88 protein-coding genes and 1 pseudogene (2 of these 89 cut by a window edge) are annotated in these 115,343 nt (G+C 38.2%); 49 read left to right on the forward strand and 40 right to left on the reverse strand.

The features are described from left to right. From B9Y87_RS06340 to B9Y87_RS06480, 28 genes are all read left to right on the forward strand, one after another. Positions 1-544 carry the end of an MBOAT family O-acyltransferase gene (locus B9Y87_RS06340; RefSeq protein WP_085497268.1) on the forward strand. The gene continues 842 nt to the left of window position 1, outside the view, so only the last 544 of its 1,386 coding nucleotides appear in the window; the start codon falls outside the window, past its left edge; the stop codon is at positions 542-544. After that, positions 544-1,449 (forward strand): hypothetical protein, encoded by a 906-nt coding sequence (locus tag B9Y87_RS06345; protein WP_085497270.1) that lies wholly within the window; start codon positions 544-546, stop codon positions 1,447-1,449. Before B9Y87_RS06340 ends, B9Y87_RS06345 begins: the two co-directional genes overlap by 1 nt. Before the next feature lie 183 nt (positions 1,450-1,632). Continuing rightward, positions 1,633-2,757, forward strand: a complete 1,125-nt coding sequence (gene wecB, locus B9Y87_RS06350) for a non-hydrolyzing UDP-N-acetylglucosamine 2-epimerase (RefSeq protein ID WP_085497566.1) — start codon at positions 1,633-1,635, stop codon at positions 2,755-2,757. Further along, positions 2,757-3,968, forward strand: a complete 1,212-nt coding sequence (wecC, locus tag B9Y87_RS06355) for a UDP-N-acetyl-D-mannosamine dehydrogenase (RefSeq protein ID WP_085497272.1) — start codon at positions 2,757-2,759, stop codon at positions 3,966-3,968. The genes wecB (B9Y87_RS06350) and wecC overlap by 1 nt, the downstream gene beginning before the upstream one ends. Before the next feature lie 20 nt (positions 3,969-3,988). Beyond that, positions 3,989-5,044: a glycosyltransferase gene (locus B9Y87_RS06360; protein ID WP_085497273.1), complete on the forward strand. Its 1,056-nt coding sequence runs from the start codon at positions 3,989-3,991 to the stop codon at positions 5,042-5,044. A 14-nt stretch (positions 5,045-5,058) separates the two neighbouring features. Further along, complete coding sequence (locus tag B9Y87_RS22360; RefSeq protein ID WP_317045115.1) at positions 5,059-5,601, forward strand: acyltransferase; 543 nt, start codon at positions 5,059-5,061, stop codon at positions 5,599-5,601. Positions 5,602-5,605: 4 nt separating this feature from the next. Next, on the forward strand, positions 5,606-6,610 hold the full coding sequence (locus B9Y87_RS06370) for a polysaccharide biosynthesis protein (RefSeq protein ID WP_085497275.1): 1,005 nt from the start codon (positions 5,606-5,608) through the stop codon (positions 6,608-6,610). Further along, positions 6,610-7,038, forward strand: a complete 429-nt coding sequence (locus B9Y87_RS06375) for a WxcM-like domain-containing protein (RefSeq protein ID WP_085497276.1) — start codon at positions 6,610-6,612, stop codon at positions 7,036-7,038. The genes B9Y87_RS06370 and B9Y87_RS06375 overlap by 1 nt, the downstream gene beginning before the upstream one ends. Before the next feature lie 109 nt (positions 7,039-7,147). Next, a complete protein-coding gene (locus B9Y87_RS06380; RefSeq protein WP_085497278.1) occupies positions 7,148-8,281 on the forward strand; it encodes a polysaccharide biosynthesis C-terminal domain-containing protein in 1,134 nt (377 codons plus the stop codon). A 19-nt stretch (positions 8,282-8,300) separates the two neighbouring features. Next, positions 8,301-9,437 (forward strand): non-hydrolyzing UDP-N-acetylglucosamine 2-epimerase, encoded by a 1,137-nt coding sequence (wecB, locus tag B9Y87_RS06385; RefSeq protein WP_085497279.1) that lies wholly within the window; start codon positions 8,301-8,303, stop codon positions 9,435-9,437. 3 nt (positions 9,438-9,440) lie between these two features. Then, positions 9,441-10,640: a glycosyltransferase family 4 protein gene (locus B9Y87_RS06390; RefSeq protein WP_085497281.1), complete on the forward strand. Its 1,200-nt coding sequence runs from the start codon at positions 9,441-9,443 to the stop codon at positions 10,638-10,640. Positions 10,641-10,694: 54 nt separating this feature from the next. Then, entirely contained in the window at positions 10,695-11,303 is a 609-nt protein-coding gene (locus B9Y87_RS06395; RefSeq protein ID WP_085497283.1) for a sugar transferase, read from the forward strand. A 224-nt stretch (positions 11,304-11,527) separates the two neighbouring features. Then, positions 11,528-12,274: an SDR family NAD(P)-dependent oxidoreductase gene (locus tag B9Y87_RS06400; protein WP_085497284.1), complete on the forward strand. Its 747-nt coding sequence runs from the start codon at positions 11,528-11,530 to the stop codon at positions 12,272-12,274. Positions 12,275-12,486: 212 nt separating this feature from the next. Then, a complete protein-coding gene (locus tag B9Y87_RS06410; RefSeq protein ID WP_245808662.1) occupies positions 12,487-13,728 on the forward strand; it encodes a glycosyltransferase family 2 protein in 1,242 nt (413 codons plus the stop codon). 58 nt (positions 13,729-13,786) lie between these two features. Beyond that, the gene (locus B9Y87_RS06415; RefSeq protein ID WP_085497288.1) at positions 13,787-15,061 is read left to right on the forward strand and encodes an ATP-grasp domain-containing protein; all 1,275 of its coding nucleotides are present in this window, start codon (positions 13,787-13,789) and stop codon (positions 15,059-15,061) included. Between the two features lie 2 nt (positions 15,062-15,063). After that, the gene (locus tag B9Y87_RS06420) at positions 15,064-15,837 is read left to right on the forward strand and encodes an SDR family NAD(P)-dependent oxidoreductase (protein ID WP_085497290.1); all 774 of its coding nucleotides are present in this window, start codon (positions 15,064-15,066) and stop codon (positions 15,835-15,837) included. An 18-nt stretch (positions 15,838-15,855) separates the two neighbouring features. After that, on the forward strand, positions 15,856-16,629 hold the full coding sequence (locus B9Y87_RS06425) for an SDR family oxidoreductase (RefSeq protein WP_085497293.1): 774 nt from the start codon (positions 15,856-15,858) through the stop codon (positions 16,627-16,629). 277 nt (positions 16,630-16,906) lie between these two features. Continuing rightward, complete coding sequence (locus tag B9Y87_RS06430; RefSeq protein ID WP_085497294.1) at positions 16,907-17,947, forward strand: glycosyltransferase; 1,041 nt, start codon at positions 16,907-16,909, stop codon at positions 17,945-17,947. An 81-nt stretch (positions 17,948-18,028) separates the two neighbouring features. Next, positions 18,029-18,826, forward strand: a complete 798-nt coding sequence (locus B9Y87_RS06435) for a hypothetical protein (RefSeq protein ID WP_085497296.1) — start codon at positions 18,029-18,031, stop codon at positions 18,824-18,826. A 235-nt stretch (positions 18,827-19,061) separates the two neighbouring features. Continuing rightward, on the forward strand, positions 19,062-20,102 hold the full coding sequence (locus B9Y87_RS06440) for a peptidoglycan bridge formation glycyltransferase FemA/FemB family protein (RefSeq protein ID WP_139827174.1): 1,041 nt from the start codon (positions 19,062-19,064) through the stop codon (positions 20,100-20,102). Between the two features lie 10 nt (positions 20,103-20,112). Beyond that, positions 20,113-21,360, forward strand: coding sequence for a GNAT family N-acetyltransferase (locus B9Y87_RS06445; RefSeq protein WP_085497297.1), 1,248 nt, complete (start codon positions 20,113-20,115; stop codon positions 21,358-21,360). 206 nt (positions 21,361-21,566) lie between these two features. Further along, positions 21,567-22,571 (forward strand): GNAT family N-acetyltransferase, encoded by a 1,005-nt coding sequence (locus B9Y87_RS06450; RefSeq protein ID WP_085497300.1) that lies wholly within the window; start codon positions 21,567-21,569, stop codon positions 22,569-22,571. 61 nt (positions 22,572-22,632) lie between these two features. After that, positions 22,633-23,823, forward strand: coding sequence for a GNAT family N-acetyltransferase (locus B9Y87_RS06455; RefSeq protein ID WP_085497303.1), 1,191 nt, complete (start codon positions 22,633-22,635; stop codon positions 23,821-23,823). A 13-nt stretch (positions 23,824-23,836) separates the two neighbouring features. Further along, a complete protein-coding gene (locus B9Y87_RS06460) occupies positions 23,837-25,060 on the forward strand; it encodes a GNAT family N-acetyltransferase (RefSeq protein WP_085497306.1) in 1,224 nt (407 codons plus the stop codon). Between the two features lie 13 nt (positions 25,061-25,073). Then, complete coding sequence (locus B9Y87_RS06465; RefSeq protein WP_176225601.1) at positions 25,074-26,228, forward strand: GNAT family N-acetyltransferase; 1,155 nt, start codon at positions 25,074-25,076, stop codon at positions 26,226-26,228. Positions 26,229-26,245: 17 nt separating this feature from the next. Continuing rightward, positions 26,246-27,451, forward strand: coding sequence for a GNAT family N-acetyltransferase (locus B9Y87_RS06470; RefSeq protein WP_085497310.1), 1,206 nt, complete (start codon positions 26,246-26,248; stop codon positions 27,449-27,451). Positions 27,452-27,649: 198 nt separating this feature from the next. Next, on the forward strand, positions 27,650-28,477 hold the full coding sequence (locus tag B9Y87_RS06475; RefSeq protein ID WP_085497312.1) for a cupin-like domain-containing protein: 828 nt from the start codon (positions 27,650-27,652) through the stop codon (positions 28,475-28,477). A 332-nt stretch (positions 28,478-28,809) separates the two neighbouring features. Next, positions 28,810-29,961, forward strand: a complete 1,152-nt coding sequence (locus tag B9Y87_RS06480; RefSeq protein ID WP_085497314.1) for a GNAT family N-acetyltransferase — start codon at positions 28,810-28,812, stop codon at positions 29,959-29,961. Positions 29,962-30,297: 336 nt separating this feature from the next. Here the strand turns inward: B9Y87_RS06480 and B9Y87_RS06485 are convergent, their stop codons facing one another. The 9 genes from B9Y87_RS06485 to B9Y87_RS06525 all read right to left on the reverse strand — a co-directional run bounded on the left by B9Y87_RS06485 (position 30,298) and on the right by B9Y87_RS06525 (position 41,682). Continuing rightward, a complete protein-coding gene (locus B9Y87_RS06485; RefSeq protein ID WP_085497574.1) occupies positions 30,298-31,467 on the reverse strand; it encodes an OmpA family protein in 1,170 nt (389 codons plus the stop codon). A gap of 281 nt (positions 31,468-31,748) precedes the next feature. After that, positions 31,749-32,222: a hypothetical protein gene (locus B9Y87_RS06490; RefSeq protein WP_085497316.1), complete on the reverse strand. Its 474-nt coding sequence runs from the start codon at positions 32,220-32,222 to the stop codon at positions 31,749-31,751. Next, positions 32,222-33,370: an N-acetyl-alpha-D-glucosaminyl L-malate synthase BshA gene (bshA, locus tag B9Y87_RS06495; RefSeq protein WP_085497318.1), complete on the reverse strand. Its 1,149-nt coding sequence runs from the start codon at positions 33,368-33,370 to the stop codon at positions 32,222-32,224. Before bshA ends, B9Y87_RS06490 begins: the two co-directional genes overlap by 1 nt. Positions 33,371-33,544: 174 nt before the next feature. Further along, a complete protein-coding gene (locus B9Y87_RS06500; protein ID WP_085497576.1) occupies positions 33,545-36,457 on the reverse strand; it encodes a serine hydrolase domain-containing protein in 2,913 nt (970 codons plus the stop codon). Between the two features lie 104 nt (positions 36,458-36,561). Further along, positions 36,562-37,044: an ABC transporter ATPase gene (locus B9Y87_RS06505; protein ID WP_085497320.1), complete on the reverse strand. Its 483-nt coding sequence runs from the start codon at positions 37,042-37,044 to the stop codon at positions 36,562-36,564. A gap of 181 nt (positions 37,045-37,225) precedes the next feature. Then, complete coding sequence (locus B9Y87_RS06510) at positions 37,226-38,017, reverse strand: (Fe-S)-binding protein (protein ID WP_085497322.1); 792 nt, start codon at positions 38,015-38,017, stop codon at positions 37,226-37,228. A 16-nt stretch (positions 38,018-38,033) separates the two neighbouring features. Then, entirely contained in the window at positions 38,034-39,359 is a 1,326-nt protein-coding gene (locus B9Y87_RS06515; RefSeq protein ID WP_085497324.1) for a 4Fe-4S dicluster domain-containing protein, read from the reverse strand. A gap of 11 nt (positions 39,360-39,370) precedes the next feature. Further along, positions 39,371-40,327 (reverse strand): MlaD family protein, encoded by a 957-nt coding sequence (locus B9Y87_RS06520; protein ID WP_085497326.1) that lies wholly within the window; start codon positions 40,325-40,327, stop codon positions 39,371-39,373. A gap of 56 nt (positions 40,328-40,383) precedes the next feature. Continuing rightward, the gene (locus B9Y87_RS06525) at positions 40,384-41,682 is read right to left on the reverse strand and encodes an N-acetylmuramoyl-L-alanine amidase family protein (protein WP_085497328.1); all 1,299 of its coding nucleotides are present in this window, start codon (positions 41,680-41,682) and stop codon (positions 40,384-40,386) included. A 129-nt stretch (positions 41,683-41,811) separates the two neighbouring features. Here B9Y87_RS06525 and B9Y87_RS06530 point away from each other — a divergent pair, with 129 nt between their 5' ends. The 7 genes from B9Y87_RS06530 to nhaD all read left to right on the forward strand — a co-directional run bounded on the left by B9Y87_RS06530 (position 41,812) and on the right by nhaD (position 55,707). After that, a complete protein-coding gene (locus B9Y87_RS06530) occupies positions 41,812-44,517 on the forward strand; it encodes a putative LPS assembly protein LptD (RefSeq protein WP_085497330.1) in 2,706 nt (901 codons plus the stop codon). Positions 44,518-44,850: 333 nt separating this feature from the next. Beyond that, positions 44,851-47,859: a DNA polymerase III subunit alpha gene (locus tag B9Y87_RS06535; protein WP_085497331.1), complete on the forward strand. Its 3,009-nt coding sequence runs from the start codon at positions 44,851-44,853 to the stop codon at positions 47,857-47,859. Positions 47,860-48,297: 438 nt separating this feature from the next. Beyond that, positions 48,298-49,155 carry a LytTR family DNA-binding domain-containing protein gene (locus tag B9Y87_RS06540; protein WP_085497333.1) on the forward strand — a complete coding sequence of 286 codons (858 nt, stop codon included), beginning with the start codon at positions 48,298-48,300 and terminating at the stop codon, positions 49,153-49,155. 235 nt (positions 49,156-49,390) lie between these two features. Further along, a complete protein-coding gene (locus B9Y87_RS06545; RefSeq protein ID WP_085497335.1) occupies positions 49,391-50,581 on the forward strand; it encodes a cytochrome-c peroxidase in 1,191 nt (396 codons plus the stop codon). 18 nt (positions 50,582-50,599) lie between these two features. Continuing rightward, entirely contained in the window at positions 50,600-52,108 is a 1,509-nt protein-coding gene (locus B9Y87_RS06550; RefSeq protein WP_085497337.1) for a parallel beta-helix domain-containing protein, read from the forward strand. A gap of 201 nt (positions 52,109-52,309) precedes the next feature. Continuing rightward, entirely contained in the window at positions 52,310-53,674 is a 1,365-nt protein-coding gene (locus B9Y87_RS06555; protein WP_085497339.1) for an aldehyde dehydrogenase, read from the forward strand. A 767-nt stretch (positions 53,675-54,441) separates the two neighbouring features. Continuing rightward, positions 54,442-55,707 (forward strand): sodium:proton antiporter NhaD, encoded by a 1,266-nt coding sequence (nhaD, locus tag B9Y87_RS06560; RefSeq protein ID WP_217807491.1) that lies wholly within the window; start codon positions 54,442-54,444, stop codon positions 55,705-55,707. Between the two features lie 232 nt (positions 55,708-55,939). Here nhaD and B9Y87_RS06565 read toward each other — a convergent pair whose 3' ends face one another. The 8 genes from B9Y87_RS06565 to B9Y87_RS06600 form a co-directional block, all read right to left on the reverse strand. After that, complete coding sequence (locus tag B9Y87_RS06565) at positions 55,940-56,146, reverse strand: hypothetical protein (protein ID WP_031443295.1); 207 nt, start codon at positions 56,144-56,146, stop codon at positions 55,940-55,942. Positions 56,147-56,526: 380 nt separating this feature from the next. Beyond that, positions 56,527-59,733, reverse strand: a complete 3,207-nt coding sequence (locus B9Y87_RS06570; protein ID WP_085497342.1) for a PVC-type heme-binding CxxCH protein — start codon at positions 59,731-59,733, stop codon at positions 56,527-56,529. Positions 59,734-59,751: 18 nt separating this feature from the next. Continuing rightward, the gene (locus B9Y87_RS06575; protein ID WP_085497343.1) at positions 59,752-60,723 is read right to left on the reverse strand and encodes a Gfo/Idh/MocA family protein; all 972 of its coding nucleotides are present in this window, start codon (positions 60,721-60,723) and stop codon (positions 59,752-59,754) included. After that, positions 60,720-61,739, reverse strand: coding sequence for an NAD-dependent epimerase/dehydratase family protein (locus B9Y87_RS06580; RefSeq protein WP_085497345.1), 1,020 nt, complete (start codon positions 61,737-61,739; stop codon positions 60,720-60,722). Before B9Y87_RS06580 ends, B9Y87_RS06575 begins: the two co-directional genes overlap by 4 nt. A gap of 63 nt (positions 61,740-61,802) precedes the next feature. Continuing rightward, positions 61,803-62,915, reverse strand: coding sequence for a zinc-dependent alcohol dehydrogenase (locus B9Y87_RS06585; RefSeq protein WP_085497347.1), 1,113 nt, complete (start codon positions 62,913-62,915; stop codon positions 61,803-61,805). 101 nt (positions 62,916-63,016) lie between these two features. Continuing rightward, positions 63,017-64,171 carry a Gfo/Idh/MocA family protein gene (locus B9Y87_RS06590; protein ID WP_085497348.1) on the reverse strand — a complete coding sequence of 385 codons (1,155 nt, stop codon included), beginning with the start codon at positions 64,169-64,171 and terminating at the stop codon, positions 63,017-63,019. Between the two features lie 66 nt (positions 64,172-64,237). Beyond that, the gene (locus tag B9Y87_RS06595) at positions 64,238-65,287 is read right to left on the reverse strand and encodes a sugar phosphate isomerase/epimerase family protein (RefSeq protein ID WP_085497350.1); all 1,050 of its coding nucleotides are present in this window, start codon (positions 65,285-65,287) and stop codon (positions 64,238-64,240) included. Between the two features lie 23 nt (positions 65,288-65,310). Beyond that, on the reverse strand, positions 65,311-66,504 hold the full coding sequence (locus tag B9Y87_RS06600; protein ID WP_217807492.1) for a ThuA domain-containing protein: 1,194 nt from the start codon (positions 66,502-66,504) through the stop codon (positions 65,311-65,313). A gap of 308 nt (positions 66,505-66,812) precedes the next feature. On the opposite strand from B9Y87_RS06600, the gene B9Y87_RS06605 reads away from it, so the two are divergent. The 4 genes from B9Y87_RS06605 to B9Y87_RS06620 all read left to right on the forward strand — a co-directional run bounded on the left by B9Y87_RS06605 (position 66,813) and on the right by B9Y87_RS06620 (position 71,696). Beyond that, on the forward strand, positions 66,813-67,697 hold the full coding sequence (locus B9Y87_RS06605; RefSeq protein ID WP_085497352.1) for an AraC family transcriptional regulator: 885 nt from the start codon (positions 66,813-66,815) through the stop codon (positions 67,695-67,697). 698 nt (positions 67,698-68,395) lie between these two features. Next, positions 68,396-69,664 (forward strand): MFS transporter, encoded by a 1,269-nt coding sequence (locus B9Y87_RS06610; RefSeq protein ID WP_085497353.1) that lies wholly within the window; start codon positions 68,396-68,398, stop codon positions 69,662-69,664. A 20-nt stretch (positions 69,665-69,684) separates the two neighbouring features. Continuing rightward, positions 69,685-70,524: a sugar phosphate isomerase/epimerase family protein gene (locus B9Y87_RS06615; protein WP_085497355.1), complete on the forward strand. Its 840-nt coding sequence runs from the start codon at positions 69,685-69,687 to the stop codon at positions 70,522-70,524. A gap of 50 nt (positions 70,525-70,574) precedes the next feature. Next, positions 70,575-71,696: a ThuA domain-containing protein gene (locus B9Y87_RS06620; RefSeq protein ID WP_085497357.1), complete on the forward strand. Its 1,122-nt coding sequence runs from the start codon at positions 70,575-70,577 to the stop codon at positions 71,694-71,696. Positions 71,697-71,908: 212 nt separating this feature from the next. On the opposite strand, the gene B9Y87_RS06625 is transcribed toward B9Y87_RS06620, so the two are convergent. The 7 genes from B9Y87_RS06625 to B9Y87_RS06660 all read right to left on the reverse strand — a co-directional run bounded on the left by B9Y87_RS06625 (position 71,909) and on the right by B9Y87_RS06660 (position 79,066). Further along, entirely contained in the window at positions 71,909-73,294 is a 1,386-nt protein-coding gene (locus tag B9Y87_RS06625; protein ID WP_085497359.1) for an exonuclease domain-containing protein, read from the reverse strand. A gap of 100 nt (positions 73,295-73,394) precedes the next feature. Further along, the gene (locus tag B9Y87_RS06630) at positions 73,395-73,901 is read right to left on the reverse strand and encodes a YqiA/YcfP family alpha/beta fold hydrolase (protein WP_085497361.1); all 507 of its coding nucleotides are present in this window, start codon (positions 73,899-73,901) and stop codon (positions 73,395-73,397) included. Positions 73,902-73,922: 21 nt separating this feature from the next. After that, positions 73,923-74,861 carry an SGNH/GDSL hydrolase family protein gene (locus tag B9Y87_RS06635; RefSeq protein WP_085497363.1) on the reverse strand — a complete coding sequence of 313 codons (939 nt, stop codon included), beginning with the start codon at positions 74,859-74,861 and terminating at the stop codon, positions 73,923-73,925. 554 nt (positions 74,862-75,415) lie between these two features. Beyond that, positions 75,416-75,742, reverse strand: a complete 327-nt coding sequence (locus tag B9Y87_RS06645) for a DMT family transporter (RefSeq protein WP_085497367.1) — start codon at positions 75,740-75,742, stop codon at positions 75,416-75,418. A gap of 67 nt (positions 75,743-75,809) precedes the next feature. Then, entirely contained in the window at positions 75,810-76,655 is an 846-nt protein-coding gene (locus B9Y87_RS06650; RefSeq protein ID WP_085497369.1) for an alpha/beta hydrolase, read from the reverse strand. Positions 76,656-76,869: 214 nt separating this feature from the next. Further along, positions 76,870-77,409: a dihydrofolate reductase family protein gene (locus tag B9Y87_RS06655; protein ID WP_085497371.1), complete on the reverse strand. Its 540-nt coding sequence runs from the start codon at positions 77,407-77,409 to the stop codon at positions 76,870-76,872. Between the two features lie 217 nt (positions 77,410-77,626). Beyond that, complete coding sequence (locus B9Y87_RS06660; RefSeq protein ID WP_085497372.1) at positions 77,627-79,066, reverse strand: S41 family peptidase; 1,440 nt, start codon at positions 79,064-79,066, stop codon at positions 77,627-77,629. Positions 79,067-79,630: 564 nt separating this feature from the next. Between B9Y87_RS06660 and B9Y87_RS06665 the strand changes: the two genes are divergently transcribed. The 4 genes from B9Y87_RS06665 (at position 79,631) to B9Y87_RS06680 (ending at position 86,795) form a co-directional block, all read left to right on the forward strand. After that, positions 79,631-82,687: a ligand-binding sensor domain-containing protein gene (locus B9Y87_RS06665; protein WP_085497374.1), complete on the forward strand. Its 3,057-nt coding sequence runs from the start codon at positions 79,631-79,633 to the stop codon at positions 82,685-82,687. A gap of 71 nt (positions 82,688-82,758) precedes the next feature. Continuing rightward, on the forward strand, positions 82,759-83,391 hold the full coding sequence (locus B9Y87_RS06670) for a response regulator (protein ID WP_085497376.1): 633 nt from the start codon (positions 82,759-82,761) through the stop codon (positions 83,389-83,391). Positions 83,392-83,506: 115 nt separating this feature from the next. Next, on the forward strand, positions 83,507-85,597 hold the full coding sequence (locus B9Y87_RS06675; protein WP_085497377.1) for a hypothetical protein: 2,091 nt from the start codon (positions 83,507-83,509) through the stop codon (positions 85,595-85,597). Positions 85,598-86,072: 475 nt separating this feature from the next. Further along, positions 86,073-86,795, forward strand: a complete 723-nt coding sequence (locus B9Y87_RS06680; protein WP_085497379.1) for a head GIN domain-containing protein — start codon at positions 86,073-86,075, stop codon at positions 86,793-86,795. Positions 86,796-86,970: 175 nt separating this feature from the next. On the opposite strand, the gene B9Y87_RS06685 is transcribed toward B9Y87_RS06680, so the two are convergent. Both B9Y87_RS06685 and B9Y87_RS06690 read right to left on the reverse strand, forming a co-directional pair. Further along, entirely contained in the window at positions 86,971-88,209 is a 1,239-nt protein-coding gene (locus tag B9Y87_RS06685; protein ID WP_217807493.1) for a PAS domain-containing sensor histidine kinase, read from the reverse strand. A 425-nt stretch (positions 88,210-88,634) separates the two neighbouring features. Further along, positions 88,635-88,892, reverse strand: a complete 258-nt coding sequence (locus tag B9Y87_RS06690) for a hypothetical protein (protein WP_085497380.1) — start codon at positions 88,890-88,892, stop codon at positions 88,635-88,637. A gap of 107 nt (positions 88,893-88,999) precedes the next feature. Here B9Y87_RS06690 and B9Y87_RS06695 point away from each other — a divergent pair, with 107 nt between their 5' ends. From B9Y87_RS06695 to B9Y87_RS06710, 4 genes are all read left to right on the forward strand, one after another. Further along, positions 89,000-89,743: an SOS response-associated peptidase gene (locus tag B9Y87_RS06695; RefSeq protein ID WP_085497382.1), complete on the forward strand. Its 744-nt coding sequence runs from the start codon at positions 89,000-89,002 to the stop codon at positions 89,741-89,743. 57 nt (positions 89,744-89,800) lie between these two features. Then, the gene (locus B9Y87_RS06700; RefSeq protein WP_245808664.1) at positions 89,801-90,889 is read left to right on the forward strand and encodes an FAD-binding domain-containing protein; all 1,089 of its coding nucleotides are present in this window, start codon (positions 89,801-89,803) and stop codon (positions 90,887-90,889) included. Between the two features lie 182 nt (positions 90,890-91,071). Further along, the gene (locus tag B9Y87_RS06705; protein WP_085497384.1) at positions 91,072-91,218 is read left to right on the forward strand and encodes a DUF2256 domain-containing protein; all 147 of its coding nucleotides are present in this window, start codon (positions 91,072-91,074) and stop codon (positions 91,216-91,218) included. Further along, the gene (locus B9Y87_RS06710; protein WP_085497386.1) at positions 91,205-92,689 is read left to right on the forward strand and encodes a cryptochrome/photolyase family protein; all 1,485 of its coding nucleotides are present in this window, start codon (positions 91,205-91,207) and stop codon (positions 92,687-92,689) included. The genes B9Y87_RS06705 and B9Y87_RS06710 overlap by 14 nt, the downstream gene beginning before the upstream one ends. Positions 92,690-92,791: 102 nt before the next feature. Here the strand turns inward: B9Y87_RS06710 and B9Y87_RS06715 are convergent, their stop codons facing one another. The 5 genes from B9Y87_RS06715 to B9Y87_RS06735 form a co-directional block, all read right to left on the reverse strand. Further along, a complete protein-coding gene (locus tag B9Y87_RS06715) occupies positions 92,792-93,790 on the reverse strand; it encodes a phosphotriesterase family protein (RefSeq protein WP_085497387.1) in 999 nt (332 codons plus the stop codon). A 20-nt stretch (positions 93,791-93,810) separates the two neighbouring features. Then, a complete protein-coding gene (locus tag B9Y87_RS06720) occupies positions 93,811-94,668 on the reverse strand; it encodes a sugar phosphate isomerase/epimerase family protein (protein WP_085497389.1) in 858 nt (285 codons plus the stop codon). Positions 94,669-94,819: 151 nt separating this feature from the next. Next, positions 94,820-95,398, reverse strand: coding sequence for a GNAT family N-acetyltransferase (locus B9Y87_RS06725; RefSeq protein WP_085497391.1), 579 nt, complete (start codon positions 95,396-95,398; stop codon positions 94,820-94,822). 140 nt (positions 95,399-95,538) lie between these two features. After that, a complete protein-coding gene (locus B9Y87_RS06730) occupies positions 95,539-95,955 on the reverse strand; it encodes an SRPBCC family protein (RefSeq protein WP_085497392.1) in 417 nt (138 codons plus the stop codon). 219 nt (positions 95,956-96,174) lie between these two features. Continuing rightward, positions 96,175-97,674, reverse strand: a complete 1,500-nt coding sequence (locus B9Y87_RS06735) for a YfcC family protein (RefSeq protein WP_085497394.1) — start codon at positions 97,672-97,674, stop codon at positions 96,175-96,177. A 547-nt stretch (positions 97,675-98,221) separates the two neighbouring features. Between B9Y87_RS06735 and katG the strand changes: the two genes are divergently transcribed. After that, positions 98,222-100,480 carry a catalase/peroxidase HPI gene (gene katG / locus B9Y87_RS06740; RefSeq protein ID WP_085497396.1) on the forward strand — a complete coding sequence of 753 codons (2,259 nt, stop codon included), beginning with the start codon at positions 98,222-98,224 and terminating at the stop codon, positions 100,478-100,480. Positions 100,481-100,619: 139 nt separating this feature from the next. On the opposite strand, the gene B9Y87_RS06745 is transcribed toward katG, so the two are convergent. From B9Y87_RS06745 to rhaM, 6 genes are all read right to left on the reverse strand, one after another. Next, positions 100,620-103,166: a phosphocholine-specific phospholipase C gene (locus B9Y87_RS06745; protein ID WP_085497398.1), complete on the reverse strand. Its 2,547-nt coding sequence runs from the start codon at positions 103,164-103,166 to the stop codon at positions 100,620-100,622. 160 nt (positions 103,167-103,326) lie between these two features. After that, positions 103,327-105,627 carry a glycoside hydrolase family 20 protein gene (locus B9Y87_RS06750; protein WP_139827175.1) on the reverse strand — a complete coding sequence of 767 codons (2,301 nt, stop codon included), beginning with the start codon at positions 105,625-105,627 and terminating at the stop codon, positions 103,327-103,329. Between the two features lie 191 nt (positions 105,628-105,818). Beyond that, on the reverse strand, positions 105,819-106,499 hold the full coding sequence (locus B9Y87_RS06755) for an FAD-binding oxidoreductase (RefSeq protein WP_085497401.1): 681 nt from the start codon (positions 106,497-106,499) through the stop codon (positions 105,819-105,821). Between the two features lie 93 nt (positions 106,500-106,592). Continuing rightward, positions 106,593-107,609 carry an L-glyceraldehyde 3-phosphate reductase gene (mgrA, locus tag B9Y87_RS06760; protein WP_085497402.1) on the reverse strand — a complete coding sequence of 339 codons (1,017 nt, stop codon included), beginning with the start codon at positions 107,607-107,609 and terminating at the stop codon, positions 106,593-106,595. Between the two features lie 263 nt (positions 107,610-107,872). Then, the gene (gene fbp, locus B9Y87_RS06765; protein ID WP_085497404.1) at positions 107,873-108,886 is read right to left on the reverse strand and encodes a class 1 fructose-bisphosphatase; all 1,014 of its coding nucleotides are present in this window, start codon (positions 108,884-108,886) and stop codon (positions 107,873-107,875) included. A gap of 222 nt (positions 108,887-109,108) precedes the next feature. After that, positions 109,109-109,423: an L-rhamnose mutarotase gene (gene rhaM, locus B9Y87_RS06770; RefSeq protein WP_085497406.1), complete on the reverse strand. Its 315-nt coding sequence runs from the start codon at positions 109,421-109,423 to the stop codon at positions 109,109-109,111. A 514-nt stretch (positions 109,424-109,937) separates the two neighbouring features. Here rhaM and B9Y87_RS06775 point away from each other — a divergent pair. Further along, positions 109,938-110,561 (forward strand): annotated as a pseudogene (locus tag B9Y87_RS06775) (sulfatase-like hydrolase/transferase); the annotation flags it as partial. Positions 110,562-110,642: 81 nt separating this feature from the next. Here B9Y87_RS06775 and B9Y87_RS06780 read toward each other — a convergent pair. The 3 genes from B9Y87_RS06780 to B9Y87_RS06790 form a co-directional block, all read right to left on the reverse strand. Beyond that, positions 110,643-111,542, reverse strand: coding sequence for a dihydrodipicolinate synthase family protein (locus tag B9Y87_RS06780; protein WP_085497410.1), 900 nt, complete (start codon positions 111,540-111,542; stop codon positions 110,643-110,645). Between the two features lie 350 nt (positions 111,543-111,892). Beyond that, complete coding sequence (locus B9Y87_RS06785) at positions 111,893-113,293, reverse strand: aminopeptidase P family protein (protein WP_085497412.1); 1,401 nt, start codon at positions 113,291-113,293, stop codon at positions 111,893-111,895. Between the two features lie 84 nt (positions 113,294-113,377). Next, a protein-coding gene (locus B9Y87_RS06790; RefSeq protein ID WP_085497414.1) for a S9 family peptidase crosses the window boundary here: on the reverse strand, positions 113,378-115,343 show its 3' portion. Its footprint extends 272 nt past the window's final position; only the last 1,966 of its 2,238 coding nucleotides appear in the window; its start codon lies off the right edge, out of view; the stop codon is at positions 113,378-113,380.

Raw genomic sequence — 115,343 nt, forward strand, 5'->3', positions numbered from 1 at the left:
ATTCTGGAGTAGATGGCATATTTCTCTATCCACTTGGTTCAGGGATTATCTGTATGTTCCTTTAGGAGGTAATCGGGTCTCTCAAATTAGATGGGCTATAAACATAGGTATCGTTTTTCTACTCTCAGGTCTTTGGCATGGGGCAAATTGGACTTTTATCGTTTGGGCACTAATTCATGTATTCATGTATTTTGTCGATAAATTTACACCCAAATTATCCTCACTTGTAACAACCCAATTGGCCGTGCTTTTTGCTTGGATATTTTTTAGGTCTAAAACTGTCGAAGAAGCTTTTCTTTATCTAAGATCTATTGTGGAAAATGACTTTTTTATTTCATTCTCTAATTTGTTACAAGGAATTGGTGCAACGGCAATGGTGATACTTTTATTTCACGTATTTCTTCTTTTTTTATTGTATAAAACTGAAGAAAGATTTCAAATATTTTCAACAAAATATCAAACGCTAGTTTTGAGCATAATGTTTACATACACCTGTTTATTCTTTGAAAAAAACGGTGGTCAATTTATTTATTTTCAATTCTAATGACAAAATTTATCAAATTACTCGTCCATGTAATGGTCTTCGGAACCGTTGCAATATTTATAATCTTAACAATTCTGGAGAAAACGCTTTTCGAAGATTCAGAAACATTACCACACGAAAAAGTTACCAAATTCTATTCTTCTAACAGAACAGTCAAACTGCTTATTCTTGGAAGTTCACGTGGGGAGGGTGATTTTATTCCCAGCATATTAGAAACTAACCGTAAAGGTTATAATTTTGGTTTACCAGGAACTGGAAATAAGATATGGTATTATATGCTATTAGATGAACTGGATAATTCAATTTCTAGAAAAGTAATTGTCAGTATTGATTTAACCGAATATCCTATTCAGGAGGGAGAAGATTACAATTATAACTATTATCTCAAACTCCCAAAGAATACACATTTATATGCTTCGTTAGAAACTTCAACTAAAACTAAAATATTACCTTATCCTTTTTTTTATTTTGGAAACCTAAAAGGTTTTGTGTCAGAAAGCCTAAAGGATTATATCAATCTTACTACAATAACCGAGAATGGATTTAAAGGAAATACCAATGTACTCAGTACTAGACAATTTGAAACTATTTCAAGTGATGTTGATTCCATAAATATCAGGTTCAATGAAAAATTATGGCTTGATACCTTTGAACGAATTTCCAAATCAAATGACACCGTATATTTCGTTTTGGCACCAACATTTCATTCGTACTTAAAACATTTAGATTATTCCAATTTTAAAAATAACATGCAAGAGCTTTCCCAAAAATATTCAAAAGTCAAATTTTATGATTTTTCTAACTCAATACACCATCGAAAACTATTTTATGACCCAATTCACTTAAATTATAATGGAGCAATTACATTTTCTGAAATGCTAAGAGATAGTATAAAAAAAGAGTAAAAATCCAGCTCTTTTAACCTAAGCTGCCGTCCACTGTTACTATTAAACCTTAATTCTAGGTTTTTAGCAGAAAAATATAATTCTCGTCTATTGTTTAACTATCTTTAATTTTTGTCATTTTCATATGATAAAAGTATCATTTTTTCAAAACTTCAAAATGATAAAACCTATATATTAAATTTAATGAAAAGAAAAAACCTAATTATATTCGGAACGCGACCCGAGGCCATAAAAATGGCTCCTTTGGTAAAAGCATTTTTAAAAAATAAGTCATTTGAAACTAAAGTATGTGTTACTGCCCAGCACAGAGAAATGCTAGATCAAGTTCTTGATTTCTTCGAAATTAAACCGGATTATGATCTAAACCTAATGAAACCAGGCCAGAATTTATATAGTCTAACAGCTGATATCATAACTGGACTTCAACCGATTCTAGAAGAATTTCAACCAGACTATGTTTATGTACATGGTGATACTACTACAACCATGGGAGCAAGCATCGCTTCTTTTTATTCAGGAGCAAAAGTATGCCATGTTGAAGCAGGATTGCGAACCTTTAATAAACAATCCCCTTTCCCAGAAGAAATAAATAGAACCATAACAGGACGAGTTGCAGATTATCATTTTGCACCTACTCAGACTTCATATGACAATCTTTTTAATGAAGGTATCTCTAAAGAAAATATTGTAATTACAGGCAATACCGTGATTGATGCTTTGCATGAAAGTGTTTTAAAGGTAGGCACCATGAACGACAAAGAGATAGAGCAATTAAAAAGTGAAATAGATTTTAATAAAAGAATATTATTGGTCACGGGTCATAGAAGGGAAAACCATGGGCAAGGATTCATAAATATTTGTGCTGCTCTAAAAGAAATATCTGAGTCCACTAAAAATGTACAAATTATTTATCCTGTTCATCTAAACCCCAAAGTGCAAAAACCTGTTTATGAAATTTTAGGGAAATTGGACAATGTAAAATTAATAGCTCCATTGGCGTATCCCGCCTTTGTTTGGCTTATGAACAAATGCGAACTTGTCATTACCGATAGTGGAGGTGTGCAAGAAGAAGCACCTAGCTTAGGGAAACCTGTATTGGTCATGCGGGATACCACTGAAAGACCTGAGGCTGTCGATGCTGGCACTGTTATACTAGTGGGCACTGACCAGGAAAGAATAGTACATGAAACTTTGGACCTTTTAAATAATCCTGAACGATATTTAAAAATGAGCAAACTACATAATCCATACGGTGATGGAAATGCAAGCAAAAGAATTGTAGAATTTATTCAAAATATAAAGAAATAATGGACAATGCAGAAGTAATAATGATCGGCTTGGGTTATATTGGTCTTCCCACAGCAGCACTAATTGCACAAGGCGGAACACGGGTTCATGGCGTAGATATTAACCAAAAGGTTGTTGATACTATTAATCGAGGTGAAATACATATCGTTGAGCCGTCGCTCGAAGATTCTGTAGCAAACGCTGTGAAAAAAGGATTTCTTAGAGCTAGCACTAAGCCGGCACCAGGAAATACTTACCTAATTGTGGTGCCCACACCTTTTAAAGACAAAAATGAACCAGATATTTCATTTGTGGAAGCAGCCACAAAAGCAGTAATCCCTTTTTTAAAAGAAGGCGATCTGTATATAATAGAATCGACTTCTCCTGTGGGAACTACAGATAAAATGAAAGAACTGATCTTCCAAGAAAGGCCAGACTTAATAAACAAGTTGTTTTTAGCCTATTGTCCCGAAAGGGTACTTCCTGGGAATGTAATGCATGAACTCGTACATAACGATCGAGTTATTGGAGGCATAGACGATAAGTCAACAAAAAAAGCAATTGCATTCTATTCCAAATATGTAAAAGGTGAATTGCATGCTACCAATGCCAAAACAGCGGAGATGTGCAAACTAGTGGAAAACTCCTCAAGGGATGTACAAATAGCCTTCGCAAACGAGCTTTCCTTGATCTGCGATAAGGCCGATATAAATGTATGGGAACTGATTAACTTGGCCAACAAACATCCCAGGGTCAATATTTTGCAACCAGGTTCAGGAGTTGGAGGTCATTGCATTGCTGTTGATCCTTATTTTTTAGTCTCTGATTACCCTATGGAGTCTAAAATTATAAGCACTGCCAGGCAAGTAAACAACTATAAATCTTTCTGGTGTGCAGAAAAAGTACAGCATACCAAACTTAAATTTGAACTTGACCATGGAAGAAAGGCGAAAATTGCCCTTATGGGCCTGGCCTTTAAGCCAGATATAGATGATTTAAGGGAGTCTCCGGCAAAATACATAGCGCAAAGGGTATTACAAAATGCTAATAATGAGGAATATTACATAGTGGAACCAAATATAAAAGAACATAATATTTTTAAATTGACAGATTACAAATCAGCTTATAAAAATGCAGATATTATTGTTTTTTTAGTGGCCCACAAGGAATTTAAATCACTTGAAAAGATAAAATCGAAGGTGATTTTGGATTTTGCTGGGGTATTTAAATAGTATTATAATCAAATTCTCCTATGAAAAAAGTACTTATTCTTTATAACAGAATTTGGCCATACCGAATTCCAATATTTGAATTACTTAATGAAAAATATGATTTAACAGTCAGTTATTCTATAGATAATTCTTTCAATGAGAGTGTGAATTTTAAGGTTGTAAAGCTCTCTGGCAAGCAATATTCTCGATTTTTTGTGCACAAAGATTCATTACATGAATTCTGCAAGAATTTTGATGTTGTAGTAGGATATGGAGACATAGGATGGCTAAGTTTAATGCGATTACTTTTCAAAAGAAAAAGAACTTATAAAATTATTTTGTGGGGTATTGGTGTGAGGGCTTCCTATAATAGCAACTACGGTGAAAAAAACCCTTGGGATAAAATAAGATATTTTTTAATGCGTAAGGCTGATGCCATACTTTTCTATTCAAATAATCCAATCAAAACGTATTTAAATGAAAATTTCAGAAAAGAAAAACTTCATATAGCAGAAAATACCGTAATGGTTAACAGAATAGATACTGCTGTACAACGTGATAATTTATTATTTATTGGTACTTTATACAGACAAAAACAAATTTATTCACTTTTGGAAAGTTTCAAATTGGCTAAAAAATTGAATGATAAGATACCCATTTTAAATATTATCGGAGATGGTGATGAATACGAAAATATTAAAAAATGGATTGCAGAAAATAATTTTGAAGAAAGTATCTACCTTCGAGGAAAAATATTCGATGAAAACCAATTGTGCAAATATTTTAGTAGAGCTATAGCCTGTATATCCCCAGGTCAAGCTGGTCTATCCGTTTTAAAAAGTATGGGTTACGGAGTACCCTTTATAACTAAAAAAGATGCAATTACCGGAGGGGAGATTTTTAATATAGAAAATGGTATTAATGGAGTATTATATGAAAACAACAACGAATTAGAAAATATAATTTTGGATATTACCAAGAACCGAAGCAAATATATTGAAATGGGCAAAAAGGCTAAAATCCATTATGACTCTTTCAGAAAACCCGAAGACATGGCCAATGGAATAATTGGAGCCATAGAATATGTATGTAAATAATTTTACCGTTTTTTATGAATTCACTTCGACAAACCTTCAAAAATATAAAAATGGCTTATATCCGTTTTAGGTATGGTTTGAAAAACGTACATCCTACATTCTATATTGGTGGAAAAAGTTGGATCAGTCCAGACCTCATTGCTGAAGAATATGTATTTCTCGCCTCAGGCTGTAATATTTACCCAAAGGTTTCCATTGGCAAATATTCAATGTTTGGCCCAGGTGTTTCTATTGTCGGTGGTGACCACAATTATGCAGACCCAACGACTCCGATGATTTTTTCTGGACGGCCAAATTTGCCTCAAACACGAATAGGACGAGATGTATGGATTGGTACCCGTTCTTTTATCAAAGCAGGGGTTACGATTGGCGATGGCTCCATAATTGCAGCACACTCGGTAGTCACCAAGGACGTGCCACCATATTGTATTTATGGAGGGAATCCTGCGAAACTAATACGTAAAAGATTCAATCAAGAGCAAATTGAACAACATAAAAAAATGCTTTTAAACCCAAATATCAAGTCACATTATACTGTTAAACTCAAAACTGAATAATTTTATGTTCAAGGATAAAACACTTTTAATTACCGGAGGTACTGGATCCTTCGGAAATGCGGTTTTGAATCGCTTTCTAGAAACCAATATTAAGGAAATACGCATCTTCAGTCGCGATGAAAAAAAACAGGACGATATGCGCAACCAACTTAAAAATGAAAAAGTAAAATTTTACATTGGGGATGTAAGAGACTACAACAGTATAGCCAAGGCCATGCACGGGGTAGATTACGTATTCCACGCAGCTGCACTTAAACAAGTGCCTTCCTGCGAGTTTTTTCCTTTGGAAGCCACAAAAACGAATGTTTTTGGCACCCAGAATACCATTGATGCGGCTGTAGCCAATAATGTAAAGCGAATTATTTGTCTTAGTACCGATAAAGCGGCTTACCCTATTAACGCCATGGGAATCAGTAAGGCGCTTATGGAAAAAGTTGCGGTTGCCGCTTCAAGAAATATTCCAAATGACAATACCATTGTTTGCCTTACCAGATACGGAAATGTTATGGCCTCCCGTGGATCGGTAATACCATTGTTTGTGAAACAAATTCAAGAAAAGGCGCCCCTAACGGTTACCGACCCTAAAATGACCCGTTTTTTAATGTCCTTGGAGGATGCCGTAGATTTAGTGTTGTTTGCCTTTTTGAACGGTAACCAGGGAGATCTCTTTGTAAACAAGGCCCCGGCCAGTACCATTGGGGATCTAGCCCAAGCTATTAAGGATATTTTTAATTCTGACAGTGAAGTAAAAGTGATCGGTACCCGCCATGGTGAAAAACTATATGAAACTCTATGTACCCGGGAGGAAATGCAAAAAGCCGAAGATATGGGTGAATTTTATCGAATTCCCGCAGATAATAGAGACCTTAACTACAGCCGGTACTTTTCCGAAGGGGAAACCGATATTAGTGCCATTGAAGACTATCACTCCCATAACACCGAACAATTAACCAACGAAGCCTTGAAGAATACCTTGTTGAATCTGGATTTTATAAAAGAAAATTTATAATGGTCCAACCCATCGAAATTGAAGGATCTGTTTTTTCCGATACACGCGGAAAAATCAAGTTTTTCAATACCTTTTATATGACCCAGATTGTTCGTTTTTACGAGATTTCCCCAGTTTCAACAGAAATTATTAGAGGCTGGCAGGGGCACCTCAAAGAAAAAAAATGGTTCTATTGTCATACCGGTTCATTTATAATTAACACTATCAATATTGCAGACAAGGTTATTCCTATCAGCAATAGAATACCGGAAAGATTCGTTTTAAAAGAAAATACGCCTTTAATTTTGGAAGTTCCCGAAGGAAGTGCCACGGCATTTAAATCCCTTGAATATGGTTCCAAATTGATGGTTTTTTCTAATTTCACCTTAGAGGAATCTATGACCGATGATATTAGATTTCCTTTGGAAACCTGGAATGCCGAGTGGTAAGATCCTTGAATAAAGATAACAAAATGTTCCCAAATATTTATTACATATTAGCCTTTGGGACCCTTGACTTGTATATCATAAATATGTTATTTGGATAAATAAAGCATAAATGAAAAAAATAGGAATAACCGGACAGGCCGGATTTGTAGGTAACCATTTGTACAATACCTTGCAATTAGACGATACCATAACCTTAATTCCCTTTGAACGTTCTTTCTTTGGAAATGAGGAATTGTTGTCCAACTTTGTTGCTGAATGCGATGTAATTGTTCATTTGGCAGCAATGAACAGACATGAAGATGCCAATGTAATCTATGAGACCAATTTAGACTTGGTAAGTCAACTTATTGAGGCCTGTAAAACAAAAGATGTAAAGCCACATATCATATTTTCCTCCTCCTCCCAAGAAGAAAAAGACAATCTTTATGGGCTATCTAAAAAAGAAGGTAAAGAAAAATTTATGCAATGGGCAGAAGAAGTGGGTGCTAAGTTTACTTCCTTGACCATTCCCAATGTTTTTGGTCCTTTTGGAAAGCCAAATTACAATTCTGTAGTTGCCACATTTTGCCATAAAATTGCCCACAACGAGAATCCTACTGTAATAAACGACAGTGAGGTAGGCCTTATCTACATCAATGAATTGGTGGAGATATTTATCCAGTGTATTAAAGATTCGAAAAAAGTGGGAATTCCAGATAGTAGTATTGGCGAATTAAAAATTGCACCCACGAAAAATATAAAAGTATCCGAAATCCTGAGGTTATTGCAGCAATACAAAACCGATTATATGGAAAACGGAATTTTCCCCAATCTGGATCTGGAATTTGAAAAGGCCCTTTTCAATACTTTTAGGTGTTATGTTCCTACCAGTCATTATCCGGTAAAATTTAAAAAAAATTCAGACAATAGAGGCAGCTTTGTAGAGATTGCAAGAACCCAGACCAGTGGACAATTTTCCTTTTCAACCACTGTTCCCGGAATTACAAGGGGCAATCATTTTCACACCAGAAAAGCCGAGCGATTTGCTGTGATAAGCGGAAAAGCCCTAATTCAGCTTAGAAAGATCGGAACCGATGAAATCCTGGATTATTATTTGGACGGAGATGAACCCGCTTACGTGGATATGCCCATATGGTATACACATAATATCAAGAATATTGGAGATACGGAACTCATTACCTTATTTTGGATCAATGAGCCATACAATCCAGAGGATGCCGATACTTATTTTGTAAACGTATAATAAACATAAAAAATAACCATTGAAAAAGCTTAAAGTATTAACCGTAGTGGGTACACGCCCAGAAATAATAAGATTGGCCTGTGTTTTGAATGCCCTTGATGCCAATGAGGCTATTGATCACACTTTGGTGCACACTGGCCAAAATTATGATTACGAACTTAACGAGATTTTTTTCGAGGACTTGGGAATACGAAAACCCGATCATTTTCTTAATGCTGCAGGTAAAAATGCCACAGAAACCGTAGGCAATATCCTAATTGCTATAGACCCAATATTGGAAAAACTGGCCCCCGATGCTTTTTTAGTTTTGGGCGATACCAATTCCTGTTTATGTGCTATTCCTGCTAAAAAGCGAAAGATACCTGTTTTTCATATGGAAGCAGGTAACCGCTGTTTTGACCAAAGAGTCCCTGAAGAAACCAACCGAAAAATTGTAGATCATATTTCGGATATCAATTTGACCTATAGCGACATTGCCAGGGAATATTTACTGAGGGAAGGTTTATCGCCAGAACGGGTAATTAAGACTGGCAGTCCTATGTTCGAGGTTTTAGGTAATTTTAAAGCCAAAATTGAAGCTTCCAATGTACTGGAAAAATTAAACCTGGAAAAACAGAAATTCTTTGTCGTGTCTTCGCATAGGGAAGAAAATATTAGCAATCCTAAAAACTTTGAGGGCCTAATAACTTCTTTAAACCTAATAGCAGAAAAATACGATTACCCCATTATTGTTTCTACCCATCCTAGAACTAGAAACATGCTAAATGAGAAAAAAATAAAAACCCACCCTAATATACAATTTCTTAAACCTCTTGGCTTTTCGGATTACAATGCCCTGCAATACCACTCCTTTGCCGTTTTGTCCGATAGCGGTACTATATCAGAAGAGTCATCCATATTAAATTTCAGGGCCCTTAACATACGTGAAGCCCACGAACGCCCTGAGGCCATGGAGGAAGCTTCGGTGATGATGGTAGGCCTTAATCCAGAACGCATAATGCAAGCGTTGGTGGCTTTGGAAGTGCAAAAACGAAATCCAAATAGAAATTTTAGGCCAGTAGCCGATTATTCTATGCCCAATGTAAGCGAAAAAGTAGTGAGGATAATACTATCCTATGTAGATTATATTAACCGAGTTGTTTGGTCTAAAGGGTAAGCTATGCAAAAAGTTCTGTATATATCACTAAGTTTTGTAGATGTTCGAGAAACAACATCGCTATATTCCGATCTAATTCAAGAATTTTTAACCAATGGCCACGATGTTTTAGTGCTTGCCCCGCATTTTTATGATGGCCGGAAATCTGAATTGGTCGTTGAAGGTGGCATAAAGATTTTGAGGGTACCTGTTTCGGGATTATTCTCCAACAATAAATATATTAAAGGATTATCCAACGTACTTCTCCCCTTTCTATATAAAAGGGCTTTAAAAAAGTTAAAAATAAGTTTGGATTTTGATTTGGTTATGATGCCAACTCCCCCAATTACTCTCTTAAATCTTGCTTTATGGGTAAAGAATAAATCCAAAGCTAAATTTTATCTTATCTTAAGAGATATCTTCCCACAAAACGCAATAGATCTAAAGATTATGAAACCCAATGGTCTTATACATACTTATTTTAGAAATAAGGAAATTGCCTTATATGATCTTGCCGATAAAATTGGTTGTATGTCACCGGCCAACATAGCTTATATAGAAAAACATAACCCAAAAGTGGACAAAACCAAATTACACCTTTTGCCGAATTGGGAAAATTCACCTCAGTGGGACGAAAACTTGGATGAAAATGAATTTAGAGCGAAATACGGACTAAATAATAAAATTGTTGCAATTTATGGTGGCAACATTGGCCTGCCACAGCGAATGGAAAATATAATTGAACTTGCACAACATTGTTCCGAATTGGAAGATTTGGTTTTCTTTTTAGTGGGCTTTGGAACCGAACATGAAAAAATTGCCGCTTTAATAAAGAGTCTCAATTTAAAAAATGTAATTTTAATAGAAAGCGTTCCTAAACCAGAGTACGTCAAATTTATACAAATTTCAGATATTGGTCTTATTTCCTTAAATCAAGATTTTACCATTCCAAATTTTCCATCAAAAGCGAACTCGTATTACGGATATAAAAAACCTATACTGGCGTCTGTGGATGTAAATACCGATTTTGGAATAATTCTGGAAGAAATTGGAGCGGGATTTTGGTCTGAAGCAGGGGATGTAGCATCCTTAAAAAACAACTTACTTAAATTATATAAAGACCCGGAATTGAGAAAAAAAATGGGCGAAAACGGGTATCAATATATGAAAAATAATCTATTGACAGAACATGCTTACAGAACCATTTTAAAAGAGATTAATTGAAAACACTACTTTAAAGACAAGTCGTTTAATTCAAAAACAAAAATTACCCATACAATGGTATACAAAAATTTTATAAAAAGTCCATTGGATCGAATTATTGCGCTATTGGGCTTATTAATGGCTTCTCCAATATTGATAGTAGTGACAATCATATTGGCCATAGATTTTAAGGGAAATCCATTTTTTAAGCAAAAACGTCCAGGAAAAAATGAAAAAATATTTTCGGTTCTGAAGTTCAAAACAATGAACGATAAAAAGGATGCAAAAGGAAATCTGCTTCCGGATAGTGATCGCATTACTTCGGTCGGGAAATTTGTGCGAAAAAGTTCCTTGGATGAATTACCACAATTATGGAATGTGCTTAAAGGGGATATGAGCTTGATTGGTCCTCGCCCCCTCCTTATTGCCTATCTTCCTAGATATAATGAAGAACAACGTAAACGACATATGGTAAGACCTGGCATTACTGGATGGGCACAAGTAAATGGACGAAACGCGATTTCATGGGACAAAAAATTCGAGTACGACATTTATTATGTAAAGCATATGTCTTTCGCACTGGATCTCAAAATATTTTTCATGACTATTCAAAAAGTATTTAAGGGCGCAGATATTTCTGCCAAGAATCACGCTACTATGGAAACATTTATGGGAAATGAATAGGATAACATTTGTTTCCTTTATATCAACTTTCAACCTTAGAATATTGGAATGGAAAAAAAGAAATCAAGACATAGTAAAGCTCACATCTACAGTTGGATATTAACTCATTTATTTAACTCCTTGGTAGTTAGTGAACATAGGACCTAAACAATGGTTTAATATCCATTAAGTAACAATATAAATAGTGTGTGGTGCGTTATGTTTTATCAATTTAAAAAGTAATAATGAAAACAGTACTTATTTTAGGAGGGACAACGGGGGTTGGTAAAGAAATACTGAAGTCATGTGTGGATAAAGGTTACAATGTAGCTTTTTGTGGTCGAAAATCGGAGGTGGGTTATGAAATTATTCAATCACTTCAAGCAGAGGACCAGCTCTATTTTCATGAACTCGACCTTAATAGTATAGATGAAATTGAGAATTATTACCTAGGAACGCTTGAGCGGTTTGGAAAGATTGATGCTTTGGTTTTGTATGCTGGTATTACACCCGTAGCCTCAATAGTGGATACAGAAGAGGCTACTTACGATGGCGTATTTAATGTGAACCTCAAAGCGCCATTTTTCTTATTAAAACATGTTTTAAAGACTATGATCAAACAGAATTCAGGTTCAATTATTTTCTTTGGGTCGGCCCATATGGATTATGGTGAAATCGATAGAGCTTCCTATGCACTTACCAAGAATGCCCTTTACACCTTATCAAATCACATTGCTCATCATTATGCTAAACATGGCATCAGATCCAATTATTTGGTAATGGGTTGGACCAATACCGAAGGTGAAATTGAACTGAGAACCAAACAGGGTATGAGCGAAACAGAATTGAAAAGTAAAGCCTCTAGCGTTATTCCTATGGGCAGGATGCTCAATTGCTTTGACCCAATACCAGCAGTGCTTTATTTTATTTCGGATCAATCTGCAATGACTACAGGTTCCCTATTACGAATTACAGGGGGAGAATATATTTAAATCAATTTTATGGCTGTTTCGTTAAGAATTCATGCCGACTCAGAACTTTTTCCGGATCGCATTTATAATGAAGGAAACAATCAAATAATACCATTCCCAAATGTTAGCTCATATTGTTTTTATACTCTTTATAACTTATATTTGACAACTACCTATTCCCATAAAATGCAAGATTGGGGGCGGTTTTTTTTATACTTTGAACAAAATAAAATATGAATACATTGAATACTGTGCAAATTAGTGTAATCGTTCCAATTTATGGAATAGAGCAATATTTGCCCAAATGTATTGACAGTCTTTTAAGCCAATCTTTTGTTAACTTCGAGTTGATTCTGGTTGATGACGGAAGTCCGGATAATTGTCCACAGATTTGCGATGATTATGCTAAATTAGATTCCCGGATACGGGTAATTCACAAGGTAAACGGAGGACTACTTAGTGCACGAAAGGCAGGGCTAAAGGAGGCAACCGGAAACTATATTTCATATGTGGATGGTGATGATTGGGTAGATAAATATTATCTGGACATTCTGTACAAAATGATGGAAGCAAATTCTTCAGACCTTGTAGTAACCGGTCATTTTAGGGAATTTGATGGTAAAATAGAAACCATATTACCTAAATCCACTGGAGTCTATGGAGCAGATGAAATTCAGTCTTCTATACTCCCCAATGCCATTTATAATGGTCGTTTTTGTGAGCATGGAATATCAACCTATGTTTGGAATAAACTTTTTAAAAGAACATTGCTGGATAAAATTCTTTATGATGTACCCAATGAAATAATCATGGGAGAAGATGCAGCAATTACTTATGCCTACTTATCCATTTCAGAACGTATCGCCATTAGCAGTATTCCCCTTTATTACTATAGGCAGCGACATGATTCCATTGTAAAATCTATTGAAAATCCAAAAACGGAATACTACAGATTGGGCTTGCTAGTGAATTTTTTAAAATCAAAACTTAGCAAGGTATTGGATGAAAATAATCTAAAAGAACAGCTAACCTATTATTTATATTCACAAATTTTGGTGCGCTCCGGCGGTTTAATCTATGACGAAAATGGGAATATCATGTTTAATCCATTTTTAAATGCAGGAGCCACATCCAAAGTCGTCGTTTATAGCTCGGGATCTTTCGGGCAACATATTCTGTCCACAAATTCGAGATACCATTATTTTAAGATTATCAAATGGATAGATCTTGATTACCATGAATTGAATATTGGCGGTAATTTTGTAAAACCTATCAGTTCTTTCAATAATTACGAATTTGACTATTTAATTATAGCTACCATCAACCCATCCTATTTTGATTGGATTAAAGAAGAATTGAGCTTAATGGGTATGGATGCTAAGAAGATTGTGCAGATTAACACTGATTTGGAGGATATTACCAAACTACTAATTCAATTAGGGTTCGATACTGACTTTAAATTTCAAAAGAATTAACTTTTATTAACGGAAGAGCATTTTTCCCAATGCTTAAAAAATAGATACGGCTTTACTTATGAAAAAACTTATAATACTTGGAGGTAATCCAGAAACCGCAGTTTTGGTTAGTACCGCCATATCCATGGGCATTTACACCATTGTGGTTGATCCAAATCCCGATGCCCCTGCTAAAAAAAACGCTTCTGAATTTTATAATATCGACGGTTTTGAAGTTGATAGAATAGTTCAGTTAGCTAAAGACCTTAAGGTTGACGGTGTTTTGGTAGGAGTTGCAGATATTTTGGTAAAACCGTATCGAGAAATTTGCGAAAAACTCAATATGCCCTGTTATGCCACCAAAGAAGCTATTGAAGCCTTTTGCAGTAAGGATGGATTTAAACGATATTGCCATGAATATAAAATACAAGATATACCCGGTATCTATCTAAACGAAACATCAAATATAGATAAACCAAAGAATGTTGATTTTCCATTGATGATTAAGCCAGTGGATAGTGGTGGTGGAGTGGGCATGAAAATATGTAGGGACGACAAAGATTATAAGGAATCGGTAAAAACTGCTTTAAAATTTTCGAAAAAAGGCGTAGTACTGGTCGAAAAATATATGGATTGTGATGATATGGCTGCATATTATACATTTCAAAATGGTATCCCTTATCTTTCAGCAACCTATGACAGAGTAACTACAAAAAAACAAGGAGATCTTAGTCCTGTTGGTATAGGGGCAATATATCCTTCTAAACACACAGCATTATTTGTCAAAAAGATACATCCAGAGTTAAGTGAGTTCTTCAAAGCATTGCATATTCGAAATGGCGTACTTAACATTCAATTTTTTGTTGAGGACGGTGTTTTTTATGCCTATGATCCAGGATTTCGATTGCAAGGTGAAGCACCACATATACATCTTGCCCACATCAACGGGTTCGACCATAGGAAAATGCTTATTAATTTTGCATTAACAGGAATCTTCGGAGAAAAGGATTTTCATGTAAAAAATGATTATATGTTTAAAGGTAAAACTGCCTGTACAATGTGGGTACTTTTAACGGAGGGAATGATTAATTCAATTGAAGGATTAGATAAGATTAAAGCAGATAAGGATGTTGTTTTTATTTTAGATCGGTTTAAAACAGGAGATACCGTTAGTAAAGATTGGTTAGGAACAGAAAGGCAGGTTTTTGCTAGAATTTATATAGTGACGGATACAATATTGGAAATGAATAGTAAGATTACTGAATTAAAAAACATCTTAAAAATTAGAGATAATCAGGGAAATAATATGATTTTAACATGGCTTGAGCCCTTTGATTCAAAAAAATACCTCTAAATATGGAATTAGACAAAAAAATAAAGCGTATGGACAAAAGAACGGCCGTTGTAACCGGAGGGTCTAGGAATATCGGGTTTGCGATAGCCGATAAATTTTATAAATTAGGTTATAATGTGGCTATTCTAAGTGTTACGGAGATTGGCAATAGTGCCAAAAAGGCTGCTGAAAGAATAGATGATACAGGAACTAGGGTTATTGGTATAACATGTGATGTTACCGATGAATTATCAGTTGAACAAGCATTGCAAAAAGCGAATTCATTTTTTGGAGGAATCGATATCGTAGTGAACAGTGCCGGTATTTTGGATATGTCCAGTATTGAAGAAATGTCCATTGAGCATTGGGACAGAGTTCTGGCAATTAATCTCAGAGGAACATTTACAACCATTCAAAAATCAATTCAATATTTAGAAAAAAGTAACGCCCCAAGGGTCATCAACATTTCATCCAATGCAGGAAGGATGGGTGGATTTGAAAATGGACTGGCCTATAGTGCCTCTAAGGGCGCAATTATTGCACTGACATATGGTTTAGCCAGAAGACTTGGCAACAAAAAGATTACGGTTAACTGTATTGCTCCAGGAACCATTGAATCTGATATGTCTGCTGCTAGAAGTCCGGAAGTGTTGGAAAAATTAAGGCAAAGATTTCCCTTGGGAAGATTCGGAACACCAGAAGAAGTTGCAGCTGCAGTTTGCTATTTTGCCAGTGAAGAAGCAGGGTTTACCACAGGCTCTGTTCTAGATGTCAATGGTGGATTATTTATGGGATAAAACAAAAAAAAATAAATTATGGAATCAAATATATTAGAATCGTTTAGTTTAGCTGGGAAAAAAGCCATGGTTGTTGGTGGTGCAGGAGATCTTGGGAAAGCCATGGTTGAGGCAATTTCCCAAGCAGGTGCCCATACTGTCATAATTGACTTTGACGAGCGGGTGTTTGGCTTGTGTGAACAGTTTAAAAAAAATGGCTTACAAGTAGATGCTATAAGGGCAGATGTAAGTAAAATTTCGGAAATAAAGGCATCATATGAGACTGCTTTAGAGCTATTAGGTGGAAAAATAGATATTCTGATTAACTCCGCTGGAATTCAAAGAAGATATCCCAGTGAAGATTTCCCTGATGAGGAATGGAGCAAAGTAATAGCTATAAATCTGGATGCCACCTTTTATTATTGTAAATACGTAGCCAATAACATGCTAAAACATGGCGGTGGGAAAATTATAAATATTGCTTCTTTGATGAGCTTTTTAGGGGGTATTACTATCCCGGCATATGCCGCTTCCAAGGGTGGTGTTGGACAATTGACAAAAGCGCTTTCAAACGATTGGGCAGCCAAAGGAATTTGTGTTAATGCCATAGCTCCCGGATATATGGATACCCAATTAAATACTGCTTTAATAAACGATAAAAAAAGAACGGAAGAAGTATTACTTAGAGTCCCTATGAAAAGATGGGGAACAGGGGAAGACTTAAAAGGTTTGACTGTTTTTCTATCTTCATCTGCCAGCGACTATATCACAGGTTGTATTATACCGGTTGATGGTGGATATTTGGCAAGATAAAATTAAACTTTATTAGATTATATTAAAATAACCAAAGTAAAGGGGTGCTTAAACTTACCTAGCTTATGGAATGACGTATTTTGTCAAATAAAATTGTAATAAAACAATTTTATTTGGGGATAATTGAGCACACCATAATTTTGTCTTGATTTTGACGTTTTAATTATGACTTAGACTTAAAAATCCGAAACCATACTGCTAATGAACTTAGTCAACTAAAAACATGAAAAATTAACCACATTCAAACTACAACCATAGAAAATAACCAGTAGAAACAATGAAGTTAAGTATAATCATTCCCCTATATAATAAGGAGAAGCATGTGGAGCGTTGCCTTAAAAGTCTAATGGCACAAGATATATCCCCATCGGAATATGAAATAATAATTGTAGATGATGGTTCAAAGGATTCCGGCGCGCAAGTTGTTCAGCAATATGCCGAAATACAAGGGAATGCCAATATTCAGTTAATTTGCCAAAAAAACCAAGGACCCAGTGTTGCCCGGAACAGAGGCTTAGAAGAGGCTACAGGAGATTACGTTTATTTTCTGGATGCCGATGATTATCTTGCTACCAATGTTTTAAATTGTCTCTATACATTATGTCATCAGAACAATCTGGAAATATTAGAATTTGATACTAAGGAATTAAAAGAAGGAGCACCTCAGGATGAATCTTATTCTTCCCCACAAAAGCCACAAGAATTAGGAGTCCCTGTCATGGATGGTATTACCTACATTGCCAAACATGATTTCAGAAATCAAGCTTGGAGGTATTTTATCAAGAGAAACTTTTTATTAGATACCGACATAAGGTTTTTGGCACATATGCGCGCGTATGAAGATTTGATTTTTAATGCCAGTGTCTTTTTACGGGCAAATAGAATCTCCAAGGTAAACCTGGATGTACATAGATATGTTTTGGTTGCCGGTTCTATTGTTAGAAGTAAAGATCCTAAAAAAAATATTGAATTCATTAATGGTATGGTAAAAGCTATAGAAGAACTTCATGTTTTGATCGATGACCTAAATAGTTCTCATGAATATTATGCTAAAGTTGTAAATAAATTGAAAGTCAAACAACAAGCCGTAGTTTTTGCATTAATAATACGGGCATTTAAGTATCGCCTTCACAGTTGGAAGAATATAAATTTAATATTCGCTAAATTGAAAAAATTGGGAGCATACCCAATTGACCCCAAAATTGGAGGGATTGGAAGTGCTAATCGTATACATAACATGATTTTTGTGCCCATTTTCAATAATAAAACTTGCTTATTTATGAGCTTGAATATTTTGAGGTTTATAGCCCCTCGTTAAAAGGTTTAAAACTATAAATAAATTAGCAATGGTATAAGAATATACCGTTGTGCATCATTTTTTGAACTAAAAATATTAAATATGATTTGCTTCCTTGTACCTGTAAAAAGTAAAAAACTGTCTTCCGATTGGACTAAATTCAGCAAATTGGTAGACCGTAGTCTTAAATCCATAAACGGTCAAAAAGATAGGGATTTTCAAATAGTCGTGGCATGTCATGAATTGCCTGAAAGTAATTTTCAACACCCACAAGTTCATTACATCCAAGTAAATTTTGACCCTCCTAAATTAACCAATAGTGATTGGGAAAAGGATAGGCAAATAAAAGAAGGAGATAAAGCCAGAAAGATTTGGAGTGCTTATGAATATGCTAATAAGAACTTTGAAGTTGACTATTTTATGGTTGTCGATTCAGATGATTGTATACATAATGGTATAAGTAAATACGTGAATTCCAAAATAGATAGCAATATACCCGGATGGTATATTAATAAAGGTTATTTCTATATTGAAGGAAAAAGCATGGCATGGAAGATCAGAAGTAATTTTAACCTTCGTTGTGGCACCTGTATTATCATTAAAAAGGATTTATTTAAACAATTGATAGTTGAGGAACCGTTCTTCTATTATTTTCATGAAAAAACTGAACTCGATAATGGCGCAATGCTAACCCCTTACCCAGGAGCAGGTGCAATTTACAGTATGGCCAATAATGAAAATCATTATATGTCGTCATCAAAAATGGTAGCCCTCGTGAACCAAACCAAATATTTTACCGCTGATCACGTGAAAAGTGTTATCTCAAAAATCACAAGATATAGGCCGAGATTTATAGGCAATCGCTTTAAAAAAGCGTACAATTTTTATCCAATATCCTAAATATGTTATGTTACTTAATATACGCTCCGTTATTAAAATGGAAGTAGAGGTTTAGTACAGGGAAAATTATGAAATATTTTGGTATCCATAAGGCTACAAAAAAATACTCATATAATGTCCAAATAAAGGTTTTATTCGAAAATTTTATCAAAAAATTAATGACGTATTTGTCGAGATTGGTAACAGTAGGGCTCGTTCTAACGATAAGTTTTGAATTAGAAAAACACTCAAATAAGTGATCGATATCATTACAAATAAAGAACCATGGGATGAAGTATTGAAGATGGTAGATATCTACGATTTTTACCACACCTATGATTATCACCACATTTCTAAAAAAAATGATGAACAACCTGTTTTAATTAAGTATTCTGAAGATGACAAAGTAATTGCCCTTCCTTTATTATTAAGAGAGATACCTGAATCTCAATTTCATGATTTTACATCGGTTTATGGATATGCTGGACCATTGTCGAAAAACATTGATGTCAATTTTGATAATTCAAACTTTATAAAAGAATTCAATAATTATTTAAACAATAATAATATTATTTCGGTCTTTTCCAGACTTAATCCTTTTATCCCAAACCAAGAAAAGTGTTTGAGAAATTTTGGTGAATTATGTTCCTTGAGCCACATTGTAAATATAGATGTAACCCTGGGGATAGAGGAACAAAAGCATTCTTACCATAAAAGATTAAGGACACATATCAACAAGGCACGTAGGGAGAGCTATGTAAAGACTGCGGAAACCAAAGAAGAAGTAATGGCATACATTGATCTATATTATGCCAATATGAAACGGGTTAATGCAAAAAATGAATATTTTTTTGATCATGACTATTTTTTCCAACTATTGAAATCTCAAGATTTCAACACAAGAATTCTTTTAGCTATTGAAAAGGGAACCGACAAGATTATTGCAGGTGCCCTGTTTATTGAGACCAATAAAATTGTCCAATATCACCTATCCGGATCCGATTTCGCGTATTTAAACCTATTTCCCATAAAGTTGTTGATCGATGAAATGAGAATAATTGCTAGTCAAGAAAATTGTAAATTTCTGAATCTTGGTGGTGGAGTTGGCAGTAAAGAGGATTCTCTATTTCTTTTCAAATCCAGTTTTTCCCAAGACTTTAAAAATTTCACTACATGGAAATGTATAAGTGATATAGAAAAATATGAGGCTTTAATTATGGAAAAGATGAAGCCCAAATGTGATAGCTTCAAAAAAGCTTGCACCAATTTCTTTCCCTGTTACCGATGCAAGAATTAAACCACATGTTATGAACAGAAATCCGTTTTCCTCGAAAACGTATACCAGTACTTGGCTTAAACATTTCTATTCAAACGGCCGTGCAATTTCCTTTCCTTTTTTAAAAGGAACATCTTTCTTTAAGTATCCTTTTTTTCCTTTAAATATCAATATTGGAAGGAATCTTACCAAAGGAGTAATGTATACTTTGCAGTCGGTAAAATTACCCGTCCAAATTCCAAATAGGCTAATACTAATATATGATGTTCCTAGCTATTTGGAAATTAAACTTGACGAAATAGACCAAAACCTTACAATAGACAGAATAAGACAATACCCAGGTTTTTCAATAAACCTAGAACCGTTTACAGATTTAGACAATTATTTGATCCAAACCTTTAAAAGAAGTAGCAGGTACAAGCTTAATAAATATAAGAAAAAATTAGAGTCTTGTTTTAATATAAAATACAAGATGTTCTATGGGGAAATTAAAAAGGAAGAATATAATATCATTTTTGACCAATTTGAAACTTTACTTAAAAAACGATTCCGACAAAAGGGAATTATGAATAATAATTTAGACCCCGGGGAATGGAACTTTTATAAAGACGTAACCTACCCCATGATCTTAGAGAATGATGCCACCTTGTTCGTAACCTATAATGAAAATCAAATTATTGGTGTAACCCTAAATTATATTAATAACAATACCCTCATTGACGCTATAACTGTTTTTGACGTAGACTACTCCAAATTTAATTTGGGTTCCGTAAACATCATGAAACTGATAGAATGGTGTTTGAAAAATAAATTTGACAAACTGGATTTCTCAAAAGGATACTTCGACTATAAAAAGAGATGGAGCAATCTGGAGTACAATTTTGAATACCACCTTATCTATAATAAAAATGCCGTTCTTCCGAGAACCATGGCCTTTGTTATTAAAAATTACTTCAGAGTAAAACAGTATTTACGGGATAAAAAACTAAATGATAGAATACATAAATTTAAATTCTTACTAAATAATAGATCCACAAAACAAAATATGATTCTTGGATTTTCATTTGAAGAACTGATCGAACTTTCAACTGACTATGAATTAAAGGAAATCCTTTTGTCATCAGAAAAAAACCACTCGCTAAAAAAAGCCCTATTCGAATACTTATATCTCAATAACGAATCTATAAATGACTTAAAGACATTTAAGGTGATCAATTCCGAAGGCACCTATGTATTTCAATCTGGAAGTAAAGCAACAAAAGTACAACTGGAACGTTAAAATACTAAAATGTCCAATAAGGCACTTTGAAGTAATCTTAAGTTTATTGTTCTAAAACAAAGAAGTTAAACAACCTAATTGTGCGCTAACAAGTATTAGCTAAAAAGCATTATGTAACCGCACTATACTTGCCCTATCATCCTACTAATATTTTTAATATGCCCGATAACATCAATATTTGGAAAAAATGGTAAAAAATAATTAAAATGGATACTATAACCCGGACAAAATCTAGTCGAAAAGAGGAAGTGATTTCAAAATTAGGTTTCCTATATTCCATTTTTATCGAAAACCATATTCCTCCCTTCTATCAAGAAGCCATTGTTAATACGCTTAATGACAATTGTATAAAATTACCTGCAAGACAAGCACCTATAAAAGGAAATAGTACCGTAGTTCTGATTCCTAATATACCTGACTATTTAACCGTACCTTTAAAAATAGAAAATGTCAGTGTTCAATGTAAAAGGGTTAGACAATATCAAGGATACTTAGTGCACCTAAAAGAAGGCATAGACTGCAAAACCTATCTTTCAGAACAACTTAGCAAAAGGAATATAAAGAATTTATACGCCAAACAACGAAAATTAGAAGCAGGGCATAAAATTTCATATATCTTTCATTACGGGGATATTGCAAAAGAACATTACGACTTTCTTTTTTCAGAATTTTACTCCATGTTAAAAAGTAGGTTTTTGGAAAAAAGAATGTATAACAACAACTTGTTATATTGGAAGTTTTATTATGATTTGGCTTATCCAATGATACTGGAAAAAAAAGCTTCCCTATTTGTTATTTATGATGGGGAAAAACCAATTACAATGACTTTAAATTTTCTTTTAGAGGATATTGTTTTTAGTTATATCCAAACCTATGATATCAACTATTCCAATTACAATATGGGCGATATTAGTATGGTTAAACATATTGAATGGTGTAAAGAGAGTGGTTTTACAATATTTGACCTTGCCATGGGACAAACAGATTATAAACTAAAATGGTGCAATCATATTTATAATTTTGAACATCACCTATTTTTTAATCCTGGATCTTCATTTTCACGTATGAAATCTCACATATTATCCCAAAAATTACGTTTAAGACAATACCTACGAGACAAGAATATTATTGGCAAAAGGTTTCAAATGGACAAATTTTTATTTAAAAGACGCGTTAAAAGATTGAACAATTTTAATTGGAAGGAATCTTAATCCAACCTACCTATGTATGCTTTACTGAATTGTTGTAAGGAATTAAATCTAGCATGAGGTTATGACTTCTTTGAAAATAAATAAATTAAATTTCTTGACTATTTTTTTGGAGAACAGGCCCTTAAACTCCTTTTACTCTAGCATTACCAATGCACTTTCAGGGCTGGTTGAGTTTAGAAATAATTCTGCAAACTTGTCCAAACCTAAAAGCATACTACTAGTTAAGGATGTTCCAGAGTACCTTAATGCACAAATTAATGAGAATTACGGTTGGAGAATAAGAAAATTGAAAACGTTTAAAGGAAGTCTAATAAATTTAAAGAACTACAAAGACGAAACCGATTACCTTCTAAAAACATTTAGCAGTAGCAGAAGGTCGAAATTTAGAACGAATCAGAAGCGTCTCGAGAAATGTTTTAATATTTCATATAAAACTTACTACGGACACATTGAACAAAAAGAGTACGAGTCATTGTTTGATAAATTTCTTGAATTAATAAATCGCAGGTTCGACCAAAAACAGCTCATAAACGATGATTTGGTACGGTGGAAAGTATACCGTGAAATAGCCTACCCATTAATCCTAAATAAGGAAGCCTGTTTATTCGTAATCTATGACAGTGATAAACCCATTAGCATAAGCTTTAATCCCATTCATGGGAAGACCATTTTTGGATATATACGCGGATATGATATTGATTATGGAAAATTTTATATTGGCTTTACGGATATCATCGTTCAACTGAAATGGTGCTTTGAAAACAATTTTACCACTTTTGACCTGTTAAAGGGGGAATATGAGTATAAATCGCATTGGACTGATACCGATTATTATTTTGAAAAGCACATTATCTTTAATTCATCCTTCCTTATATCAGCCTTATGGGCTAAATTGATTTTTTTCAAATTTAAAACCATGTATTATTTAATAAATCAATTGAAGAAATGGAATTTGCACGTTGTTATCGGAAAGATTAGACTTTATTTGAAACGGCCAATCATAGATCCAAAAAAGCCAATCTCAAAATTAGAAATCAGTGTAGACAATAATCCTGTGCTACCTAATACATGCGACGTTGTGAAAATGGACATCTCTGATAAAAGAGTAGCGCCTGTTAAAATGCAGATATACAATTTCTTATATCAAAATCAAGAATCAATTAACAATATAGCCGTCTTAAACCCATTGGATTCTCCAAATACCTTTCTCATCAAAGGGTTAAAAAGTAGTCAAAAAATTACGGTAAACTAAATAGGCTATAGGTATGAACACTTCGAAATCAGTAACGACCGTGGACCAGCTTCATTTTTTTGAACTTTTTTTGGCCAAACGTAATTTAGAACCCTTCTATACCAAAATAATCAATTCATTTTCAGAGAAAATTATTTACGACAGGTCTATCCCCCAAAAAAATTACCTCAGTAAAAAAACTATCATCATAAAGGATGTTCCCGACTACTTGGAAGTTGAAATTCCAAACGAAAATAATAGTCTAAAAATAAAAAAAATCAGCACCTATGAGGGATTTGCCATTAATATTCAAGATTATAGCAACATCAATGAATACTTATCCGAAAACTTTGGAAAAGCAAGCAGATCTAAGTTAAGGCGATATCAAAATAGATTGGAAAATTGCTTTAACATTTCTTACAAAACGTATTATGGTGAGATATCGCAAGATGAATTTTCTTTTCTTTTTAATGAATTAAGGCGTATGCTGGAAAAACGCTTTACCCAAAAAAAAGAAGACAATTATGAATTACAGAATTGGGAAAAGTATCAAAATCTAATATTCCCATTGATAAATGATAAAAAGGCTTCGGTATTTGTAATTTATGACGGCCCCAAACCAATTGATATTTGCGTAAACTTGATCTATGACAAGCTAATTTATTCCAGCCTAAGTAGTTATGACATTAACTATGCAGCATTTAGTATGGGCTCAATAGATATGATAAAACTAATAGAGTGGTCTATAGAAAATAAATTTGAAACCATAGATCTACTTAAGGGGTATTACTATTATAAACAAAAATGGATTAACAAAATCTACGGTTATCAAAATCATTTTATATACGATTCCTCTTCTTTACGATGCGTATTCCATGCCAATTTCAAAGCAATATCCTCCAAATACTTCTATATTTTATTCCATTTGTTAAAACGCTGGAAATTTCATGAGCTCTACCACAATTACAAAAAAAAGATTTATAAACCCAATTTACCAGAAATCGACCTAAACCAACCAATTAGTTTAAGCCCAATTCAAGATAATGATATCCTATCAGAACATGAATTGATTGAAATTAAATTGGACAATTCGAAATATGATTATCTTAAAAAAGCTCTTTATGATTTCTTATATTCCAGCCACGAATCCGTGAATACGGTAAAAATATTGGAACATAAAAAAAAACAATACTCATTTATTTTTAAGGGAAAATTAAAAAATATCGAGGTCACTTATGCAGATCAGACCAGTAAATAGAAAAGTGAGCTTTATGAAGATACAAACAATCGACTTATTTGCAGAATTGTTCGAAAAGGAATATGGCCTTCCTGATATTTTTGCGGAATTGCAATTCGACAAAAAAAATACAACCCAAGATCCACTTTCCCTTAAAAAAAACTTTTCTTCTGCTTATTACCTGAAATTTGTACCGGACTATATGGAGTTTCCTTTGGTTAGCGAATCTCTTTTTCATTGTGAGAAATTGGTCCACGTTAAGGGCTATTCCATTAAACTTGATAATTTCACCGATGTTAATGGCTATATAAAAAATCAATTTAAATCCAACGCCAAAACAATTCTTAGGTATGTGAACCGACTTGAATCCTGCTTTAACATAGATTACAAAATGTTTTACGGCCAGATCGATAAAGACATCTACAACTTCATAATGGATTCCTTGTTCAATATGATGCAAAAAAGGTTTGGTCAACTTCAAATCAAGAATGAAAGTGAAGCAAAATGGGAACACACGAGGACCATACTTTATGATCTAATTCTAAAAAAAAGGGCCTCCTTATTTGTCATCTATTCCGGTTCCAAACCAATAGAGATTTCCATCAATTATCATTTTAAAGGCATTCTCTTTAGTTCCATATCATCATATGATATAGACTATTCCAAATTTGGACTTGGCCATGTCGAAATAGTCAAACAATTGGAATGGTGTTTGGCAAACAACCACAAGATTTTCGAAATGGGCAGGGGAGATTTAGATTATAAGCGACGTTGGAGCAATCAGATATATAATTTTGAGCATCATATCTTTTTTAAAAAGAGCTCTCTATATGGTAAATTATGGAGTATTAGGCTAAAGTGGATACACCTAATCAAATTATACCTTAAATCAAAAAACATCGACCAGGTTTACAAAAAACTTAAAAGTAGATTAACGCATACAAGAGATATGAATATTAAACCTATCGATTGTAATATTGAAATAATAGATTCACTTCCACCCCTTGACAATCTGGTGACAATTGATATTCAACTTGAAGACAATTCATTTCTGAGAAAATATGTGTATGATTTTCAATACTCCCATATTGTACATGAAACACAGGTTGAAATATTTAGATTGGAACAAGAAAATACCTATATAATAAAAGGGGACAAAGCTAGTGTGAAAATTTATTTGGAAAACTAAATTCAAAATAATCATTGATGCCAAAATATCCCTTGGATTTCTATTTTGACCTTTTCGAGAAAGGAATTTTTCCGGAGGTGGTAGATTATGTTTTGTATACCAGTGACAATAGTAAAATGCAAAGACCTAAAAAAAGTCCTACTGCCACTATGTTGCACATAAACGGTTTGTTTTACCTAAATAATGTCCCAGATTATCTTGACCTAACACTTAAACCAGGTTACAAATCCCAAACATTTTCATTGACAAAGGGATTCATGGCAGATTTAAGCGGTTACATGAATTTTGCTGATTATTTGAAAGATAACTTAAAGCCTAGGCTAAGAACAGCGGTCAAAAGCGGCATTAGGCGCTTGGAGCTCAGTTTCAACATAACATATAGAGTTTTTTACGGTGAAATTAGTCAAGAGGAATATGATTCTTTGGTGAATAGCCTGTATCACTTTATCCTAAAAAGGTTTGATGAGCTTAAGGAAGAAAATGCAAGGATTAGTGAATGGGAAAGATTTCACCAACTATTCCTCCCATTGATCAGACAAGAAAAGGCTTCACTTTTTGTTATTTATGACGATGGGAAACCTATAAATATATCGCTGAACTATCATTACGATAAGATTTTCTTTTATGCCATACCTGGATTTGATATTGATTATTCAAAATTTGGATTGGGACATATTATGCTTTACAAACAAATTGAATGGTGTTTCCAGAATAAATACAAACATTTTGATATGAGCATGGGAGATCTGGATTACAAAAGGCAGTGGTGCACAAATGACTATTATTTTGAACGTCATTTAATTTACCGACCTAAATCCCTAAATCAGTCAATTCTGGCGCAATTGATAGTATATAGTACACAATTGAAACTTTATTTGAAGTCCAAAAATATTCATTTGATATATCATCGATTGATTCGGCTATTAAAAATTACGAAACCGATAACAAACAAAGAAATAACAACCGAATTGGGCAATATTCAAGCATATACAACGCCATTAGAAAGTGTTGAATTGAAAGAATATATCCTATGTCAAATCGATTTCAAAAACGAAAAATACTCTTTCCTTTTAAGGCATTTATATGATTATTTATTCACCCATCAATTACCTATTAGTGACCTTATAGTGTACGAAATTAAGCCCAATAAGGAATATATTATTAATGGTCCCACAACTAAGCTGAAGTTAGTTTTTTCGGCAACCCAACCCGGTGACCGATAATTCTTTTAACAGAAATCATTAGCCTTCAGAAAACTCGGAATGACCCTTTAGCAAAAATCCGACATTTGAAAAGATAAAACATCAAGAAATAGACCCTAAATAATTGATAACTAAACAAATAATACTTAATCGATTATTTAATTTACATTCCCCAAGATTTCCTAAATTTATATAGTACTAAATCCTAATAATTAGAAAATGAATATTGTAAACGATATTTTAAATAGAAGTACACCTATTGAAACCTTGGAATCAATAGACTATAACACTTTAAAACAAAATTATATTAATAAAAAAAAACCAGTTGTATTAAAGGGATTTGCTAAAGACTGGGGAGCGACAAAAAAATGGAATTTAGACTATTTTTTGGATCTTGAAGACGATAAGGATATTACCCTACTATCCGGAAATTTTATTCAAGAAGATAACCGTTATAAAAAATCAACCTTTAGAGATTATATATTAAAATTGAAGGATGCTGAAGTTAATCAACAAGCTGTAAAGGATTATCTGACCACCTTGGACATCTTTAACTACTTTCCCCATCTAAATAGTGATACCGATTTTTCAATTTTTGAAAAGTGCACTGCCGTAAACGATGTAACGGCTTGGATTGGTCCAAAAGGGACCATCTCAGGTTTTCATAATGACACAGGAAAGAATTTATATGCCCAAATAAAGGGAAAGAAAATGTTTATCCTTTCCTCTACCAAATACAATCAACATTTATACCCCAGTGATAAATACATTAATGGCGCAGTTGCAAGCCAAGTAGATATAAATAATTTTTCCTCCGAAAAATTCCCCAAATTCATGGAAGCGGAGTTTAAGAGTGTTATTCTAGAACCAGGCGATGCTCTTTATGTTCCTTCCATGTGGTGGCATTATGTCCAATCTTTTGACACCTCTATAAGTATCAGTAATTTTGGTTATTCCCAGCTAGAATTATTTTCCTTAAGAGTCCTCAATTTTTTACACAGGCGTGGTTTTTATAAATCAAAAAATTGTTTTTGCTGCAATAAATAGTGCAAGGTAATTCGGTTATTAAACTAATAGTATGTGACCTCTATTTTGATTACCATAGTTAAGATTTACCTAAAACCATTAGCTGTAAATGTTAGAATTAACCAACGCAACGTGCATAAAACAGATTTATATTCAAAGGAATAAGGATAATATTACAATTTCCAAATCGTTTTAGAAAGATTATGTTGTTGTAAACAATTGCAATTTTGTAATATTTTTCAAGTCTTGACACTATAAATTTTAACACTAAATCCAATTAAAATAAGATCGTAAAAAAACCATAATATCCCTTAATTTTTCTGTAAACCTTTCAATCTCCATTTTTTTAATTCATGGCAAAAGTAAGACTAGAGCTTTTCTCAACTATTTTCGATAATCAAACCATACCAGATTTCTATTCAAGTATAAGTTATGCAGATAATCTTATTATTAATGAGCCAAACACTTGTTCCATTAATGGTAGCAAAGTGTATTCTGTAAACTTGGTACCTAGCTATATGAGTTGCCAGCTTTGTGACGAGCATTTATTCAATAGTAAAAAAATAACGCAGCATAATTGGGGTTATGCCATTTTTTTAAATTCCGATTCAAATGCCGCCGAGTATTTGAAAAATAAATTTAATTCCAATTTTAGAACCAACCTAAACAGGAGTATTAGGCGCTTAGAGACATGTTTTAACATCAAATACAAAATGTATCATGGTGAAATTGCACTACATGACTACGAATCCTTGATGGAATCATTACGAATCATGCTGGTAAACAGATTTAGGGCTATAAATGAACCTAATAATAATCTACCTAAATGGAAGGCTATTTCTAAGGAAACCTTTCCCTTGATCAACCAGAAAAAAGCATCATTGTTTGTAATATATCATGGTAATAGACCCATTGAAATATCACTAAATTATCATTTGGACAAAATTTTATTCAGCTCCATTTCTTCCTATGACTTGGACTATTCCAAATTTGGTTTGGGTCATATTGAAATTTATAAACAATTGGAATGGTGTTATTCTAACAATTACATTGTTTTTGAAATGGGTGTGGGCGGTATGGATTATAAACGGAGATGGAGCAATAACATATACAATTATGAACACCATATTTACTACAATAAATCTTTTCCTACCAATAGTTATGGGCTCTTTGAAATCGCGAAAATAAGACTAAAAGAGTATTTAAAGTCCAAACATATTCCTTTATACATTCAAAAAATCAAATCCGCTTTTAGTCCAAGTAAAGATGTAGTTGATAAAACGACGAGAGAGGTGAAAATTGAACAATTGAATGCCAAGGAAATCCATGGGGACTTGATAAGGTTAAATCTTGAAAGTGAAGGTTTCGATCATCTAAGGAAACACGTTTACGACTTCATGTACAGCAATCCTGAAAATATAGCCAATGTTGAAATTTTTCAAATTAATGGTACAAACAGCTATATCATAAAAGGTTCTGATAAGCAAATTAAGATCACTCTTTAGTATTTATTTCAAAAAAACCATTTCAATTTCTTTTCCAAAAAGAACAAACTTCTTTCAAGACTATTACCATACGAGTCAGATTATAGATAGATATATACTATCCTAATAAACCATGACCCTATTAATGGTACTGTACATGATTTATACTATTCAAATCTCAACTTTTAGCTTAGAGCCCCTCTAAAAAATTTAACCTTATCTTCTACTCGATATAGAATTGGATTATATATCCAGATCAGCCTTTAGAACAAATTATGTTAGTTTAAGGAACCACAGTAAACAAAAAATGCCCATTGCTAATGCAATGGGCATTTTGCTTATAAATATTATTAGTGATTAGAATTCCAACACTTCAAACTCAGACCGTCTATTTAGTTTGTGTTTGGATTCCGGACAGTAGGTGTTATTGTCACATTCGTTCGCTAATTGGGTTTCTCCAAAACCTTCCCCGGTTAATCTTGAGGCACTTATTCCTTTGGTACCGATCAAATAGTCCAAGGTTTGTTTTACCCTCTTTTCAGAAAGCCACTGGTTATATTTCTCGGCCCCTCTGGAATCGGCATGTGATCCCACTTTCAGTGTCAAGGCCGGATTTTCTTCCATTAGAACGGCCAACTTGTCCAACAATTCCTTATATGGCTTGCTCAAGTAGGAAGAGTTTAGACTGAAATAAACATTACCAAGATCCTTGATTTTATTTTCCAAATCTGACCTTCTCTTGTTCTCTGCATCCAATCTAGCTTGCTCTTCTGCAGCCAAACGTGCCTTTTCTTTTTCTTGGGCCAAACGTTCGGCCATAAGCCTAGCTTCTTCCTCTGCCTTTTTAGCAGCAGCAATGGAATCGGATATCCTTTGGTTTTCTTCAATCAAGGACAACTTCTCCAATCCCTTTTTGGACAATTCCTTTTCAATTCCAAACCTGTATACTACTCCAGCGGAATGTTGCAACTGTTTGGTGGATCCTTCCTTAATTCCCCATTTGCCCATGGTATTAAAGTTTAATCCCCATTTATCATTGAACCAGGTATTAAATCCAAAACCGGCATTTGCGGTTGCCCTTCCCACAGTACCTATATCACTGTAACCGGCACCAGCTTGAAGGAATGGATCGAACCAGCCAGTTTCACCAATGATCTTATTAAGATCATAACTAATCATACCATCAATGGCGTAATAATCCCTTTCAACAGTATTAATCGCTCCGTCGACCTTCTTACCAACATCATATTTATTGTACGAACCAACAGCCTTTATTCCAAGTCCATTTTTAAAAAATCTACCAATACTAATTGATGAAGGATAGGGAAGTGCATTCCATGTATCTTTAATACTAAATAAATCATCGCCCACCGGTGTAGCCGAATCATCTACAATATTATAGCCTAATCCTAAGACCCATGAACTGGTAACAACACTATCCTTAGAGGTTAGTTTTAATTCTTGGGCCCCACTAAAATTAAAGGTAAGGGCACTTAAAAAAGTAATAGCAAACGCGTAGGTTTTCATAACAATGTAATTTTGGGATTCTTTTAAATCTTTGTCCAAAGCTATGGCAATGTTAAATGGAGACCATTTAAATTCTACAAAAAGCCTTAAAAATCGTTAAGCGGTTTCCTACAAAACCTGTAATTACGATTTCGAAATCCCAATAATTTTTTATCCAAGAAAACGGTATTTTAACGGACGGAACGGGCTTGCAATATCACCGGAGTAAAAATATATGCACCTAGGATCAATTAAAATGCTTAAAACATTTTCAATTACCGTTACTAATAGACGACAGGAATCTATAGCCCCAACTTTAATTGTTGGAAACTAATTTCTTTAAGGGTTAGGGGCATTTTATAAATGCTAAAAGGCGTGGTGGTTACATTGGTGATTTCCTTCTTGGAAGGTGCTAACTTCTTTGGTCCAACTACAATGCTATCCTGGGTATCTTTAACAAGTAGCAACTCTGCTCCCCCGACACCCATAGTAGTTCCTGCACAATATATCAAGAGTAGCGACTTGCTAAAATCCACTTCCGGAATGGGAAGACCTGGCTTTCTAGTCCTGTTTATCCGAAGGAAAAAATTCTTTAATGTCTTTGAATCCCTTATCACTTGAAATTCCGATTTTTCCACTCCACTATAATTATCCGCCAATACCAGATGGAGTTCCTCAGAGTTTAGCAAGGAACTATCCACATCATTTTTAGGCACACCTTGTTGGCCAGAACAAGAAACTCCCAAAAAACATAATAATAGTAGTGCTAATCGCATTAATTCTGCTGTAAACTTTCGTGTCTCGCCAAAAGGGCTTTTTCATATATTGCCTCATATAGTGGCAACACCTTCATGATATCAAAATCCATTGCCGCCTTTGCTGCATTGTTTTTAAACCTTTCCAAAGTTTGGTCATCACTCAATATCTTGATCGCATTTTCGGCCATCTCATCCACATTGCCTACATCGCTTAAATAACCAGTAACTCCTTGACGGTTAACTTCCGGGATACCACCCGTATTGCTAGAAATAATGGCCACTCTATTGATCATTGCCTCCAAAGCGGCAAGTCCAAAACTTTCTGTCTGCGACGGTAAAAGAAAAAGATCTGAAAAACATAAAATTCTATCTATCTCGTTACTATTGCCCAGAAAGATCACCTTATTGGCAATTCCAAGCTCCTCGCACAAACGTTCGGCGCCTTCTTTTTCAGGCCCCTCCCCGACCATGATCAACTTGGCCGGAATCTGTTTTTGAATCTTATTGAAAATTTGTATCACATCAGGAATACGCTTAACCTTTCTAAAATTACTAATGTGGGTAATAATTTTTTCATCCTCAGAGGCCATCAAGGAACGCTGACAGTCCGTAAAGTTCGTACTGTATTTCCGTTTATCTATAAAATTAGGGATAACCTCTATTTCATTTTTTATATCGAACAACTCCAAGGTGCTTTCCTTGAGGTTTTGGGAAACCGAAGTAACCACATCGGATTGATTGATGCTAAAATTTACAGCAGGTCTATAAAAGGGGTGCTTGCCTACCAAAGTTATATCCGTACCGTGCAAGGTGGTAACCATTGGAATATAAATACCCTCCTCCTCCAACATCTTCTTGGCCATATAGCCAGCATAAGCATGAGGTATAGCATAATGAACATGCAATAACTCAATTCCAAACAATTTAATAGTATCTACCAATTTACTGGAAAGGGCCAATTCATAGGGCTGGTAATGGAATAGGGGATACTCTGGTACATGTACCTCATGAAAGTATATCTTATTGCTCAGCAACTCCAAACGAACCGGTTGACGATAAGTAATAAAATGAACTTCGTGTCCTCTATTAGCCAAGGCAATTCCCAATTCCGTTGCCACCACCCCGCTACCTCCAAAAGTAGGATAACATACTATTGCTATTTTCATCTGTTTATTTTTAATTCATTTAGAGGTTGCACATACTGGCCATGCCTCAAGGGTCCCATAAATTTGGGCCCTAAAAAAATAGTCGAAGGAAAATGGATATAATTTCAGAATTACTAAAACAAAATCATAAATTCTTCCCATAAACCCTGGCTTAAATTTTTACAAAGTAAAGGTTTAATTTATAATCGATTCATAAATGGCCTTCTGAATCCTTGTTCTTAACCCAGATTTAACTAAAAGGGTATTGGAAGCCGATGGATAGGTCCGGTTGGACAAAAAAACATATACCAAATCCTTTTCGGGATCGGCCCAGGTATAGGTACCTGTAAATCCACTATGTCCGAAACTTTTCCTTGAAACCAAACTGCAGGCTGGGCCGCCGCCATTTGGTTCCGGTTTATCGAAACCTATACCACGTCTTACATTTCTATCACAAAAGTAGCAGGTATTAAACTTCTTGATCGTTCTGGCTTCCAAGAACTGTTGTCCTCCGTAAAAGCCATTTTGAAGATACATCTGCATTATCTTGGCAACATCATTGGCATTACTAAAAAGTCCGGCATGCCCCCCTACTCCCCCTTGCATGGCGGCCCCCATATCATGCACATAACCCTGTACCGTCTGATATCTATAGTAATTATCTTCCTCTGAAGGAACTATATCCCCCTTTAAAAATCTGTCCAATGGATTAAAACTGGTATGTGTAGCACCTATGGGCTTATACAAAAACTCATCGGCCAAACTATCCAATCTCTTTTTGTACGTGTCCTCTATATACTTTTTCATTACGTAGTATGCTATGTCGCTATAGCGATATCTATTGGACTTTAGGTGCTGTCTACCAATCCGATTGTAAATAGAATCCTTGTACATATCGGATATGAATAACTGATCGGCCACCTTAACAGAAAAACCATTTGTTGGTTGAGACCTATAAAACTGATTGGAAGGTTTTCTCTTCTCGTCCAGGGTATTGATGTAAAAGGCAATCCATGCGGGCAATCTTCCATAATGGGATAATGCCTTTAGAACTGTCACATTTTTCAACTCGGTATCCGAATAGTCCGGTATAAGTTCCTCAAAGGTATTATCCAAGGCAATTTTACCCTCCTCTTCCATCTTCATTACCATAGGCAAGGTTGCCAATATCTTGGTAATGGATGCCAAATCATAAATATGGTCTGGTGTTATTTTTTCTTCGGAATCGTAGGTTGGCTTTCCGAACCCTTTATTGTAGACTACTTTTCCCTTCCTAGCAACAACGATCTGTGCTCCTGGAAACATCAAGGAATCAATCCCATTTTTAACCATTTCATCCACTTTGGCCAATTTACTGGAACTTATTCCAACCCTCTCCGGAAAACTATATCCCAAACGCATCAGGGACTCCAAAGGAATAGTTGTATTAACAGGAAAGTCTCTGTGGGAGGTAACTGGCAAAATCCCTTTTGCGGGAAGTGCCCCAAAAATTACCTGTGCTGTTTTTTCCTGGGCCAATTCACTATTTTGGTACCCCAAGATCACGGCGTCGATGCTGTCAAAAGAGGGCACCTCCAATAGAGCATAGGGTTTTGCAAATACGGCCAGAATAAGATTGGAGGTGCGCTCTTTCGCTATTTCCCCTAACCATGTAAGTTCATTCTTATTAAATTTATAAGCTTTCCACGGGCTTTCATTACTCTTGTGCAAGCCTATGATCACTAAATTGTACTCACTAAGCTTCTGCTTTAAAGTGGTTATATCCTTGCCATTAATCTGTGTTACAGTAGCATATTTGTTCAATTCCCTCAGAAAGGGGTCACTTTCAGCATCCCCAAACTTTACATAGGCAATTTTCTTATTTTCCAACTTTTTGATCGCCATCAATGAAAAGTCGTTTTTAACTACGGTAATGGCATTCTCTATAGCTTCCTCATACAAAATATCATCCTCCAAAGAATTTAATTCTTCATAAAGATTTTTGGTATCTATAGGTTTATAGGCGTTAAGACCCACCTTATATTTTGCCATCAGAATCTTCTTTACGGAAGTGGCAAGCCTATTTTCGGTAATCCTACCTTTATTATAGGCTTCCAAAAGTTTCACCTTGGCCTTGGCAACATCCAAAGGCATTAACAGAATATCATTCCCTGCCAAAAACGCGGATAGTTCCACCTCACCTTCTTTGGCAAAATTGGATACACCTTTCATATTTAGCGCATCGGTAAATACCAATCCCTTAAAGTTTAGTTGCTCCTGTAATACATCTCCAATAATCTGCTCGGATAAGGAAGAAGGATGGCCTTCCTTTATTTCTAGGCTTGGTACGCTTAAATGAGCCACCATAACGCTACTTAGACCTTCCTTGATCAATTTTCTATAGGGATAAAGCTCAATACTGTCCAAACGCTCCCTTGTAAAATCGATTACCGGCAAAGCTTTGTGCGAATCAACAGCGGTATCGCCATGTCCTGGAAAATGCTTTCCACTCGACAAAACTCCGGCCTTTTCCATACCTCTCATGTAGGCAATTCCTTTTTGCGCCACATTTTCGCGATCCTCTCCAAATGAGCGATTTCCAATTATTGGATTTTGAGGATTAATATTGATATCTATGTCAGGGGCAAAATTAATATGCACTCCCAATCTTTTTGCGTGTTCGCCTATCCGGTGCCCTACTTTTTCCACTATGGCATTATCCTTAATAGCTCCTAGGGTCATATTCCAAGGGAAGGCATAGGTAGAATCCAATCTCATTGCCAGACCCCATTCGGCATCCATCCCTATCATTAACGGAACTTTGGAATTCCTTTGAAAATCGTTGGTCAATTGTGCCTGACGAACAGGACCGCCCGTAGAAAAAATAACCCCCCCAATATGATGTTCCTTAATCAACTTTTTTGTTCGTTCCGTACTGGCCTTATCCTGGTCCGAAGTAACCATTACCATAAACAACTGTCCCAATCTTTCATCCAGGGACATTTGACTATAGGTAGTCTCCACCCAGTTTTTTTGGGCCAAAGTATCCACGGTCACCAAAGGGTTTATTTGACCATGAACTGTGTAAATTGATAATATGAAAAGTAATACTAGGTAATTAATGCGCATAAAAAGATCCATCTTTGATGGTAACTATGAATTATTTGAATTATTATACTTATTCGAAAAACAACCCAAACCAATGGTTTAGTTGTATTTTCAATCGGTGAAGCCTACATAAAGCGACCATGCCAGCTTTCTTCCGCAGGCACCTCCCAATGATTCTGGTATTCGTGCTTATTGGTTACCAAATTATTAAAGACAATGGTATTTTTGGAAACGGCTTTCTGCTTGGCCATTTTTTTGAAGTCGACCAAGGGCTTGTAAGCTACAAAATCGCCCTGTTTATAAGAAACGTTCATCTTGTCCAACAGTTCTACCTTATACTTTTGTTCCAACTGTTGAATAAAGCGTACCGAAGCATCTATGGAACATCCTGTAGCAGCATTGAGGGTTTGATCTAGGGCAAGGATGATAAACCTGTTATATCTAATTTCATAGCCAGCACGCAATTCGCTGCCATGTGCAGTCCAATCTGCAATAAAGGCATCCAGTTCCTGCCTTAGCTGCTGTAATTCTTCCTCAGAAAAACTTCTACTGGCTTGAAAGATCCAAACTCTAGATTCATCCGGTAATGTATTAAATTCTACGAGCATTTATTAAATTTTTAATGTTCACCCAAACGATTCAATTATTTAGTATTCGTTCGGTTTTATTCTACCTGGTCTTAATCTTGGTCTGTCTAATCCTAAAAATTGGTTATTTACTACTATTTTAATATTCCACTTAAACCATTCAAAGCCAAACGAGAATATCATGATTATTGTTGTGACAAATTTACAAATCCTCTGCACTGGCAATCAACTCGGCAATATCCATTACCGCCACGGAGGATTCCTTTTCCTTATTTTTCACTCCATCGGTCAACATGGTGTTGCAAAAAGGACAACCAGCAGCTATTATTTCCGGCTTAATGTCCAGGGCCTGTTCCGTGCGTTCTATATTAACATCCTTACTTCCTTTTTCGGGCTCCTTGAACATTTGTGCCCCTCCAGCCCCACAACACAATCCTCGCTTTTTACAATTTTTCATCTCCACCAATTCTGCATCCAGCTTGCGAATTAAATCGCGTGGAGCCTCATACACATTATTGGCCCTTCCCAAATAACAAGGATCATGAAATGTTATCCTTTTTCCTTTAAACTGACCACCTTCCATACTAATGCGACCATCCTCCAACAACTGTTTTAGGAATTGGGTATGATGTACCACCTCATAATTACCGCCAAGGCCGGGATATTCATTTTTCAAGGTATTAAAACAATGCGGACAAGCCGTTACTACTTTTTTTACTTCGTAGGCATTTAAAACCTCAATATTGGTCACGGCCTGCATCTGAAACAAAAATTCATTCCCTGCCCTTTTTGCAGGATCTCCCGTACAGCTCTCTTCGGTACCCAAAACGGCAAAACTAACATTCGCCTTGTTCAAAATCTTGACAAAGGCTTTGGTAATTTTTTTTGCACGATCATCAAAACTTCCTGCACAGCCTACCCAGAACAACACTTCTGGTTGCTGGCCTGCGGCAAAAAGTTCTGCCATTGTGGGTACTTTCAATTCATTTTCCATGTTTACGGTAATTTCTTTATGATTCCTTGGACCAGTTAAGCCTATCCATTTGGTTGAACGGCCAAGGTGCACCATTATTTTCAATATTTCCCATCATATTGTTTAAGTCCGATGGTGCGGCAGATTGCTCCATCACCAAATATTGTCTCATATCCATAATAATGGACAAAGGATCAATACTAACGGGACAGGCCTCTACACAAGCATTACACGAGGTACATGCCCAAAGTTCCTCATGGGTTATATAGTCTCCCAACAACTGTTTACCATCTGCAACGAATTCTCCCTTATTGGCATCAATATTCTTGCCAACTTCTTCCAACCTATCCCTGGTATCCATCATAATTTTACGAGGGGATAACTTTTTACCCGTTTGGTTGGCCGGACATTCACTAGTACATCTACCACATTCCGTACAGGTATAGGCATTCAGCAATTGCACCCATTTAAGGTCCATAACATCCGAAGCTCCAAATTTTTCAGGTACGGGTGCATTCTCATCAGGAGCGGCGAATGGATCGGCACTCGGATCCATCATTAGTTTGACTTCCTTGGTAACTGCCTCCAAATTTTCGAACTGCCCCTTGGGTTTTAGCCTTCCAAAATAAGTGTTTGGAAATGCCAACAAAATATGTAAATGCTTGGAATAATATAAATAATTCAGGAACATTAAAATACCAACAATATGTAACCACCATGCCGACCTTTCTATCAAAATGATAGAGGATGTCGACATATCTTGAAATAAGGGGGCTATAAATTGGCTAATGGGAAAAGCCCCTGCCTTGGTATAATGGGCCACGTTCATTTGTTGTAATTGATAATCAGCGGCATTCATGGTCAAAAAAAGTATCATCAGCACCAATTCTATGTAAAGAATCATATTTCCATCTTTTTTTGGCCACCCTTTCATCTCCGGATTCAGGAATCTCTTTAACTTGATCAGATTCCTGCGAATCCAAAAAACAACCACCGCAACAATGACCAACAAGGCCAGTATTTCGAAAGATCCAATTAGAAAACTGTAAAATCCACCCAAAAAGGCAAATATCCTATGGGTACCTAGAAGACCATCCATAATAATTTCGAGGACCTCGATATTAATAATAACAAAACCTAGATAGACAATAAGGTGAAGAATCCCGGGAATAGGACGTACTACCATTTTAGTCTGGCCCAGTGCAATCCTGAACATATTGTTCCACCTTTGGGGTTTGTTATCACTGGTGTCGACAGCTTTACCCAATTTTATATTTCGGGAGAGCTTTTTAATATTTTTTGCAAAAAATCCAATTCCCGCAAAAAGTATAATTGCAAAAATAATATTCGGAATATATTCCATAATGTGGTTCTCTATTTGTCGGCCGGGTCTTCTTCAGGAATGGTGTAATCAATTTGTTTTTTACCAAAAACGGAAACATTTACATAACGTTTGGGATTTAGGCGAAAATCCTGTAATAGTAAATCCAGTTCCCTGGAGGCGTCGGCTAAATTGTTGTAAAGTTCTTTGTCATTAACCAATTTACCCAATGAACCCTCTCCTTCTTCAATTTTCCCCATCATATCATTGATTTTCCCCATGGTAGATTGCAAACCTTTTATAGTCTCGCCCAGTCCGGCGTTGGCCAATGTATCTGAAAGTTTGCTAAAATTATCGGTGATGACCCCTAAATTAGTGATTGACTTGTCCAGATCATCCTTGTTATCCGTTAGAATTTGGTTTAGGGAATTAGCGCTTCCCTGAAAACTTCTTACCAATTGGTTCAATCCTGCTATACTTTCCCTTAAATCCTTTCTAGTCTTTAGGTCCAGAATATCATTAACGTTCATCAACAACGAGTCGGCATTGGTTACCGCACCTTCCACTTTCATTTGCAAGGGAGTTAAACGTTGCTGTACCAATTCCGTAAGTCCAGGTCTGGTACTGGAAGGGAGGGTATCTCCCGATTTTGCCATTTCGGCATCATCAAAAACGGGTTTTATCTGTATTCCCTTACCTCCAATAATGCCGGTATCATATAATTCCGCACTACTATTTTTGGAAAAAGTGAAGCCGTTGTCTACCGTAAAGGTTACCAATAGATTCCCAGATGTATCATTGAATTTAATATCATTAACCTTCCCTACGGAGAAGCCGTTGATGGTAACCTGTGTACCGGATTGCAACCCTCCCACATGCTGATATACGGCATAGAACGTTTTGCTATTATCGAAAAGAGGTGTGGATTTTAAATAACTAAAACCAAGTATGAACAAAAGGATACCCCCTAAGACTATAATACCCGTTTTTATTTCCCTAGATATTTTCAAAAGCTTTTATTTTCAGTTCCTAACAAAATTAGAAATAATTTTTAGAAGAGTGACTATTATTCCGAAACGTATTTAAGCGCTTCAGTTTCCGAAATACGAACACCATCCTTATAGGCTACTATATAAGATGTATTGTACCCTTTGGCGTCTGCGTTGCTCTTTAAAAGGGTGGCTTGAAAATGGGAATCCGTATTGCCGTACATGTAACGATATAAATTCTTATAAGGCTCTTTGGACAAGGTATTCAACCCCTTAAAGTTCTCGGAATCCAATGGAATATTTTTTGAGCTGGCAAAAATTTGAACCTTAAAAATAATGTTTTCAGATTTCTTGGGTTCCTTTTCAACTACTTTAGGCTCTTCTTTCCCAATAGGCTCTTTAACTAATTCCTTGGTAGTATTATCCGTTTCATTCTTTACCACCAGCACTGTCTTGGGTATATTCTTGACAGGTTTTTGTTCCAGAACAAGTTGTTCAGATTTCTTCCCCCCAGTATTGGGCTCTGATTTCTCAATCTCCTCCTGCTTTGGTTCTGTGGCAACAGGAGTATTGTTCAGAGCTATCTCCTCGGCACCCGATATCATCTCACCTTTATAAGTCAGAATGGCATCTGCAATGGCCTTGCCCATTTCGTTATGCCCCTTGGTAGAATTTAAATAGGCGCCTTCAACCTTGTTGGTTAAAAATCCGGTTTCTACCAAAACACTGGGCATAAAGGTCTGGTGAAGTACAATAAAGCCAGCTTGCTTCACCTTTCGATCGGTTCTCTTTAACTTATTGGAAAAATTATCCTGCATCAATTTTGCAAGATTGATACTTTGATCCAGAAACTCTTCTTGCATAATGGTAAGACCAATGATGGATTCCGGGGAATTAATATCGTAGGCGGCATATCTACTTTCATAATTATCCTCCAAATATATTACCGAGTTTTCCTTTTTTGCTATTTCAAAGTTTTGTTTATTGGCGTGTAACCCCAATACAAAAGTGCCTGCACCATGGGCATCGGAACTATGGGAATCACAATGTACGGAAACAAATAAATCCGCGTTGGCCTTGTTGGCTATTTCACCCCTACGGTACAAATCCACAAAGGTATCGTCCTTACGGGTATAAATGACCTTTATATTGGGATTCCTTTCCAAAATCTCCCCTACTTTGAGAACAATCTTCAAAGCTATATTTTTTTCCAAATATCCATTCCCCAAATTACCAGGATCATGTCCTCCATGACCTGCATCCAATACCACGACAAATTTTCCGTCATTGTCATCTGATGTCATATTTATACTGAAAGAAGTCAGGAAAAATGTTAAAATTATAAAGGGAATAATATAAAAGCGTTTCATATTCATATAACTAAAGATAATTTGATCTTTTAATTAGGTTAAATTTATGGCAATACCCTACAAGCGGAACAAAAAATATATGTAAGTTTGAACCCAAAATGTAGCTAAACTGTTACAAAAATAGGATATATAGCTTTGCAATCAAATAAACATCATGTACTTTTCCTATTGCTCCTATTATATGGTGCCTTTACTGCATCTGCCCAAGAAGACCAAATTAAGTCCCTGCCTATTGTTGCTTTTAGGGACACTATAAAAGCTCCCCTTATGCCGGATCCTAAATTGCAGGATACGGTTCTGACGGACAGCACAAAAGTAGACTCTTTAAACGGTAAAAAACCACTTCTCCTGGACAAAATAAAATACAAAGCCAAGGATTATGTGAAGATGAGTCAAAAAGATCAAAAAATATACCTTTACAACGAGGCTGAACTCTATTACCAAGACACCGAATTAAAGGCTGGTATTATTATAATGGACTACGTAAAAAATGAAGTCTATGCAGGTCGCTTAAAGGATTCTCTGGGGAATTATACACAATTACCGTTTTTTAAACAGGGGACAAATGAAGTTATTCCAGACTCTATACGGTTTAATTTCGACACCCAAAAGGCTATTATATGGAACTCCAGAACGGAACAGCAGGCTGGTTTGGGCCAGTTGGGCAGTGATGCAATGAAGGTCTATGCCCAGATTACCAAAAAAGAAAACGATTCCGTTTATTTCCTTAGTGAAGGCAAGTTAACCACTTCTAAGGACACCGTAAATCCTGATTACTACATCCGCGTAAAAAAGGCCAAATTCGTACCTCAAAAAAAGGTAATTGCAGGGTTCAGCAACCTTTATATAGCCGACGTGCCTACCCCCGTAGCACTTCCATTTGCCTATTTTCCCTTGACAGTTGGCAGAACTGCGGGAGTAATGATGCCTACTTTTGGAAGCGACCCTACTAGAGGATATTTTTTACAGAACGGAGGGTACTATGTTCCTATAAACGATTATGTAGATCTTACCCTTACCGGAGATCTTTATGCCAATGGCAGTTATGGATTTAGAACCCAATCCGTATACAGTAAAAGATATAAGTATAGAGGGAATATTAATTTTAGATATGAAAACTTGGTTACGAGTCAAAAAGGATTTAGCGACTACAGTAGGTCCACCATATACAATATCCAAGTTTCGCATGCCCAGGATGCCAAAAGCAATCCAAATTCCAGGTTTCAAGCCTCGGTAAACCTAGGGAGTAGTTCTTATTATAGGAATTCCCTGTTACAACAGAACCTGCCCAACACCCAGGTAAACAATCTATCATCCTCTATTTCCTACTCCAAGACCTTCCCGGAATATCCGTCCGTAAACCTTAGCTTAACGGCCACGCACAACCAAAATACAAATACTGGGGTAGTGGACGTTACCTTGCCTACCTTGCAAGCCAGTATGGAACGAATATTTCCTTTCGCGCCACGCGAAGGCATAAAAAAAGGCATCATTCAAAATGTAAACTTTCAATACAATCTAAATGCAAGAAATAGTATTTCTACTACGGAAGATGATTTCTTGACCAGTAGAATGTTCGAAAATTCTCGTTTTGGTGCTAGAAACTCCATTCCCCTAAGTACCAATTTCAAGGTAGCCAAACACTTTAGTGTAAGTGTAGGTGGTTCCTATGAAGACGTTTGGGCCATTGAAACGTATGAGAGAGGCTATGACACGGTTACCAAAAGAGAAGTAGTTACGGATACCATTAGCGGATTTGACCGCTATGGCACCTATAATTTTAGTGCCAGTATCGGGACCACTTTATACGGCTTGGTAAACTTTGGGGAGGATAAAAAAATTCAAGCCATCCGGCACGTAATGAGACCATCTGTGAGCTATGGTTATACCCCCTCATTCGATCAGTATTATGACAGTTATATTGGTGCCGATGATGAATTGGAATTATATAGTAGATTCGAAGGTACCCTGAATGGTGCACCCGGTCTTAACAAGTCCAGTTCAATGAGTTTTTCCCTGGGCAACCAATTTGAGGCTAAGGTGCGCGACAAGGATTCCACGGCTACCAAACCAAAAAAAATATCGCTCTTAAGTAATCTCAACCTGTCTACCGGTTATAATTTTGAAGCAGATTCATTAAAGTTAAGTCCATTGAACCTTAGTGGCGGAACCAACATCCTCAACAATAAAATGGCCATTAACTTTGGTGCCAGCTTGGACCCCTATGCCATAGATAACAACGGAACGCGAATAAACACCTTCAATGTGGACAACGGTGGTAGCTTATTTAGGCTTACAACTGCCAGGGCCAATCTTAGCTACTCGCTTAGTAGTGAGACTTTTGGAAAAAAGAAAGATGAAAAAAAAGAGGACAATAAAGATGAATATGACTATGTAGCGGCAAGCGGTGGTAGGGATGACGATCTGTTTGGACGGGCCAACGACTTTAACGAAAATAGACCGGAAGACGAAAGGGACAAGGATTCCGAAGACGTGGAAAATCCTGTTTATGGCACAAAATTGCCATGGGACCTTAGACTGGCATATGCAGTTAATTACAGTAATTCCAATAGGCAAAATACCATTGGAAGCCACTCCTTAATGTTTTCCGGGAACATTCAACTTTCCCCGAGATGGAAAATTGGCGGTTCTTCCGGTTACGATTTCAAAAACAAAGGATTTACCCTTACCCAATTGCGGTTCGAGAGGGACCTTAAAAGTTTTAGGATGAACTTTAACTGGACACCCTTTGGTACCTATAAACGTTGGTATTTCTTCATAGGAATAAAAAGCTCCATACTTCAAGATCTTAAATGGGAAAACCGGAGCAAACGGAACTAATTTAATATAAGCTATTGGTTTTCCACTATCCCAAGAAGCAGTGGACCCCGACTTTTTCTCTATATGTTCAACATTAATCCAAAGCCATTTGGTTAGGCCCAAAAGGGAGTTAAAAGTCATAAGCAAAAGACAAAATGGTTCAATAAACCTTATCTTTAACATTAGGAATTAAACGGATTCACAAGCTTAATTTTATTGTTAATTGCCCATGTTACATTCGCGGTAAGCCCATTATATTTTTAAAGACATAAATAGCAGGGTATTTGAATTAAATTTCAAGTATAATCCTTTTTCCGACGTCCAATATTGTGACTTTTATCCCAACGTCAAAATATGTACCTAAACTGCCATACATATTACAGCCTTCGCTACGGAACTATATCCGAGGTGGAACTCTTGGAATTGGCCGAAAAAAATCAGGTACAGCATTTGGCGCTTACCGATATCAACAACACCTCGGCAGGATTGAACTTTGTAAGAAAGGCACAGGAAAAGGGCATTAAGCCTATTGTTGGAATCGACTTTAGAAACGGGGTAGATCCCTGTTTTGTTGGTTTGGCCAAAAACAACAATGGCTACCAAGAGTTGAACAATTTTCTGTCCAAACATTTGCATCATAATAAAAAGATCGAATCCCGAGCTCCTGTTTTTAATGATGCGTGTGTAATATATCCGTTCGAAAAAGTATTACAGAATAAACAGGATTCTTTTTTGGAACACGAGTATATAGGCATTTCCACTAAAGATCTAAGGAGGTTGCCCTTTACCAAAATATTGGATTATAAGGATAAATTGGTGGTTCAACAAGCTGTTACTTTCAGGAATAAACGCGACTTCAATGCCCACCGGCTACTTCGCGCTATAGACAACAACATCCTCCTGAGTAAATTGTCCCAAAGTGAGGAAGCCGATTCTGATGAGAAAATGCTTCCCTTGGATGACCTGTTATCCGCTTTTTCCGAATATCGATTTATATTGGAAAACACCGAGCGATTAATGGGGTCCTGCAATATTTATTTTGATTTCTCCGAAGACAGAAAACCCCAAAATCTTGTTACATATCTAGGTGACGCTAAAAAGGACGAGGCCCTGTTGGAAGAATTGTGTCAAAAAGGATTACCAGAAAGATACAAACACATCAAAATAGATAAGGTAATTCTGGATCGTCTCCAAAAGGAATTGGACTTGATAAAGAAAATGGGATTTGTATCCTACTTTTTAATTAATTGGGATATAGTTTCCCATGCCAGAAAACAAGGCTTTTTTTATGTAGGACGGGGAAGTGGAGCCAATAGTATAGTAGCCTATTTACTACACATAACCGATGTAGACCCCATTGAATTGGACTTGTATTTTGAGCGTTTTATTAATCTATACCGTGTAAACCCTCCAGATTTTGATATAGACTTTTCATGGAAGGATAGAGAGGCCATGACCCAATATATTTTTGACCGCTTCCCCAACGTTTCACTCTTGGGAACCTATGTTACCTTTCAGGAAAAAGGGGTTGTACGGGAACTCGGCAAGGTGTTTGGTCTACCCAAAGAGGAAATAGATGTTCTTTGCGATAGAAAATTCAATGTTTCGGAATTGGACAAGGTTGCCCTATTGGTCATTAAGTACGGACAATTGTTAAAAGGGATGCCCAATTATTTAAGTATCCATGCCGGAGGCATCCTCATAACCCAAAAACCCATTCATTATTTTTCTGCCACCCACCTGCCCCCCAAAGGTTATCCTACTACGCAATTTGATATGGTGATAGCAGAAGATGTTGGCCTCTTTAAGTTCGACATCCTATCCCAACGCGGTCTAGCGAAAATTGAAGAGACCTTGGAAATCATAGCTTATAATCAACCTGAAGAAATTAGCAGCATAGACATACATGATGTTGCCCAGTTTAAAAATGATCCCAATATCAACAAAATGGTCAAAAGCGCCCAATGTATGGGCTGCTTTTATGTTGAATCCCCAGCAATGCGAATGTTGTTAAAGAAACTGGAGGTGGATAATTATTTGGGGTTGGTAGCCGCCAGTTCCATAATACGCCCCGGAGTGGCCAAAAGTGGTATGATGCGGGAGTACATATTGCGCCATCGGGATCCACAACGTGCCAAGGAAAGGGCACATCCGGTGATGTTGTCCATTATGCCGGAAACCTATGGTGTAATGGTGTATCAGGAGGATGTAATTAAGGTAGCCCACTATTTTGCCGATCTAACCCTTGGAGAGGCCGATGTTCTTAGGCGAGGTATGAGCGGTAAGTTTCGTTCCAGGGAGGAATTCCAAAAGGTGAAGGACAAGTTTGTGGATAATTGTAGAAATAAGGGGTATAAGGATACGCTAATTTTCGAAATATGGGACCAAGTTGCGAGTTTTGCCGGATACGCCTTCGCCAAAGGGCATTCTGCCTCCTATGCCGTTGAAAGTTATCAGACCTTATTCCTAAAGGCGTACTACCCTTTTGAATATATGGTAGCCGTACTTAACAATGGAGGTGGTTTCTATAGTGCCGAATTCTATATACACGAAGCACGCATGTTAGGGGCCGAAATTCATTCTCCCTGTATAAACAAAAGCTTTATGGGCAATTGCATTTATGGGAAAGAAATATACTTGGGGTACATGTACCTGAGGGATTTGGAAGGAAAAGTGGTAGAGCGCATTATAACCGAAAGGACAACCAATGGTCCATTTTTATCCTTGACCAATTTTTTGGATAGAGTCTACATATCCATAGAGCAATTGAGTATCCTTATCAGAATAGACGCCTTTGCATTTACAGGGGTAAATAAACACGAACTGTTATGGCAAGCTCATCTTTCACTATCCAAAAACACCAAATTGGACCACCCTAAATTATTTAATGCTTCCCACCAACACTTTGAAATCCCTAAATTATACGCCACCGATTTGGAAATGGCCTTTACACAATTGGAACTAATGGGCTTTACCCTTTGCAGTCCGTTCAATATTTTGGCGGAGCCGCCCAGCAACGACAATGGCAAAAGGGACCTGGAAGCCTATCTGGGCAAGAATATTGATATTTACGGATATCTTGTGACCGTAAAAAATACTAGGACCCATCAGGGAACCCGTATGAATTTTGCCACCTTGGTAGATCAACACGGGGAAGTATTTGACACCGTTCTTTTTCCTCCGATAGCCGCTAAATATTTCTTTAGAGGAAGAGGTATTTATCGCTTTTATGGAAAAGTGGTTAGCGAATTTGGTTTCTTGAGCATAGAGGTCATAAAAATGAAAAAACAAGATTATATTCCAGATCCTAGGTATGCCGATATGAAAACGAGTGCATTGAGACAGAATTCCGATAATAAATAAAATACAAGCGTTCTTTCCACCGCGGGATGATTTAAGAAATGGTGATCAATCGTTTACTACGCCACCTTCAGGCTTTATGATCGGCATGAATTTTAGCTAAATACAGGTAACTTGAATTACGGCTTCTTTAAAAATCGATTGCCTTGGCTCAAGCCCGACTGCCAACTAAGGCTGACCCATAAAGCAACGGAAGAAAACTACCATAAACACTTCAACATCTGTCCAAAAGAACGTGCAGGCCCACCCCTTCTGCTTTGGCAGGCAAGTGTCAGAGTATTCAAATCCCAGCTCAAGGGTAAAAGCACAAACCCATTTCAAAAAGATAATTTCGTGAGGGCAATCCTATAAAAACAATTTTCATTAGATTCGAAGTAACAAAATAACCCAACCATTAAAACCAATAATTACCATGTCTTGTTTTTGCAAGCGGTCCAACATATGAGGAAGCGTATAGAGGCAATATTAAAACAGGAAATCCCCTATCTGGATTCCACAAGAAACAAACTTCTATTAATCGGCTTTATTTGCCTGTATTCTTTCATTTTCATCAATTTATATGCGCCATACAACATTAATAAATGGGGCAAAAATTATTATTGGGAGTTTGTCCTTATAGGCTTTAGTGTACTTATATTTACCCAGTTTCTTCTTCGTACTATATTTGGTCCCATAAGGTTTAAAATCTATAGCTTGCTCCCATGGGGACTTATGGAAATGGGAATCATGGCCATTATATTCGAGATTGCCTATAGTCCGTCAATGAGATCGCTTCAAGAACTAATTTCGGAATTCCTGCTTACCTTTTGGCAAATAGGTTTAGTAGTGGTGGTGCCCTATACACTGTTTTTATGGTATGCCCAAATCAACCAAAAATTATCCTTCTTTAAAGAAGAAATTCAATACAACATAAAAGATACAAGTACCGAAGGAAACAGTGAATTATTGATTCTACACGGGGAAAACAATAAGGTGGTATTGGCCATAAAATACAACCAATTATTGTATATCAAATCTGCAGGAAATTATCTGGAACTCTTTTACTTTACAGGAGAAAAAATCAGCAAGGAACTTATTAGAATGAGTTTCAAGGAGTTGGATGAAATAATCTCGGACCCTAAGGTTATCCGCGTCCATAGGTCCTACATGATCAATACGGTATACATCAACTCCGCAAAGAAAACCAAAAAAGGGTACGCCCTTAATATCCAATATATCCCAGAGGAAAAAATTCCTGTTTCATTAGGTTTTAAAACCGAGTTTGAAAAAATACTACAACCAAAAAAAATGTCCCATTAATCCCAAATAGGGAGATTTCATCACAAAGTTTAGTAGACATAATAGTTAGTTGAAACACCATTGTTAATTTGTACCAACAATGTATCTGCCTAATCCGATGAACAGGGTATCGCAGATTTGTTTTCAGAAACAAGTGAGACCTGTTGGTTCAAATGTGGCAATTAATTTCTAGGGTGACCTGGTGCATATACAGTCCTATATACTATTGAACAACTGAAGTATAAATTAAGACCAAATGGTAATAAGTAAGGTCATTTTAAAAGCAATTCTACCAGTGGTAATACTAGGTATCTTGGCATTGGCATTTTTTGCGGGCCAAAGACCTTCCAGCTATTATCCGGTTCCCCTCTTAAAAAGTTCTTGCCCACCTGGATTTAAGCTGAACGAAAACAATGAGTGCATTGCAAAAAACCTATATAATCAATACGCTACAACCAACAAGGCCGGGGTAGGTGGTCTAAAATCGGCCCTACCGGAAATTAGGGATGGTTTTTCTCCACAGGAAATTGATTTGGGAAGGTATTTATTTTTTGACCCTGTCCTGTCTGTCGACAACACCGTCTCCTGTGCCTCATGTCACGATCCCAACAAAGGATTAAGTGATGGACTCGCAGTTAGCCGTGGTATAGATAACAATAAATTGAAAAGGGCCGCACCCTCCCTTTATAATGTCGGCTATCTAAAAAAGCTCTTTTGGGACGGTCGCGCCTCTACCTTGGAGGAGCAAATGTTGGAACCCTTGTTTTCCCAGATAGAAATGGGAAATACACCAGAAAATTTACTCAGGACCATCAATGATATTGAAAATTATAAAAAATTATTTGCAGAGGCGTATCCCAACAGGCATAAGGATGAGCCCATTTTGCTCAAGGAAATCACTAACGCCATAGCGGCCTTTCAATCTTCCTTGGTTTCTTTGAATAGCAGATATGACCAATATGCACATGGCTATGACGGAGCCCTGAACAAAAACGAAATAGAAGGACTTAATGTATTTAGATCTTTCGTGGCTCGCTGTGCAGAGTGCCACACCCCTCCCCTATTTACCAACCAACAATTTGCTGTAATCGGTACTCCAGAACCAGACGGATTACCGTTAGATCCTGGGGCCGAAATCCCTTTTAATGACAAAAGCCTAAGAGGGGCATTTAAGGTCCCCAGTCTAAGAAATATAGCACAAACTGCACCTTATATGCACTCAGGTAGATTTAAAACCCTTCGTGAAACCGTTCAATTTTATACGGACGGAAGGGGCCATGCGGTACCTGATGGCGAGAACTTATTGATCCATTGGCACATATGGGAACCCAACTTAACCGATTACGAATTGGACCGTTTAGTGGATTTTCTCAAAACCCTGACCGACGAATCATTTAAACCAAAAGTTCCGGAGGTACTGCCTTCAGGACTTCATATATCCTCTTAATTAAAAATCAATTAAAAAATGAAGAAAAAATCACCTTTTTTAAAAATCCTCGGTTCCATTATACTATTGGGTATTGGGGTGTTCATAGGCAAATCGTTCTTTGGACAAAATAATGTGGAGACTGTTCCTATTCCTTCCACCATAAAATATAGAAATATAGGGCTCAAAAACGACACTATAGAAGTAGCTTCCAATCGAGCATTTACAGGAAAAATCATAGAAGTAAGAAAGGGTTCCTCCATTCAAGATGCCGTAAAAGAGGCAAATCCAGGAGATCTAATACGCGTATATCCAGGAACGTATTCGGAGAACGTATACATTGATAAGGATGATATTAGCTTACAAGGCGTAGTAATCAAAGGAGAATGGCCCACCTTGGATGGCAAAAAAGAAATAAACGATGCCTTCCTGTATTCCGGTAATGGAATTCTTATAGAGAATTTCAAAATAATCAACTACAAAGGCAATGGCATAATGGGCCAAGCCGGTAACAATTTTATTATCCGCAATAACTGGATTATTGATACCGGGGTTTATGGCATCTTTCCTCAGTATGGTAAAAACGGGCTGGTGGAACATAACGTGCTGAGCAAAATTGCTGATGCAGCCATATATATCGGCATGTGCGATAATGTAGATGTAAGACATAACGAAGTATTTGATAATGTTGCGGGAATAGAGATTGAAAATTCCAGGCACTGCTTGGTAGAAAACAATTATGCCCATAATAATACAGGGGGACTCCTAGCATTTGTAACCCCTGGCCTTCCCATAAAGACCACCTTTGATGTTATACTGCGCAATAACTTTGTGATAAACAACAACCATGAAAACTTTGGTGCCCCTGGTTCTACAGTTTCCGGAATTCCATCGGGTACGGGTATTTTAATTATGGCTGCCGATGATGTCATTGTAGAGAACAACATTATTACAGGAAATAATAATACAGGGATTACCATAGTAGATCTCGCTACCGGTGCTCCAAAGGCAAATGACCCCAATTCCGAAGGAAATCCGGACAGGGTCGTTATACTGGATAATATCATGTTCAATAACGGCAATGACCCCACGGGTGAAATTAAGGCAATTATACTTACCCAATTGGACACGAAGGGGCCCGACATTTTTGCCTATGGAGGTGGAACTGGCAGTACCATAAGGGATAAGAACAAATTCCGAACCTTTGGATTGGATGGCTACGGAGTAGCCCAAATTACCGATACCGAGCACATAGTAACTATGATGACCCCATCACCCGTACCCCCAAGATCCGTATCCAAAGAAGAGTTGGGCGAGCTTACATATTATGGGGTATGCGCAGGTTGTCACGCTTTTGGCACCAGATTGATAGGTCCACCAACCGAAATCCTTCAGGCAATTCACCACGACAATCCCCAAGGTATAGTAGACTATATCACGGCACCAAAAAACCTAAGGGAAGACTACCCGGAAATGCCGCCACAAAATTATTTATCGGAGGAAGCCAAAATGGCGGTTGCCGAATATATCCTGTCACTGAAGCATTGAACCAGGGAAACTGGCTAAGAAAATAACAACATCAATATGTTTCCCCTTATCATTCTTACATTAAAGTTAGAACTGAATACAAAATATAACGATTGAATTAGTTCCAATATTCACTTTCATTTTGATGTGATTTAATATATAATTTTTATAATATCCCCGAACGAATAAGTTTGGAGATGTTTTTTATCTTAATTTGATGCCATGAGGATATTAGAAGAACAGCGCGATTTTTTTAGCAAGCAAAAGACCAAGGATGTTTCATTCCGAAAAGTAGCCTTGAAGCGGTTATACAAAGAAATAGTTGCTCGTGAGGGTGATATAGCCGAGGCCATTTATCGAGATTTTAAAAAGCCCAAATTTGAGACCTTGGCAGCAGAAACACAATTCGTCCTGGCGGAATTAAAATTGACATTACATAATATTGACCAGTGGGCCAGTCCTGAAAGAAAATCTGGCACTTTTATAAATTGGCCATCTTCAGATTGGATATACAAAGAGCCCTATGGTGCGGTTTTGATCATTGCCCCTTGGAACTATCCATTTCAATTGGCATTTGCCCCTATGATCGCAGCTGTTGCGGCGGGAAATACGGTTGTGGTTAAACCTTCCGAGGTTACACCGCATACGGCATCGATCATTTCCGAAATTATCAGTGCCGTTTTTGTACCGGAACATGTTACCGTTGTAGAGGGAGGTGTGGAAGTATCCCAAGACCTTTTGGCCCAAAAATGGGACTACATATTTTTTACAGGAAGTACCCGAGTTGGGCAAATAGTGTATGAAGCGGCCGCAAAACACCTTACTCCGGTCACCTTGGAACTTGGAGGCAAAAATCCAACCATAGTGGACGAAACAGCTTCCATAAATTTGGCCGCAAAACGCATAGTTTGGGGCAAATTTTTAAATGCAGGCCAAACCTGCATTGCCACTGATTATATACTTGTTCACAAAGAAGTGAAGAACAAACTTGTGGCGGCATTAAAACATAACATAACCAAATGCTATGGAGAAAATATAGAACAATCTCCGGATTTTTCGCGCACGGTTAGCAAAGCTCATTTCGAAGGTTTAAAAGATATGCTAAAAGGCGAGGAAATTCTTTTTGGCGGTAATAGCAATAATGAAGATAATTATCTGGAACCTACGATTGTGAATGAGCCCAAATTGGACAGTAAATTGATGAAGGGCGAAATTTTCGGGCCCATTCTACCCATAATAGCCTACACTAATGAAGATGATATAGAGAGGCATTTATCCAATTATGGCAAACCCTTGGCCACTTATATATTCTCCAACCGCAAAGCTTTCCAAAAAAAAATAATCAATAGGTATAGTTTTGGCGGAGGCGCTATCAACGACACCGTAATTCAAATCACGAATAAGAAGCTTCCATTTGGCGGGGTCGGTACAAGTGGTATAGGCGCCTATCACGGCAAAAGGTCCTTTGACCTATTTTCACATCAGAAATCCATAATCAAAAAAGCGAATTGGTTTGATGCACCTCTTAGATATCCCCCTTATAACTTATCTATGAACTTGGTAAAGAAAATAAAATATTTGTTTTAAGAGGTCTCGATCTAATTAACCAATAAATGTCCATAAACCGTGTCTTACTTTTTCACTTTTAGGCACCCTCATATTCAATTATATCCCTAAGTGATACTATTTTCAACCCTTACATTTTGAAAATTTCCCTACTAAAGTAAAAGAAGGGATCTATGTTTGTACAACATGAAATACCCATATTTCCGAAATTTAGTTACCTAAAAAATAAAGAGGTCTAAATTAAGGTATGAAACCTCATTGCAAGCCCTTAACCCAATAAAAGGAATCGCCCCAAGGGATCGGAGGTATTGCACCTAGATTCCGCCGAAAAAGGCGGGATTAGTTCAACTTGCAATTTTCAGTGCGTCTTACTGATTTCTCAAAATTGAGTTTCACTAATAAAATGTAAGCGCTGCACTATATTGATGACCAGATATATTTTTAACAATCTATTAACGATTATTATTTATACCTTAGAATTGGCAATTAGATATTATAGGGTTTTGACCATTGCCATTTCTTATTTATCCCCTTGCCTATTTAAAACACTGGTTCTTCCTATGCACATAGCATCTAAATAAGGTTTCATTTAGTAAGTGCCTTCCGGCCTTATAGAAAAGAAAGAATGGGCAACTGTACCATTCCAAAGTCATAATTCTTCCTTAATTCAATTCAATTAGGAAAGTAGATCCTAACCAAAATAATTACCAATTACTAATTTCCTGACCCAACTCAGGCCAAACTGAAAATGTGATGAGAACAGACCATAGATTTCTAAAATTACTATCATGCTAATTACAGCCCTTTTCTTTATTGCCGGTTATATGCTCATAGCTCTAGAGCATGTCGTTAAAATTGACAAAGCAGCTACCGCACTGTGTTTGGGAGTAATTTTATGGGTTATTGTTGCCCATACGGGAGTAGATTTTTCAGAAACCATAATAAGACTTAAGGAACATTTTGAGGAAATCGCAGAAATTCTCTTCTTTCCGCTTGGAGCTATGACCATCGTTGAATTAATAGACATCCACAACGGTTTTGAAATTATCCTAAGGGTCATAAAGACCCGCAGCATGCTTGTGTTGCTATGGGTATTGTGTATACTCACTTTTTTCCTATCTGCTGTATTGGACAACCTCACCACTACCATAGTAATGATGGCCATTTTAAGGAAATTTTTGACCAATAAAACGGACCTATGGTATTTTGCAGGTTTTATCATCATTGCTGCGAACGCAGGTGGTGCATGGTCGCCCATAGGTGATGTTACCACAATTATGCTTTGGAACGGGGGACAAGTTTCCACAAACACCATCATCACCGAAGTGTTTTTACCTAGCTTGGTCTGTCTATTGGTTCCTTTGCTTATTGTCTCATATCAATTTCAGGGCAAAATCATTGAGGCAGAAGTTCCGACCACTCCTAAGATCCAACAAATTAGTCCTAAGGAAAGTAATTTTATTTTACTTTTGGGAGTAGGCCTACTTTTAATGGTACCCGTATTTAAAGCCATTACCCATTTACCTCCATTTTTGGGTATGCTATTCAGCTTATGTATCTTGTGGCTAACTACGGAAATACTGCATAAAAAAAAGCCCATTGAACTAAAGCACCATTTATCCGTTGCCGCTACGGTTCAAAGAATTGACACCCCAAGTATTCTTTTCTTTTTGGGAATCCTCTTAGCGGTCGCTGCCATTGAAACCAATGGCTCCCTGGAGTATCTGGGAAGTGCCCTGGAAACCACTTTTAAAAATTTTCATATCACCAATACCTTATTGGGGCTTTTGTCATCATTAATAGATAATGTGCCGTTGGTGGCAGGTGCCATGGGCATGTATTCTATGGAAATCTTTCCCCAAGATCATGAATTCTGGACTTTTTTGGCTTATTGTGCGGGTACTGGAGGTAGCGTACTTGTAATAGGCTCTGCCGCAGGAGTGGCTGCTATGGGAATTCTGAAAATTGATTTTTTATGGTACTTGCGCAAGATAGCTTGGCTGGCCTTGATTGGTTACTTTTCCGGTATACTGGTTTTCATTTTAATGAATTAAGGAGAGCCATAACCCCAATAAGCCATATAAAATTGCCAACACCTAGAGCCTTAAAATATTTTTACACTATCGGCTACAAGAGGGACATAATAATCTTATGACCATTATATTTTTAAACAGCGATGATTTTGAAACCAAAATAATCCTTGTGGCCAAGTAGAAAGGTTTTGGTAAAAAATAACCCTGCCCAATGGAAGGCAGGGAGATTATTAACATACCGAATTTTGGCGGGCTAACCTGCCAAATCCAACATTTTACCGTTCTTTAATTCTCCAAGTACTGTTACGTCCTTGCTCTTCTTATATTCTTCCAGGGCAAGAAGCATTTGCTCCTCAGTGTCCCTTCTAATTTTTATACCCCCAGTTTTCTGGTTTCTATTTCGAACTTCAATATAATATCCGTCCTTAAGTTCCGTTGGTTTTGTCGCCGGCCTTCCCATATTTAATAACTAGTTTTTACTGTTCAACTATTAATAATAAGTGTCCTAAATTTTTTTAGTCGCATAAACATATTAAAACTTAACACATTAATCAGGAATAATATGGCGAATTAATGTATAAACCTAAAAAACAACGGCTTTTAACAAAAACTTAGCAAAAAGGAACCATATTTCTGGCCTTAGTATAAATTAAATTCAAAATCCCCATTCCTTATATTTGAACAGGAATGAATTATAAATAAATATTTTTCAGTTCAATTGTAGCAATACCCAAAACGTCTCTCAAAATTGGTTCAAATTTGTACAAAAAGGAAAAAGGCCGGAAAAAGGAATATCCTTTACCAGCCTTTAACCAAAAGTTAAATTGACTTTTTACCCAATTATTTGCCGTGAGGGTGCTCTTTTAACAGCTCCTCCGGCGAATAAAAGCCTTGCTTATCCTTGATTTGTTCACGTACCTCTTTCACCTTTTCCGGCGAAATTGGGGAAGCCTTATTACCAAAAGTATTTCTTACATAAGTCAATACAGCTGCAGTTTCATCTGCAGTAAGTAAATTTCCAAAAGGTGTCATAGGCACCTGGCCGGGATAGGTCTTACCATTCACCTCGATGGGTCCCATAAGACCTTTGGTGGTTAGTTTTATTAATCGATCCACATTACCTGTTACCCATTCGGATCCTGCTAAGGGAGGGAAACCCGAAGCATCCAGTCCTTGCCCGTCCGCTTGGTGACAGGTGGCACAATAGCCATCCCTCATATAAATTTCCCTTCCGGCAACCAATAGTTCCAAATCCTTACCTTTTAAATCGGTCTTTATCACCTCTTTAGGTTCTTCCCCGGCTTTGTGACCATTTAAATGCGCTAGCGCGGATTCATAGGGTTTTTCCATCCATTTGTCCAATCCTTTTTTACCAGATTCTGTAATAATAGGAATTCCAACATCCCTTCCCAACCATGAGGCCGCAACCAAGGCTTCCAGCCTTACTCTTGGATTGTCATCTTTGGCGGCCTGCATCAATAGTTCCGCCTGATCAGGAATCTGGTGTCCGGCATAACGTAGAACACCCACTGCCGCTGAACGGGCCCTGAAATCCTTTGCATTCAGCACCTGCTTAAGCAATTGCCCGTCCACCTGGTCCAATCCCCAAGTAACCCATAGGGCCTCCAATACATGATGCTCGTACTTTGAATCCTTGGCATCCAAGTTTGCCACCCATGTTTTTAATTTTGACAATACTTCAGAGGCATCCCTGGCCCGTAATTCCCTTTTAGTCCTATAACGGGTACGGTACTCTGGAAGTTTAAGATTGTCCAAAAGTTCGTCAATGCTGGCATCAGCGATCTTGGCAGGTTCTACCAAAGGTCTTGATGGATAGGTAATTCTGTATACCCTGCCATGGACATGATCACGTAGCGGGTCACGTGCATTGTGCTGCATATGACCAATAAGTACATTGTGCCAATCTATGAAGTACAAGGAGCCATCAGGAGCAAATTCCATATCAACCGGTCTAAAATTCTTATCACTTGCAGAAATTAGATCCTCTTGATGTTTACTAACATAACCAGCTGTTTTAGGGTCATCTACCATGGAATGCTCTTTGATTCCTAAAAATCCAATGGTATTGGCGATCAACATATTTCCCTGTGCCGCTTCAGGAAAATGTCTACTGGACACAAATTCCAAGCCTGAAGTGGGTCTCACCAAATGGTCTTTCTCTATAAGGTTTTCTGGTAAGGGCGAACTTACACCATACCTAGGAACAATGGTTCCCGGCATCATCCAGGTTGCTGATGGGCCTGAAGTATGTTCAAAAAACGGTTGCCCCCAATCATCGAACGCAATTCCCCATGGATTTGGAATGGGCAATTGTGCCGTGCGTTCCAAATAATGTCTTTGTGGGCTATACCTATAGAACCCACCGTTGGTACCCCTAACGGTTCCATACGCGGTTTCCACATTGGTATGAAGAAACACCCCTTCTCCCATATAAATTGCCCCAGATGGGTCGGCCGTAAATGCACTAATGGCATGGTGGGTATCGTGGTCATCAAAACCACTTAAAACGATTTCCTTTACATCGGCCTTATCATCCCCATCCGTATCCTTTAGAAGAACCAAGTTTGTACCTTGTGAAAGATAAACCCCTTCAGGAGCAAATTCAAAACCGATAGTCAGATGAAGTCCATCTGCAAAAATGGTTTGTTTGTCTGCCTTATTATCACCATCCGTATCTTCCAGTATCAGTAATTTATCATTGGGCTTGCTATCTCCGGGCTTATAGTGTGGGTAACTCGGCATTACCGCTACCCAAAGCCTTCCCTTGTTGTCAAAGGATACCTGTACCGGATTGGCAAGATCGGGAAACTCCACTTCCGAAGCAAAAAGTTCTACCTTGTACCCTGGCGCCGGTTTAATCTTGTCCAATGCATCCTTGCCATATAAATATTCAGGATTTCCATTTTTGTTGCTAGGCTTATAATTGGTTTCCACTTCGGGCAATGTTCTGGTTTTGGCATCGCTTTTGGCCAAATCCATTTTTTTACCTTCAAGGGCCTGCCAAATGGCCGTATCCCTAATGGCGGTCATCTGACGTATTTTCTCAATTTCGTAAGGGTAATTATCAGGTCCAAATGGGTCATATCGTCTTCCATAGGCGTGAACACCATTTGGAATCTTAAAATCGTTATGCCAGAACCAATTTTTTTCGTTTACGGCTTCAAGTACCAATTCACGGTTCTCCTCCGCCTTACTTTTCTTGGTACCAAAAACTTTATCGGCCAATAACTGGGCAAACTTCTGATAGCCATAATCGGTCAATTGAAATCCGTCTTGTGTTAAATCTGTACTTTCCGTTTGGTACCATTCTTTGGTTGGCTCATAGGCATCCACAAGGAGAACTCCTTCCTCTGCTGCTATTTCCTTCATGGCGGCTGTATAAAGCTCTAGGTTGCCATTTTCCTTTTTTCCATCAGGCAAATCCATCTTATCGGAAAGATCTTCAAAGGCAATTGGTGAAACCAGTGCCAATTGAGGTGGAGTTGAACCATTATATTTTTGACTAAGTGTATGCTTGATAAAGGCTCGCAATTCTTCCTTGTAATTATCCACGCCCTCCGGACCTTCAAAAGATTCGGGATATCCAAAAAATCCGATGACGATATCCGCTTTTAGGTTGGTAAGCCATTCATCTGGGGAAGGAAAATGCCCTATAGGGCCAGACCGACGTCCGTTTTCATCATCCTCAAAATGTATGGCTTGTCCCGACTCATGCTCAAATTTCTCGGCACCTGGAAAAGCCCATGGTGAATTTCGTGAAGCATGCGGCCTAAATCCAGGTGTATTACCACCATCGCACATATTGCGAATAAACAATGAATCGTTGGGAAAACGAAGTTGCATTTCAGTTTCGAAATGCCCAAAGTTCATCATTCGTGATCCTAAATTATTACCCACTAGAACGATATGGGAGTTAGGGGAAATATTTAATGTATTGTCTTCCTCTTTACTACAACTGTAGAAACCAAGGAACAGGAAAATCATTAGAAACAACTTTCCCCAGGCAACTTTTTTGTTAATATTCATCTTTTGTTTGGTATATAATTAATTGATATTCACGTGAATTCCTTCTTTTTCAGATTTTTCACAAGCCTCTATAATTCGTTGGCATGTAATGGCATCCTCAAGGCTGGAAAGTGCCTCTTCATTGTTTCGCAATACATTGTTTATGAAATGTGTTGCCGTATTCTTTATCGACTCAGGATAACACTGATACGTTTGTGAATGGGCACCATTACGGTCATTTATTACCCAATCCCGATAGCTGTATCTAGTACTTCCTTTTGTTCCAATAACTTTTATAATACAAGTCCATGGATCTCCTGCATGATCATCATTGGCAAAACTGGCCGATAAATGGCTCAAGGTACCATTCTGCATCTTAATATTCGCCATGGCTACATTTTCTTGTGGAGCAATGGTCGTATCTACCGTATGTTTTAAACAAGAAACCGTTTTGGGCTGTCCTGCCAAATATAACATGGTATAACTGTGATGGGTCAATATCTGTCTTATGACCCCAGGATAGCGCGCTCTTATATCCTCGGCATGATGTATATTGTACATCATATAGAATTGGGAAATATCGCCCAATTTACCGCTCTCAATCATTGATTTTGCCCTCTTTATCCCTGCCTCATAGATATAATTATGGACCGGCATACATTTAACACCAGCCGTTTTAACAGCTTCCTGCATCAGCTCCAACTCAGCAATACTAGAGGCTGCCGGTTTTTCCACCAATATATGTTTTCCTGCCTTAGCCGCCCTAATGGTATAATCACAATGGGTCTCCATATTGGTCAATATGAAAACCGCATCGATTTGGGGGTCTTGAAACAATTCATCCTCCGTTTTATAAGTCTTACATCCAAAGATTTTTGCCTTTTTTGCCCCTTTCTCAAAAGTCCTGTTCCAAAGACCCACAAGTTGGGCACCAGGTAAATTATTTATGGCCTCTGCATGTAAATCGGCTATGTCTCCCGCCCCAATAAATCCTATTCCTATTTCTTTCATGAGGCAGCAGTAGAATATTTTAATATGCCTTTTTCTGCCATAGCCTTAAACTCTATCAAGGAATTTCGGATCCCCTCAGCTATGTCGGTCAAAGGCAAATTCTTAAATGTGCTCGCTATTTTACTATGGTCCAAATCGCAAACGAAGAGGTTGGGCGGAGCACCATCCATGACAGATAATGATACATATTCCCCCATTCCCAAGGCAGTAGCCTGTTCTTTTATGATACTCAAGAATGAGGTGATTGGAATGGTCTCTCCCTGTATGTTAAAGGCGCCAAAACCTTGGTAGGGCTGTAGCGCACAGGCAGCGAATTGAGCCCCCACATCTTCTACAAAATGGTAGTTTTCCCTTCCTTGGTATGGCATTTCAAAAGGAATTACTTTTCCATCCACTGCCCCTAAGACTATGGCCTTTAAGGCATTGGTGGGGGCAGAGGTCTTTCCTTTGTCCCTACCCTTTCCATAGGTGGTGTTCAACCTCAGGCAAACGGTAGGTATTTTGGTGTTATCATGAAATAAACGTGCCAAGTGTTCCCCCGATAATTTCCATATGCCATAGTGATTGGGCGGGGCCAAGGGAACATCCTCATTAATGATTTCTTGTGGATACATGGACCTCATTCCATAAACCGCGGCCGAGCTGGCAAAAACAAATCTCTTGAGATTGGTCAGTTTTTCAGCCGCATCAAAGAGCGCCATTGTACCTCCTGTATTTATTTCCATGCCACCAATATGATCTCGGGAACAATCCGGACTTTGGTAGGCCCCTAAATGAATGATGTGAGTGGGGTCCACCTCCAACAAAACCCTTTCAATCTCTTTGTAATTGGAAACATCCAGAGTAACGAACTCCAGACGGGAATCCAAATCATCCGGTAGCCATAATTTTAATGGGTCCACATTATTGGAGCGGGTAGCAATAACAATTTTCCCGACTTCCTTTGATTGTAGAAGTTTATAAATCGTGACCGATCCTATACAGCCGGTACCTCCTGTTATAAATATTTTGTGCATAATCCTTAATGCTAGTTTTTTTTTAATATTAGGTTGTAGGCCTGTACAAGAACTAATGTGTTATCAGTTCATTTTTACAACGGCCTTCATATTATTTGCCTTTATCGAATCTTCAAAAGCTTGATTAATATCTTTAAAATCGTAGTAGTCCGTGTAGTGTTCTGAAGGAAATATACCGGTTACCATCAATTTTTGTGCGGCCATATAGTCTGCCCTGCAAGATCCCATGGACCCCCTCATGTTTAAGGAGGTTCGTGTAAGGTGAGTGGCATTGATCTGTACATCCGTTCCATAGGTAGCAATAACACATATATCCCCTTCAGGTTTTACAACACCTACCGCCTCTGTAAGTACAGGTGGAACGCCGGAACATTCTATAAGAAGATCTACCTTTCCATTAGTACCAAAAGGAATACCTTTATCATCGGTGATGCCATTTAGCAACTGGGAGGTCAAAGAATTTTCAGGTGACACCTCAATGGTAATAAAACCTCTTTCTTTTGCCCTTTTTAAACGGATATCACGATCGTGGGCAATTCCGGTTACTGCCACTCTTGCTCCTGCTGCACGTGCTACTTCCGCAGACATCATACCTATGATTCCACAGCCCGTAACCACAACGTCCTGTCCTGGCTTAATGTCGCATTTGTTATAAAGTGCATTGGTTATAATAGACAAAGGTTCCACCAAGGCACCTTGGGCCGGGGTAAGACCTTTCATTAAAGGCACTACTCGATCCGACTCCAAAACTACTTGTTGTCCAAATCCCCCATTTCTATGAAAACCGATGATTTCCTTTTTGGGGCATAAATTCCATTTGGACACGCTGCATGCCGGGCAATCCTCTTCCCTACAGCCCAACATGGCCAAGGGCGTAAAAATATCCCCAACCTTAAGGTCACCGTGGTCACCAGGACCCAACTCCAAAACCTCGGCGCTAAACTCGTGCCCAATTACCCTAGGACGCTGCACCCAATCAAAATTGGCCTTGCCTATAGTTGCACTATTATCCGAGCCACAAATTCCGGTATACAGTGTTTTTGCCAATATTTCACCTTCCTTCAATGGAGGGATTTCCATATCTACAACCGCTGAATTACTGAGGACCGACTGACCGGAGTTTGGATATATTTTCTCGTTGGACTGAAGACAAAATCCTTTTATAGAATTACTCATAGCAATAATTTGTTAATTTTAATTTCATGTTCTATTTAAAGTTTAAAAATTGATAATTCAATTCTAAACTATGAACTTCCTTTATCAGAAAAATTTGAAAGTTACCATTTAACCCCAGTATCTTTCCAGCTCTTGGTTCTGGCAGATTCCAAAACGGCCTCGCAAACTTTTTGGGTTTCTTGAGCTTCCTTGAAGGTAGGCGAGCAAGGCTTGCCCTCCTCTAGAGCCTTAAGGAAATCCGCTATTTGATGTACAAAGCTATGCTCATACCCAATAGAAAGTCCCGGCACCCACCATTTGTCCATATAGGGATGGTCGCCATCCGTTACATGGATGGAACGCCATCCTCTCTCTTGGGATTCATCCCTATGATCAAAATACTCCAAGCGACTTAGGTCGTGCAAGTTCCATTTTATAGAGGCATGTTCCCCATTAATTTCAAAAGTATATAAAGCCTTATGCCCTCTAGCATATCTTGTGGATTCAAAAAGACCCAAAGAACCATTATCAAAATGGCAATGAAACATACAAGCGTCATCAATGGTTACCTCTTGTTTTTCACCAGTACCGGTATGTACCCTTTCCTTTATAAAAGTTTCGGTCATGGCGGAAACATCCTTGATCCCACCATTCAACCACATAGCAGTATCTATACAATGCGCCAACAAATCTCCTGTTACACCAGATCCGGCCGCATCATTATCCAAGCGCCATAGGCCCTCACCACCTTGTGGAAGCTCTGGACTAATGGTCCAATCCTGTAAAAAATTGGCACGATAATGAAAAATCTTACCCAATTTACCGGCATCTATAAGTTGTTTTGCCAAAGTTACCGAAGGCAATCTTCTATAATTAAAATAAACGGTATTGGGTACTCCTGCCTTTTCAATGGCATCAACCATCGGTTGGGCTTCAGCCACTGTACGTGCCAACGGTTTTTCACACAAAACCATTTTCCCAGCTTCTGCCGCTGCAATGGCAATTTCGGCGTGCATATTGTTGGGAGTACATATATCTATGGCATCAATGTCATCACGGGCAATTAACTTTTTCCAATCCGTTTCTATGGATTCATAACCCCATTGATCCGCAAATGCTTGGGTACGCTCTTTGTTACGTCCGCAAATAGCCTTTAAAACCGGTTGATACTTCAACTCTGGAAAAAAATTACCTACCCTCCTATAGGCATTGGAATGGGTTCTACCCATAAATCCGTAACCTACCATTCCTATTCGTAACTCCTTTTTACTTGACATGTATACTCTATTTTTTTTAATTGAATTTAAACTTTTTTGAATTGCGCCTAATTTTGAAACCCACTACTAAGGAGCTTCATACCAACCATGTAGTTGACGCACTTTTATCATAGCGCCTAAAATGTCGTTCCAAGTTTTGGGCTGCATCATAACATCATTGGGGAACATACATCCGTCCCAACAAATATGCCTTATTTTTTTGGTAAGGACTCCATTTTCATCGCGCAACCAATGACCTGCGTCAACTGCAATATCCAATTTTCCATTTGGATCTGTAGCCTGGCAGTGCCTTCCGGTTTTATCATGGGATCCCGAGCCAAATACGGTACCATCATTTTGAGCCACGTGAAAATCAATCGTCCATGGGCGAAGCGCTGCAGTTACAGTCTTAAGACCTTCGGTCAATGTTGCACGGTCACTCCAGTCAAAGTCTTTAGGTAAAATTCTTTCGTCCTCCTTATTATACCCCAAGAGATACAACAAGGTATGGGCCATATCGGCTTGAAATCCTATATTAGGCCTATCTACGGCCTCTAGGGTGTTCACCATGGTCTTCCAACCGTGCATTCCTCCCCAGCAAATTTCACCTTCAGCAGCTAAGGCCTCGCCATAATCGGCGGCCACGTCGCAGGCCTCACGGAATGTCTGAGCAATCAATTTGGTATTGGCCACGGGATCCGCGGCCCAACTATGCGGATCAACGGACGAATCTATTCTAATGACCCCATTGGGACGAATCCCTAGATCACGCAGTTTTTTGCCTATGATACAGGCCTTGCGAACCTGGGTTACAAACTGATTGCGCTCTTCCCTAGACCCCATTGCGGAGCCTCCCCCTGTTCCGGCCCAGACAGGGGCTACCAAACTACCAATTTCAAGATTTTTGGCCCTTGCCTTATCCACCATTTTTTTAATACCATCATCATTGGAATCAATATCCAAATGAGGGTCGGCAACAAAAAGGTCAAATCCGTCAAATTTAACCCCATCTACCTCCGCATTGGCAGTAAGCTCAATCATGGTATCTATAGAAATAGGTGGCTCTGAATCAGGTCCTTTACCTACCACACCGGGCCACGAAGCGTTGTGGAGTTTAGGAAAATTGTTTTCTGGCATAACTGTTGATTTAATCGTTATTATTATTTTCTTGGCATTATAATAGACTCCCAACCTGCAAGATCGGAAGGTTTTACATTTTTCTGATACCCCTCAAAGTTAAAAGTAGTTGGCTCATAGCCCCCTACAAAATCTACCGGATTGTCCTTTTTAATTTCTTCTTCCATTTCCAATCCCCAAAAACAGGCGTTGATGAGCATTCTTCGAAAACCTTCATTCAGGATATCTTCCGAAGCCCCATGGGTAGTGGTAAATGCCCGCCCAGGCTTGCCCGATTCCAATTGATATGTTCTAACCCAAGCCACAGGAAGCTCTTCCTTGCTTGTGTCCGGTGCAGCGTCCGGGGTCATCCCGTTCAACACCCTTCCCCGAGCCAATATCTTCAAATCCTTACCCTTGGGGTAGGCGTTATAGCCTCCACATTGAGCCCATGCACTTTGCACTCCTCGCATTATAGGATGCTCCCTATTATTTTCTTCCAATATCAGTTTGGAGGCCTGCTGATGGTTCTTGCCATAGTGCCCAACCCAGGTCTCTCCTAATACTACTTCCCCAAATCCACCGTGCCAAGCCTCTTTTTCCCCATCGTATTTATAGTCATAATGTTTCCAATTGGGATTATCGGCGTTTTTAAAAGCATGGGTAGAAGTTCGCAATCCTATAACAGCCCCTCCCCTTTTAAGATAATCATCAATATATTGCATCTGCGCATCCTCAAAATTTGCAAACCTCATGAACATTACCATAAGGTCTGCCTCTTCAAGCACATCGAGTCCTTTAAGATCAGACCCTCCAGGCAAGATATTGCCATCATCGTCCAAAGCCCATACCACGGTACAGCTAAAACCATATCTCTTGGCCAAAATCCTTGCCAATGCCGGTAAGGTTTCCTCCCCTCTATATTCATGATCGGTAGCAACGAAAACAATATGCTTACCCTTTCCCGGACCTTTCAGGCCATTATATGTTATGCGATAATCATTAGGATTTCTTTCAGCGTTTACGGCCTCCATATTCCACTTGGGACCATCATTCTCCAGCTCCTCGCCTTCTACCTGCACTATCAATTGTTCCGTATATTTATTACCTAGAACCACAGCTCTTTTGCTATCCTTGTCACCACAGGAAACAAGCACACCAACCACTAAGAAAGACCATATGGCATTCCATGTGATCTTCCCAAAAAAAGAACCTCTGTAAATTACTGATTCCAACATAATAATACAAATCTAATATCCCCGTTACAGGAACCATTCCAATGCCAAACCTTGTAGTGTTTGAGATAATCAATGTATAAAATTCCATGGATGACCAACGGGCACATTAAGCCATATTGTTTGTCAATATCTAAATATATTATCAATTTTTATACACTATTCTTAAAATTTACACGGATAAAATTTGACAATAAAAACTTAGGTTTACAAATCTAAAATACTATCTGATTGGATATTCCCTATATCTTACTAAAAGATGACACTTTTTTGTCTTAAATTAGCCAAAATAAAATTCAATCAGGAAATTTATGAGTACCCCCAACATTGAAAAAACCTTAACCACCAAGGAAACTTTTATTTTCAAGGATATGGTTGGCCCCTACTTCAATCCAAACTGGCATTTTCATCCGGACTACCAGATATCTTTAATTGCCGAGGGCAAAGGGACGAGATTTGTGGGAGACCACGTCCAATCTTTTGAAAAAGGCGACCTAGTTGTTACCGGCCCAAACCTTCCTCATTTGTGGCGTAGCGATGATGCTTATTTTGACAAGAACAGCAAGCTGTCTACAAGAGGTCTGGTAATTTATTTTGACCACGATCTTTTTAGTGAATCCTTATTGGGCAAGGAGGAGTTTTACAACATAAACAAGTTCGTGGAAAATTCGGTAAGGGGTATGGAGTTTTATGGGGAAACCCGCAATAAAATAAATAGGCTTATCCACAAGATCAATAATGAACTGGGGTTTAGAAGAATTATTAAATTATTGGAAATAATAGATATCCTTGCCAATAGTGAAGAATACCACCTTTTATCCAGTCCGGGGTATACCAATGTCTTTAAGGGCGATGACGCGGATAAAATGCGAATTGTCTACGACTATGTCATGACAAATTTCAAAACCAAAATATCGTTGGAAGAAATATCGGAAATGCTCAATATGACCACCACCTCCTTCTGCAGGTATTTTAAACCCCGGGCAAACAAAACCTTTACCCGCTTTGTAAATGAAATCAGAATAGGGCATTCAAGAAAATTATTACTGGAAGATAATTTGAATATCTCCCAGATAAGTTACGAGTGCGGTTTTAATGCCTTATCCAACTTCAATAGACAATTCAAGGCAATCGTCCAAATGAGCCCACATGAATACCGAAAATTATTTTTGAATATCAAAACAAGCATATCCTAAAAGCGTAAAATATGGCCCTCACCCTATGGGAGCCAAAATTATTTAGAAGTTTAAGATTAAATTCAGGTAAAAACCAATCCCAACCTATTTACCAAAGCTTAAAACTTGGTCTAAATAAAAAGCATTAAACCTCAGGGCAAGCCCTGAACCCAATAATAGGAATCGACCCAAGGGTCGAGGTATTGAACCTAGATCCCGCCAAAAAAGGCGGGATTAGGTCAACTTGCAATTTTAAGTTCGTCTTACCGACTTCTCAAAATTGAGTTTCACTAATAAATTATAAGCATATTTTATCCTTACCATATTAGCCGTCGATTTCTGGTTACTTATAACAAAACTGTTCTACCTTATATATTATACATATTATATGGTGCAATGAATTTTATTTTTTTGGACTAGGAACCAATATATGTAAATGGCAAAAAAGTACCATTATTTAGTAGGATACAGGAACTTTAAAAAATCTTTAAAGTTTAAATTTATCAGCTTTTAATTTTTTGGTTTTATAAGACCATGGATTTGCCTTAGGCAAATAAAAAAAAGCTAAGTAACAAAAGCGTAAAATAGACTATCATTAATTTATTATTTGATAAAACAATTAAAAATAAATTATGATTATTGTAAAAAAGAGATTAAACTTATACACTGAAATCAAAAATTAAATTATACACCATCTAATTAAAAATCTATTAAATCCAATGGAAAATTCAAATGATCAACAAAAAACCAATGCCAACAGGCTGTTTTACGGTAGCTGTTTCGCATTAATCACAACCGCATTCTCTTTTAGCATTAGGGCTGGGATTCTACCACAGCTCGGAGAAGAACTAAGTTTAAGTGCCGAACAACTAGGCTTTATTAATTCCATGTGGTTCTTTGGCTTTCCGATATCCATGGTTATCGGAGGATTAATCTATCATAAGGTTGGGGGAAAGGCCATTATGCAATTTGCCTTTTTTGCACATGCCTTAGGAATTATTTTAACCATCTATTCCGGCAGTTATGTGGGATTGCTAATTTCCACCTTATTGATCGGTCTGGGAAATGGATGTACCGAAGCCGCATGTAACCCTATGATTGCGGATGCCTATTCAGGAACTAGGATGAGCAGAATGATGAATCGTTTCCATATGTGGTTCCCAGGAGGTATTGTTTTAGGTAGTCTAATATCCAAGTTTATGACCGATGCAGGTTTAAGCTGGGAAACACAGATCTGGGTGATAATGATTCCTACCTTGATCTATGCCTATTTATACTTTGGGCAGGCATGGCCAAAAGCCAAGGTTGAAGCGGCTGCCACCCTTAGTGGTAATTTAAAGGCCATGGTGTCCCCACTATTTATTTTCATGATTGTTTGTATGTCTTTAACCGCTATCTCCGAATTTGGCCCACAACAATGGGTAGGCCTTATCTTGTCCAAGAGTGGTGCAGAACCTATGATCATACTGGCCCTGGTTACAGGATTAATGGCAGTAGCCCGTTATTTTGGCGGTGAAGTTGTTCACAAATTCGATCAAACAGGAGTACTATTGGGTTCAGCCGTTCTGGCAACAATAGGCATTTATCTTTTTAGCACCCAAACTGGAACCATGGCCTATATTGCTGCCATCTTCTTTGCATTGGGAATTGCTTATTTCTGGCCCAATATGATTGGTTTTGTTGCCGACAAAATACCAAAAAGTGGCGCCTTGGGAATGTCCATTATTGGTGCTGTAGGTATGTTCTCCTCCTCTATATTCCAACCCATTATTGGGGGATGGATCGATTCTGATAAAGCCGAAGCCGCTGCCGCAGGATTTACCGGTGATGAATTGGAATTGGTTTCCGGACAGGCCACACTTGGCACCATGGTAGCCTTCCCTGCTATTTTGATCGTCCTATTTACCATACTCTGGTTTTGGGTTAAAAAACGCAAAAACACCGATGCCGCTGAAGCTACTAGTGGCCAAGCTGTAACAGACTATTAGAAAACACATAAAATTATAGAATGAAAATTGGAATGAATATGTTGCTCTGGACTAACCATGTCACAGAGCAACACTTTGATATTGTAGATACCTTAAAAAAAACTGGATATGATGGGATTGAGCTCTTCTTAGGTGATGGGGACCTAAAACATTATACAAAATTAGGCAAGCATTTTTCCAGTATAGAAATGGGTGTTACTGCAGTAGGTGCATTATCTCCAGAGCAAAATATTGCCAGTCCCGATAAAAAGACAAGGGAGGCAGGCCTGGAACGTTTAAAGTGGACCATTGATATGGCCGAGGCCGCCAATGTTGAAGTGATATGTGGTCCTTTTCATTCCACCTTTGCCCTATTTACCCGCCAACCACCTACCTTACAGGAAAAACAGTGGAGTAATGAGATGCTCTATAAAGCAGCCGAATATGCCCAAAAAGCAAATATTATACTTACTCCTGAAGCTGTGAACAGATTTGAATGCTACCTATACAACACAATGGCCGACCTTGGTAATATGGTCCAAGAGGTAAACCATCCCAATTTAGGTGCCATGTTCGACACACACCATGCCAATATTGAAGAAAAAAATCAGGGCCAGGCCATTAAAACCATTGCCCCCCATTTAAGGCACGTACATATTAGCGAAAACGATAGGGGTACGCCCGGAAGTGGACAAGTGCATTGGGACGACGTCTTTTCTGCCCTGAAGGATATAAAGTATGACGGCTGGCTAACCATAGAAGCCTTTAGCACCATTATACCGGAGTTTGCCAATGCCATTAATGTTTGGCGGGATTACTCTCCTTCAGAGGAAATTTACACCAAAGGCTTGAAATTAATCAAAGAAGGAATGGGGATTTAATAATTAATCCAGTTCTTTATTTTCAAAATGAATTCAATAAAAAAAAATTAATGAAAAACCTATTACCTATCCTTATTTGCCTTTCTATGATCGCCTGTAAAGAGCAAAAAGAGGCCAAAACAAATGAAACGGCAATCGAAACAACTGCGGTTACTACTGAACAGTGGCTTACATTTGAAGGTAATGATAAGAATGCAAAGCATATAGTCCTGATTTCAGGTGATGAAGAATACCGTTCTGAGGAATCGATGCCACAATTGGCCAAAATCCTTTCCAAACACCATGGTTTTAATTGCACTGTGTTGTTCGCCCAAGATCCGGCCAAGCCTGGAGTAATAGATGCCAATTATGTAAAAAACATACCTGGTCTGGAAGCCCTTGACAGTGCCGACTTAATGATTATCTCTACAAGGTTCAGAGCTTTGCCCGATGATCAAATGAAACATATTGATGATTATCTTACGGCAGGCAAACCAGTCATCGGACTAAGAACAGCTACACATGCCTTCAACTTTAAGGATGAGGACGTATCCAATTACAAACATTACGGCAACTCCTATAATGGCGATCTAAAGGAATGGGAAGGCGGATTTGGTCGACTTGTTCTTGGTGAAAAATGGGTGAGCCATCACGGGCACCACAAACATCAAAGTACCAAAGGCTTTGTAGCCGATGCGGGGAAAACCTCTGGAATTGCAAATGGTATTGCAGACGGGGACGTGTGGGCCTCGGCCGATGTTTATGAAGTGCGTTTGCCCATGTCCGGAGATGCCCAACCTATAATATATGGCAAGGTAATGAACAGAAAAGGCGAATTTGACGAGAATGATATATTCTATGGCATGCGCCCCACGGATGATGAAGAGGCCAAAACCAATAATGCAGGAAAAGATGTTAGTGCACCACTGATGCCGGTAGCCTGGACCAAAACCTATCAAATTCCGGGAGGAAAAAAAGGAAAGGCCTTTACTTCCACAGCCTTTTCAGCAGTAGATTTTACTATTGAAGGAACGCGAAGATTAGTCGTAAATGCCGTGTTTTGGGCAATGGATCTACCAATACCGGCCGAAACCAACGTAGAATTGGTAGGTTCCTATAACCCTACTACCTATGAATTCAGGACAGACGAATACTGGGACCAAAAACAACTAAGAGTAACCGACTTTAAATAATACCAATTAACCAACCAATCTTTACCAAGAGGCTGTCTAAAAAGGCAGTCTCTTTTTTTTGTTCCTTTGACCTTAAGCATACAAAAAATAGTCCATAGGAATTATTATAGTTCCCCTCCACTGAAAATTAAGTTATCGCTAATAGATGTAATGACATCAATTATGTAAGCTTCCAGTATATCAACATAGGCTTTAGAATTTGGGATTCCCATCTACATTGGTACTTCATTGGGGAAATCTATCATAATTGGCTTCCCATTCCCTGCCCTTAAATATCGCCTAAGAATTTTTTGAACGTCATTATTATCGGACATAGGCTTAATATACTTATCATATTCCTTAAAGGTCCTTATCTTTTTTCTTTTGGAAATGAATCCAAATCCCTTGTAAACACCATTTTCTACAACAATAACAGATTTTTCATTTGTATTTCTTCCCTCTGCTTTTATTAGGTAAGTATTTTTATCATCGGCAATAGGCATTAAGGCCTTCTCCACACGCTCATTATAGGATTCCACTGTTTCCTGTTCCCGACAAATACCGTGACATTTCTTAATATGAAAATGAAAACAGGCCCCTGAAATATGCTGTAAACTGCAATAACGGGGACAAAGTCCATAGGTCTCGCACAATTCCTCCAAAAAAGCCCTGCACTCCCCTTGGTTATAAAAACAGGCCAATGGCGCTTTTAGTTTGCCCAATCGATCATAAAACAGGTGCATTATTCCGTTTTTATCCACCCTTGTACCTATGCCATAGCGATATCCGGTTCGTTTTTGTGCACGATTAAATTTTGGAAGGTGTTTTTTTATTTCATCGGACTCCAACAGTAGCGCCACCAATTCACTTCCCGTATGCGTATAATCTATATGTGCAGTTTCAAAACACAGTCGCATTTCTTTATGCGCCCTACTATAGACATGGCTCAACACCCGTTGTTTAATATCCTTGGCCTTACCCACATAAATGATCTTTCCCTGGGAGTTTTTAAAATAATACACTCCAGTAACATGGGGCAGGGAGGTCACCACCGATTTAGGCCATAATGGAGGTAAACTTGCCTGGCCGGATTTTGGCCCCAACATGAAATTAAAAACCCCATCCGTGTCCACGGTCCATAGTTTTTCGAGTAAACTTACCGTGGCCTCTGCCTTTTCCTTAGCGCCTTGTAACTGACCAACATTAATACCCAATTGGTTGCAAATTGCGCCAAGACTATAACTTTGTTGCCCAGGTATTAGTTTGCGCGACAATCTTAAGGTAGATATCCTCTTACGTTTGTATACTCCCCCTAGTGAAGCCAGTTCATTTTTAACACCATTGAAGTTAAAATTAACATGATGTGAAATAAAAATACAGTCCGTGGTCAACGCTACCACCTCCTTGGCTATCTCATAAAACTTTGGTGCACCAAGCAACATATCATCTTTTATCCCATTGCGACGGGTAACTTTGTATTTTATAGATACTTCGGGGTTTACCAAAGAAGAAAATTCCCTTACCACCTTTTGGCCATCGTGAATTAAAATACAGATTTCGGTAATCTTATTATCCTCTCCCCGTAATCCTGTATTTTCTGTTTCAACTATGGCGTACACTAACGATATGAATTTTAGAGTATAAAATTAAAAAACAATAAGCCAACAGGATGGCTTTTCATGTATTTAACGTTTCGAATATATAAATTGGATCTTGGCCTTAGTTTGGATGCCAAGTGGATAGTTGATTAAAAAAGGAGCTAACCTCATATTCGAATATATCCAGTGGAATCCTATGTGCCAAGTCCTGTCTAAGGGAGATATGGTAATCCGTATTTTCGGTAATTCTTTCCCCTATAAATTTTAAAGTGTCCTTGGGGGCAACCACCTCATCCTTTGCCCCTAGGACCAATTGCATAAAGGAGCGATTTGGATTGCTATAATCAGGCACACGTTGAAATACGGAACGGGAATCCAAGGCCGGGTTGAACAATAGGGATGGTTTTTTAAATGCGATGGACAAATAATAACCTACAAAACCACCCATACTGCTGCCCATTACCATATCTATGTCCCCATTTACAAATTGCCTTCTAACATTTTCGATACTATTACTGTCCGATTCATAGTCGATAGATGGGGAATACACGGTACCGTACTTCTCAAGAATTGTTCGTTTTTCTTCACTGAGACTACCGTTAAGTCCGTGTAGGTATAGTATGTTCATTAAAATGACCAATTAGCTTAATTAGTTCTTCTGTAAATTACGTATCTGCTTCCGCAGTATTTCCGTCTTGTCCAATGCATCTCCAAGAGCAAGCCCCACATTCATTCCAGGCCTTTGGTGACCTATGGAAGTAAGCCATGCATCCTTCATTATTTTTTGCCGTTCCTCTACAAGCTTCCATATTTCTAAGCCATGGTGAAATTGGGAAACCACTTCCTCCATACCATTGGCTTTGGATATTTCGTCTTCCCCAAGGTAAAGTAGCAGTTGTTTGGCCATTAACCAATGTCCAGTATCATTGGGGTGCACACCGTCCTTAGCTAAATAAAAATCGTCATTGGAAAGACGCTGATCTTCCAAGTACTTCTTCATAGGCCAGTGTACATCAATTACTTTCCAACCATCCGTATACCTTTTGCTTATAATCCAATCTGAATAAATATCCAGGACATTGGCGTAGGCTTCCCCTTTACTGCCATCATAAATGGGAGGGGTTATATGTACTATTGGGGTCCCATTTACCCGGACTTCTTGATTCAGCCAATTTATACCCTCCTTATACTTTTGGAAACGTTCTTCATCAAAGGGCAAATAAATGCCGTCATTCATTCCATAACAGGAAAATATTAGATCCGGTTTTGTACGCTCAAGGATACGCTTTAAACGCTCGTGAAGATCCGGACGTGGGAATTTACCGTCTGCATGTCCAGATTCTGAAAGGCCGGATACCGTTTCACTAGGTAATCCCACATTAATAATTTCAAAATCCCGATCCGGATATTGTAAGGTAAGGTAGGCATCTATGTACGATACATATTGCCCGGAATAGGTAATACTGTTCCCAAGAAAAAGTATGCGCTTAACATCTTGTGGTATTTCATAGCTATTTTGGGCCTTGACATAGAATTGTAACATCATCAACAAGGAGAATAGCATTGTTGAAAATTTAGTATTTATCATTTGCGATCGATTTGTATAATTATAAACTCCCTTTTTATTATCAATTCCAACTTAATGCTATATCATTATGAAAGGGTCCTTTGTTTCTTTCCGTAATGGCCTCTATCCAAGATAACATATATAACTATCCACCCCTTAATGTAAACTGTCTCAGAATAAGCTTCTTACCAATACTAAAATCAACCCAATAATATACAGGGTGGTAAAAATCAGTTTATTATATTTAGCCAACCAATTGGGAAGAAAGATATCAAAATTATCCATTTCGGAATCTGAATATTTCCGTGCCATAATGGTAAGGGGACAAAACATTTTAAAAACTAAAAGAACAATGCCCTCCAGAATAATTAACCCTATGCCTATCCAGGTATAGATATTAATTTCATTGAAAATTCCGGAATACAAAATATAGAAAATAACGACCACTAAGAATAGCCAGATCAGGGTGTGTACCCATTTGATTGCAAGAAGTCGATTTTCTGGATTCATTTTAAAACAAATAAAACAATTAACCCAAACAACAACCTACTTTGTAGTAGGGAATACATCCTAATTTAATTGGATACAAACTTCAGTCCAATAATAGAACATATTAAGGTAGTCATAAAGAACATTCTCCAAAAGGTAGCAGGCTCTTTAAAAACCAAAATCCCCACCAGTACAGTCCCCACCGCTCCAATTCCAGTCCATACGGCATAAGCCGTACCAATAGGCAACTCCCTTGTTGCCCGAACCAGCAGCAGCATACTTACGGCCAAACACAGCAAAAAACCAATGTACCAATAGGTCGCCTCGGCACCAGTAGCCCCTTTTGCCTTACCGAGACATGCCGCAAAAGCCACTTCAAACAGACCCGCAATGATTAGTAACACCCAACTCATAAATAGCCTTTAGTCCCTGTGGTTTATAGTAATATTTTCCAACAAACTTCCCATCACCAAAATTTTATTAATCAATGTTTATAATTGGTTCCTTCTTTAAATATCCCAGGGAAACCAAAAATTGATCGGCCTCGGCAACAGTACTTTTGTAGGCTTTAAGATTGGCATAGTTAAAAAATCCATGCCCTTCCCCTTCATACAATTTAAGGTAGCACCTACTTTCCACTTTTTCCATTACCATTTTATAATATTCGGCAGTAGCCACGGGAATCAAATGATCTGTGGTTCCCAGGAAGAAAATGGTCGGGGGAGCCCCTTTTTGAATATTGTGAAGGGGTGAAAAACGCTTATATTCCTCCCCAATTCTTTCATAACCATAACCTCCGGGACCATTATCTACCACAGGGTTAAAAAGTACCAGGGCATTAGGGATACAATCAATGGATGTATCATCAGCCGGGTCATTGTATCCCATTATTAAAGCCGTTGCAGCCGCTAGGTGTCCGCCTGCAGAGCCTCCGGAAGCAATTAGTTTATCAACGTCTATATTAAACTTGTCTGCATTTTTTCTTATAAACCTAATGGCCGACTTAGCATCTTTTAGAGATTCGAAAGGAGTTGTGCCATTTATTTTTGAAGTACGGTAATCGGCCAAAAAACAGACTATCCCCCTTTTGGAAAAGTATTGTGCCTGATGTAGGAATTGTGACCTTTTGCCCCCTACCCAACCGCCGCCAAAAAAGAACACCATGGCAGGATAATTTTTGGAAGAATCCATATTGGGCGGATAATGTACTTCCAAAAACAATTGGGTAGTATCCACTTTCTTATAAAGAATTTCCTCTTGGGAATTACAAATTTGGGTACTGAATAAAGTACCAACGATTAGGGCAATCAACAATTTTAAATGCATTTACAGTTTTTTAGAAAGGTTTTTACGAACAGCCATCTTCAACAATTGAAATTTAAGGTCCTAAGATAGGAAAACCCTCAAACTTCAGCACAGAATAGTCTACCACAGATAAACATTCCTAAAAGAGCACCCAAAACCCTAAAAAACAAGGAAAAATTGTATAAAAATTGAATTCAATATTTAGCGTAATGGGTATATTTTCAAGCGATACATATTAACGCTTCCTCGCATAACGACTTTGCACCAACTGATTTAAAAAGATTTTTGAAGCTACCAAAGTAAATTCAAGTTCTTTGGGAAGTACAGAGAACAATGCACTTCCTCCTCCCAAAACTATGGGGATGGTGGTAATAGTTATTTCATCAATGAGATCTTCCTTTAAAAAATTCTGTATGGTTACACCTCCATCTATGTAGAGCTTATGGTACCCCTTATCATGTATTTGTCTCATGATATCCGTTAAGCTTCCTTTAATCAAATCGGCCTTATTCCTATATTTCCCTTCTAGTGATTCCATGGTGCTGCTTACTATAAAAACTGGTTTGGCATAGGGCCAATCCCCTTCAAAACCACAGACTGTTTCAAAAGTTTTACGGCCCATCACAAGAGCATCCACTTGGCTTATAAATTTATTATAACCCATATCCGATTGCTCCGGATTGGGAATGGAGGTAAGCCAATCCAATCCACCATTCCTATCGGCGATATAGCCATCCAAACTTGTTGCTATAAAGACCATATTTCTTTTTACCATAGGATAAATCTAAAACTAAAAGAGATATTCTTCATTAAGGTATTGGTTTTTGGCCAAAAGCCATGGACCCGCCTACCAATTCATTAAGGAATAATTAATGGCCATTTTAAGCATTTGAGCATCACACGTTACCAACCTGGGATTATCTGTTTCTATCACCATTTCAGCTACCATACTACTTTAATTTTCTTACTATTTACCTGTGGATGTACCATATTTATCCTTTATTGATAATTTTCATGGTTCGTTCCATAACCTCATCCCTACCCGATAAAATACCCGTAATGGTAGGTTGCACCGGGTAATGGGGTACAATTCCCCTATCTGTAAATTCATAATCCCCGACCGCTGTATAATAGGCCATCAAAGGAATCCCCAGTTTCAACTTGGAGTTTGGAAGGGTTACTATAGAAAAGGCTCCACTATTATTCCCGTAATAACCACCGCCAGTTTCCTCACCTATAAAGCTAACCCTATCCAGATGGTTTGCCACGGAACAAAACTCAGAAGTGACAGAGAAACAAGCACCGTCTATCAATACGTAAACCCGCCCCTTAAAAGAAAGTTCTTGTGGCATTTGTACAGCTAGGTTTCCGTTGTGCTCCCACCGAAATTCCCCATCTTCGGTTTGGGTTATCAAAGTCCTTAACTGCTCATAACCTTCGGGCAATTGGGCATGCTCCACAAAAGAAAATCTTTCATTGGTCGCCACTACCAGTTTGTCATAATACCTAAATTCGGAATTTGCCAAATAGGACAACAATAGGGACCCAAAGGCATCCTTGCCTCCTTCGTTTCCCCTCAAATCCAAAATTAAATTTTCAACATTTTTGGTATTGATTTCCGTAAAGGATTCTTTTAGAAAGGCCTCAAAATTATATTTTTCCTCATCGGGCCAGAAGGTACGTAGGGTCAACAGGGCCGTCTTCGAATTCTTAAATTCCAGTTGATAGGGAATACTGTTTTGTTCCGCAGTATCATGTTGCATTACTGTTTGGTAGGAAACCGAAGGTAGATTCATACTGCCCTTCCTCCCACGGTGCTTATAGGTGATATTAAATTGGTTGTAGGCCTTACCTTCCTCCAAATAAAAATTAGAGAACAAGGCATTAAAATATCGATTAAGTTCGTAGTGCTTGAAAGTTTGGTTATGTCCGTCAGAAAACAGATTGTTCAATAAACCTTCAATAATCTTATCCATTCCCATGCCATTGATAGCCGTAATTTCGGTTCCAGGTTCCAATTTAACCCTGGTATCATAGCTATAGCGCACGTAGGCCCTGTTCTTGTCCAGAAAAAGTTTTAATGGGAATAGGGTCTCCCAATTGTAATAATACATAAAACCCTTATCCTCCGAGGGCATTAATTTGGTATGCCCACATCCAATTTTGGTCAATACAGGGTTCAATATTTTATAAAACTCCTGTTGGGTTATTGGTTGATCGAGTTTCTTGACAACTGACTCAAAACTTCCATCCATAGATGACTTGGCTGCATATCTGTAAATTCCAGGATGTGCCTCCTCCAATGCCGTTCTGAAGAGTTGAAAATCTTTCTTTAATTCTGAAGGGTTCAGAGTATTTTGGGCACTGACAACAAAGACACCTAAAAATTGGATGAAATAGAACCCCAAATGTAACATCGTTTTTAATCCCATAGTCTTTATAACAATTAGTGGGTCCTTACCTAACAAATGGCTTCTAGGAAACTTTTGTATTCAACTTTGTAAGTCGATAAAGACATTGTTTAAATACAAAGATCAAGTGATTGGAAGAAGCTTACAATCACATAAGAATGTGATATTTTTAACAAGGTCCACGTTACATCCTTAAAATCCACCAATCTTTATAAAAGCACAATTTTTCACATGTTTATGCTATTTCAGGGATGAAAGTCCATATCTAAATTTGTACTGTTATTCACTACTAAAATTTTAGGTATAAGAATCAAAATGGTCCTAGTGGATCAAATGGTCCCTGAATCTAAAACAAATGGGGTTTATTCATCAATCAATAAAAATCAAAAAAACAAGATCAATCATGATAACATTATTTCAAATTCTAATCGACCTTTTAATAGCGCTTTGGATTACAGTTATACTATAAGAGGCATATGGAATCCATGCCCTAGTTAAGGACTTCCTTTGCTGCTTAAAATTTCGAATTTTTAGTACTTGGGATGTCCAATCTTTGCGTAATTTTAATCTAAACCACCTGGCTGCATGCGCATAAGGATTCTTTGTTGTTTGCTATGTTTCCAAGCCTATCTATTTGGACAGAATTCGTACGTCTTCAATAGATTTTCTACCGCGGATGGTTTAAATACCAATAAGGTGAAATGTGTTTGGCAAGACTCCACTGGATTTCTTTGGATAGGCACCGAGGTAGGCATACAACGTTTTGATGGGAGAAAATTCATTTCCTACGTTGGTCCCGAAAATTACCAACTTCCACCAAGTATAGGGGTTGACCAAATTTTGGATGCCGGCAATGGCAATCTTTGGTTATTGCAGGGAAGCCAAATAGGGAAATTCAATACCGTAGATTTTCATTATACCACTGTACCTATAAGGAGTTATGGAAGCATTCCCCCAAGATCCGAATTCAAATTGTACATAGATAGTAAAAAACAGGTATTTCTATGCACCTCCAAATATGGCCTATTATGGTACGATGCCAAATCCAATGCTTTTGTAGAGTCCAATTTACCAATCAAAATCCCTAGGGGTTGGGGCGTAAGTTCCCTATATGAAGACAAACTGTCGGGAGAATATTGGATCTGCAGTGAACAGGGGCTAGCAGTATATATGAGCTCTAAAGGTGAGGTCTTTCACCAGCTCAACAATCCCGATAACATACCATTACTGAACAGAAAGGAAATTAATAATTCTATAGATTTTATTAAAGATAAAAAAGGCACATGGTGGATAACCTATTGGAATTATAATCCCCATAAGGAACACCCGGTCCTCCTGCACTACGATCCGAAATCAAATCAATTTCTATCGGATACCCTAAGAAGTCATACATCCACAAAAAAATATACGTTTCTAAGGCAAATTTTGGAAACCCGTAATGGGCAGATCTGGATCGGGGGAGAAAATTCCCTGTTGAGCTATGACACTGATCTTCAAGGTTTTCATCAACATTTCAAAACCGACCCTTTGGAGTTCGATATAAAATGTAATCAGGCTAGACATCTCTTTGAAGACAGGGAAGGCAATATATGGCTGAGTACGGAGAATGGACTTTTTGTAATGAATCCCAACCAAAAGGACGTATATAGCCTTGTGGTCATAGATGGCCTTGGTCTGGACTCACCTGTAAATGCCATACTGGAAACCAAGACCAAGGAAAATTGGATTGGAACATGGGGCAAGGGCATTCTTTTTTATGACCAAAAATTCAAAAAATTGGAAGGAAATCCTTTTGCCGGTTTGGGGGCAGATTCCTTCAAATTGTATACTTCCATTTGGGACCTTCAACAACACAGTGAATCGGGATATGTCTGGTCTGCCTGCCAGGGGGGCAGACTGGCCGTTTTTGATGCCAATACAAAAAAGGCATTACATTGGCTTCACCCTCCAGCATTTAAAAATTCTACGGTGCGCCAGGTGAAGGAAGATAAAAATGGAAATCTTTGGTTTGGCACACAAAGTGGACGTTTGATTAAATGGCAAAAGAACGATCCTATTGACGATAACCATTTTGAAGAAATACATAATTTCAACACCATTATTTACAGACTCTATGTTGATCTGCAGGGCCGTTTATGGGTAGGGACCCATAAGCAAGGAGTATACGTATTGGATGTGGATACCAACGAAATCCTTTTTCATTTTAATACCGAGTTCAACGATAGCTATGGAATAATGGATAATACCATTTCTGATATTCAACAATATAACGACAGTATTTTTTTGGTGGGCGCCGAGGCTTTGAACATTCTAAACATCAACACCTCTGCAGTAAAAAAAATTACTTCCTATGAAGGACTTTACGGGTCTAGAGTATTACAATTAATGATGGATAGGGAAGGAATAGCATGGATGATAACCAGCAATGGCCTCAGCAGTTATAATTATGAAAAAAATATAATAAGCTCCTACAACAACCTTCATGGTGTTATCTATGCGGAAAAGACCTACAGCGCCAAATGGATGATGCAGAACGGGGAAATATGGTTTGGCGGTGAAGATGTAGTTTTTGGCTTTTCGCCCGAAAAACTAAATTTTAAACAAAAACCTCCCAAGGTAAACATTACAGATTTTAAGCTCTTCAATACGTATATGCCGCTGGATTCGATCATGGCGCAAAAGGAAATTGTATTCAATCATTATCAAAACTCCTTTACTTTTTATTTTTCCGCCCTGAGCTTTTCCCAACAAAGAAAATTACAATACTATTATCGCATTCCCGGAGTGAACAAAGATTGGGTCAAGGCCGAAAGGGATATGGCCGCCACCTACACCACCATGCCCTCCGGAAAATACACTTTTCAGGTAAAATGCATGAACCTACAAGGACTGGAACCGGACGAAATTACCAGTATCGACTTTAGGATACGCCCTCCCTTCTATCGTACATGGTGGTTTATTGCATTGCTTCTCTTTACCGGAATAGGTATGGCCTATTTTATCTATAGACTTAAGGTAAACCGTATCCTGGCCGTTGAAAATTTGAGAATCAAAGTGGCCCGGGACCTACATGATGATATGGGCTCTACCTTGAGCACTATAAACATTCTCAGTTCCATGGCCAAGAGTAAAATGAATAGTGATACCGTAACCAGTAGTAACTACCTTACCAAGATTACCGACAACAGCCAAAGAATGATGGAAGCTATGGATGATATTGTATGGAGCATTAAACCGGACAACGATAACATGCATAGGGTTATTGCCAGAATGAGGGAATACGCCACCGGCATCCTGGAAGCCAAGAACATAGAGTTCGATTTTCAGGTAGAGGATAAAATAAACGACTTAAAACCGGATATGGAAGCCCGTAGGGACCTCTTCCTTATTTTTAAGGAAGCTATCAATAACATTGCCAAATACTCCCATGCCAAGCGCGCAGAAGTGCAACTAACCTATACAGATAAGTGGCTCCAAATGCAGATTATGGACAACGGGGTTGGGTTTGATATTGAAAAGGTAGACAGTGGCAATGGACTGGACAATATGGTTAAAAGGGCTTCCAAAATGAAAGGAAAATTAAAAATTGACAGTAATCCAGATCTGGGCACCGAAATTTGCTTGAACGTCCCGGTACGTTAAAGGACATTTTAACATATTTATGTGATTTTACCCTATGGATTTCCTATCTAACTTTACAAAAAGAGACAATTATGATAAGGGTAGTTATATATGAGGACAATCCCCAATTTCGCGAAGGGCTTACCATGTTGATCAATGGCAGTGATGGATTTTCCGTTTTGGCATCGTACAAGAATTGCAACAATGTTGCCGAGGAAGTGGAAAAATGGTCTCCAGATGTTATTCTAATGGATATCAACATGCCCGGAACCGATGGCTTGGAGGGATTAAAGAAAATAAGGGAAGTAAACACCGAAGTCAAAGTACTGATGCTTACCGTCTTTGACGACAATAAAAATGTTTTTGAAGCACTAAGGAACGGGGCCAATGGATATTTACTAAAAAAGACCTCCCCTGCCAAATTATTGGAATACATACAAGATGCCACCTTGGGTGGTGCCCCCATGACTTCCTCTATTGCTACCCAAGTGTTGAAAATGTTCCAAGTGATACCCCAGACCAAGAACCAGGACTATTGCCTAAGTGAAAGGGAAACAGAAGTTTTACAACTTCTTGTGGATGGCTATAGCTATAAAATGATTGCTTCGGAGCTTTTCATTGCTATCGATACCGTGCGATCTCATATCAAAAAAATTTACGAAAAGTTGCACGTAAACAGCAAAAGCGAAGCCGTTGCCAAAGCCTTTAAGGATAAATTACTATAACATATTTCCTTCAAAACCAATAAAAAACCCCCGGATTTCACATACTTATGCGATTGTAAGAACTGCACTAGCGCACTTCCTTTGTCCTGAAAAATTTAAAACTCAAAATCAGGCAATGAAAACAAAAATTATTATTCTTTCAATCTTCTTATCAATATTCATTGGATGTTCCGATGATGACCATACTGAAATTCCCGCCAACACTTTGGAGGCGGACGCATTTAGTGAGAACCAAGGAGATGTTTATACCGGTCAAGCGGTTATCCTCAACGGTTCCAAATCTATGGACAAGGCAGGAAAATCTTTTCAATACCTATGGAGATTTAAGGCCAAACCTAGTGGTAGTCTATCCGAATTGACGGAGGAAACCACAGCCAAGCCAAAATTTACGCCAGATAAGGTGGGTAACTATTCAGTGGAACTAAAGATTTTCAATACCGAGTTCTATGACACGGACGAATTGACCATTTTGGTAAAGGAGGATGAAAACCCGACAGAACAGGAAACCATTATTATTTCAGAAAATATCACGGCACGTCGCCATTTGGCCAATGTCTTTGACGACCCAAATAAAATTGATTATCTGGTAACAGGTGATATTCACGTAACAGCATTACTTACAATAGACCCCAACGTGGTTATTGCCTTTGATGAAAATACGGCTATGTACATAGATAATCCCGGGGCCATTATTACCACGGCCGCCGCCAGTTCATTTATCACCTTTACAGGCAAGAACAAGGTTCCTGGATATTGGAAGGGATTAATTATAAATTCCAATAATCCTTTGAATAAATTGGAGCGAGTAACCATCGAATACGGGGGCGGTGCCATTGCCCAAGGAATGGAAGTCGCTACCACTTTAGGTATCGATAATGAGGGACCTGGTCACCTTAATTTGGTCTCCTCCATTATACAACACAGTGCTGCCTATGCCATGGCCGTTGAAATTGGAGCTAAGTGGAATACCGAATCCTTCAATGTCTATAGGAACAACAAAAAAATAATGAGGATACCCGCCTCACAATTTGGGGTGGTATCCAGCCTGTCCGAATTTCAAAATAATGAAGAAGAGATTATTGAAATCATTGGTGACAGGATCTATGGCACCGAGGAAACCGTATGGAGCGATTTTTACAACGGCTCGGGTACTTCAATAGCTGTAAAATACATTGTAAAAGGAAAAGTAGAGGTGGTTTCCGGGCTAAGGATTTTGGGAGGTCTTGAGTTGTACATGGACAAGGACTCTGAAATCAATATTACCAAGAACGGCTATTTAATAGCTCTTGGCAGTCCACAGGATCGCATAAAATTTCTGGGAAAGGAATCCGTGGATGGAGGGTATTGGAAAGGTATTTCCATAATGTCCAACGACCTGAAAAACGAATTGGACAATGTAGAGGTGCACGATGCCGGAAGCGAAATCATGGAAGGATTGCAAAATAAGACTTCCGTTGGTTTGGGAGGGGCCAACGAGGCTAAACTAAAGTTATTTAGCTCCAAAATAGTAGGCAGTGGTGGCAACGGAATTTACGTTGAAAACGGAGCTGATCTTGTACGCATAGACCAAATTAGGTTTCATAAAAACCAAGGTCCGTCCATTACCATGGCCGCCAACCAGGTACAAAAACTTAACAATGCCACAGGAATGGAATTTATAGGCAACGGACATAATGGAGTTGAAATTGTAGGATCTGCCTTGTTCGAGCCCAATGTTGAGACCACTTGGCCAGCACTCCATTTCGGTGCCACCTATTTGGTAAGTGGCAATTTAGGAATCCAATCAGGATTAAAGATACTTCCCGGAGCGGTTTTCAAATTTGCCGAGGACAAGATGTTTGGAGTGTTTCCATATGGATATTTAATTGCCAAAGGTACCCCAAATAATAAGATTGTTTTTACAGGGGCCACTGCTTCCAAGGGATTTTGGAACGGAATTAGAATTCAATCGGACAGTGCCAAAAACCTAATGGAACATACGGAAGTGCTCTATGCAGGAAAAACCGAAATGCCCGGAGTTTCGAAAATAACCAGTATTGGGCTGGATGGGGATTACATGAGTAATTTAACCATTAAGAATTCGAAAATAGCACATGGTCATGGCTACGGAATTGCCTTGGAAAACCGAAACACCTCCATAAACCCGGATTTCAACATGGTAAACCTATTTGAGGACCTAAGTCTTGGAGACATCTCCCTACCCTAGGTGATTACCTTGGGCTTTACATCCAATTATAATTTTAACCAAAAATTAATATAAAAACACTGATAAAAGATGTGGTAGAGGTTCCAATGGAAACAGGGTAACCAATCAACTTCCACATAATTATGCGATTGTGGGCGGTTGATTCCCAAACGATCTTTGCTACCATTATTAATCACAAAAAAAATTAGTCATGAAAGTATTTGATAATTACCGAAGAATACCATCCGAATCCAATAAACATGTCTTTTTTTCACAAATGAAATATAGAAAAAAAAGTCAATGGCTGGCCTTGAGACGCTTTACGACAAGCCAATACTAGGACATGTGTGTCATCATAAAAATTCACTAAAACAAATGAAACATGAAAAATCTAGGTATTGAATTTTACAGAAGATGTGTATATGTCCTATATACCATTTTCCTAATCTATCTGTTGGTCACAGCAAAAAAATAATCAATAATAAAAAACACGATAATGAACAAAATATCAAAAATAAGTTTAGCAATTGCCTCAACAATACTGTTAATGTCCTGCGAAAAGGATTCTATAACAGCTTCCGAAGAGATAACTACCAAAGACCATGAAATCTCAGGATATACCTCCCTAGAGGTAAACGATAATTTTAAGGTCTATATTAACTTCTCGGACACTGAAGAAAAGTTCCGGGTTCAGGCCAACGATAACCTCCATGAGTATATCAAGATTAACAAGGAAAGTAATAAGTTAACCGTTAAACTGGACAATGTTCGGAGGATAAAAGGAAAGGAAACCTTAAATGTATTTATTACCACCAAGAGTATAGACAATTATACGGTTAAGGGAAATGCCAAATTGGAACTGGAAGACCCCTTGGAAACCGATAATTTAAAGATCTATCTAAGTGGAAATAGTTTCTTTTCCGGTGAATTGGCCGCTGAGAAGCTTGATCTTGTATCCAGTGGAAATTGTATGCTGGATTTCTCTGGGACTGTAAAAAACATGGACATAGAACTTGACGGCAATTGTGAACTATCGGATTACGAACTAATTGTTAACACCTTAAAAATTGACCTTTCCGGTAATAGCAATGCCTATCTTACCGTAAACAATTCCATTTCTATCGATGCCAGTGGCAATAGTGTGTTATCGTACAAGGGAAGTGCCACCATTGCACATCAAAAACTTTCATCGGGTTCCAAAATTGTAAAAAAGGGGTAATTGGTGGATTCAATGGAACACCCATAAAACTCTCCAAAACGAAGGCCTATACATTTTGCTGATTTCAGCTAAGTGCATAGGCTTCTTCTTTTATGTATTTCCCTTAATTTCCTTTAAATGGCAGTGTACCGAGGCCATATATAATTGCAAATCCATTATCCAATGTTCCTGATAATCAATTCCTAGGTATTGTAAAAATAAAATCGCTTCCCTTTTCTTTCTCGCTTTCAACCCATATTTTACCGCCCAGTTTTTCTATAAATTCCCTACACAAAACCAATCCGAAACCAGAACCTTTTTCGTTAAGGGTACCTGGCAAAGGAGTATTACCAGTTATACTGAACAAATTCTCAAGGGTATCATCGTCCATTCCCACACCTGAATCAGAAATAACAATCTTAACTAAATCTTTTTCCTCAACCGCAGAAATCGTTATTTTATCGCCTGGCCTACTATATTTTATAGCATTGGACATTAGATTTCTAATGATGGTCTTCAGTATTTTTTTATCGGAATTAATTTCAACGTCCTCCTGGATATGTACCTGTATTGAAATGTCTTTTGTCTTGGCAATGGATCTTGAAAGTTCCAATATTTCATTGACAACATTGGAAATATTTATTTTTTCGTTTTTAAAATTGATTTGACCGGATTGCGATTTTGCCCAATCCAATAAATTTTCAAGAAGTACCAAGGTATTTTTGGCTGTAGAATGAATTAGGTCTATAGGTACTTGGGTATCCGGATCTTCTGATTTGGATAATTGTGCCTTTAAAATTTGGCTCAACACCATAATATTATTAAACGGACTTCTTAGATCATGGGCAATGATAGAAAACAACTTATCTTTTGTTGCATTCAGTTCCTTCAATTGAATTGCACTTTGCCTTAAATCCTCTTCCGTCTTAATGCGCTCGGTAATATCGCGTATTACCCCAACCAAAAACTTATTTCCATCTTCATCTACAAACCTTGACTTCCTGGTTGAAATTATTTTCTTTTGGCCTTCCCCTAAGGTTAAAGACTCCTCATTAATATTATCTATACCATCCAACAGTACCTGCTTATCTATTCTCAAAAAACTTTCCCGTTCAGCGGGGGGAACATTTTCAGCAAGGGTTTTGCCTATTATTTTAGTTCTTGGAAGATTGAAGAGATCGCAAAAAGCATCGTTGACCAACAGTAACCTGCTCCCGGCATCCTTTACAAATACGGCATCCCCCATATTATTGAGAATGGTATTGGCATATTTCTCACTTTCATCCCTTTCCACATTATCCTGAAAGGCCAAAAGCGATTTAAGGATTTCATTATGTTTTTGAAGTTCGGTAATTTGATTTTCCAGTTCGCGACGTGTCCTTTCCTTTACTCTATTAATACGCTTAAAACGGTTATATAAACTATACCAAATCAAATTATTACAATTTTAGGCTAAGACTGTAAAGCTACGATTTTCATAAAATATAATGATACCAAATTATCATAGATTTCATCTTTAACAGTAAAAATAAGTTCAATCTATAGTTTTGAATGGGGTTCTATAAGATGTAGATTCCAAATTTAATAAAAAGTACCACAATTTACAGGAATAAGGTTATCACTAGGTAAAAGCCTCTTTTACGCTATCGGGAGATTCCACACACACATAATTGGCTCGAGTTACTAATGTGCTTGAGTCCATACTTTATTTATTTAAGGATATTCCAGAACCCCCAGTGTAACTGTTTCTGCAACTCTCAATATCTAAACTTTCAACATAAGCCATTGGTCCAGACTCTAGGCTCAAGATTCCAATCTCCCTTTATACTCTTCCCAATACCCTTCAACACCCAATTAACATTACTCCAAAGAAACCCGCTCCCATCCAGCTTCTGGAAGTTCATAACGGTCCAATTTCATGATCTTTCTAGTCCCGACATAATATTTATATACCAGGTACACACAGTCATCGGAACTTTCTATATAAAATAGACCAAGACGTTTTGGAAATGGAAGTTTCATCAACTCACATTCCTTGTTCAATTGGTGTGCACCGATCTCCATTAAAAGGCGTTTAATAGCATATCGATCATGATTTCTGTACACAATATTCTTCATTATTTGGAAATATTCCTGTTTTATGGATATTTTCCAAAATTACATTTTTTTGATTTTGAAGTCAATCCAAAAAAGTTAAATTCTTAAATTAGGGTAAAACTATTATTATGTGTTTCGGTACTAGGGTAACCACTTCTGCCAAGGACGTGGAGAAATTTTACAATGTTTCCAAATTAATGGGCAAAACCCCCATTGAAGGTGAACTTGCCTACCACCATGCCAATGGATGGGCACACCCCTTATTATGGATCATACCACAAGAAAAAAGCAATCATATTACCCCTTCCATGTGGGGTATAATGCCACAGAACTCCATTGGGGCCGATTACAAAAATTATTATAAGGAAGCCGCTAAGTTTGGGGCCGGACTCAACGCCCAGTCAGAAAAACTCTTTGATCATTTTATTTATAGGTTCAGTGCCATGACCAAGCGCTGCGTAATTCCCGTAAACGGATTTTACGAGCCGCACACGGCGCCCAAGAAATTTAAGGTTCCATTTTATTTTGAACGAAAAAACGAAGCCCTGATGAGCCTAGCCGGACTCTACACGATCACTAAGGACGGTTACAACACTTTTACCATCTTGACCAAGGCAGCTACTCCCCTTTTTAAAAAAATACACAATACCAAAAATAGGAGGCCCATTATTTTAAGGGATGAGGATATTGAGGTATGGTTGAACAACGACCTCGATGAAAATGAAATCCGTAATGTCATGGAAGACGATATGGAGGATGAAGCCTTCAACGCCTACCCAATAAGCAAGGACCTATACAATCCAAAAATAGATTCCAACCGGGCCAATATTATTGAGGAAGTGAAATATGAGGAATTGGAGATTGAGTATTAGAACTTCTAAACATAACACCAATATGCGCATGAGTCTTACAAAAACCTAAATACCGCATTGATACACTTTCCCACAGATATACAGGCAATAGAAAGCAGGATACGGCAAATAGATCCTGTAAAATATTCCAACACCCGAAATCATAAAGATGGAGCGGTAACCCATTTGAGCCCTTATATCTCCAGAGGTGCAATATCTACAAGACAGGTTTATCGGCACATACAAACCTTAGATCTACCATGGCACAAAACTGAAAAGATAATTCAAGAGTTGGCTTGGAGAGACTATTGGCAACAAGTTTGGATCGCAAAAAAGGAAGGTATCAGGCAAGATTTAAAAAACGTACAAACTCCCATATCAAATTATCAAATACCAAAGGCTATTCTAAATGCCAACACCGGTATTGAGGAGGTAGACATTGCCATAAAACAACTCTACACTTCGGGATATATGCATAACCATATGCGCATGTATGTGGCATCCATTTGTTGCAACATTGCCAATTCACATTGGTTAGAGCCTGCCAAATGGATGTATAGTCATCTACTGGATGGTGATCTAGCCAGTAATTTTTTAAGTTGGCAATGGGTGTCAGGAGCGTTTTCCAACAAAAAATATTATGCCAACCAAAACAATATCAACAACTTTTTTAATAGTACACAGCAAAATACCTTTTTGGATGTTGATTATAGCGCATTTGGAAACCTTGACATCCCCGAGATTTTAAAGGAAACCGTTCCTTTTGAGTTTGATATGGAGCTTCCGGATACTGGAAACCCGATCCTGGAAAAGAATAAAACAACTTTCATCTATAACTATTACAATATTGATCCGTATTGGCATAATGACCAGGAGGTTCAACGGATTTTTTTGTTGGAACCCTCCTTTTTCGCCAAAAACCCGGTGAATCAAAAATGTATTAATTTTGCCATACAGCTCACAAAAAATATAGAGGGCATAAAAATATTTGTTGGGGAATTTTCCAAATTAACCGAGTTTGTAGATCCCGACCATATCATTTTTAAAGAACACCCTTGTAACCGTCATTACCAAGGTAAGGAGGTACCCAGGGAATGGATGAGTTCAATTACAGGTTTTTACCCATCTTTTTTCTCTTTCTGGAAAAAATGCAAAAAGGAATTGTAGGTTTCAAAAAATAATTACAGGAGCCACAGTTTATTGGTGTGCTGGACTTCATAATTTAGATCCTGGAATTCTTAAAGAGGAAAGGCAACGCCCAATGGAGTTTTGACTTATTTTTGGTAACCTGGAAAATTGCCTATGGGAATTTTTGCGTTGAAAACAAAGGAACATGAACCATTGCTAAAATGAAAAAAAGTAATCTGCCCATAAAAATATGTCCGGTATGCAATAGACCATTTGCTTGGCGCAAGAAATGGAAAGAAAATTGGGAAGATGTAAAATACTGTAGCGAAAGGTGTAGACGAAATAAAAACAATTATGAAAGCCATTAACCTCATATTTCCACATCAGCTTTTCGAAGAAAGCACACTAACCACAAATGGCCATGAAGTTTATTTAATTGAAGAATATCTTTTCTTCAAACAATACCTCTTCCACAAACAGAAAATAGCTTTCCATAGGGCCTCCATGAAATATTATCAGCATTTTTTGGAAGAAAAAGGAATTAAGGTCAATTATATAGCATCCAACAACAAATTATCCGACATCAGTTTATTTCATGAAGAAATAAAAAGTAAAAAAATAACTGAAATAAACATTATTGACCCAGTTGATAATTGGCTCGAAAAAAGAATTAAAGCCGTTGCCAAAAACTATAAGCTGAATATCTTGGACAGTCCCCTGTTTATCAATAGTAAGGAAGAGCTTTCCCCTTTTTTTAGGGCGGATAAAAAATCTTTTTTTCAAACTACCTTTTACAAACAACAGCGTAAAAAATTGGATATCCTATTGTTGGATGGGCAGCAACCCAAAGGCGGAAAATGGACCTACGACCAGGATAACCGAAAAAAATATCCTAAGGAAAAAATACCCCCGAGCATTCTTTTTCCAGAGGTCACCCCTTTTTGGACCGAGTCTGTATCCTATACGGAAAAACACTTTAAGAACAATCCAGGAATTATTTCAAAAGAGCCCATTTATCCCATAAACCATAGGCAAGCCGAGAATTGGTTTGAACAATTTTTAGAGTATCGATTCTTTGATTTTGGCATTTATGAAGATTCCATTGTAAGACAGGAATCGTTTTTAAACCACAGTATTCTTTCACCACTTCTAAATGTGGGCCTAATATTACCAAAAAATGTTGTTGCTCAAAGTCTGTCCTATGCCGAAAAAGAGAATATCCCAATTAATTCTACCGAAGGATTTATAAGGCAACTTATTGGATGGAGGGAGTTCATCCGAGGAATGTATGAATGCAAGGGCAGTTACTCCAGAACTAAGAATTTTTGGGGGTTTGAAAGAAAAATACCTAAGTGCTTTTACGATGGAAGCACTGGGGTGGCACCAATTGACGAGACCATTAAAAAAGTATTAAAAACCGGCTATTGTCACCACATAGAACGATTGATGATCCTTGGTAATTTTATGCTATTGTGCGAATTTGACCCAGATGAAGTGTACCAATGGTTTATGGAACTATTTATTGATGCCTATGACTGGGTAATGGTACCCAATGTGTATGGTATGAGTCAGTTTTCAGATGGTGGCACCTTTGCTACCAAACCTTATATAGGAGCTTCCAACTATATCAACAAAATGGGAAATTACCCGAAGGGTGATTGGGAAAAAATTTGGGATGGCTTATTTTGGCGTTTTATTGCTGAACATCAGGATTTTTTTAAATCAAATCCACGAACCTCAATGCTGTATCATTCCTATAACCGCATGACAGAAGATAAAAAAAACCTTCATATCAAAAATGCCGAAGAATTTATTGAAAAAATAATGTGTGCTGATTAGAAAAACTGTGGTATTGTACTTTCTCCAAAGCTTACAATTGAAGATAAAGGAGGGGGTTAAGAATCTAAACCAAATATAAACGCGAACGGTTAATTTAGAGCATTAGTTCTTGCCGTCAATAGCAAAAGCCTTTGCCGGATTTACAGATATCAATAGATTAATTTCCTTTTCCGTGAAGCCTTGGGCTCTCAATTCTGGAAGGAGTTTGGTAAAAATATTGGTATAAGGAGTAATGTTTTGCTGTTCCTTTTGGGGATCGTACCAACCAGCGTCGTGCGATATTAGTATATGGTCCAAAATGCCATGCTCCTTGGCATACACCAATTTTCCCAGATGCTTTTCCACCTCCCAGCCCAGTCCGTCCAGACTAATCCAACAGCCTGCCTGGGCCGCCTTTAAGTAATTGTTATTATCCTCCTCCGCCTGGGCGTGTACCCAAATAAATGAGTTTAGGGAGACTCCCATTTCTTGAAGAATCTTCAATTGGGGCCATAGACCTATAGCTTTTCCAGTATGTGAGGCAATCGTCAAACCCGTTTTTAAACTAGTAATGGCAGCTGCCTTGACCAACTTTTGATGTAGGATATCCAAAGGGTCGGCGGTATCAACTCCAATCTTGATAAAGCCTGGCTTGATGACAGTACCATCTATGCCATACTCAAATTCGGCTATCCACTTTTGCGCCAGATCTTCGGCAGATATATTTTGGACATATTTAGGGAGGAATTTATTATTGCGGGCACCATAAAGGCCAGTGTTGGAAATCATCTTCAAACCAGTTTTATTGGCCAACTTTTGTAAAAGCAATACATCCCGTCCTAAATAAGCCGGAGTGGCATCCACAAAATATTCAACCTTATGTGTCTTTAGTTCTTCCAAATAAGGTGTTACTTGAGCAATTACGGCATCGTGATCCCAATTACGGGGCTGTATACTATCTGCCCCAATAAAATCGACCAAAATATGCTCATGGGACAGCCAAATGCCGTCATTATCCACTTGGTGCCAACCTTGAACCTCTAGAATCAATGCTTGTTGACCACTTAAAGTGCCGGTGTAAATAATCGCTATAAGTAAGGGCAACAAATGACATCTTATCATTTCACCTATTTTTACATCACCTATTTTATGGCATCCAATGCCCCGTTTACATAGCCCACACATTCCGCAAGGCCAGCAAAAACATCGTCGGTATCCTTTTCAAATTCCATCGCCATTACACCGGTATAGTTAATCGCTTTCAAGGCTTTGAGAACCGCTGGGATATCCAGGACCCCTCTGCCAAACTCGACCGACGCACCATCGGCTTCCGACTTGTCCACATCCTTAAGGTGGAGATCATAAAGGCGGTCTGCATATTTCTTAATGTTTTTCACGGGATCCAATCCCAATCTTTGTACGTGACCAATATCTATACAAAGTCCAATGCGGGTGTCCAACCCTTTAATTTTATCATAAACCACTTCGGGTGTTGGGTATACCTCATCTCCTGGACCATGGTTATGAATGGCCAACTTAATATTGGTCTCCTTTACTTTCTTTTCAACCAAAGGCAATAGGTCGTGATTGGGCACCCCTATGATCACCTTCATTTTAGCCGCGTTGGCATACCTAAAGGCATTTTCCACTTCTTGGGGGGTCTTCATATAAATGACCCCTCCACCATAAAGACCTATTCCCGCCTTCTCAAATTTTGCTGTTATTTCTTGAATCTCTTCGTCACTACTCTCCAAGGGCATGTGCATACTCTTGAGCGCAATCTGTTTTAGATTCAATCGGTTGGCCATTGCCAAGGTCTCGTCCACACTAAATTTTCGAGTGGAATAGGATGCCAATCCCAGTGTAAGGCTTCTTGCTTCCTTGCCAAGATTGCTTGCCCCTAAAATATCCTTGAACGGACTAGCGGTCAGAACCGAACTAGTGGCCATTAAGCTACCAAGGCCGAGGGTTTTTAAAAATGAATTTCTTGAGTATTGCATTGGATATGGTTTTAAAGAAGATGGTTTTAGTATTGCCCCTATTATTACCGTAAGATATAAAATCTTTAGCGCATTTAATGGTAGCAGAAAAGCAGTGGATGCACATAAGTAACACTTACCAACATTCCCTGCGTCCCATTGGTTAATCTCACTATGGATTAGTGTTCAAAGTAATACCTGGCTCTGAAGTATTACTCCGGTAATTCTCTTTAAAAATCTCAAATATCATATTCTCCATATCTTCCGGATCGTTCCTTTGCCCATTCCATATAAATTGATTTTTCATCAGCAATCTTTTGGAGCTTTCATTTTTATAATTGGTAAAAGCCACAATTTTGTCCAAATGCAATTTATTGAACCCAAAATTGAGCACAGCCTTCATAGCCTCGTTCATAATGCCTTGGCCTTGAAATTCCGGACTTAGGTCGTATCCCATTTCTGCCGTTTTATAATCTTGGGAAAAATTCCAAAGACAGATATTTCCAATCATTGTAGGACTAATTTTTGTAGAAATGGACCATTGGTACAACTGCCCCTTGTTTATATCGTTGATGGTCTTGGCTATAAAGGCAAGTGCCTTTTCCTTGGTTTCTGCGCTCTGCCTTTTAACAAACTTGTTTACCTCCTTATCTGAACGCAGGTAACGAATCATAGGCCAATCAGCATCCTCCAACCACCGCAGATGGAGTCGGTTAGTTTCCAATTCCTGAAAATTAACATATGAGTTCATTTCTTATATATACGATGGACAAATTATATAATATTTGAAGAATTATCATCAAAACTGCTCATAGTTATATCAAATATATGGAGGTAAGAAAGCCAATTTGGACTCGTCTTTTCCCATAATAATTAACAAATACACAATATTCAATTAGACTCCGTATAATTTTTAAAGTTATCAAGGATGGCCTGCCACCCACCTCTTTGCATTTCAATGGAGTTCTCGGTTTCCGCATCAAAGTTTACCTTCACAGTTGTCTTATGATTTAGCTGGAAGAAGGTGACCTTTGCCTGTCTCCCATCTGGCATGGTATAACCAAACTGTTTGTAGGGATCCACCTCATCGTAAACGGCCTCAAAATCGAAACCAAAACTACCGTCCTTGGCTTCCATTCGCGCCGAGTATTTGCCTCCGACCTGCATATCATTGGAGGCATATGGACAGTGCCAATCGTCTGAGGCAAAATTCCATTTTATGATGTGCTCCGGATTGGTATAATAATCCCAAACCTTATCCACTCCTTCAGAAATGGTCGCTTGGACCATTATTTTTGTCTTTTCCATTTCTGTTGTATTTCTTTTAATGTAATTATTACAAAAGTGCTGGCCTTGACATTTCTTTTTAATGGCATACTCTTTTCGGAAAACATTAGTCCCACAAGTCTTAAAGGGCCATTGAAAACAGCAGGCTCAGCCTCAGTTTTATCATTATCTAAAGTTAGTTATTTGTACTTAATTATTACAAGAAAGTGAAGGTAATTCACAAAAGGCCATAGGACACAACTAATTGGTATACACGGTAATAGTTAAAAAAATCATTGTAGTAAGGACCAATATCATCAATAAAGGCATTACAAACCTCATCCACTTATTAAACCCAATTTTTACTATGGCCAAGGCTGCCAAAATTAAACCCGTGGGATTGATCAAATAAAATAAGCCCAGACCGTATAAATAGGTGTCCACGATTATTTCCCTACCAATATTTACGGTATCTGCCAAAGGAGCAAAAATAGGCATGGTCAATACTGCCATACCCGAGGAAGAAGGCATAAAAAACGATAACCCGCCGTAAATAAAAAGCATTACGTTGGCAAATACACCTTTATTCATGCCTTCGGTGATGTTACTGGCATAAAACAAAATAGTATCGCTAATAAGTCCGTCCTCCATCAGTATGGTCACCCCCCTCGCAATGCCGACTATAAAAGCAACACTGAACAAATCGGCAGCACCCTTGGCAAAGGCATCGACAAAGTCGCTTTCCTTAATTCCTGCTATAAAGCCTATGATGATTGCCCCGACCAAAAATGTTGCCGTCATTTCCACAAACCACCAATCCAAAAAGGAAACTCCAATGATCATAATAATGAAACTCAATGAAAACACAAGGATAATAAGGCGTAATCTGTTCGTGAACTTTATGTCAGTATCCATTTTACCCAGTCCAAAAAGCTTTTCTATGCTGTCTTTTTGTTCATAAACAAGGGATTTTGATGGATCGGCTTTTACCCTTCTGGCATACAAAAGGATATAAACAATGGTAATAGTGGTGCAAAGCAGTAGCATAATTATTCTACTATTGAGTCCGGTGGTCCAATTTATTCCTGCTGCATCAGAGGCTATAATGGTAGCAAACGGATTCACCGTAGAACACATACTACCAATACCCGAACCCAGAAACACACAACTTAGACCCACCAGGGCATCATAATTGGCCGCTAGGAATACGGGAATCAAAATAGGATAGAACGCCATGGTTTCTTCTGCTAATCCAAAGGTGGTTCCCCCAAGGGCAATTAGCGCTGTAACTACGATTATTAAAATATATTCCCTCCCTGTAAGCACTTTGGCCATCCAAGAAATTACGGCATCAAAGGCCCCGGTAAGATTCATTATGCCTATTAGGCCTCCAATGATAAGTATCAAAAATATAATATCGGCTGCCGCAATAATCCCCTTAATGGGAGATTGCACCAAAGCTGCAAACCCCTGCGGTCGTGATTCCAATGGTTTATAGGTATTGGGGATTCCGATGGGCTTATAAATATCCCCGCTGGTAAATTTTTCAATGGGAATTTTTATATTCAACCCGTCCAAGGTTTCCTGGGTAGCCTTTAATTCTATACGCTCTTCCAGGCTTATTTTGATAAATGTATTACTACCATCGTCATAGGCAAGACTATCATATTTACCTGCTGGTACCAACCAGGTTAACAAGGTTACAAAAACAGCTATGAGAATCAATATGGTCTGGGCAGTTGGAAATTTAAGTTTTTTCATGCTTTGGTTAGGTGAAAAAATTGGTAAGAAGTTAAGTTAAACCATTTAAAATTAATGCACGCTAAGAATGGAACATTTAGGATCTTACCTTCTGCATCATATAGAAATATTCATTTAAGATCAGTTCCTTTTCCAAGTCAATGTTATGATTATATGTATTGGAGAGACTAAAATAATCATGTTGATCTCTCGGAGAATAGTCCTCTATATACCAATAATATTCCGTGTGAAGGTGTAATATTCATTAGCGCTTGACTTCGAAATATTGTCTACCGAAAAACCCACCAATTTTTTAACAACCAGTGATTCCTTTATTTGGTTCTAAGTTAAATAATCTTTTTCTTCAATCAATAAATTATAATGATCATAGGTGCGTCTTGTTTAAGACGAGGCATAGGCCCATTAGTTGTTAAAAAGCAGGTTTGATGAAGATCATAAATTTTCCTGAAGCGCCATAAGTTATACTTATGAAGATTCCTTATCCATCAGAAAATATTATCGTAAATTTAAGGATGAACTAATCTAAAACTTAATTAAACCGTATAAAATGGAAAATAAATCACATTCAAACCCATCATCAAACGGAAAAGTATGGGATGTAAATGAATCAAGTGCAAAATGCCCCTTCTTAAATGGCGAATTGCATCAAGTAGCCGGAGGAGGTACTACCAACAGGGAATGGTGGCCCAATCAATTAAAATTAAATATACTGCGACAAAATTCGTCATTGGTAGATCCTATGGACCCCGATTTCAATTATGCTGAAGAATTTAAGAAGTTGGATCTAGCTGCCGTTAAAAAAGATCTTTATGAATTAATGACTACCAGCCAGGATTGGTGGCCGGCAGATTATGGGCATTATGGACCTTTCTTTATCCGTATGGCTTGGCACAGTGCCGGAACCTATCGTATACATGATGGCCGTGGAGGTGCAGGTTCGGGATCTCAGCGCTTTGCTCCATTAAATAGTTGGCCAGACAATGCCAATCTTGATAAGGCACGATTATTACTTTGGCCCATAAAAAAGAAATACGGCAAAAAACTGTCTTGGGCAGATCTACTGATATTGGCCGGGAACTGTGCACACGAGTCCATGGGACTAAAAATGTTTGGCTTTGCCGGAGGCCGTGAGGATATATGGGAATCTGAACAAGACGTGTATTGGGGCTCCGAAACCGAATGGATGGGGAATAAAGAACGCTACTCAGAAAATGGGGAATTGGAGAGTCCACTTGGCGCCGCCCATATGGGATTGATATATGTAAACCCCGAAGGACACAATGCCAATCCGGATCCGGTTGAATCTGCTCATTATATACGTGAGACCTTTGGTCGTATGGCCATGAACGATTATGAAACTGTTGCATTAATTGCTGGCGGACATACCTTTGGAAAGACCCATGGTGCAGCGGACCCTACCAAATATGTAGAGGCAGAACCGGCAGCTGCTGGTATTGAGGCCCAAGGCCTTGGATGGAAAAACAATTACGGTACTGGTAAAGGTGCAGATACCATTACCAGTGGCATTGAAGGTGCCTGGACCAATACCCCGACCAAATGGAGTCACACTTTCTTTCAAAATCTATTTGGATACGAATGGGAATTGACCAAGAGTCCGGCCGGAGCACACCAATGGAAACCTAAAAACAATGCCGGTGCAGGAACGGTTCCAGATGCACACAATCCGAACGTGAAGCATGCCCCCTTCATGTTGACCACCGACCTTTCACTACGTATGGATCCGGCTTATGAAAAAATATCAAGGCACTTTTTAGAAAATCCGGAAGAGTTTGCCGATGCATATTCACGTGCCTGGTTTAAATTGGTACATCGGGATATGGGTCCGGTATCCCGTTATCTAGGGCCAGAAGTACCCAAGGAACAATTGATCTGGCAAGATCCCTTACCTGCAGTGGATCATGAGTTGATCAATGCTAAGGATATCGCCGATTTAAAGTCTAAAATTTTGGCATCGGGGCTTTCTATATCCCAATTAGTTGCTACCGCCTGGGCTTCCGCTTCTACTTTTAGGGGTTCCGACAAACGAGGAGGTGCCAATGGAGCGCGCATACGCTTGGCTCCTCAAAAAAATTGGAAGGTAAACAACCCCCAGCAATTAGCCCAAATTTTGGACAAATTGGAGGCCATCCAAAAAGAATTCAATGCCATACAATCTGGAAATAAGAAGGTTTCTTTGGCCGATCTCATAGTTTTGGCAGGCAATGCCGCCATTGAGGAAGCAGCGAAAAATGCCGGTAAGAAGGTAGCGGTCCCTTTTTCTCCAGGACGTACCGATGCTAGCCAAGAACAAACCGATGTAGAATCTTTTGAAGCGCTCGAACCAGTGGCAGATGGGTTCCGAAACTACCTAAAGGACACTTACAAAGTAACTGCAGAGGAGCTGCTTGTGGACAAGGCCCAATTATTAACCTTGACTGCTCCGGAAATGACCGTCCTTATAGGAGGAATGCGTGTGCTCAACACCAATTATAACGGGTCCCAGCACGGCGTATTTACTAATAGGCCAGAGACTTTGTCCAATGATTTCTTTGCAAATCTATTGAACATGGACACCACTTGGAAGTCCATTTCGGATGCTCAAAATGTTTTTGAGGGGCATAGTCGTAAAACGGGCCAACTTAAATGGACCGGCACCCGAGCCGACCTTATTTTCGGTTCCAATTCTGAGCTTAGGGCATTGGCCGAGGTTTACGCCTGTGAAGATTCCGAGGATAAGTTTATTAAGGATTTTATAGCGGCTTGGACCAAGGTGATGAATCTAGATAGGTTCGACTTGGCAAAATAAGTCACTCCATTTAACGGAATCCTGTATTAGCAGCACTGGGATGGAATATATGTAAACTGTGTTATTCATTAGAAAATCCCATCTTGAATTTCAGGATGGGATTTTTCTTTTCAAATTTCTAGTGGAGATCAAGACCCCCCTAAGAAACGACCCTTCCCATAAAAGGATCGCTTTTCGATGCTTTTCCAGTTTCCACCCTTCCGGCATATCGCCTTACAAAGCTCTTATTCCCTGGGATTTGCAATGAGAAATCATACCAACCATAACTTTTGGCACTATTGACTATAATGCTCTCTACCGAACCTTTTTTGACCCGTACTTTTTGTTCAGGATTACCATAGGCATGGTCTACCACCAAAATATCAACATCCTTTTTCTTGGAGGTATTGGAAATTTGGACCTCCACATTTCCCGAAAAACTTTTAATGATTCCCCTCTTTTTTTGATAGACACATTTTATTTGCAGTTCAGGATCGGACACAGCACCCATAAATTCCCTATAAAAACCGTTTGGTCCATATACCCTCAAGTGGTAACCTTCTTCCTCAAAATGATCCAAAGGCCATTCATAGTCCAAACTTTCACCTTTCCCCACGGCAAACGGCCATGTTTTAACGGCCGAAAAATTGGATCCCCCTCCCGGTATTTCCTGTAGATAGTTTCCAGGGGCATAAACATTAAATGGAGCTCCCTTGGACAATTCACCGAAAAATGCATCGGCTGCCGTAAATTGCATTCGAAATGAGGTCTTATCCCCATTTAATTCCCCGTCCACATATAACTCGTAAGGCAAAGCACAAGAATCCCTGATACCAGGTTCTTGATGTGGCATAAATGAGGTCTTGTAGAGGTCTTTTTTTGCATCGGCTATATCATCACTGCTTAGAGGCTTAAAATCCTTGGGCAATTCCTTAAAGCTGGCATTGTAGACCTCCTTCATAAAATGGTTGCGCTCTATGGCTTTGGGAATAGTGTAGGGCTCACCGTTATATGGCCTAAAAGCAGAGGTTAGATTGCCACTAATGGCCCTACGCCAACTACTGATATTGGTTTCCTGAACAACTTTGCCCGTTCTTTTCTTTATTAACTCTTCCAAAAACATTAGGGTGGAGGTAATATCGCAAACTTCCGAATTAATCCATCCGCCCTTACTCCACGGCGAGGCTACAACCATTGGCACCCTAAACCCTAGACCTATTGGACTTTCCCTAGGATCCTCCGGGTCCATACCTTTTTTAGCCATCTCTTGTTTCAAGGTGGCATATTCCTCCGAAGTGTCCAATCCTCTAGTGAAATTCTTGGTATCCTTGGGATTGGGTGCAACAAAAGGAGGAATATGATCAAAATACCCGTCGTTCTCATCATAGGTAAGCACAAAAATGGTTTTCTTCCATACTTCAGGATTTTTGGTGAGAATATCCATTACTTCTGAGACATACCATGCCCCGTACCAAGGTGCACTTGGATGATCCGAAAATTTCTGGGGTGCTGCCAGCCAGGAAACTGTAGGTAATTTCCCTTGGTCTACGTCCTGCCTAAATTGATGCAGTATATCGCCTTTGGGCACTTTTATGGAACGCCGAATGCCATTGTCATCATAACTAAACTCCTCTACCCTATGATAATCAGGATCACCGATATTGGTGGCAAAGGCCTTTTCATGCAGTTTTTTATGAAAGTCTGAGAGTTTTTCGAAATTTTCAGGATTCCACTTCTTAAGAACCTCTTTAATCTGGTCTAACTGCTGCTTTTTCTTTTGCAGTACTTTTGAATGTTCCAATTTCTTTTCCTCTGATTGTGCATTAAGTTCCTTTTCCAAATGCTCTATTTCCGAAGGCAACACCTCTAATCGTCCTTTTATATATTTTTGAAAACCGGAGCTATAGCGAACATTGTATTGGGAAAACCACTCTAGGTTATTATCTGTAAAATTTGCCAGCAGGGATGCATCTTCAACATCGGTGGGTAAACTAATTTCGTTCTGGTAAACCCGCCAGGAAATACCATTTTCTTCCAGTCTTTCCGGAAAGGTTTTCCAACTGGCCTCGCTATTGTAGCTTACTTCAGAGTTTCTAACGCAGGGCCTATCGCCTTCTGTATCGAAAGATTTTCCGGTCCAAAAATAATTTCTGTTGGTAGTGGTTCCTGTGAGGGCCGAACAAAAATGCTGATCAAACACGGTAAAGGCATCTGCCAGGGCATAGTAGAAAGGCAGGTCTTCCCGGGTATAATGGCCAAGGGTAAGCGGCATATTTCCGTAATCCTCATCGGCCTTCTTGGCCACAAGCCATTGGTCGTATTTTCCGTTGTTGCGTGCATCTACCTGACTCTCCCAATTATGGGGCAGATCTCCCATCCAAGTAGCTTGGGTTTCCTTGATGTTTAAACGGAAAGGTACATAGGTTTCCCCATCCATATTACTTTGAAGCCATACGGGTATTTTGTTAGGCAAGGAAATGGCCCTTGGATCATTATAGCCCCTAACTCCTTGCAAAGTCCCAAAACAATGATCAAAGGACCGGTTTTCCTGCATGAGAAAGACTACATGTTCTGCGTCGTAAAAGGTAGTTCCCTTTTCAGGGTCAATTTCCAAGGCGCGTTGAATGGAGGGTGGCAGACTTGCCGTTAACCCCATTCCTCCGGCCAACATACTTGCCTTCTTTAAAAAATCCCTTCTGGTATCCATAATTTAGTCTTGGTTTAATGTTTGTAAATAAAAGAGCATTTAAATATAGTTTTTTAACTATTAAATGCCCTTAAATTAAATCCCGACATGGTATAAATATCAAATATTGCTGGGAAACCCCATAAAAACACTATAAACGCCATCTCTTTTCCTTAATCGATTATTTAACGGACACCTCATCAACAAATAGCCAAGCGGAGCCTTTTCGCAAATGCCATTCAGGAAGTACTGATCTATTTTTTGCCGTTATTTTTATATAAGCAACATCCTGTTTTTTAAAATTAGAGCCAATATGCTTAATAATTGGCTCCCTTTTCTCTTGGGTAGCTATAACTTCATCCAATACCGTTTCAAAATTTTCACCGTCCTTTGAGATGGAAATAATCACCATTGTAGGCAACATCACCGAGGTAGCACCTATATCCTGGAAAAAGTTTAAGCCCGCATAAGAGAGTTCGGTAAGGCTCCCCAAATCAATGAGCACCTCAAAATCCTTTTCTTTTATTCCTTGCCAATTGGGGTCATCGCCACGGGCAATGGCAAATTTATTATCAAACAATGCCCTATCACCCCCACCACTATAGGTTTCATTATAGGAATTGCTGTATATAACCTTACATTGATCCCCAAAACCAGTGGAAAATATTTTTTTCAATGGATAACCAATAGGTTCACCATTTCTAAAACACATTGCATTAAGTTCTATGGAAGTGGTATATTCAATGGGGGCAGAATATAATTCCGACTGCATGGTAGGATTTGAACCATCTAACGTATATCTAATCTCATAAAGTTCCAATTCATTTTGCAAGGTTAAATTGAAGGCTTTATTGACCTTATCATAACTCACATCATAATCGGGGGTTAAGGAACTTCCTGAATAATTATATCCCTTTTCGTACAATCTATCAAAATGGACATCCAATTTGTTTATAAAATATTCTCTGTTCCTTTTCTCCGCCTTGGTCCAAATAGCTTCCGAAAGTGCACTAATTCTGGGAAGCATCATATATTGGATATGGCTTAAGCTTTTCACTTGTTCCGTCCAAAGATTAGCTTGCGCACCAAGAATATGATGTTTTTTGTCCGGAGCAATGTCTTTTGGAACAGGATTAAAATCATATATCTTCAAGACATTGTTATATCCGCCCCATGAAGGGGGTTCATATTCACTTTTACCCTGACTGTGATCCAAGTACAGGGGATCGCCCGGAGACATTACCACATCATGCCCGGCATTAGCCGCTTCAATGCCCCCCTCAACACCTCGCCAAGACATCACCGTTGCCCTTTCTGGCAAACCTCCTTCCAATATCTCATCCCAACCTATAAGTTTTTTATTTTTGGAATGAATAAATTTCTCCATTCTTCTAACAAAGTAACTTTGCAACTCCTCGGCAGTTTGCAAGTTTTCCTGCTGCATCCTTTTTTTACATTTATTACATTTCAACCAAGACCCCTTCCCTACTTCATCTCCGCCGATATGTACATATTCATTGGGGAACAATTCCACTACCTCACTTATTATATTTTGTAAAAATTGAAAGGTATCATCGTTCCCGGCGCAATACACTCCGGTAATAACTTCCGTATCGCATGAAAATTCCGGATAACATTGTAATGCAGCCTCGGAATGGCCTGGCATTTCTATTTCCGGAATTACATCAATGAACCGTTCTTTGGCATAGGCAACAATCTCCTTAATATCTTCCTTGGTGTAAAAACCTCCATATACTTCACCTTCGGCGTCCTTGGAGGCAATCTCAAAATCCTCCCATGGTTTCTTATCCCCCTTAACTTTTCTCCAAGCTCCTTTTCTAGTGAGTTCCGGATATGCATCGATTTGAATTCTCCAACCAATACCATCCACTAGATGCCAATGGAATTTATTCATCTTGTGCATTGCCAGGATATCGATGACTTTTTTTACAGAATCCTTTGGAACAAAATGCCGTGATACATCCAACATCATACCTCTCCATTCATATGCTGGTGCATCATTTATTTGCACGTAGTTCAATACTGGTTCTTTAACCTCGGTTTTAGGAGATAACATTTGTGCTAGCGTTTGGATACCGTAAAATATCCCTTGACCTGTACTGGCTTTAATCGTAACACCATCACCCCCTACTGTTAAGCTATATGCGCCATTCGGAGCGACTTCCATTGCTTTTACCAAGTGAATGGCGTTTTCCTGGGGCGACCTTGAAATTTCTAATTGGATATTGAAATTATCCTTTAAAAATGAATTTATTTCCTCCGTTAGCTGTTTTTCCTCAAAGCTAGAATCTACAACAATAACGGTTTTATCATTAATCTTAAATGTACCTGGCTGATAATTCATTTCCATGGGTTGGGGAATGACTCCCATTTTGGGGGGCTTTGTATGGCTACATGCGGTTACTACCAATAAAAGAATTATTTGGGTCAATCTACTAAAGTCCATATTTTCTTGCTTCAACTTTTGTGCTTAAAATCATCAAATATAAATGTAATTTACCTTTAGCCTATTGGTCTAAAATGCATTTACATATTCTGTTTTCATGACATTGGCCCGAAACACAAGTATCGCTTTACCATTGGGAAGGAAGTGGTCCGTTAATCCAAACACTTGTGGTGTGTTCAGAACCATTTTCAATGGCTATTGATTATCTAACTTTCAATAATGACCGTTTCTGCCGACACGCCAAGACTTAATAAGAGTTCGGTTATGTTAGTTACAAACTTTTTTGGCCCGCATAAATAGAAGTTCTGGCCAAAGTCGGCTATATTTTCGATAAGAAATTTTCGATCTATCCTATTTCCCCTAAATCCCACCACATTCTCGCGGGTAAATATTTTTATAAAATTACCATTGAGCATCTTTTGCAATTCGTCTTCCACAATAACGTCTTCCGATGTTTTATTGGAATAGATCAATTTGTTGCCATGTAGATTTTTATGCGTGTACAGATGTCTAAAAATAGATATGAACGGGGTAATACCCGCTCCTCCAGCTAAAAAAACGCCCGGTCCCTTATACTGAATGGCTCCAAAAGCCTCATGAAGAATAAGCTCGGACCCGGCGTGGGTTCGTCCCAACATATTGGTCACCCCGTCATGATCATTATATATCTTGATCATAAACTCCAGGAATCCATGCTCCCTTATGGAGGTAAAAGTAAAGGGCCTTAACTGGTCCTTCCACTCCGGCATGTTAATGGCTACCTCAGTGGCCTGCCCCGGTATAAAATCATAACCCGCAGGCCTTTCCACTACAAAACGTTTCACATCATGGGTAATATAATGTGTCTCCAATATCTTAACAATATATTGCTTATTTGCTTTCGGCATAATGGTACTTAATTATGAAATATCAAGGTAATAAATTATTCGTTGTTCAAACTAATCCAATTTACAAAGGGCCTATAAATTAAGAATTGTTCACTACCCTAAAATACTTTCTATCTCCTTTAGTTCCGACTCACTAAATTTTAAATTCTTGAGTGCCTCCAAATTATCCAGTAATTGTTCCTTACGGCTCACCCCAACCAGTACCGTAGTAATCCGTTGATCCTTAAGCAGCCAGGCAATGGCCATTTGGGCCAAACTTTGGCCACGATTTTCCGCCAGCTTATTCAATCTACCCACCTTGTCCAAAACTTCTGGAGTAATTTGGTCTTCCTTCAAGTAACGGCCATCCTTGCTTGCCCTACTGTCTTCTGGAATACCTTTTAAATATTTTTTGGTCAATACGCCCTGTGCCAATGGGGAGAAAGCAATGGATCCTATCCCCTCTTCTTTCAACACATCCAACAATCCATCCTCTACCCAACGATCGAACATATTGTATCTAGGTTGATGGATCAATAAGGGCGTACCCAAATCCTTCATAATCTTTGAAGCCTTTGCAGTAAGCGCTGCCGGATATTGGGAAATACCCGCATATAGAGCCTTGCCACTTTGCACCAAATGATGCAAAGCTCCCATGGTTTCTTCGAGCGGAGTTTCCGGATCGGGTCTGTGATGGTAAAATATATCTACGTAATCCAGCCCCATCCTCTTAAGGCTTTGATTTGCCGAGGCAATCAAATACTTGCGGGAACCATAATTTCCATAAGGTCCAGGCCACATATCCCACCCTGCCTTGCTTGAAATAATAAGTTCATCACGATATGGGAGAAAATCCTTTTTAAAAATACGTCCGAAATTTTCTTCCGCTGCTCCATAAGGAGGTCCATAATTATTGGCAAGGTCAAAATGGGTAATCCCATTATCGAAAGCGGCTCGCAAGAGATGGCGTCCCATCTCAAGGTTATCCGTATGACCAAAATTATGCCAAAGTCCCAATGAAATTAATGGTAATAGAATACCACTGTTGCCACAGCGACGGAATTGCATGGTATCATATCGTTTATCATTGGCCTGATAATGGCCGGGGTCGAAAGAGTCGTTTATTTTCATTTTTACTATTATTATCTAATTAATTTGAACAAACCCCTAAGTTAGCAAAACTTTTAAGTTAAGGAAAAGCTTATGAAACATATGCGCATTAAGCCAGGCTAAGGTATTTTTTTGAGTAGAAAAAAAATTAAAGCTAAAACAAGGCCAAACATGGTATGGTCCCCATAACTTTATATAGGTAGGATCACCAAATACCATTCTTGGCTTACACATTTTGGGTAGGCCAAAAGCAAAATAATCCTAAAATATCATTGATTCACCCCTTAGTCCCCATTCAAAATAAACTCCTCCAATTTCTCGACCATTTTCACGCTTCCGCAAAAAATGGCTTCACGTTGGTGCAATTCTGTAGGTTCAATATCCAGAATTCTTTTAGTCCCTGTGGTAGCCTTCCCCTTGGCCTGCTCCGTTAGAAAAGCTATGGGGTTACATTCATATGTCAACCGTAATTTTCCATTTTGCTTGGGTCCAATCCTCGGATACATATAGATTCCGCCCTTAATTAAATTTCTATGAAAATCTGCAACCATTGCACCTATATACCTTGAAGTGTAAGGCCTATCCCCTTCCTCCTTTTGGCAATATTTTATATAAGCTTTTATCCCTTTTGAAAAATGAACATAGTTGCCCTCGTTAACGGAGTAGATCCTACCAGTTTCCGGGAATTTCATATTGGGATGGGAATGATAAAAGGTGCCCAGAGCGGGGTTTAAAGTAAACCCATTTACCCCATTACCAGTTGTAAAAACCAACATGGTAGAAGTACCATACATGATATAACCTGCAGCTACTTGGTTTTTTCCAGGTTGCAAAAAGTCCCTTAGCTCTACGGGAGAGCCCAATGGTGATATCCTTCTGTAAATAGAAAATATGGTACCTACGGAAGCGTTTACATCAATATTGGAAGAACCGTCCAAGGGGTCGATGAGTACAACGTACTTATTGTTATTATTACCGTCAATACTGTTCACAGCAATAAAATCTTCCTCCTCTTCAGAGGCAATACCACATACTATGCCTCTTTGTATAAGGGTCTGAATAAATTTTTCATTGGCATAGACATCCAGCTTTTGCTGGTCTTCCCCCTGTACATTGGTATTTCCGGCGTCACCTAAGATATCCACCAGACCCGCCTTGTTTACTTCATGGTTTGTAATTTTTGCCGCAAGCCTTATGGCATTTATTAGTTTTGACAATTCTCCTGTGGAATATGGAAAGGAGGATTGATTGTCAAATATAAACTCGCCCAATGTTCTTTTTTGATTTGTGCTGGTCATAGGATAGTATTTATAGATCTCGAATATATTAATTTAATGGAGTTGCGGGGAACATTCCTTTTTCTCACCGACTAGGAAGTCTTAATTTTCAATATTGGTTATGATCCTTATACTCCCACTACGGTTCAACAACATTTTAAGTTAATTCTTGTTGTACCTTAAGGTAGTAACTTTTTTAACCCCATCAAATTATTCCTTGCTTGATCGATCATTTATTAAACTTCACCCCAAGTGAAAGACCTCTTTCAACCCTTTAGAAACCGGACTGTTATCGGCATTGGTTTCCATAAGATCTGCCATATGTTCCCACCAATCCTTACAAATTTGGGTATCGGCAATGGCATTCCATTTTTCTTCCGATTCCAATTCTGCATATCCAAACAAAATATGGGTTTCGCTATCAAAAAAAATGCTATAATTATGAACCCCATGTACTTTTAACACCGCTTCCAATTCCTTCCATATTGGATTGTGTCTTTGGGTATACTCTTCTATACGGCCAGGATAGACCTTCATTTTAAATGCTTTTCTTATCATTTTTATTATATTTTTAAGTATAAGTGCTTTCCAATGAGAACCAAAAACAGGAACCACAGCTATCAAAATTAGGCCTTCAAGGAAATATATGTATCCTGCACAGTACTGCCTTGGCTTTAGATACCCGCTTTATCATCTCTAAAAATGTTTACACAGCCCAGTACAGAATGTAAACCAATACAAAAAATTTAAACTTGTCATGCATTTTTACAACATGCCCTAAATCTGTATAGTATACAATGCTCGGATGCCATGTTGGGAAAAACATTTACCATTAAATACAAGAATAACTTCAAGACAAAAATAAGCGTTTTAGAAAAGTGGAATTGAAAGAATAGCATCGTAAATTGTCTTGGGTTTAGGCATAATAACCTGAATGTCTTTAAATCAAGTTATTTAATCATGAAAAAAAAACAACTATGTAATTATAATACTTGGTATTATCCTAACAACCTCATTTGGATATAAAAAGTCAAAAATGGAACCTAAATAACAGGACAAGCCCAACGTTCTTTTTATTGCCATAGACGACCTAAACGATTGGGTAGAGGTTTTAGGTGGGCATCCACAGGCCAAAACGCCCCATTTGGATGGGCTGACGCCACGTGGCGTTCTCTTTAGCAATGCTCAATGTCAGGCTCCGGTTTGTAATCATAGCAGGGCCAGTATTATGACCTCCCTTTACCCAAGTACCACTGGCATTTACTTTTTAAATCCAGATATAATAGAATCTCCTGTGGCAAGCAAAAACATAGTAATGCCCAAACGGTTTCAACAGGAAGGCTATAATGTCTTTGCTGCAGTAAAGATCTTCCATAACGGGAAAGGAATCAATGAAACCCATATTCCAAATTATGCAGGGCAATTTGGAAGCTTTGGCCCCATGCCCGATGAGAAGATAAGCACATATCCCGGACATCCATTATGGGATTGGGGCGTTTACCCGGAACGTGATGATCAGATGCCCGATTATCAAATTGCCAGCTGGGCAGTCCAAAAACTAGCCAAAAACAAGACCACAAGAAAAGGCACGATATTTTGGGAACTGGCTCTACGGGTCACGAATCTTATGAGGTCACCGCAAAAAGGACAATTAAGCAGGATGCCATTCAACTTTTACCAAACCTTGGAAAAGTAAAAAAGGCTTCCAAGAGATTGAAAGCCTATTTGTTCTTGTTATACCAGGGTTACCGGCAACAAACCTTGCCTACCAAACTTTTTAGGCTGGCAAAATAGGCCTGTTCTTCATGGCGGTATCTATTATTTTTAAAACACGTTCCCTTTCTGCTCCTTGCAAGGGCAATCTTGGGGCTCTTACATTTTCGGTTCCAATACCGGTCGCCACTTCCGCCAATTTAATGTTTTGTACCAATTGCGGGCTTATATCCAACTCCAAAAGAGGCATGAACCAGCGATAGATTTCCATAGCTTCATCAACCTTAGCCGCTTTTACCAGATTATAAATGGCAACTGTTTCTGCGGGATAGGCACAAACCAATCCGGCTACCCATCCGTCTGCACCTGTTACCAAACTTTCCAAGGCAAGGGTATCCACACCGGTAAGAACTTTTAAGCGATGGCCAAAACGGTTCTTAATTCGGATTACATTGGTAATATCCCTGGTGGATTCCTTTACCGCCTGAATGTTATCACACTTAATCAACTCCTCGAACATATCCAGAGTTACTTCTATTTTGTAATCCACGGGATTGTTGTAAATCATTATCGGTAAGGAAGTACTCTGTGCAATCGCCGTAAAATAAGTAACGGTCTCAAAATCCGTTGCCTTATATCTCATTGGAGGCAATAGCATTAATCCATTGGCCCCGATAGATTCTGCATGTTTGGCCACGGCAATGGCATCTTCGGTTGTTTGCTCGGCGATATTGATAATTACCGGAATTTTTTGCTCTGTAATAGATAAAGTAGTCTTTATAAGAGTTTCCTTTTCTTCGGCTTTTAGAGTGCTGGCCTCCCCTAAGGTTCCACCTAGGATAATCCCATTAACGCCAGCCTCCATTTGAGCTTTTATATTTTTTTCAAACATCACAAGATCTAGCTGATCATCCTCAGTGAACTTGGTTGTTACTGCTGGCATTACGCCTTCCCATTTTATCATGATAAATATTGTTTTAAAAACAAAAATAGATGATAACACCAAAGTTACTATCGCAAAAATTAGCAGGTCATCATACTATTTTACATTCTTAATCATCGGGAAGATGCCATATTCCACATAGGGAAATAGCCGTTTATTCACTTTGCAACTTATTAAACCAGTGCCAATATTGTTTTTATAGACTTCTACTATTTTCCATAAAAAACACCTACCCAACTCAGGCTCCGATCTTCCTGTGGAGATGGAACCAAGGGAAAAAATAAAACCCCACCAGAAAGGCGGGGTTAACACTGTACTGAAATTTCACCAAACCCACTGGACTTGAAATACCGGGCTTTGAAATAAAATTTCTAAAGTCGGGTTTTGGAAATCCTAAAATCCTCTATTTCCATAGAAGTAGTAGGGAGCTTGGGTCCCAACAAACGGCTACCATTTTGCGTTATTAGGAAATCGTCCTCGACGCGGATTCCGCCAAAGCTTTTGTATTCTTCCAATTTGTCATAATTGACAAATTCAAAGTATTTATTCTCGCTCTTTCTCAGCGCTATAAGTTCGGGAATAAAGTAAATTCCCGGTTCTACGGTTAAGACCATTCCTTCTTCCAGGGCCCTGCCCATACGAAGGGATTTAAACCCAAATTCCTTACTCTGATGTAGGTCATCGGTGTAACCAACATATTGCTCTCCCAAGTTCTCCATGTCATGGACATCCAGCCCCATCATATGCCCCAATCCACATTGAAAAAACAAGGTATGTGCGCCTGCCTCAACGGCCATATCCGCATCGCCCTTCATTAACCCTAAATCAATTAGGCCCAGTACGATTTCTTTACATGCGGCAAGATGCACATCCCTAAATAACTGTTTGGGCTTGAGCATGCCAGCAGCAGTTTTATAAGAACTATAGACTATATCATAAATTTCTTTCTGTTTAACACTAAAGGTTTTGTTTACAGGAAAGGTACGAGTAAGGTCCCCGGCATATCCTGAGAAGTTTTCCGCACCACAGTCGCATAGGACCATATCTCCCTCTTTTAAGAGATTCCCCCTAAAATGATTATGAAGTATTTGACCGTTAATCGTTACTATGGAAGGAAATGAAGTGTTATTTCCGTTGGCCATAGCTATATTTTGAACCGCACCGAACAAATCCGCCTCGGTCATACCCGCTTCAGCGATCTCCATGGCCTTATACTGCATTTCCACAGTGGTGTTCACGGCTTTTTCAATCTCCAAGATCTCCGCGTTGGACTTTATAGACCTTAGTTTTACTACGGCCTTTATCAAATCGGTAGATACTTTTTTTGAAACCTCCTTAGCCGATAAATTCAACAACTGGGACAATTTCAAAATATGTTCCGGACGATATGGCGGTAAATAGTGGACCTTCCTCCCATTGGATTTGGCTTCACCAATATAACCATCAAGACTACCAATTGGATATATACTAGCTACCCCTACCTTATGGGCCTGCTCTTCCAAGGATTCAATAGGTCCGGTAAAAACTATATCATCTATGGTTAAATTATTCCCAAAAATAATCTCCTTACCCCCATCCAAATCAATTACTGCATACAATCCAGGTACTTGAAGCCCAAAAAAATAAATAAAGGAACTATCCTGCCTATAGGGATAAGTGTTGTGCTCAAAGTTAATACCACTCTCCTCATTTCCAAGGAATAAGAGCAATCCATCACCCACCAATTTCCTTAATTTTTCCCTTCTTACAATATATTCCTCCTTTGCAAACATAGATTTGATGATTTATATCTAAAAGATTATCCTAATTGAAATTAACGTATTTATCCAGTTTTAATTTAAAATGAACCCCTGAGGTTATTTACCCCCGGCAGGTAGGTTCTTTTTCCAAAAACCTTCCATAGTTTGCCTAAGATGATAAGAAGTATTTTCCCTTTCATATATTGAATGCGCCCTCATTGGATAGGACATCATATTAAACATCTTATTATGTTCTATCAGTTTGTTGACCAACATCTCAAAACTCTGATAATGTACGTTATCGTCAGCGGTACCGTGAATAATCATTAAGTTCCCTTCTAAGTGCTGCGCGAAATTAATTGGAGATCCATCGTGATAGCCTTTGGCATTATCTTCCAACAGCCCCATATATCTTTCCTGATAAGTAGCATCATAAAGTCTTTGGTCTGACACGAAGGAAACTGCCAATCCCGAAGAATAGATCTCTGGATACCTAAACATACAATTCAGTGTCATTTGGCCACCGCCACTCCATCCCCAAATCCCTACTCTGGATGGATCCAAAAAATTATAGGTTTCCAATATTTTTTTAGCGGCCTTGCTCTGGTCCTCTGAAGCTAGAATACCTATTTGCCCATAAATGGATTTGCGCCATTTATTGCCTCTAGGTGTCTTGGTTCCGCGATTGTCCACACTCATTACAATGTAACCCTGTTGGGCCATATACTGATCCCAAAGACTGCCGCCACCCCAATTGTCCTGAACGGTAGCACCTGCTGGTTCACCATAAACATAGAACAATAACGGATATTTTTTGGTCGGATCAAAATCCTTTGGTTTAATCATCCAGGCATCCAAAACCTCATCACCGATATCTACCTTTACAAACTCTTTTGGATTCAATTTCAAGGCCTCATATTTGGCCTTTAACTCCTTATTATCCTCCAAAATTCTTCTTTGTTTGTGATTGGGAAGACTTATTAAGGAATATTTAGGAGGGGTAACCGCATTCTGGAATACCTGGATCCCCCATTTGGCATCATTGGATATTTGATAGGAGCTCTGGCCTGAATTGGAGCTCGGGGTTATTCTTTCGGCCTCCCCTTGTCCATCTATACGGCTCCTGTACAAATATCTTTGGGTGTAATCATCCGGGGAAGCAATATAATATACATAGCCACCCTTTGGATCTATGCAGTTGATCTCTACCACGTCAAAATTGCCTTTAGTGATAGGCTGTACCACACTGCCATCCCGAGATACCTTATAAAGGTGCAACCACCCATCCCTTTCACTGGACCAAGTAAAGTACTTTTCATTTTCCAACCATCTTACGTCGTCATGAATATCCAAAAAGGCATCATCTTTTTCCGTTAGGATATTAACAAGATCCATGGTCTGAATATTACCAATATAGACCTTATTGGTGTTTTGCCTTCGATTTAATTGCTGGATCATTACCTCATTGGAATTGGGTATAAAATCCATACGCGCCAAATAATTGTTCTTTGGATCACCTGGAACCTTGAACCATTTGGAAGTACCGTTTTCCAAAGATACCACCCCCACCTTTACTGTTGAAAGTTCCGTCCCTACCTTAGGGTAAGGCATAGGGATTGGTTTAGAGTAAATGGAATCCACATTGTTGATCATATAAAAGGTACCCACATCCTTGGTGTCCGATTGCCAATAGGCTATATGTTTACCATCCGGGCTCCACCTAAAGCCGTCCCTACAATTTAATTCCTCTTCATATACCCAATCGAATGTGCCATTTACTATATTATCCCCCCCATCCTTGGTAAGCTGATCTATTTTATGATCTTCCAGATTTTCTGAATATATATTCAATTCACTTACATAAGCAACTTTGGAAGCGTCCGGAGAAAATTTCGCAAACATTAAGGTCGACGAAGGTAATGAACGCCCTAACCTTGCCAATTTATTGGTCTTTAGATCCAACACCCAATAATCGCCACGTGTGTGATACCTCCATACCTTGCGCGTATTGGTAAAAAGGAGAATTTTGTTATTATCAAGAGACCATTGGTAATCCGAAATGGTAATAGGCACTTTCTTGTCC

This window comes from Arenibacter troitsensis, assembly GCF_900177645.1.
GTDB lineage: Bacteria > Bacteroidota > Bacteroidia > Flavobacteriales > Flavobacteriaceae > Arenibacter > Arenibacter troitsensis.

What these genes read in the sequence shown, in the direction of transcription:
- B9Y87_RS06345 (WP_085497270.1), top strand. Translation starts at nt 544, where the DNA reads ATGACAAAATTTATCAAATTACTCGTCCATGTAATGGTCTTCGGAACC.
- wecB (WP_085497566.1), top strand. Translation starts at nt 1,633, where the DNA reads ATGAAAAGAAAAAACCTAATTATATTCGGAACGCGACCCGAGGCCATA.
- wecC (WP_085497272.1), top strand. Translation starts at nt 2,757, where the DNA reads ATGGACAATGCAGAAGTAATAATGATCGGCTTGGGTTATATTGGTCTT.
- B9Y87_RS06360 (WP_085497273.1), top strand. Translation starts at nt 3,989, where the DNA reads ATGAAAAAAGTACTTATTCTTTATAACAGAATTTGGCCATACCGAATT.
- B9Y87_RS22360 (WP_317045115.1), top strand. Translation starts at nt 5,059, where the DNA reads ATGAATTCACTTCGACAAACCTTCAAAAATATAAAAATGGCTTATATC.
- B9Y87_RS06370 (WP_085497275.1), top strand. Translation starts at nt 5,606, where the DNA reads ATGTTCAAGGATAAAACACTTTTAATTACCGGAGGTACTGGATCCTTC.
- B9Y87_RS06375 (WP_085497276.1), top strand. Translation starts at nt 6,610, where the DNA reads ATGGTCCAACCCATCGAAATTGAAGGATCTGTTTTTTCCGATACACGC.
- B9Y87_RS06380 (WP_085497278.1), top strand. Translation starts at nt 7,148, where the DNA reads ATGAAAAAAATAGGAATAACCGGACAGGCCGGATTTGTAGGTAACCAT.
- B9Y87_RS06390 (WP_085497281.1), top strand. Translation starts at nt 9,441, where the DNA reads ATGCAAAAAGTTCTGTATATATCACTAAGTTTTGTAGATGTTCGAGAA.
- B9Y87_RS06395 (WP_085497283.1), top strand. Translation starts at nt 10,695, where the DNA reads ATGGTATACAAAAATTTTATAAAAAGTCCATTGGATCGAATTATTGCG.
- B9Y87_RS06400 (WP_085497284.1), top strand. Translation starts at nt 11,528, where the DNA reads ATGAAAACAGTACTTATTTTAGGAGGGACAACGGGGGTTGGTAAAGAA.
- B9Y87_RS06410 (WP_245808662.1), top strand. Translation starts at nt 12,487, where the DNA reads ATGAATACATTGAATACTGTGCAAATTAGTGTAATCGTTCCAATTTAT.
- B9Y87_RS06415 (WP_085497288.1), top strand. Translation starts at nt 13,787, where the DNA reads ATGAAAAAACTTATAATACTTGGAGGTAATCCAGAAACCGCAGTTTTG.
- B9Y87_RS06420 (WP_085497290.1), top strand. Translation starts at nt 15,064, where the DNA reads ATGGAATTAGACAAAAAAATAAAGCGTATGGACAAAAGAACGGCCGTT.
- B9Y87_RS06425 (WP_085497293.1), top strand. Translation starts at nt 15,856, where the DNA reads ATGGAATCAAATATATTAGAATCGTTTAGTTTAGCTGGGAAAAAAGCC.
- B9Y87_RS06430 (WP_085497294.1), top strand. Translation starts at nt 16,907, where the DNA reads ATGAAGTTAAGTATAATCATTCCCCTATATAATAAGGAGAAGCATGTG.
- B9Y87_RS06435 (WP_085497296.1), top strand. Translation starts at nt 18,029, where the DNA reads ATGATTTGCTTCCTTGTACCTGTAAAAAGTAAAAAACTGTCTTCCGAT.
- B9Y87_RS06445 (WP_085497297.1), top strand. Translation starts at nt 20,113, where the DNA reads ATGAACAGAAATCCGTTTTCCTCGAAAACGTATACCAGTACTTGGCTT.
- B9Y87_RS06450 (WP_085497300.1), top strand. Translation starts at nt 21,567, where the DNA reads ATGGATACTATAACCCGGACAAAATCTAGTCGAAAAGAGGAAGTGATT.
- B9Y87_RS06455 (WP_085497303.1), top strand. Translation starts at nt 22,633, where the DNA reads ATGACTTCTTTGAAAATAAATAAATTAAATTTCTTGACTATTTTTTTG.
- B9Y87_RS06460 (WP_085497306.1), top strand. Translation starts at nt 23,837, where the DNA reads ATGAACACTTCGAAATCAGTAACGACCGTGGACCAGCTTCATTTTTTT.
- B9Y87_RS06465 (WP_176225601.1), top strand. Translation starts at nt 25,074, where the DNA reads ATGAAGATACAAACAATCGACTTATTTGCAGAATTGTTCGAAAAGGAA.
- B9Y87_RS06470 (WP_085497310.1), top strand. Translation starts at nt 26,246, where the DNA reads ATGCCAAAATATCCCTTGGATTTCTATTTTGACCTTTTCGAGAAAGGA.
- B9Y87_RS06475 (WP_085497312.1), top strand. Translation starts at nt 27,650, where the DNA reads ATGAATATTGTAAACGATATTTTAAATAGAAGTACACCTATTGAAACC.
- B9Y87_RS06480 (WP_085497314.1), top strand. Translation starts at nt 28,810, where the DNA reads ATGGCAAAAGTAAGACTAGAGCTTTTCTCAACTATTTTCGATAATCAA.
- B9Y87_RS06485 (WP_085497574.1), bottom strand. Translation starts at nt 31,467, where the DNA reads ATGAAAACCTACGCGTTTGCTATTACTTTTTTAAGTGCCCTTACCTTT.
- B9Y87_RS06490 (WP_085497316.1), bottom strand. Translation starts at nt 32,222, where the DNA reads ATGCGATTAGCACTACTATTATTATGTTTTTTGGGAGTTTCTTGTTCT.
- bshA (WP_085497318.1), bottom strand. Translation starts at nt 33,370, where the DNA reads ATGAAAATAGCAATAGTATGTTATCCTACTTTTGGAGGTAGCGGGGTG.
- B9Y87_RS06500 (WP_085497576.1), bottom strand. Translation starts at nt 36,457, where the DNA reads ATGCGCATTAATTACCTAGTATTACTTTTCATATTATCAATTTACACA.
- B9Y87_RS06505 (WP_085497320.1), bottom strand. Translation starts at nt 37,044, where the DNA reads ATGCTCGTAGAATTTAATACATTACCGGATGAATCTAGAGTTTGGATC.
- B9Y87_RS06510 (WP_085497322.1), bottom strand. Translation starts at nt 38,017, where the DNA reads ATGGAAAATGAATTGAAAGTACCCACAATGGCAGAACTTTTTGCCGCA.
- B9Y87_RS06515 (WP_085497324.1), bottom strand. Translation starts at nt 39,359, where the DNA reads ATGGAATATATTCCGAATATTATTTTTGCAATTATACTTTTTGCGGGA.
- B9Y87_RS06525 (WP_085497328.1), bottom strand. Translation starts at nt 41,682, where the DNA reads ATGAATATGAAACGCTTTTATATTATTCCCTTTATAATTTTAACATTT.
- B9Y87_RS06535 (WP_085497331.1), top strand. Translation starts at nt 44,851, where the DNA reads ATGTACCTAAACTGCCATACATATTACAGCCTTCGCTACGGAACTATA.
- B9Y87_RS06540 (WP_085497333.1), top strand. Translation starts at nt 48,298, where the DNA reads ATGAGGAAGCGTATAGAGGCAATATTAAAACAGGAAATCCCCTATCTG.
- B9Y87_RS06545 (WP_085497335.1), top strand. Translation starts at nt 49,391, where the DNA reads ATGGTAATAAGTAAGGTCATTTTAAAAGCAATTCTACCAGTGGTAATA.
- B9Y87_RS06550 (WP_085497337.1), top strand. Translation starts at nt 50,600, where the DNA reads ATGAAGAAAAAATCACCTTTTTTAAAAATCCTCGGTTCCATTATACTA.
- B9Y87_RS06555 (WP_085497339.1), top strand. Translation starts at nt 52,310, where the DNA reads ATGAGGATATTAGAAGAACAGCGCGATTTTTTTAGCAAGCAAAAGACC.
- nhaD (WP_217807491.1), top strand. Translation starts at nt 54,442, where the DNA reads ATGCTAATTACAGCCCTTTTCTTTATTGCCGGTTATATGCTCATAGCT.
- B9Y87_RS06565 (WP_031443295.1), bottom strand. Translation starts at nt 56,146, where the DNA reads ATGGGAAGGCCGGCGACAAAACCAACGGAACTTAAGGACGGATATTAT.
- B9Y87_RS06570 (WP_085497342.1), bottom strand. Translation starts at nt 59,733, where the DNA reads ATGAATATTAACAAAAAAGTTGCCTGGGGAAAGTTGTTTCTAATGATT.
- B9Y87_RS06575 (WP_085497343.1), bottom strand. Translation starts at nt 60,723, where the DNA reads ATGAAAGAAATAGGAATAGGATTTATTGGGGCGGGAGACATAGCCGAT.
- B9Y87_RS06580 (WP_085497345.1), bottom strand. Translation starts at nt 61,739, where the DNA reads ATGCACAAAATATTTATAACAGGAGGTACCGGCTGTATAGGATCGGTC.
- B9Y87_RS06585 (WP_085497347.1), bottom strand. Translation starts at nt 62,915, where the DNA reads ATGAGTAATTCTATAAAAGGATTTTGTCTTCAGTCCAACGAGAAAATA.
- B9Y87_RS06590 (WP_085497348.1), bottom strand. Translation starts at nt 64,171, where the DNA reads ATGTCAAGTAAAAAGGAGTTACGAATAGGAATGGTAGGTTACGGATTT.
- B9Y87_RS06595 (WP_085497350.1), bottom strand. Translation starts at nt 65,287, where the DNA reads ATGCCAGAAAACAATTTTCCTAAACTCCACAACGCTTCGTGGCCCGGT.
- B9Y87_RS06600 (WP_217807492.1), bottom strand. Translation starts at nt 66,504, where the DNA reads ATGTTGGAATCAGTAATTTACAGAGGTTCTTTTTTTGGGAAGATCACA.
- B9Y87_RS06605 (WP_085497352.1), top strand. Translation starts at nt 66,813, where the DNA reads ATGAGTACCCCCAACATTGAAAAAACCTTAACCACCAAGGAAACTTTT.
- B9Y87_RS06610 (WP_085497353.1), top strand. Translation starts at nt 68,396, where the DNA reads ATGGAAAATTCAAATGATCAACAAAAAACCAATGCCAACAGGCTGTTT.
- B9Y87_RS06615 (WP_085497355.1), top strand. Translation starts at nt 69,685, where the DNA reads ATGAAAATTGGAATGAATATGTTGCTCTGGACTAACCATGTCACAGAG.
- B9Y87_RS06620 (WP_085497357.1), top strand. Translation starts at nt 70,575, where the DNA reads ATGAAAAACCTATTACCTATCCTTATTTGCCTTTCTATGATCGCCTGT.
- B9Y87_RS06630 (WP_085497361.1), bottom strand. Translation starts at nt 73,901, where the DNA reads ATGAACATACTATACCTACACGGACTTAACGGTAGTCTCAGTGAAGAA.
- B9Y87_RS06635 (WP_085497363.1), bottom strand. Translation starts at nt 74,861, where the DNA reads ATGATAAATACTAAATTTTCAACAATGCTATTCTCCTTGTTGATGATG.
- B9Y87_RS06645 (WP_085497367.1), bottom strand. Translation starts at nt 75,742, where the DNA reads ATGAGTTGGGTGTTACTAATCATTGCGGGTCTGTTTGAAGTGGCTTTT.
- B9Y87_RS06650 (WP_085497369.1), bottom strand. Translation starts at nt 76,655, where the DNA reads ATGCATTTAAAATTGTTGATTGCCCTAATCGTTGGTACTTTATTCAGT.
- B9Y87_RS06655 (WP_085497371.1), bottom strand. Translation starts at nt 77,409, where the DNA reads ATGGTAAAAAGAAATATGGTCTTTATAGCAACAAGTTTGGATGGCTAT.
- B9Y87_RS06660 (WP_085497372.1), bottom strand. Translation starts at nt 79,066, where the DNA reads ATGGGATTAAAAACGATGTTACATTTGGGGTTCTATTTCATCCAATTT.
- B9Y87_RS06665 (WP_085497374.1), top strand. Translation starts at nt 79,631, where the DNA reads ATGCGCATAAGGATTCTTTGTTGTTTGCTATGTTTCCAAGCCTATCTA.
- B9Y87_RS06670 (WP_085497376.1), top strand. Translation starts at nt 82,759, where the DNA reads ATGATAAGGGTAGTTATATATGAGGACAATCCCCAATTTCGCGAAGGG.
- B9Y87_RS06675 (WP_085497377.1), top strand. Translation starts at nt 83,507, where the DNA reads ATGAAAACAAAAATTATTATTCTTTCAATCTTCTTATCAATATTCATT.
- B9Y87_RS06680 (WP_085497379.1), top strand. Translation starts at nt 86,073, where the DNA reads ATGAACAAAATATCAAAAATAAGTTTAGCAATTGCCTCAACAATACTG.
- B9Y87_RS06690 (WP_085497380.1), bottom strand. Translation starts at nt 88,892, where the DNA reads ATGAAGAATATTGTGTACAGAAATCATGATCGATATGCTATTAAACGC.
- B9Y87_RS06695 (WP_085497382.1), top strand. Translation starts at nt 89,000, where the DNA reads ATGTGTTTCGGTACTAGGGTAACCACTTCTGCCAAGGACGTGGAGAAA.
- B9Y87_RS06705 (WP_085497384.1), top strand. Translation starts at nt 91,072, where the DNA reads ATGAAAAAAAGTAATCTGCCCATAAAAATATGTCCGGTATGCAATAGA.
- B9Y87_RS06710 (WP_085497386.1), top strand. Translation starts at nt 91,205, where the DNA reads ATGAAAGCCATTAACCTCATATTTCCACATCAGCTTTTCGAAGAAAGC.
- B9Y87_RS06715 (WP_085497387.1), bottom strand. Translation starts at nt 93,790, where the DNA reads ATGATAAGATGTCATTTGTTGCCCTTACTTATAGCGATTATTTACACC.
- B9Y87_RS06720 (WP_085497389.1), bottom strand. Translation starts at nt 94,668, where the DNA reads ATGCAATACTCAAGAAATTCATTTTTAAAAACCCTCGGCCTTGGTAGC.
- B9Y87_RS06725 (WP_085497391.1), bottom strand. Translation starts at nt 95,398, where the DNA reads ATGAACTCATATGTTAATTTTCAGGAATTGGAAACTAACCGACTCCAT.
- B9Y87_RS06730 (WP_085497392.1), bottom strand. Translation starts at nt 95,955, where the DNA reads ATGGAAAAGACAAAAATAATGGTCCAAGCGACCATTTCTGAAGGAGTG.
- B9Y87_RS06735 (WP_085497394.1), bottom strand. Translation starts at nt 97,674, where the DNA reads ATGAAAAAACTTAAATTTCCAACTGCCCAGACCATATTGATTCTCATA.
- katG (WP_085497396.1), top strand. Translation starts at nt 98,222, where the DNA reads ATGGAAAATAAATCACATTCAAACCCATCATCAAACGGAAAAGTATGG.
- B9Y87_RS06745 (WP_085497398.1), bottom strand. Translation starts at nt 103,166, where the DNA reads ATGGATACCAGAAGGGATTTTTTAAAGAAGGCAAGTATGTTGGCCGGA.
- B9Y87_RS06755 (WP_085497401.1), bottom strand. Translation starts at nt 106,499, where the DNA reads ATGCCGAAAGCAAATAAGCAATATATTGTTAAGATATTGGAGACACAT.
- mgrA (WP_085497402.1), bottom strand. Translation starts at nt 107,609, where the DNA reads ATGAAAATAAACGACTCTTTCGACCCCGGCCATTATCAGGCCAATGAT.
- fbp (WP_085497404.1), bottom strand. Translation starts at nt 108,886, where the DNA reads ATGACCAGCACAAATCAAAAAAGAACATTGGGCGAGTTTATATTTGAC.
- rhaM (WP_085497406.1), bottom strand. Translation starts at nt 109,423, where the DNA reads ATGATAAGAAAAGCATTTAAAATGAAGGTCTATCCTGGCCGTATAGAA.
- B9Y87_RS06780 (WP_085497410.1), bottom strand. Translation starts at nt 111,542, where the DNA reads ATGATAAAATGGGAAGGCGTAATGCCAGCAGTAACAACCAAGTTCACT.
- B9Y87_RS06785 (WP_085497412.1), bottom strand. Translation starts at nt 113,293, where the DNA reads ATGTTTGCAAAGGAGGAATATATTGTAAGAAGGGAAAAATTAAGGAAA.